105 protein-coding genes and 1 pseudogene (2 of these 106 only partly in view) are annotated in these 112139 nt (G+C 64.1%); 59 read left to right on the top strand and 47 right to left on the bottom strand.

Annotation, left to right across the window (positions count from 1 at the left end; translation table 11 throughout):
• On the bottom strand, positions 1 to 556 hold the 5' portion of the coding sequence (locus J5M73_RS07495; protein ID WP_102864310.1) for a response regulator. It extends 434 nt beyond the left edge of the window; 556 of the gene's 990 nt are visible here — the first part of the coding sequence; its start codon is at positions 554 to 556; its stop codon lies beyond the left edge, outside the window.
• A 708-nt stretch (positions 557 to 1264) separates the two neighbouring features.
• Between J5M73_RS07495 and J5M73_RS07490 the strand changes: the two genes are divergently transcribed.
• Complete coding sequence (locus tag J5M73_RS07490; RefSeq protein WP_115582194.1) at positions 1265 to 1801, top strand: DUF4174 domain-containing protein; 537 nt, start codon at positions 1265 to 1267, stop codon at positions 1799 to 1801.
• A 64-nt stretch (positions 1802 to 1865) separates the two neighbouring features.
• Here J5M73_RS07490 and J5M73_RS07485 read toward each other — a convergent pair whose 3' ends face one another.
• Complete coding sequence (locus tag J5M73_RS07485; RefSeq protein ID WP_207815256.1) at positions 1866 to 3056, bottom strand: aspartate aminotransferase family protein; 1191 nt, start codon at positions 3054 to 3056, stop codon at positions 1866 to 1868.
• A 101-nt stretch (positions 3057 to 3157) separates the two neighbouring features.
• On the opposite strand from J5M73_RS07485, the gene J5M73_RS07480 reads away from it, so the two are divergent.
• Positions 3158 to 4105: a LysR family transcriptional regulator gene (locus J5M73_RS07480; protein ID WP_102864313.1), complete on the top strand. Its 948-nt coding sequence runs from the start codon at positions 3158 to 3160 to the stop codon at positions 4103 to 4105.
• Here J5M73_RS07480 and J5M73_RS07475 read toward each other — a convergent pair.
• The 3 genes from J5M73_RS07475 to J5M73_RS07465 are packed head-to-tail and all read right to left on the bottom strand — an operon-like array spanning position 4057 to position 5826.
• The gene (locus tag J5M73_RS07475; RefSeq protein WP_102864314.1) at positions 4057 to 4563 is read right to left on the bottom strand and encodes an NUDIX hydrolase; all 507 of its coding nucleotides are present in this window, start codon (positions 4561 to 4563) and stop codon (positions 4057 to 4059) included. The genes J5M73_RS07480 and J5M73_RS07475 overlap by 49 nt on opposite strands.
• Before the next feature lie 8 nt (positions 4564 to 4571).
• Positions 4572 to 5279: an NUDIX hydrolase gene (locus J5M73_RS07470; RefSeq protein ID WP_102864315.1), complete on the bottom strand. Its 708-nt coding sequence runs from the start codon at positions 5277 to 5279 to the stop codon at positions 4572 to 4574.
• Between the two features lies 1 nt (position 5280).
• On the bottom strand, positions 5281 to 5826 hold the full coding sequence (locus J5M73_RS07465) for an adenylyltransferase/cytidyltransferase family protein (RefSeq protein ID WP_102864316.1): 546 nt from the start codon (positions 5824 to 5826) through the stop codon (positions 5281 to 5283).
• 183 nt (positions 5827 to 6009) lie between these two features.
• On the opposite strand from J5M73_RS07465, the gene J5M73_RS07460 reads away from it, so the two are divergent.
• The 3 genes from J5M73_RS07460 to nadE are packed head-to-tail and all read left to right on the top strand — an operon-like array spanning position 6010 to position 8776.
• Entirely contained in the window at positions 6010 to 6657 is a 648-nt protein-coding gene (locus J5M73_RS07460) for an isochorismatase family protein (protein WP_207815255.1), read from the top strand.
• Positions 6658 to 6666: 9 nt separating this feature from the next.
• Positions 6667 to 7896, top strand: coding sequence for a nicotinate phosphoribosyltransferase (gene pncB, locus J5M73_RS07455; protein WP_060838784.1), 1230 nt, complete (start codon positions 6667 to 6669; stop codon positions 7894 to 7896).
• 1 nt (position 7897) lies between these two features.
• Complete coding sequence (nadE, locus tag J5M73_RS07450; RefSeq protein WP_207815254.1) at positions 7898 to 8776, top strand: ammonia-dependent NAD(+) synthetase; 879 nt, start codon at positions 7898 to 7900, stop codon at positions 8774 to 8776.
• A 113-nt stretch (positions 8777 to 8889) separates the two neighbouring features.
• Here nadE and J5M73_RS07445 read toward each other — a convergent pair whose 3' ends face one another.
• The 8 genes from J5M73_RS07445 to speD form a co-directional block, all read right to left on the bottom strand.
• Positions 8890 to 9357, bottom strand: coding sequence for a hypothetical protein (locus J5M73_RS07445; RefSeq protein ID WP_102864319.1), 468 nt, complete (start codon positions 9355 to 9357; stop codon positions 8890 to 8892).
• Positions 9350 to 9760 (bottom strand): GFA family protein, encoded by a 411-nt coding sequence (locus J5M73_RS07440; RefSeq protein WP_102864320.1) that lies wholly within the window; start codon positions 9758 to 9760, stop codon positions 9350 to 9352. The genes J5M73_RS07445 and J5M73_RS07440 overlap by 8 nt, the downstream gene beginning before the upstream one ends.
• A complete protein-coding gene (locus tag J5M73_RS07435) occupies positions 9760 to 10281 on the bottom strand; it encodes a hypothetical protein (RefSeq protein WP_102864321.1) in 522 nt (173 codons plus the stop codon). The genes J5M73_RS07440 and J5M73_RS07435 overlap by 1 nt, the downstream gene beginning before the upstream one ends.
• The gene (locus tag J5M73_RS07430; protein ID WP_060838788.1) at positions 10278 to 10799 is read right to left on the bottom strand and encodes a hypothetical protein; all 522 of its coding nucleotides are present in this window, start codon (positions 10797 to 10799) and stop codon (positions 10278 to 10280) included. Before J5M73_RS07430 ends, J5M73_RS07435 begins: the two co-directional genes overlap by 4 nt.
• Positions 10796 to 11461 carry a hypothetical protein gene (locus J5M73_RS07425; protein ID WP_102864322.1) on the bottom strand — a complete coding sequence of 222 codons (666 nt, stop codon included), beginning with the start codon at positions 11459 to 11461 and terminating at the stop codon, positions 10796 to 10798. The genes J5M73_RS07430 and J5M73_RS07425 overlap by 4 nt, the downstream gene beginning before the upstream one ends.
• A 173-nt stretch (positions 11462 to 11634) precedes the next feature.
• Positions 11635 to 12948, bottom strand: coding sequence for an FAD-binding oxidoreductase (locus J5M73_RS07420; RefSeq protein ID WP_102864323.1), 1314 nt, complete (start codon positions 12946 to 12948; stop codon positions 11635 to 11637).
• A 157-nt stretch (positions 12949 to 13105) separates the two neighbouring features.
• Positions 13106 to 14470: a glutamine synthetase family protein gene (locus J5M73_RS07415; protein ID WP_102864324.1), complete on the bottom strand. Its 1365-nt coding sequence runs from the start codon at positions 14468 to 14470 to the stop codon at positions 13106 to 13108.
• Positions 14471 to 15356: 886 nt separating this feature from the next.
• Positions 15357 to 15791: an adenosylmethionine decarboxylase gene (speD, locus tag J5M73_RS07410; protein ID WP_102864325.1), complete on the bottom strand. Its 435-nt coding sequence runs from the start codon at positions 15789 to 15791 to the stop codon at positions 15357 to 15359.
• Positions 15792 to 16383: 592 nt separating this feature from the next.
• On the opposite strand from speD, the gene J5M73_RS07405 reads away from it, so the two are divergent.
• The 24 genes from J5M73_RS07405 to J5M73_RS07290 all read left to right on the top strand — a co-directional run bounded on the left by J5M73_RS07405 (position 16384) and on the right by J5M73_RS07290 (position 42952).
• Positions 16384 to 17883, top strand: coding sequence for an alkaline phosphatase family protein (locus J5M73_RS07405; protein WP_102864326.1), 1500 nt, complete (start codon positions 16384 to 16386; stop codon positions 17881 to 17883).
• Positions 17883 to 19697 (top strand): radical SAM protein, encoded by a 1815-nt coding sequence (locus J5M73_RS07400; protein WP_102864327.1) that lies wholly within the window; start codon positions 17883 to 17885, stop codon positions 19695 to 19697. Before J5M73_RS07405 ends, J5M73_RS07400 begins: the two co-directional genes overlap by 1 nt.
• A gap of 3 nt (positions 19698 to 19700) precedes the next feature.
• Positions 19701 to 20828, top strand: coding sequence for a radical SAM protein (locus J5M73_RS07395; protein WP_207815249.1), 1128 nt, complete (start codon positions 19701 to 19703; stop codon positions 20826 to 20828).
• Positions 20818 to 23049 carry a fatty acid--CoA ligase family protein gene (locus tag J5M73_RS07390; RefSeq protein WP_115582206.1) on the top strand — a complete coding sequence of 744 codons (2232 nt, stop codon included), beginning with the start codon at positions 20818 to 20820 and terminating at the stop codon, positions 23047 to 23049. The genes J5M73_RS07395 and J5M73_RS07390 overlap by 11 nt, the downstream gene beginning before the upstream one ends.
• 3 nt (positions 23050 to 23052) lie before the next feature.
• On the top strand, positions 23053 to 23307 hold the full coding sequence (locus J5M73_RS07385; protein WP_102864330.1) for a phosphopantetheine-binding protein: 255 nt from the start codon (positions 23053 to 23055) through the stop codon (positions 23305 to 23307).
• Positions 23308 to 23454: 147 nt separating this feature from the next.
• Entirely contained in the window at positions 23455 to 24753 is a 1299-nt protein-coding gene (locus J5M73_RS07380) for an aminotransferase class I/II-fold pyridoxal phosphate-dependent enzyme (protein WP_102864331.1), read from the top strand.
• The gene (locus J5M73_RS07375; RefSeq protein ID WP_102864332.1) at positions 24750 to 25820 is read left to right on the top strand and encodes an OsmC family protein; all 1071 of its coding nucleotides are present in this window, start codon (positions 24750 to 24752) and stop codon (positions 25818 to 25820) included. The genes J5M73_RS07380 and J5M73_RS07375 overlap by 4 nt, the downstream gene beginning before the upstream one ends.
• Positions 25814 to 26224 carry a VOC family protein gene (locus J5M73_RS07370; protein ID WP_102864333.1) on the top strand — a complete coding sequence of 137 codons (411 nt, stop codon included), beginning with the start codon at positions 25814 to 25816 and terminating at the stop codon, positions 26222 to 26224. Before J5M73_RS07375 ends, J5M73_RS07370 begins: the two co-directional genes overlap by 7 nt.
• Before the next feature lie 9 nt (positions 26225 to 26233).
• Positions 26234 to 26878: a sulfotransferase gene (locus J5M73_RS07365; protein ID WP_102864334.1), complete on the top strand. Its 645-nt coding sequence runs from the start codon at positions 26234 to 26236 to the stop codon at positions 26876 to 26878.
• Positions 26871 to 27542, top strand: a complete 672-nt coding sequence (locus J5M73_RS07360; RefSeq protein ID WP_102879858.1) for an HAD-IA family hydrolase — start codon at positions 26871 to 26873, stop codon at positions 27540 to 27542. The genes J5M73_RS07365 and J5M73_RS07360 overlap by 8 nt, the downstream gene beginning before the upstream one ends.
• The gene (locus tag J5M73_RS07355; protein ID WP_102864336.1) at positions 27520 to 27954 is read left to right on the top strand and encodes a type II 3-dehydroquinate dehydratase; all 435 of its coding nucleotides are present in this window, start codon (positions 27520 to 27522) and stop codon (positions 27952 to 27954) included. Before J5M73_RS07360 ends, J5M73_RS07355 begins: the two co-directional genes overlap by 23 nt.
• Positions 27947 to 28258, top strand: a complete 312-nt coding sequence (locus J5M73_RS07350; RefSeq protein WP_162884136.1) for a phosphopantetheine-binding protein — start codon at positions 27947 to 27949, stop codon at positions 28256 to 28258. The genes J5M73_RS07355 and J5M73_RS07350 overlap by 8 nt, the downstream gene beginning before the upstream one ends.
• A gap of 8 nt (positions 28259 to 28266) precedes the next feature.
• Positions 28267 to 32286: a non-ribosomal peptide synthetase gene (locus tag J5M73_RS07345; protein WP_180988599.1), complete on the top strand. Its 4020-nt coding sequence runs from the start codon at positions 28267 to 28269 to the stop codon at positions 32284 to 32286.
• Between the two features lie 214 nt (positions 32287 to 32500).
• The gene (locus J5M73_RS07340) at positions 32501 to 32893 is read left to right on the top strand and encodes a VOC family protein (RefSeq protein WP_102864339.1); all 393 of its coding nucleotides are present in this window, start codon (positions 32501 to 32503) and stop codon (positions 32891 to 32893) included.
• 42 nt (positions 32894 to 32935) lie between these two features.
• Positions 32936 to 33289: a DUF1801 domain-containing protein gene (locus tag J5M73_RS07335; RefSeq protein WP_102864585.1), complete on the top strand. Its 354-nt coding sequence runs from the start codon at positions 32936 to 32938 to the stop codon at positions 33287 to 33289.
• Between the two features lie 103 nt (positions 33290 to 33392).
• Entirely contained in the window at positions 33393 to 34133 is a 741-nt protein-coding gene (locus J5M73_RS07330) for a class I SAM-dependent methyltransferase (protein ID WP_102864340.1), read from the top strand.
• Positions 34134 to 34157: 24 nt separating this feature from the next.
• Positions 34158 to 34778: a sugar O-acetyltransferase gene (locus J5M73_RS07325; RefSeq protein WP_102864341.1), complete on the top strand. Its 621-nt coding sequence runs from the start codon at positions 34158 to 34160 to the stop codon at positions 34776 to 34778.
• A 17-nt stretch (positions 34779 to 34795) separates the two neighbouring features.
• The gene (gene cysC, locus J5M73_RS07320; RefSeq protein ID WP_102864342.1) at positions 34796 to 35419 is read left to right on the top strand and encodes an adenylyl-sulfate kinase; all 624 of its coding nucleotides are present in this window, start codon (positions 34796 to 34798) and stop codon (positions 35417 to 35419) included.
• Positions 35419 to 37743, top strand: a complete 2325-nt coding sequence (locus tag J5M73_RS07315) for an MMPL family transporter (protein WP_102864343.1) — start codon at positions 35419 to 35421, stop codon at positions 37741 to 37743. Before cysC ends, J5M73_RS07315 begins: the two co-directional genes overlap by 1 nt.
• 31 nt (positions 37744 to 37774) lie before the next feature.
• Entirely contained in the window at positions 37775 to 38578 is an 804-nt protein-coding gene (locus J5M73_RS07310; protein WP_102864344.1) for an outer membrane lipoprotein-sorting protein, read from the top strand.
• Positions 38575 to 39786, top strand: coding sequence for a hypothetical protein (locus tag J5M73_RS07305; RefSeq protein WP_102864345.1), 1212 nt, complete (start codon positions 38575 to 38577; stop codon positions 39784 to 39786). Before J5M73_RS07310 ends, J5M73_RS07305 begins: the two co-directional genes overlap by 4 nt.
• A 54-nt stretch (positions 39787 to 39840) precedes the next feature.
• The gene (locus J5M73_RS07300; RefSeq protein WP_102864346.1) at positions 39841 to 41010 is read left to right on the top strand and encodes a hypothetical protein; all 1170 of its coding nucleotides are present in this window, start codon (positions 39841 to 39843) and stop codon (positions 41008 to 41010) included.
• An 84-nt stretch (positions 41011 to 41094) separates the two neighbouring features.
• On the top strand, positions 41095 to 42201 hold the full coding sequence (locus J5M73_RS07295) for a bis-aminopropyl spermidine synthase family protein (RefSeq protein WP_162884138.1): 1107 nt from the start codon (positions 41095 to 41097) through the stop codon (positions 42199 to 42201).
• On the top strand, positions 42191 to 42952 hold the full coding sequence (locus J5M73_RS07290; RefSeq protein ID WP_162884139.1) for a PIG-L family deacetylase: 762 nt from the start codon (positions 42191 to 42193) through the stop codon (positions 42950 to 42952). Before J5M73_RS07295 ends, J5M73_RS07290 begins: the two co-directional genes overlap by 11 nt.
• Here the strand turns inward: J5M73_RS07290 and J5M73_RS07285 are convergent.
• Genes J5M73_RS07285 through J5M73_RS07270 form a run of 4 tightly spaced genes read right to left on the bottom strand, consistent with a single transcriptional unit; the run spans position 42892 to position 47453 of the window.
• Positions 42892 to 43764 carry a glycosyltransferase gene (locus J5M73_RS07285; protein ID WP_102864349.1) on the bottom strand — a complete coding sequence of 291 codons (873 nt, stop codon included), beginning with the start codon at positions 43762 to 43764 and terminating at the stop codon, positions 42892 to 42894. The genes J5M73_RS07290 and J5M73_RS07285 overlap by 61 nt on opposite strands.
• Entirely contained in the window at positions 43764 to 45143 is a 1380-nt protein-coding gene (locus J5M73_RS07280; protein WP_102864350.1) for an MATE family efflux transporter, read from the bottom strand. The genes J5M73_RS07285 and J5M73_RS07280 overlap by 1 nt, the downstream gene beginning before the upstream one ends.
• A gap of 28 nt (positions 45144 to 45171) precedes the next feature.
• Complete coding sequence (locus tag J5M73_RS07275; RefSeq protein WP_102864351.1) at positions 45172 to 46248, bottom strand: Gfo/Idh/MocA family oxidoreductase; 1077 nt, start codon at positions 46246 to 46248, stop codon at positions 45172 to 45174.
• Positions 46245 to 47453 (bottom strand): DegT/DnrJ/EryC1/StrS family aminotransferase, encoded by a 1209-nt coding sequence (locus J5M73_RS07270; protein WP_102864352.1) that lies wholly within the window; start codon positions 47451 to 47453, stop codon positions 46245 to 46247. Before J5M73_RS07270 ends, J5M73_RS07275 begins: the two co-directional genes overlap by 4 nt.
• A gap of 615 nt (positions 47454 to 48068) precedes the next feature.
• On the opposite strand from J5M73_RS07270, the gene J5M73_RS07265 reads away from it, so the two are divergent.
• The 5 genes from J5M73_RS07265 to J5M73_RS07245 are packed head-to-tail and all read left to right on the top strand — an operon-like array spanning position 48069 to position 52788.
• Positions 48069 to 49352 (top strand): alkaline phosphatase family protein, encoded by a 1284-nt coding sequence (locus J5M73_RS07265; protein ID WP_102864353.1) that lies wholly within the window; start codon positions 48069 to 48071, stop codon positions 49350 to 49352.
• A complete protein-coding gene (locus tag J5M73_RS07260) occupies positions 49349 to 50308 on the top strand; it encodes a transglutaminase domain-containing protein (protein WP_102864354.1) in 960 nt (319 codons plus the stop codon). The genes J5M73_RS07265 and J5M73_RS07260 overlap by 4 nt, the downstream gene beginning before the upstream one ends.
• A gap of 23 nt (positions 50309 to 50331) precedes the next feature.
• Positions 50332 to 51075 (top strand): SDR family oxidoreductase, encoded by a 744-nt coding sequence (locus J5M73_RS07255; RefSeq protein WP_162884140.1) that lies wholly within the window; start codon positions 50332 to 50334, stop codon positions 51073 to 51075.
• Positions 51075 to 52007, top strand: coding sequence for an ROK family protein (locus J5M73_RS07250; protein ID WP_102864356.1), 933 nt, complete (start codon positions 51075 to 51077; stop codon positions 52005 to 52007). Before J5M73_RS07255 ends, J5M73_RS07250 begins: the two co-directional genes overlap by 1 nt.
• Before the next feature lie 55 nt (positions 52008 to 52062).
• On the top strand, positions 52063 to 52788 hold the full coding sequence (locus J5M73_RS07245; protein WP_102864357.1) for a hypothetical protein: 726 nt from the start codon (positions 52063 to 52065) through the stop codon (positions 52786 to 52788).
• Positions 52789 to 53016: 228 nt separating this feature from the next.
• On the opposite strand, the gene J5M73_RS07240 is transcribed toward J5M73_RS07245, so the two are convergent.
• Entirely contained in the window at positions 53017 to 53346 is a 330-nt protein-coding gene (locus J5M73_RS07240) for a hypothetical protein (protein WP_016968704.1), read from the bottom strand.
• Positions 53347 to 53914: 568 nt separating this feature from the next.
• Here J5M73_RS07240 and J5M73_RS07235 point away from each other — a divergent pair.
• Positions 53915 to 56275: a DNA polymerase II gene (locus J5M73_RS07235; protein WP_102864358.1), complete on the top strand. Its 2361-nt coding sequence runs from the start codon at positions 53915 to 53917 to the stop codon at positions 56273 to 56275.
• Between the two features lie 6 nt (positions 56276 to 56281).
• On the opposite strand, the gene J5M73_RS07230 is transcribed toward J5M73_RS07235, so the two are convergent.
• Positions 56282 to 56578, bottom strand: coding sequence for a hypothetical protein (locus tag J5M73_RS07230; RefSeq protein ID WP_102864359.1), 297 nt, complete (start codon positions 56576 to 56578; stop codon positions 56282 to 56284).
• A gap of 282 nt (positions 56579 to 56860) precedes the next feature.
• Between J5M73_RS07230 and J5M73_RS07225 the strand changes: the two genes are divergently transcribed.
• Positions 56861 to 58312 carry a serralysin family metalloprotease gene (locus J5M73_RS07225; protein ID WP_240321978.1) on the top strand — a complete coding sequence of 484 codons (1452 nt, stop codon included), beginning with the start codon at positions 56861 to 56863 and terminating at the stop codon, positions 58310 to 58312.
• 50 nt (positions 58313 to 58362) lie between these two features.
• Here the strand turns inward: J5M73_RS07225 and J5M73_RS07220 are convergent, their stop codons facing one another.
• Entirely contained in the window at positions 58363 to 59106 is a 744-nt protein-coding gene (locus J5M73_RS07220; protein ID WP_102864360.1) for a hypothetical protein, read from the bottom strand.
• A gap of 85 nt (positions 59107 to 59191) precedes the next feature.
• On the opposite strand from J5M73_RS07220, the pseudogene J5M73_RS32150 reads away from it, so the two are divergent.
• Positions 59192 to 59284 (top strand): annotated as a pseudogene (locus J5M73_RS32150) (hypothetical protein); the annotation flags it as partial.
• 46 nt (positions 59285 to 59330) lie between these two features.
• Here the strand turns inward: J5M73_RS32150 and J5M73_RS07210 are convergent.
• Together J5M73_RS07210 and J5M73_RS07205 are read right to left on the bottom strand one after the other, a co-directional pair.
• On the bottom strand, positions 59331 to 60953 hold the full coding sequence (locus J5M73_RS07210) for an MFS transporter (RefSeq protein ID WP_102864361.1): 1623 nt from the start codon (positions 60951 to 60953) through the stop codon (positions 59331 to 59333).
• A 217-nt stretch (positions 60954 to 61170) separates the two neighbouring features.
• Positions 61171 to 62817, bottom strand: coding sequence for a GMC family oxidoreductase N-terminal domain-containing protein (locus J5M73_RS07205; RefSeq protein WP_102864362.1), 1647 nt, complete (start codon positions 62815 to 62817; stop codon positions 61171 to 61173).
• Between the two features lie 133 nt (positions 62818 to 62950).
• Between J5M73_RS07205 and J5M73_RS07200 the strand changes: the two genes are divergently transcribed.
• A complete protein-coding gene (locus tag J5M73_RS07200) occupies positions 62951 to 63844 on the top strand; it encodes a LysR family transcriptional regulator (protein ID WP_102864363.1) in 894 nt (297 codons plus the stop codon).
• Positions 63845 to 63850: 6 nt separating this feature from the next.
• On the opposite strand, the gene J5M73_RS07195 is transcribed toward J5M73_RS07200, so the two are convergent.
• Positions 63851 to 64786, bottom strand: coding sequence for a phytanoyl-CoA dioxygenase family protein (locus tag J5M73_RS07195; protein ID WP_102864364.1), 936 nt, complete (start codon positions 64784 to 64786; stop codon positions 63851 to 63853).
• A gap of 118 nt (positions 64787 to 64904) precedes the next feature.
• The gene (locus tag J5M73_RS07190) at positions 64905 to 65315 is read right to left on the bottom strand and encodes a hypothetical protein (protein WP_243433703.1); all 411 of its coding nucleotides are present in this window, start codon (positions 65313 to 65315) and stop codon (positions 64905 to 64907) included.
• Between the two features lie 303 nt (positions 65316 to 65618).
• Between J5M73_RS07190 and J5M73_RS07185 the strand changes: the two genes are divergently transcribed.
• Positions 65619 to 65993 carry a hypothetical protein gene (locus J5M73_RS07185; protein ID WP_102864366.1) on the top strand — a complete coding sequence of 125 codons (375 nt, stop codon included), beginning with the start codon at positions 65619 to 65621 and terminating at the stop codon, positions 65991 to 65993.
• A gap of 28 nt (positions 65994 to 66021) precedes the next feature.
• On the opposite strand, the gene J5M73_RS07180 is transcribed toward J5M73_RS07185, so the two are convergent.
• The 7 genes from J5M73_RS07180 to J5M73_RS07150 are packed head-to-tail and all read right to left on the bottom strand — an operon-like array spanning position 66022 to position 72372.
• Positions 66022 to 67434, bottom strand: a complete 1413-nt coding sequence (locus tag J5M73_RS07180) for an ATP-binding protein (RefSeq protein ID WP_102864367.1) — start codon at positions 67432 to 67434, stop codon at positions 66022 to 66024.
• On the bottom strand, positions 67431 to 68093 hold the full coding sequence (locus J5M73_RS07175) for a response regulator (RefSeq protein WP_102864368.1): 663 nt from the start codon (positions 68091 to 68093) through the stop codon (positions 67431 to 67433). Before J5M73_RS07175 ends, J5M73_RS07180 begins: the two co-directional genes overlap by 4 nt.
• Positions 68094 to 68115: 22 nt before the next feature.
• A complete protein-coding gene (locus J5M73_RS07170; protein ID WP_102864369.1) occupies positions 68116 to 68760 on the bottom strand; it encodes a tetratricopeptide repeat protein in 645 nt (214 codons plus the stop codon).
• The gene (locus J5M73_RS07165) at positions 68757 to 69566 is read right to left on the bottom strand and encodes an SDR family oxidoreductase (protein ID WP_102864370.1); all 810 of its coding nucleotides are present in this window, start codon (positions 69564 to 69566) and stop codon (positions 68757 to 68759) included. The genes J5M73_RS07170 and J5M73_RS07165 overlap by 4 nt, the downstream gene beginning before the upstream one ends.
• Positions 69553 to 70227, bottom strand: coding sequence for an iron-containing redox enzyme family protein (locus tag J5M73_RS07160; RefSeq protein WP_102864371.1), 675 nt, complete (start codon positions 70225 to 70227; stop codon positions 69553 to 69555). Before J5M73_RS07160 ends, J5M73_RS07165 begins: the two co-directional genes overlap by 14 nt.
• A complete protein-coding gene (locus tag J5M73_RS07155; RefSeq protein WP_102864372.1) occupies positions 70224 to 71705 on the bottom strand; it encodes an AMP-binding protein in 1482 nt (493 codons plus the stop codon). The genes J5M73_RS07160 and J5M73_RS07155 overlap by 4 nt, the downstream gene beginning before the upstream one ends.
• On the bottom strand, positions 71695 to 72372 hold the full coding sequence (locus J5M73_RS07150; protein ID WP_207815242.1) for a thermostable hemolysin: 678 nt from the start codon (positions 72370 to 72372) through the stop codon (positions 71695 to 71697). Before J5M73_RS07150 ends, J5M73_RS07155 begins: the two co-directional genes overlap by 11 nt.
• 213 nt (positions 72373 to 72585) lie before the next feature.
• Between J5M73_RS07150 and J5M73_RS07145 the strand changes: the two genes are divergently transcribed.
• Positions 72586 to 73137, top strand: a complete 552-nt coding sequence (locus tag J5M73_RS07145) for a cytochrome b (protein WP_102864374.1) — start codon at positions 72586 to 72588, stop codon at positions 73135 to 73137.
• 141 nt (positions 73138 to 73278) lie between these two features.
• Here J5M73_RS07145 and J5M73_RS07140 read toward each other — a convergent pair whose 3' ends face one another.
• From J5M73_RS07140 to J5M73_RS07125, 4 genes are all read right to left on the bottom strand, one after another.
• The gene (locus tag J5M73_RS07140) at positions 73279 to 74319 is read right to left on the bottom strand and encodes a DUF6602 domain-containing protein (RefSeq protein WP_102864375.1); all 1041 of its coding nucleotides are present in this window, start codon (positions 74317 to 74319) and stop codon (positions 73279 to 73281) included.
• Positions 74320 to 74336: 17 nt separating this feature from the next.
• On the bottom strand, positions 74337 to 75443 hold the full coding sequence (locus J5M73_RS07135; RefSeq protein ID WP_102864376.1) for a DNA alkylation repair protein: 1107 nt from the start codon (positions 75441 to 75443) through the stop codon (positions 74337 to 74339).
• 202 nt (positions 75444 to 75645) lie between these two features.
• A complete protein-coding gene (locus J5M73_RS07130) occupies positions 75646 to 77469 on the bottom strand; it encodes a monovalent cation:proton antiporter-2 (CPA2) family protein (protein WP_102864377.1) in 1824 nt (607 codons plus the stop codon).
• A 190-nt stretch (positions 77470 to 77659) separates the two neighbouring features.
• Complete coding sequence (locus J5M73_RS07125; RefSeq protein WP_102864378.1) at positions 77660 to 78550, bottom strand: LysR family transcriptional regulator; 891 nt, start codon at positions 78548 to 78550, stop codon at positions 77660 to 77662.
• 170 nt (positions 78551 to 78720) lie between these two features.
• Between J5M73_RS07125 and J5M73_RS07120 the strand changes: the two genes are divergently transcribed.
• From J5M73_RS07120 to J5M73_RS07105, 4 genes are all read left to right on the top strand, one after another.
• Positions 78721 to 79803: a 4-oxalomesaconate tautomerase gene (locus J5M73_RS07120; RefSeq protein ID WP_102864379.1), complete on the top strand. Its 1083-nt coding sequence runs from the start codon at positions 78721 to 78723 to the stop codon at positions 79801 to 79803.
• A 43-nt stretch (positions 79804 to 79846) separates the two neighbouring features.
• A complete protein-coding gene (gene dctA / locus J5M73_RS07115; RefSeq protein ID WP_102864380.1) occupies positions 79847 to 81169 on the top strand; it encodes a C4-dicarboxylate transporter DctA in 1323 nt (440 codons plus the stop codon).
• Positions 81170 to 81308: 139 nt separating this feature from the next.
• Positions 81309 to 82613, top strand: a complete 1305-nt coding sequence (locus tag J5M73_RS07110) for a citrate:proton symporter (RefSeq protein ID WP_102864381.1) — start codon at positions 81309 to 81311, stop codon at positions 82611 to 82613.
• Positions 82614 to 82704: 91 nt separating this feature from the next.
• Positions 82705 to 83958: an OprD family porin gene (locus J5M73_RS07105; protein WP_207815381.1), complete on the top strand. Its 1254-nt coding sequence runs from the start codon at positions 82705 to 82707 to the stop codon at positions 83956 to 83958.
• A gap of 5 nt (positions 83959 to 83963) precedes the next feature.
• Here J5M73_RS07105 and J5M73_RS07100 read toward each other — a convergent pair whose 3' ends face one another.
• Together J5M73_RS07100 and J5M73_RS07095 are read right to left on the bottom strand one after the other, a co-directional pair.
• Positions 83964 to 84974, bottom strand: a complete 1011-nt coding sequence (locus J5M73_RS07100) for a M48 family metallopeptidase (RefSeq protein WP_207815240.1) — start codon at positions 84972 to 84974, stop codon at positions 83964 to 83966.
• A gap of 27 nt (positions 84975 to 85001) precedes the next feature.
• Positions 85002 to 85601 carry a LemA family protein gene (locus J5M73_RS07095; RefSeq protein ID WP_207815238.1) on the bottom strand — a complete coding sequence of 200 codons (600 nt, stop codon included), beginning with the start codon at positions 85599 to 85601 and terminating at the stop codon, positions 85002 to 85004.
• A gap of 187 nt (positions 85602 to 85788) precedes the next feature.
• On the opposite strand from J5M73_RS07095, the gene J5M73_RS07090 reads away from it, so the two are divergent.
• From J5M73_RS07090 to J5M73_RS07075, 4 genes are all read left to right on the top strand, one after another.
• Positions 85789 to 86220: a DUF4265 domain-containing protein gene (locus J5M73_RS07090; protein WP_060838822.1), complete on the top strand. Its 432-nt coding sequence runs from the start codon at positions 85789 to 85791 to the stop codon at positions 86218 to 86220.
• Positions 86221 to 86242: 22 nt separating this feature from the next.
• Positions 86243 to 86650, top strand: coding sequence for an Imm10 family immunity protein (locus tag J5M73_RS07085; protein WP_102864383.1), 408 nt, complete (start codon positions 86243 to 86245; stop codon positions 86648 to 86650).
• 76 nt (positions 86651 to 86726) lie between these two features.
• Positions 86727 to 87065 (top strand): FKBP-type peptidyl-prolyl cis-trans isomerase, encoded by a 339-nt coding sequence (locus J5M73_RS07080; protein ID WP_060843293.1) that lies wholly within the window; start codon positions 86727 to 86729, stop codon positions 87063 to 87065.
• The gene (locus tag J5M73_RS07075; RefSeq protein ID WP_102864384.1) at positions 87055 to 87513 is read left to right on the top strand and encodes an NUDIX domain-containing protein; all 459 of its coding nucleotides are present in this window, start codon (positions 87055 to 87057) and stop codon (positions 87511 to 87513) included. Before J5M73_RS07080 ends, J5M73_RS07075 begins: the two co-directional genes overlap by 11 nt.
• 16 nt (positions 87514 to 87529) lie before the next feature.
• On the opposite strand, the gene J5M73_RS07070 is transcribed toward J5M73_RS07075, so the two are convergent.
• A complete protein-coding gene (locus J5M73_RS07070; RefSeq protein ID WP_102864385.1) occupies positions 87530 to 88552 on the bottom strand; it encodes a sensor domain-containing diguanylate cyclase in 1023 nt (340 codons plus the stop codon).
• Positions 88553 to 88711: 159 nt separating this feature from the next.
• Positions 88712 to 89350 carry a LysE family translocator gene (locus tag J5M73_RS07065; RefSeq protein ID WP_180988611.1) on the bottom strand — a complete coding sequence of 213 codons (639 nt, stop codon included), beginning with the start codon at positions 89348 to 89350 and terminating at the stop codon, positions 88712 to 88714.
• A 120-nt stretch (positions 89351 to 89470) separates the two neighbouring features.
• Here J5M73_RS07065 and J5M73_RS07060 point away from each other — a divergent pair, with 120 nt between their 5' ends.
• Positions 89471 to 90439 carry a LysR substrate-binding domain-containing protein gene (locus J5M73_RS07060; protein WP_102864387.1) on the top strand — a complete coding sequence of 323 codons (969 nt, stop codon included), beginning with the start codon at positions 89471 to 89473 and terminating at the stop codon, positions 90437 to 90439.
• Here the strand turns inward: J5M73_RS07060 and J5M73_RS07055 are convergent.
• Together J5M73_RS07055 and J5M73_RS07050 are read right to left on the bottom strand one after the other, a co-directional pair.
• Positions 90432 to 90926, bottom strand: a complete 495-nt coding sequence (locus J5M73_RS07055) for a DUF1543 domain-containing protein (protein ID WP_102864388.1) — start codon at positions 90924 to 90926, stop codon at positions 90432 to 90434. The two genes, J5M73_RS07060 and J5M73_RS07055, sit on opposite strands and share 8 nt — an antisense overlap.
• A gap of 82 nt (positions 90927 to 91008) precedes the next feature.
• A complete protein-coding gene (locus tag J5M73_RS07050) occupies positions 91009 to 92142 on the bottom strand; it encodes a cytochrome P450 (RefSeq protein WP_102864389.1) in 1134 nt (377 codons plus the stop codon).
• Positions 92143 to 92223: 81 nt separating this feature from the next.
• On the opposite strand from J5M73_RS07050, the gene J5M73_RS07045 reads away from it, so the two are divergent.
• On the top strand, positions 92224 to 92973 hold the full coding sequence (locus J5M73_RS07045) for a metalloregulator ArsR/SmtB family transcription factor (RefSeq protein WP_102864390.1): 750 nt from the start codon (positions 92224 to 92226) through the stop codon (positions 92971 to 92973).
• A gap of 71 nt (positions 92974 to 93044) precedes the next feature.
• Here the strand turns inward: J5M73_RS07045 and J5M73_RS07040 are convergent, their stop codons facing one another.
• Positions 93045 to 96647 carry a transporter substrate-binding domain-containing protein gene (locus tag J5M73_RS07040; protein WP_102864391.1) on the bottom strand — a complete coding sequence of 1201 codons (3603 nt, stop codon included), beginning with the start codon at positions 96645 to 96647 and terminating at the stop codon, positions 93045 to 93047.
• A gap of 337 nt (positions 96648 to 96984) precedes the next feature.
• On the opposite strand from J5M73_RS07040, the gene J5M73_RS07035 reads away from it, so the two are divergent.
• The 9 genes from J5M73_RS07035 to J5M73_RS06995 all read left to right on the top strand — a co-directional run bounded on the left by J5M73_RS07035 (position 96985) and on the right by J5M73_RS06995 (position 106745).
• On the top strand, positions 96985 to 98193 hold the full coding sequence (locus tag J5M73_RS07035; RefSeq protein WP_102864392.1) for an EAL domain-containing response regulator: 1209 nt from the start codon (positions 96985 to 96987) through the stop codon (positions 98191 to 98193).
• Positions 98194 to 98283: 90 nt separating this feature from the next.
• Positions 98284 to 98784, top strand: coding sequence for an AAA family ATPase (locus J5M73_RS07030; protein ID WP_102864393.1), 501 nt, complete (start codon positions 98284 to 98286; stop codon positions 98782 to 98784).
• 492 nt (positions 98785 to 99276) lie between these two features.
• The gene (locus J5M73_RS07025; protein ID WP_102864394.1) at positions 99277 to 100686 is read left to right on the top strand and encodes a circularly permuted type 2 ATP-grasp protein; all 1410 of its coding nucleotides are present in this window, start codon (positions 99277 to 99279) and stop codon (positions 100684 to 100686) included.
• Between the two features lie 3 nt (positions 100687 to 100689).
• Positions 100690 to 101640: an alpha-E domain-containing protein gene (locus tag J5M73_RS07020; protein ID WP_102864395.1), complete on the top strand. Its 951-nt coding sequence runs from the start codon at positions 100690 to 100692 to the stop codon at positions 101638 to 101640.
• Complete coding sequence (locus J5M73_RS07015) at positions 101637 to 102434, top strand: transglutaminase family protein (protein WP_102864396.1); 798 nt, start codon at positions 101637 to 101639, stop codon at positions 102432 to 102434. Before J5M73_RS07020 ends, J5M73_RS07015 begins: the two co-directional genes overlap by 4 nt.
• Before the next feature lie 181 nt (positions 102435 to 102615).
• Positions 102616 to 103782, top strand: a complete 1167-nt coding sequence (locus tag J5M73_RS07010; RefSeq protein WP_102864397.1) for a heparan-alpha-glucosaminide N-acetyltransferase domain-containing protein — start codon at positions 102616 to 102618, stop codon at positions 103780 to 103782.
• A gap of 141 nt (positions 103783 to 103923) precedes the next feature.
• Positions 103924 to 105144, top strand: a complete 1221-nt coding sequence (locus tag J5M73_RS07005; RefSeq protein ID WP_102864588.1) for a putative DNA modification/repair radical SAM protein — start codon at positions 103924 to 103926, stop codon at positions 105142 to 105144.
• A complete protein-coding gene (locus J5M73_RS07000) occupies positions 105141 to 106034 on the top strand; it encodes a TIGR03915 family putative DNA repair protein (RefSeq protein ID WP_207815236.1) in 894 nt (297 codons plus the stop codon). Before J5M73_RS07005 ends, J5M73_RS07000 begins: the two co-directional genes overlap by 4 nt.
• 12 nt (positions 106035 to 106046) lie before the next feature.
• Positions 106047 to 106745, top strand: coding sequence for a hypothetical protein (locus J5M73_RS06995; protein ID WP_102864399.1), 699 nt, complete (start codon positions 106047 to 106049; stop codon positions 106743 to 106745).
• A 99-nt stretch (positions 106746 to 106844) separates the two neighbouring features.
• Here the strand turns inward: J5M73_RS06995 and J5M73_RS06990 are convergent, their stop codons facing one another.
• The 5 genes from J5M73_RS06990 to J5M73_RS06970 form a co-directional block, all read right to left on the bottom strand.
• A complete protein-coding gene (locus tag J5M73_RS06990; RefSeq protein WP_015635266.1) occupies positions 106845 to 107864 on the bottom strand; it encodes a branched-chain amino acid aminotransferase in 1020 nt (339 codons plus the stop codon).
• Positions 107865 to 108087: 223 nt separating this feature from the next.
• Entirely contained in the window at positions 108088 to 109479 is a 1392-nt protein-coding gene (gene lpdA / locus J5M73_RS06985) for a dihydrolipoyl dehydrogenase (protein WP_102864400.1), read from the bottom strand.
• 17 nt (positions 109480 to 109496) lie between these two features.
• Complete coding sequence (locus J5M73_RS06980) at positions 109497 to 110795, bottom strand: dihydrolipoamide acetyltransferase family protein (RefSeq protein WP_102864401.1); 1299 nt, start codon at positions 110793 to 110795, stop codon at positions 109497 to 109499.
• The gene (locus tag J5M73_RS06975) at positions 110796 to 111854 is read right to left on the bottom strand and encodes an alpha-ketoacid dehydrogenase subunit beta (protein ID WP_047303847.1); all 1059 of its coding nucleotides are present in this window, start codon (positions 111852 to 111854) and stop codon (positions 110796 to 110798) included.
• A 1-nt stretch (position 111855) separates the two neighbouring features.
• Positions 111856 to 112139, bottom strand: the final stretch of a protein-coding gene (locus J5M73_RS06970; RefSeq protein ID WP_102864402.1) for a 3-methyl-2-oxobutanoate dehydrogenase (2-methylpropanoyl-transferring) subunit alpha. 952 nt of this gene lie beyond the right edge of the window; only the last 284 of its 1236 coding nucleotides appear in the window; the start codon falls outside the window, past its right edge — the gene reads right to left on this strand; its stop codon occupies positions 111856 to 111858.

Here is a 112139-nt window from a genome sequence, read left to right as displayed (position 1 = left end):
CCAGGAGCATCTGCAGTTCGCCGGCCTCCAGCACATTGACGTGAGGGATCGGCAGGTGCACGAACACGTCCAGGACCTTGGCGATCAGCGCCGCGGCGTAGCCCATGGAGACGTTGACGGTTTCCCGGAACGCGTCGCGAAAGGTCACCAGGGGTGGCGGCGAGAGGGGGGCGACGGGTGATGCGCCAGGGCTGTCCAGCAGTTGCAGTTCGTTGAGCAGTGCACGCAACTGCTGGGGATCGAAGGGCTTCTTCAGGAAGGCCCGGGCCCCCAGTTCGCGGGTGCGACGGACCGCTTCTTCCTGGACGTCGCCGGAGATGACGATGATCTGTGCGTCGATGCCTTCTTCCTGTACCGCACTCAAGACCTGGTAGCCGTCCATCACCGGCATGGTCAGGTCCAGCAACGCCACCTTGCCCAGCCCCCGGCGCAGGGCTTCCAGGCCTTCGCGGCCGTTGCAGGCCTGGGTCACGGACACCCGCCACTCGCTGGGCAAGGTCCGCAGCACCTGCTTGCGGGCCATGCTCGAGTCATCGCAGACGAGGAGAGGGATCATCGGGGTCGGACGCTCATTCGAAAAAACCGCCGTTGGATAACGTTCAGGAATATAACGAGTTGCCGCGCAATAAGGGTGGTGTAACGGGCTGTCCGTGCCGCGCCGCACTATAGTTCGGTCGGCAATGGAAGAACAAGTCGGCGTTCATTGCGTTATTTGTTCCAGATCATTGTTCTGTGCATTGAACTGCAGAGCGAGTTGCAACTTTCGGCTGATATCAGTCTGTGCCTCGATGCGTTGTTCCCTTTGCATTGCTGGGTGAGTTCAGCGAGATGCTGAAAGATCGAAAACCCCGATATAGAAAGGGTGGTTAAAGGTCAGCGAACCGTTGTGCCTGTTTTCTGGCGTTTGCAAAATGGCACTTTGCAAGCAACTTTAAATGCGGCCGTTCAATATGCTTGATGTACGAGCGGGTCAGGGACGGTGGTATGAAAGACGGCATATTCTGCTGCCGGAGGAGGGCATGAAAGTTTCGGCGCAACCGCTGTTCCGATACTCCGTACAGCCCGCTTATATGCAACAAAACCTTACCGTGGAATGCACTTCGATGATCGCTGCCAACCCTGTAGCCCTTGTTTCCTGCCGCCTATAGACCACGAGGCGCAGGCCCGGCCGGCCGGGCAAAAAAATGTCAGATTTTGAGTCCCGGCCTGGACCTTTTCCTGCAATGCGCAATCATTACTGCGTGGAAAACATAAGGAGAGACGCATGTTCATTCGGTCATTGACCCTCGCTACTCTGCTCGCTGTCGCCGGCCCGGTCCTGGCGGCCGACAACGACGGCCCATTGGCTCAGGACCTGGGCAAGTCACGGCCATTGATCGTGATCGCCCCCAGCACCGTGGACCCGACCCTGGTGAGCCTGAAGAAGTCCCTGGATGAGCCGGCGACCCGTCAAGCCTTCAACGAACGCAACATGGTCCTGTACACGGTGATCAACACCATCGGCCAGCGCGATGGCAAGGACATCGACCCGCAATCCACCATGGCCCTGATCCGCAGCCTCAAGCTGGGGGCGGGGGCCCAGACCAAGGTGATCCTGGTGGGCAAGGACGGCGAGAAAAAGCTCGAGCACTCCGGGAGCATCGAGCTCAAGGAAGTCTTCAGCGCGGTCGACCAGTTGCCGGCGTCGGAGAAACAGGCCGCGGCTCCAGCTCCGGCTCCCGAGCCGGAAACCAAACCGGCCAGTGCCAAGGCCGGCAAGGCGGCCAAGCCGGCGGCGGCGCCCAAGCCGCTGGACGACTGAAATGCATAGCCGGCTAGCCCGGGGCAGGCGCTGCGCGCCCCGGAACTTGCCCAGCGTCATCGCGTCAGCCCTGGCGCGATGACAGCGCCTCGAGGGTCTGGCGCAGCCCGTCGACGATCATCTCCACTTCTGCGGCATCGATCACCAAGGGGGGCAGCAGGCGGATGGTCGTGCCCCGGGTGACATTGATCAGCAGGCCATGATCACGGGCAGCGATCTGCACCAACTGCTGGGCCGGCTGCACCAGCTCGATACCCACCATCAGCCCCAGCCCGCGAATCTCCCGTACCGCCGGATGTCCCGCCAGTTCCTCCCGCAACCGACCTAGCAACTGGGCGCCGCGTTGCTCGGCGTTAGTCAGCAACTGCTGTTCCTCGATGATGTCCAGCACGGTGCAGGCCGCCCGGCAGGCCAGGGGATTGCCGCCGAAGGTACTGCCATGGCTGCCTGGGGTGAACAGTTCGGCGGCCTTGCCCCGGGCCAGGCAGGCACCGATGGGAATGCCATTGCCCAGGCCCTTGGCCAGGGTCATCACGTCCGGTACCACGCCTTCGTGCTGAGAGGCGAACCAGCGCCCGGTGCGGCCGATGCCGCTCTGGATCTCGTCGAGCATCAGCAGCCAGTTGCGCCGGGTGCACAGCTCACGCACGGCCTTGAGGTAGCCGGGCGCAGCCAGCTGGATGCCGCTTTCACCCTGGATCGGCTCCATCAGCACCGCGCTGATGCGCGAACCGTGCTTGGCAACGACCGACTCCAGGGCGGCCAGATCGCCGAACGGCACCTTGAGAAAACCGTCCGGCAACTGGCCGTAGCCCAGGCGCACTGCCGGGCCGTCGCTGGCGGCCAGGGTGGCCAGGGTCCGGCCATGAAAGGCGTTTTCCATGACCACCACCAGGGGCTGCTCGATGCCTTTGTGCCAGGCGTGCAGGCGCGCCAGCTTGAGGGCGGTTTCATTGGCTTCGGCCCCGGAATTGTTGAAGAACACCCGCTCCATGCCACTCAGCTGGGTCAGTTTGGCGGCCAGTTGCTGCTGCCAGTGGATGTCATAGAGGTTGGAACTGTGCAGCAGCAGGCCGGCCTGTTCGCGGATGGCGCTGACCAGGCGTGGATGAGAGTGGCCGACAGCGGTCACCGCGACTCCGGCGATGGCGTCCAGGTACTCACGCCCGGTCTGGTCCCAGAGGCGGCTGCCCAGGCCCTTGCAGAAGCTCAGGGCGAGGGGCTGGTAGGTGCTCATCAGGCAGGCGGCGGTCATGGCGGGCGACTCCATCTCAGAGGGTGTGCTGCCAGTATCGTTAGCCATTCAGGCTAGATAAACTCGCCATTTCTTTAATCATCTTGAAGTCAGGGTTGATAATGGATCTGTTCCAGGCAATGTCGGTGTACGTCAAGGTGGTGGAGGCGGGAAACATGACGGCCGCCGCCCGGGAATGCGCAATGTCCACCACCATGGTGGGCAATCACTTGCGGGCCCTGGAGCAGCGCCTTGGAGTGCGCCTGCTCAACCGCACGACGCGACGCCAGCGCCTTACCGAATTCGGCACCGAGTACTACCAGCGTTGTCTGGCGGTACTGGGCCTGGTAGCGGACTCCGAGCGCCTGGCGGAGCAGGCTCAAGGCGAGCCCTCCGGCACCTTGCGCATCACCGCGCCGCTGACCTTCGGCACCGAGCGCCTGGCTCCGGCCCTGAGCGAGTTCCGGGAGCGCTGTCCGCAGGTCAAGGTGGAACTGACCCTGGCCAATCAGCGTTTCGACTTGAGCGACGGCGCCTTCGATGTGGCCGTGCGTCTGGGCAACCTGGACAACTCAGCGCTGATTGCCCGGCCGCTGCAGGATTACACCCTGACCATCTGCGCCGCGCCGGAGTACCTGGAGCGTTGCGGCACCCCGCAGGTTCCCGAGGATCTGCAGCAGCACAACTGCCTGGCATTTGCCTACCCGGCCGGTGACGAGTGGAGTTCCACCGCCACGCAATGGCCATTGCGCGGGCCCGAGGGGGATGTGCTGATTCCGGTGTCCGGCTCGTTGCTGACCAACACTTCGTCCGGGTTGCACCGGGCGGCGCGGGGTGGGCTGGGGCTGGTGATGATGCCCGATGCGCTGGTGGAGGAGGACCTGCAGCAGGGCCGGCTGGTGCCGGTGCTGCAGGATTATCAGTTGCCGTTTCGGACGATGCACCTGCTGTATGCCCAGGACCGCTATCGCCTGCCCAAGCTGCGCAGCTTTGTCGACTTCGCCCTGGAGAAGTGGGGGCGTCAGGCCGACTCGGCGGCCAGCAACATCATTGCTGCCGACAGGGTGTGAGCGTCGGTGATCTGGCCGGCGGCGATCATCGCCAGCAACTCCTGGCGGCTGACCCACAGTACATGGTCCACCTCGCCATCGGTGGCGGTGGTCTGCTGTTCGGCGATTTCGACCTGACACACCGCCACCGCGCTGGCGATCAGCGAAGTGTTGCTGTGCAGCAAGCCCAGTTGGCGGACCTGCGATGCCTGCCAGCCGGTCTCTTCCAGCAGTTCCCGGGCCGCCGCGTCACAGGCGCTTTCACCGGCATCGATGGCGCCCCGGGGAAACTCGATGGACTGGCCACCAATGGCCCGGCGCTTGAGGTCCACCAGCATCAGCCGGCCATCGGCCAGGGTCGGTATGGCGACCACGCCGTTCACCGCCTGGGCTTCCTTGATGATGAAGTAGCCGTTTTCGCGGACTACCTTGAAGTACGGGGTTTGCAGCAGGCACTGGCTTTCGGTGACGGAACTCATGGGCGGCATTACTCCAGAAAACAACGATCGAACAGGTACAACTCGGTGGGCTTGAGGCTTTCCACTGTGGCCTGAGGGCGGCCGCCATCGCCGCTTTTCTTGCGTCCGGTTTCCTGCAGGTAGCCGGCTTCGCTCATCTTCAGCAAGCGCTGGCGGATGCTGGTCTTGAGCACCGGCCGTTGCAGCACCAGGGAGAAGATGCTCACCGCCTCGGGGGCGCTGAATTCCTGGCCGAGAAACATCAGCGGCAGGCTGCTGTACAGGGATTTGGAAAACAGCCGCTCCCGTGTCTGGGCCACCAGGCTGTTGTGGTCGAACGGCAACTTGAAGGCGCCGCTGGCCACCTCGCCAAGGGCAAAGAAACCCTGCTGCGGGCCGGGCTGCACCGGGTCGCTGACGATCCCCAGGTAGAAGGTCGAGGACGACCAGCAGCGCGGGTCGCGGAAGGCGTCGCCGACGGTGCCCACCTGTTCCAGCCAGGCCAGGGGCATGTCCACTTTGCTTGATCGGCGCAGGCGTTCCACCGCGTCATTCAGGCTGCGGTCCTCGACATCGCCGTTGACCACGATGCCCGGCAGCGCCCAGTGTCCGGCGAATGGCTCGCTGTCCCGTTGGTGAAGGAGAATTTCCAGCTCGCAGCGCTCGCGGTTGTAGCGCAGCAGGCACAGGTCAATGGTGTGCAGGTAGGCGCTGGGGAGGGTGGTGCGATCGTGCATATCAACTTCCGTGGACGGCGTAGAGGCCGTAGTTTAGCGGATTCATGCCCGGTGCCAGCCATTGGCTGGGCGGTGTTTCGCCGCGGGCCAGGCACTGGCGCAATACGCTGCTGCGCACCCCGGGCTGTTCCTCGATGCAGAGGATGGAAAAGCGTTGCAGCAATTCTTCGCCGCGATGGAACCTGGGCAACTGCCGCGCCACGTCTTCACCCACCACCAGGGCGATGCGCTTGCCGTCCAGGGCCAGGTCGTCGGCCAGGCGTTGCAGCAGAGTGAAGCTGTAGACCGGACCCGGATCGACCAGGGCCAGCTGCCGCTCCAGGCGGCTGACCGCCAACTCGGCCTGGCACTCGGGCTGCAAATGCGTGGTGATCGCCTGCAACCAGTTGGCCCGTTGCTCGAAATCGGCCATGCGCTTGCCATCCGGGTGGCGAAAGCTCGGGACTACCAGTACCCGGCGGGCGTGGCGAGCGGCTTCGAGCATCACCTGGGCGTGTCCGGCGTGGGGCGGGTTGAAGGCGCCGCCATAGAGGGCCAGTTCAAACATCTGCTTTTCCTCATTTGGTACATGACGTGTACCTTAGCATTGCTTTTGTCGGCGGAGAATCTCCTTTTGCACCTTGCTAGTGCATATTGATTGAAGATCGACTGATAAAAATAAAATCCATAGGGGCTTGCCATGAAAGTACATGACATGTACTTTGTGCTCCATGCAGAGGAGAGACCCAGCATGAACAGCCAAACGATGAAGACCGCTTCCTTCGATGTCGATGCACAAAAGAGCTTTACCCCGCTGTGCCCGAACGAGTTGCCCGTGGCCGAAGGCGATCGCATCGGCGGCGAGCTGAATTTCATGGCGACCCTGGCCAGCCTGCGCATCGGCAGCAAGGACGCCCACAGCCCCCAGGCTCCCTGGGTGGTGGCCGAGCACGCACAGATGCTCCAGCCCACCGGCCTGGAACACGCCGACCTGACCTGGGTCAGCCACTGCGTACCGGGCACCGCAGGCTTCACCCTGCTGGACGAGTTGCCCACGCCGTACGACTACGACTACTTCGTGTGGAAGGGCGTGGAGCCGGACCTGCACCCCTATGGCGCCTGCTATCACGACCTGCACGGCAAGCTCTCCACCGGGGTCATCGAGTACCTCAACAGCCAGGGCGTGCGACAAGTCATCGTCGGCGGCCTGGCCCTGGATTTCTGCGTCAAGACCACCGCCCTGCAACTGGCCGCCGCCGGCTTCAAGGTGATCATTCACCTGCCGGCCTGTCGCGCCATCAGCGCCGAGGGTGCTACCCAGGCGATCGACGACATGCAACGAGCGGGCATCGCGGTGGCCGCGACCCGCGAAGCAACCGCCAGACTGGCCAAGGCCTGAGGAGTCATCATGGAAAGTGCATTCGACCGTAACAACGGCGTGATTCAGAGCCTGCTGGACACCGACTACTACACCTTCACCATGATGCAGGCGGTGCTGCACCAGCACCCCAATGTCGATGTGGAATATCAGTTCATCGTCCGCTCCAAAGAGTCCCTGGTGCACCTGATCCCCGAGATCCGCCAGGAACTGGAAAAGCTTGCCGGCCTGCAGATGCGCGAAGGCGAACAGCGCTTTTTGTTCAACAAGCGCTTTCGTGAGTACCTGACCCCGGACTTCGAACAGTTCCTCGGCCTGTTCCGCTTCAACCTGCGCTACATCCACGTGGCGGCGGTCGACGGCCAACTGAGCATCCGCGTCCGTGGTCCGATGCTGCACTGCATCATGTTCGAGCAGCCGGTGCTGGCCATGGTCAGCGAGTTGCGCAACCGCGATAAGTACCCCGAGGTGGAGCTTGAGGATGTCACTCGCCGGCTCTACCAGAAGTTTGAATGGCTGGAGAAAAACGCCAGCCGCGACGAGCTGGCCGAGTTCCGCGTTTCGGATTTTTCCACCCGCCGGCGCCTGTCGTTCAAGGCCCAGCGCGAAGTGGTGAAGATCATGCGCAGCGACTTTCCCGGGGTCTTCGTCGGCACCAGCAATGCCCACCTGGCCTACGAGTTCGACCTGCCGCTGATCGGCACCATGGCCCACCAGTGGCTGATGGTGCACCAGCAACTGGGACGGCTGCGGGAGAGCCAGAATGCAGCCCTGGAGAATTGGGTGCACGAGTACCGCGGGCGCCTGGGCATCGCCTTGACCGACTGCATCAGCACCGACTTTTTCCTCAAGGATTTCGACCTGTACTTCGCCAAGCTCTACGACGGCCTGCGCCAGGATTCCGGGGACCCGCTGCTCTGGGCCGACAAGGTCCTGGCCCGCTACCGCGAACTGGGCATCGACCCACGGACCAAGGACCTGATGTTCTCCGATGGCCTGAACTTCGAGAAATGCCTGCCGATCCTGCGCCACGTGCGTGGCCAGGCCAGGTTCGGGTTTGGCATGGGCACCAGCCTGGCCTGCGACGTCGAAGGCGTGGAGCCACTGAGCATCGTGATGAAACTGGTGCGGGTGCATGGTGAACCGGTGGTGAAGTTCTCCGACGACCCGATCAAGAACGTTTGTGAAGACCCGTCGTTCCTGCGCTACGCCGCCCAGGTGTTCAACGTCGATCTTGCCCACTCGCCCCTGGAGGCCTGACATGAGCAACCCAACCCAAGAACGTATCGCCCGGGAACTGGGCATCGACCGGCAACTGGTGCGCGGTGGCGAGGCCGCCGAGATCGCCCGGCGCGTGGACTTTATCCAGCAGGTGCTGCGCGAGTCCGGGTGCGGCAGCCTGGTGCTGGGCATCAGCGGCGGGGTGGACTCCCTGACGGCCGGCCGCCTGTGCCAGCTGGCGGTGGAGCAACTGCGCGGGGCAGGGCATGAGGTCCGCTTCATCGCCATGCGCCTGCCCTACAAGAACCAGGCGGACGAAAGCGATGCCCAGGCGTCCCTGGACTTCATCGGTGCCGATGCCGTCAGTACCTGCAACATTGCCGACAGCGTCGACGGCCTGATGAGCCAGGTGCGGATCGACGGCTTGCAGCCTTCAGCGGCCCTCACGGACTTTGCCAAGGGCAACGTCAAGGCCCGGGCGCGGATGATCGCGCAGTACGCCGTGGCCAACTTCAGCAATGGCCTGGTGGTGGGCACCGACCACGCTGCCGAGGCCCTGATGGGCTTCTTCACCAAGTACGGCGACGGCGCCTGCGACCTGGCCCCGTTGTCGGGCCTGACCAAGACCCAGGTGCGGCTGCTGGCCGACGCCCTTGGCGCTCCCGGCCAACTGGTGCACAAGGCGCCCACCGCGGACCTGGAGGAACTGGCTCCGGGTAAGCTGGACGAAACGGCTTACGGTTGCAGCTACGAAGAAATCGATGCCTACCTGATGGGAGAGCCGGTCACCGACGCAGTGCGCCACCTGATCGAACGTGCCTACCTGCGAACGGCCCACAAACGCGCCTTGCCCCGCACCCCGCCTTATCGGCATGCGTCGAATGACCTCTCCCAGCCGGTCCTGCCCAGCGTCCTGTAGCCGCTGCCGCAGGCTGCGATCGGCTCCGCAGGAGACGCGGCGAGCTGAACGCCGCCAGAGGTCCGTCGGGAAATCGCCAGGCAAGGTCCTGTGGCCTTTGTCGACAGGGCCGGTCAATCCGGCCATTTCTTCAAGGCCACACGGCATTCTTCGGTCAGCTCCGGCATATGCTCCCGTACCTGCGGCCAACCCAATATCTCCAGTGCCTCGCGGGCGCCTTCTCGCAGCGGTCGCCATTGCGGGTGTTCGAAGCCATTGTCTTCCAGGGTCATTCCATAGGCCTCACGGCACAGTGCTTCACAGCCGCTTAACAGTGCTTGCAAGCGCGACAGCAAATGCGGCGCCAGATACAGCGGAAAATGCTTCACAAAACCAGCGAGATAATCCAGATAGCCAGACCACAGATTGCACTCGGCACAGCAACCGACCTCCATCCGTTGTCGCTTGGCGTCCAGGGCGAGAAATTCCAGGGCCATGCCCAGTTCGCCCAACAGGATGATCTTTCGGTACTCGTCCTGGCCGTACCAGGTCCAGACATTCGAGGCGAGGGGCGCGCAGCAGTGCGACGGTGATTCACTCATGCTGTCCACCTTTATCCTGCGTTGTCGGCGCGGGCTGCCAGCCCTCGGGCCAGCGGTCGCTGAACGAATGGCTGTGCGGCATCAGCGCCGGGTCGCGGTTGTCGTCGAAGCAGCCCAGGAGCAAGGCAATGGTCGGTTGATCATCGATGGCCCCCAGGGAGCTGCCGCAGGCCCGGCAGAAGGCCCGGCTCGAATAGTCCGAAGACCTGAAGGTCGCCGGAGCGCCGGCGGGGCCGGTCCAGGTCACCTGGGTGCTGGGGAACTCGACCCAGGCCAGGGTCAGGGCGCCGCTGTGGCGCTGGCACAGTTTGCACGAGCAGGTATGGGGATTGGCGGCAGGCCCTCGGGCCTCGAAGCGAATCTGCCCGCACAGGCAGCCGCCCCGGTACAGGCTGGCAGTCATCAGCGTGGGTTCTCCTGAGGAATCAAACGGTCCTTTTCCAAGTCATGCAGCAGTTCATCGAGCATCTGTCTGCGGCTTTCGACCTGCACCGGCGGAACATACCAGGCCGCTACGCTATAGCCTTCACGACGGTAGTCGTAGGTCTTGAGCAGTTGGCCGTCCTTGAGCAGGCTGCCGCGCAAGTTGCTCTGGTAGGAGTAGGGCATGGGGAAGGTCAGCAGGGTGATGGCATTCAACGCGCCAAGCAACCCCGCGCTCTTGCCGCCTGGCTCGTTGATCAGCAGGCGGTAACCGCTGCGGCTGTAGCCACCGTCGAGAAAGGAGAAGGCTCCGGTTTGACGCAGGGCGGCGATGGTTTCCCGTTGCTCCTGTTCGTCGAAGCGACTTTTCACCGGGCCCAGGTCCAGGGTCAGCGGTACATAGGGATGTTGACTGCGGTAGTCCAGCGGTGCCATTCGGGTGCCACAACCGGTGATGATCAGTGCGCTGCACAGCAGGGTGGTCAAACCTATGGGGTTCATTGGGCCTGACTCGCGGTTGGCAACAGTTGATCCTGACGCAGATCGCCAGCAAAGGCGCGGGCGATGCGCTGGATATTCTGTTCTTGCATTTCACCGCCTTGATCCAGCAACCAGGTGTATTTATGCGTCAGGTTGCGATAGCTGTAGCGCTTGAGGAGCTTGCCCTCGTGCAGCAGGCTGATGTCGGTGTGGGTGTCGATGCCATTGGAGAGCGGCATCAGGAACAGAGTGGCGGCACTGAGGAAGATCAACGGCATTGGCGGCATGTCCCGCTCGGACTTGAACTGAATGCGGGCGCTGTAGTCGCCAGCTTGTCCGGCGCCGGTCTGGACATCTGCGAACACCCCGGTGGCACGCAAGGCGTTACGTAACTCAGCGGCGCGCAATGGGTCATCGACCATCACATGCAGGGGCATCAAATAGGCTTGGCCATCCGTCAGCGGACGGTCCGGCAAGGTGTCGGTTGCCGTGCAGCCCGCGAGCAGCAGGAGGGCGCAAAGGGTCAGGCAGGATTTCATGGATGAATCTCCGCAGTGGCATTGGCTGGGCTGGTTTGCTTGTCGACGGGAAGGATGAAGGGCTTGGCCTTGTCCAGATCCAGCGGCATCCATTGCAGCTCCGGCAGCCCCGGCACCTGGCGCTGGGCAATCACGGCGTCACGGGGCATCTGATTGCTCCAGGCAAAGAAGCACTGGGTCACTTGGCTGCAGACCGAGCGAAACTCGCCGATGTAATACGCCTTGCCCGCCTCCAGGCGCAGCGGCAGTACGAACTCTTCGCGCGCTTCCTGGGATTGCAGGCGTGAGCCGAGCCCCGGGGTGTAGACCATGGACCAGAACTGGAAGTTGTAGAACTCGTAATCACCCGGTTTGAGCGGCATGACAAATACACTGCCGGCTGCGCGGGGTTCATGGATGTCCTCAGGCGTTGGCCGTGGGTCGCCCTCCCAGAGTGCCGCGGCGCCATAGATTGAGCCGCGCTTGCGAATCAGCAGGCGCAGGTTGGTGGCGGCACCGCCGCCGCCCAGGTACTGCGGGCCAATAGCGCCCACCAGATAGGTCGTGGGTTCGTTGGCTGCGGGTTGCAGAGGGGCGCTGACGATGGCGGCGGGTTGGCTGATGCAGCCAGAAATTATGCTGGTGGCCAGCAGCAAGGACGAAGCCTTGAGTACGCGGAACATGGGGAACCCTGAAAGTGACTTTGGACAAGGCGCAGACAGGGAGGGAGGCATGAGTGTCTGTACATGGCCTTCCCTGGCGCCGCTCGTGAGCGGCGCGATGGTACGGAATCGGTTGGGCTTTGGGTAGTTGCGGCCAGTGACAATGACCAGAGGGGGGCCTATTGACCGAACCCTCAGCGCAGTTTCTCCAGCATCTGGTAGTACCACATGCCCGCCGCCAGCATCGGGTTGCCCAACTGGTCGCCAAAGGGCACGCGGATGTGTCGGCAGGCGGCGAAGGTGTCGTAGTGGCCGAGGTGGCCGGTCAGGGCTTCGGCCATGATCTCGCCCATGATGTGGCTGGTGGCCACGCCGTGCCCGGAGTAGCCCTGGCAGTACCAGACGTTGTCCGAGAGCTTGCCCAGTTGCGGGATGCGGTTGATCACGATGCCCATGGCGCAACTCCACTGGAAGTCGATGCCCACGCCCTTGAGCGCCGGGAAGGTGCGTTCGATGCACGGGCGCAGTTCGCCGGCGATGTCCCGCGAGTCCTTGCCGCTGTAGTTGGCGCCGCCGCCGAACAGCAGGCGGCCGTCAGCGGTCATGCGGTAGTAGTCGAGGACGAAGCGGCAGTCGTAGACCGCCAGGTCTTCGGGGTTCAGGCGCTTGGCCAGGTCGCCCAACGGCTCGGTGGTGACGATGCCGCCCATGGCCGGGAAGATCTTGCCCTTGAGCTTCTTCGGCTCCAGCTTGTGGTAGACGTCGCCGGCCAGCAGCACTTGCTTGGCGTTGATCCGGCCTTGGGCGGTGATCACTGCCGGGTGTTCGCCGTGGACGATCTGCAGCACTTCGCTGTGCTCGAAAATCAGCGCCCCCAGGCTTTCGGCGGCCCGGGCTTCGCCGATGCACAGGTTCAGCGGGTGCAGGTGCAGGTTGCGGGTGTTCTTGATCGCGCCGTGATAGAGGTCGCTTTCCAGCAGGCTGCGCACCTGGGCCCGGTCCAGCAGGCTGACTTCGTCGCCCATGCCGCGGCGCAGCGCTTCGTCGTAGTCGGCGCGCAGGCCGGGCAGGTGGCTGGGCTTGTAGGCCGCGTGCAGGTGGCCGTGCTTGAGGTCGCAGGCGATGGCGTATTTCTCGACCCGTTGCTGGATGATCCGGTGTCCGCGCCAGCGCAGGTTCCAGATGAAATCGTCGACCTCGTCGCCCAGTTCGCGGCGCATCTGCTTGCGCATGGCCGCATCGCCGGAAAGGCTGCCGGTGACCTGGCCACCGTTGCGCCCGGTGGCGCCCCAGCCGATCTTGTGGCTTTCGACGATGGCGACTTTCAGGCCGCGTTCGGCCAATTCCACCGCGCTGGCGACGCCGGTGAAGCCGCCGCCGATGATCACCACATCCACCTGATGGCTGCCTTGCAGGGTCGGGTAATGGGTTTCCTGATTCAGGGTGGCGCTGTAGTAGCTGGGGCAGCGCTCGGCTGCCGGGGTCCGCGGATCGAAGGCGGCTGTCATTGAAAAATCCTCGTGGAAAAAACAACCGGCGGCTGCGTGGGGGCAGCGGCCAGCGCTTCAGCAACTGTCGATGATCTGCCGGGCGCAGCTCAGGTCCGGCAAAGCGGTTTCAGGCCGCCTTGCCCATGAGTCCAGCACCGCAGATCGTTACTGGGGCTCAGGCCTGGGTCAGGTACCAGCGCCAGTCCTGCTCGCCGACTTCGGCCATGAACTGGCGGTATTCGGCACGCTTGACCGCCAGGTACACGCCGAGGAACTCATGGCCCAGGGCATCCCGGGCCCAGGCCGATTGCTCCAGGGCGATCAGCGAGGTCAGCCAGTCGGTGGGCAGCAGCTCGGTGGCCTGGGCGTAGCCATTGCCCTGCACTGGATCGCCCGGATCGAGCTGTTCGCGCAGGCCACGATAGACGCCGGCGAGGATCGCCGCCGCCGCGAGATAAGGGTTGGCGTCGGCGCCGCAGATGCGGTGTTCGATGTGCCGACTGTTGGCCGGACCGCCGGGCACCCGCAGGCTCACGGTGCGATTGTCGACGCCCCAGGTCGGCGCCAGGGGCGCGTAGCTGTTGGCCTGGAAGCGGCGGTAGGAGTTGGCGTTGGGGCAGAACAGCAGCAGCGATTCCAGCAGGGAAGCGAGCATACCGCCCACCGCCTGGCGCAGCAGCGGGGTGCCGGCCGGGTCCTCGGAGGCGAACAGGTTACGGCCCGCAGCGTCGGCAATGCTCACGTGCATGTGCATGCCGGTGCCGGCCAGGTGATCGAAAGGCTTGGCCATGAAGGTGGCCTGCATCCCGTGCTTGTGGGCCACGGCCTTGACCAGGCGCTTGTAGCGCACCGCCTGGTCCATGGCCTGCAGGGCATCGCCGTGTTCCAGGGTGATTTCCACCTGGCCCGGGGCGTATTCGGAGATCGCCGTGCGTGCTGGAATACCTTGCAGTTTGCAGGCGGCGTAGAGATCGGCGAGGAACGGCTCGATCTGCTCCAGCTCGCGCAGGCCATAGACCTGGGTGCTGCGCGGACGACCGCCGTCGGCGTCCAGGGCCGGTTGCGGTCGGCCGTTGCCGTCACGCTTGGCGTCCAGCAGGTAGAACTCCAGCTCGCAGGCCATCACCGGGTGGTAACCCTCGGCCTTGAGCCCGTCGATGACCTTGATCAGCAGGTGGCGCGGGTCGGCGATGCTGGCGGGCATGCCCTCCTGCGGGTGCATGCTGACCTGCACCGCCGCGGTGGGAATCTGCCGCCACGGCAGGCGCACCAGGCTGCCGGCCAGGGGGTAGGCACGGCAGTCGATATCACCGACGTCCCACACCAGGCCGGAGTTCTCCACGTCGTCGCCGTTGAGAGTCAGGCCGAGGATGGTGCTGGGCAGGGGCCGGCCGCTTTCATACACCGCCAGCAGTTCTTCGCGGTGCAGCAGCTTGCCTCGGGGCACGCCGTTGGCGTCGAGGATGAACAGCTCGATCATGTCGATGTCAGGGTTGGCGGCCAGGAAGTCACGGGCTTCGTCGAGGGCGGCAAATTTCATCAGGATTCTCGCTTGCGCCATTGGGGCGCGCAGGTTTTCAGGTCCTGCAACGACGCCGCGCACGGCTCGGTTGCAAGGGCAGAAATCAGTTCTGGGGCGTTACGCGCAGAGGCGCGCGATCAGGCCGCAGGCGAGCGATCCGGAGGACGTGAGGAGTGGCGCAGACGGGAGCGGCACAGGGCCATGGGCAGGTTGACCATTAGCTTCATGGGCAGGACCTGCCCAGCAAGTACAAGCCGATAACGGCGGCGCGGTCCTCATGAACCTCACGAGGCGTGGCGGGGCGTGAGCGGGGCAGCGAGAACCGAGCGTCGACATCACCACCGCGGCCACTGTGCAGGGGCGCGGGAGCTGATCTGTCGAATCCGTGAAACGGGCTCAGGGGGTACATCGCCGGGTGATCTCGCTGTCGAGTTCGTTGTAGTTATTGGTTATGGGAACCGGGCGCTGCTGGGGCAGAGCAATGGAGCCGTTGTCCCAGGGCGGATCAATACTGCAAGAATCCGTCCGCCAATGTAAGGGGGGTAAACGGCTCCAGTGCCCTGGCGGGTGCCCTGCACCCACGGGGAGAGGTGCGAGCTAGAGCGGTGCTTTCTGGTTGCCAGAAGTGTCTGATTTTTTTTACAGAACCCCAGTAGACACCGGGCACAGGTGCCGGCAGCCCCTGTCGGCGGTGCATGAGGCCCGGGGCTTCAGCTCGGGCCGGCGTTCGCTAGGCTCTGTACGAAAAGTTTCAAGACGAAGGTCAGGCAAGGCGAAAACGGTCGAGGAACGGCCGGGGGGCGCGTTCGACTTTACGGGGTGTAGATGAGCCTTCCGATCGGACTCGCGCACGAGGCCGTTTTCCACGCAGCATCACCGAGTATCAAGGCTCTTCGTACAAAGCCTAGGGATCGACCGACTCTGCCTGGTGCCGTACCACCGGCGCTGCATGGCTGGCTGGCAGGTGAGGGGATGCTTGCGTCGCTCCCCGCTCAACGATCTTCATCGCCCGTACATCGCAGCCCAGGTTCGAACAGATGTAGTCGAATGCCTTGACCGGGTCGCAGGTTGTGCCGCAGGTAAAAATGTCGAGAAACAGCGCGCCATGCTCGGGGTAGGTGTGGAAGGAGGCATGGGACTCCTCCAGCATCACCAGGACCGTTGCGCCTTGTGGCTCGAAGCGTTTTGTCAGCGTGCCACAGACCGTCGCGCCGGCTTCGGCGGAAGCGGCACACAGCAGTTGGGTCAAGGCATCCAGGTCATTGAGCTTTTCGGGGGCGATCTGATAGAGCTCGCCCAGCGTGTGCCTGCCAAAAAAAGCATTGGCGTTCGGGTTCATAGGACTTCCCTGTTTCGACACCAGTACGGATGGCGCGGGTCGGTGAGTGACAGGCTGCGCAGGCCTGATTGCAGGCGCCGATGATGGGATAGCCGGTACTCGATTTCCAGGCAAATTGCCGGCGGGTTATTTGAGTATGTAAGAGGTTGATACCAATTGTTTCGCAGGCCCTGGCGGAGCGATCAGCACCTGGCGCGCAGGCCCCGAGGCAAGGCGGCGCACGGCACCGGCAATGATTCATGGGCCTTGATCAACTCACTCATCGGTTCAGCTATCGCCATCGGCAGGCGTCGCCGTGCTGTCCGGGGGCGAATCTGTTCCTTTATTAGTTTCTGGAAATATCGATTCATACTCGGATTGATTTTGTTACAAGTCTGAAATTATTTTCGGAGTTCTTTGTTTGATGTCGGTGTTAGCTTGTTTTCGCTGCTGTTCCGGCTGTGCCTGGTAGTTGTGGGTCTCAAACTTTGTCGGTTGGTTTTCGAATGGCGTCGCAATAGCGCTTCTTATACGTCGCTGCTGTTTGAAATGTTGTTCTGCAATGTTGATGAAAGTTTATCTGGTTGAACTTTAGTGTCGGAGGTGGGTGATCATGGAAGATCAGAAGTTGAAGTTGTTGGTCTTCGGTATCGACGGGGCGTCCCATGCTGTCCTCCAGCAACTGATGGCTCGGGGATTGCTGCCGAACTTCAGCGCACTGCGCCGGCGCGCCTCCCATGGGGTACTGCAATCGACCTTCCCACCGCACACGGCACCGGGCTGGGCCTCCATGTTTACCGGGGTTTCTCCGGGTGAACACGGGATCTACCAGTTCTGGTCGACCCAGTCTGTGGACTATCGTTTCCGGGCAATGAACGCTGCCGACTATGGGCGTGAACCCTGCTGGCTGACCCTGGAACGCCAGGGGCTGAAAGTCGGTGCCTACAATATCCCCATGACTCATCCGCCGGCAGATCTTCAGGGCGGCTATATGATCAGCTGGCCATTGGCCAAAACCCTGAGATATACCTCGCCCGCCAACTTGATGCATGAGTTGATGCAGGCGGGACTGCACTATCACTCAGACATTGTCACTATGTATCGCGGTCAGGAAGACTACTGTGAGCAGGCGCGAAAGTTTATCAAGGGGCGTGCCGATACTTGCTGTTTTCTGCAGCGGACCCGACCAGTGGATGCACTGTTTGTAGTCTTCACCGAAGTTGATCGTGTCAGTCACTATTATTGGGGCGATCACTCGGCGCCAAGTTCAGTAGTGGAACAGTGTTATATCGATATTGATCAGGCGCTGGGCACGGTATTGACCCTGGCCGATGACGACACCCTGGTGGTGGTGGCTTCCGACCATGGCTTTGGCCTGTGTGAAGCGGACTTCAGCGTGCACGAGTTCCTCGAACAACAGGGCCTGCTGGCGACCCGCTATGAACTCCAGGACTCGGGCGCCGAGGCCTCCCACGACGACCCGGGGGCGCGTTCCTGGTTCGACGCCCCCGGAAGCTACCGACGTGTGGTGGATTGGTCGCGCACCGAGTTCTACATGCCCACCCCTGGCTGCTTCGGTGTCAATGCCAATCTGATGGGGCGCGAGGCCCAGGGGGTGCTGCGCGCCGAGCAGTTGCCGGAGGCCGAAGCGCGTTTGCAGCAAGCCCTGGCGCAGGTGCTCGACGAACAGGGGCGCCCCTGGTTCACGCTGGTCAAGGCCGATCAGGTGTATGCCGGCGCACGCCTGCAGGACGCTCCCGACTACCTGCTGATCCCCAGGGATTTCAGCGTCATGCCGACGCCGGCACTCACCGGCCGGGTCTGGAGTACACCGGCCCAGCGTGGCGTGCATCGGCCCGACGGCATCGTGTTTATCCGTGGCTCGACCTTTCCCGAGGACGCCGCGCTGCAAGCGCGGATCGAAGACATCTACCCGACGATCCTGGCCCATCTGGGGCTGCCGGTCCCTGAAGGGCTGGAAGGCCACTGGTTGCTGGAACCGGCCCACGAGCCGCAGCGCGAGCCCGGCCGCAAAGGCTGTGGCGGGCAACGAATGAGTGAAGAAGAACAGCGCTTCATGGACAGCCAATTACAACAAATTGGGTATTTTTAATGGAAACCGTGCAGTTCACCAACGCCGCCGACGGGTTGATTCCGCTCGCCAACCTGGCTGAGCCGATCGACGCGCCACCGACCAATCCGCTGCATTCCACTGTCGACTTCCGCAAGCCGCAGCCGATGCGCGTGTGCTTTCCGGTGTTGCTCGATGGCGACCTGGTGATGAGTTCCGAACACCTGGGCGTCAGTTACCTGGTGTCGATCCTGCGGGACCTGGGAGCCGAGTGCCAGGTGGTCGAGGTCAAGTCGATCCAGCACGGCGACGAGATTGCCATTGCTGAAGTGGTGGCCTTCAAGCCCGACCTCATTGGTTTCTCCCTGACCACGGTCACCGTCAGTCATGCCACCGCTTTCGGTTCGGCATTGCGTGCGGCCCTGCCCGAGCAGGTGGCGTTTCTGGCCGGTGGCCCGCTGGCCACCTTCCTGGGCTCCAAGTTGCTGAGCAACCCCAACTGGAGCTTCCTTGACGCCCTGGTGCGCGGTGAGGGCGACGTGCCGCTGGTGCGCTACGTCGAGGCCTTCTGGGATCACGGCGACTACGCCCGGGTGCCGAGCCTGAGCTGGCGCGAGGAGGGCGGGTTCGTCATCGACAACCCCATTGGCAAGCCGGTGCCGGAGCTGGACATGCTGCCTGAGCCGGCGCGGGATCAGTTCGAGCTCAACAGTGGCAAGCTGCCCTACCTGCGCCTGGCCACCACCCGTGGCTGCACTGCGCGCTGCACCTTCTGCAACGCGCCTCACGCCGGCAACAAGATCAACCCCGGCAAGCTCTGGCGGGCCAGGACCCCGGACAATATCGTCGATGAAATCGAGCGGCTTTATCACAAGTACAACTTCAACACCTTCGACTTCGTCGACTCGACCTTCGAAGACCCGGGCGGTGCGCCGTTCGCCAAGCAGCGGATTGCCGACATCGCCCAGGGCGTGCTCGATCGTGGGCTGAAGATCTATTACAACTGCTGCATGCAGGCCAAGAACTGGCACCCCGAAGACCAGCCGCTGCTGGACCTGCTGTACCGCTCCGGCCTGGAGAAGGTGCTGATCGGCATCGAGTCGGGTTCACAGATCGGCCTGGACCGCTGGAAGAAGAAGTCCACGGTCGAGGACAACAAGCGGGCCATCGAGCTGGTGCGTGGTGCCGGCATCTACGTGGCCTTCGGATTCATTGCCTATCACCCCTGGTCGACCTTCCAGGAGATCCGTGACAACAACCTCTTCCTGCGCGAATACATGGGCTACAACCTGCGCCGCTACACCGTGCGCCTGGAGCTCTATCCCGGGGCGGAGGCGGTCGAGACCCTGCGCGCCGAGGGCAAGCTGCATGACGACTTCGATGTGTCGCTCAATGCCCTGAGCTACGACTTCGAAGACCCGCGAGTGCGTCAGTTGTCGACCATCAGTGCCTTGCTCTACGGCGAGAAGTACGCCTCGGAAATGGTCATCGAAAAGGAACCGGCGGTGTTCGAGTTCGAGACCTACGACATTGTCATGCACACCTTCATGTCGCGCTTGCGGCGTGCGGTGCTCGGCGACGCCCGGGGCATGGCGATTCTCGAAGCCGGCGAAGCCAAGGCCGCCGAATTGCGCCGGCTCATGAGCGATTTCAACTATGCGCTGATTTCCGAGATGACCGACCTGGCCGAGCAGGGGACCCTCGACGAGGCCTATGCCCATGAACGGCGACCCCAGGTCGAGCAGTTCTACCGGGTCAAGCTCGGCGAGCTGCGCCAGGTCCAGTTGGGTATCAGCATGCAACTCCACCGCGCCGGGCTGAGCCTGCGCGACATCCAGTTCAGCAAAGGGGCTTGAGCCATGACGAATGCCGAACCGGTGAACTTTCTCGGTCACAGCCAGTTGCTGGGCAATGACCTGGTCATCAACGAGGACTCCTGCAACCTGGGGTGCACCTACTGCCTGACCGGGCAGAGCAACATGAAGTCGTCCCACGAAGGCAAGCTGATCTTCCAGCCGCCGGTGCACGACGTCTACAGCCAAGACAGTGACCTGGGCCGGCGTCTGCAGACCATCGTCGAGCGGGTCAACCGCACCTTCAAGCCACCGCTGCTGAAACTCACCGGCGGCGAGATTTTCATCATCAAGGGCATCATGAGCTTCATCGAGAGCATGTCGCCCCTGCATGAAGTGCTGATTGTACAGACCAACGGCCTGCCGTTGACCCGGGACAAAGTGCGGCGCCTGGCCCAACTGGGCAATGTCGTGGTGCAGATCTCACTCGACAGCAGCAACTATCAGGGCAACAGCTATCGGGTCCTGTCGCCACGCATCCACGAGATGATCATGGAGCGTATCGCGATGGTCCTGGAGGCCGGCCTGCCGCTGGAAGTCTACGGCGTGCTCAATGACCGCAGTGCGCCGTATATGCGCGAGTTCGTGGAGTGGTGCTCCGGGTTTGCAGACAACCCGCCGCAGCTGTTTCCGTTCCCCGTCCGCGGCCCGGACAGCGAGAAGTTCAAGGTGCGCCCCGAGCAGTATCCCTTCATCGACGCGTTGTTCGAGCTGCGCGAGCGTTACCCGCAGATCCTGCCACCCAAGGCCTACCTGGACCGCCTCAGTTCGTTCTATCACCAGGGGCGGCGCACCTGGCGCTGTCACCTGCCGCGCCTGGTGCTGTCGACCTTCAGCGACGGCGTGGCCACGCCCTGTCCGAACATCTGGTTCCACAACATGGGCAACGTGCTGGAGCAGGACTGGAACAAGGCTCTGGCGCCGGTGAACCGCTCACCGTTCTATCAGTTGCTGCTGGCTGAACGACCACGGCTGGATGCCTGCAAGGGGTGCTTCACGCCCTGGGACACCCTGAGCCTGTATTTCGAAGACGCTATCAGCCTGGACGAGTTGTGCCGTGCGCCTTCCTACGCGCCCCAGGCCGTCAGGAACCTGCTCGAACAAGCCAAGGAAGCGTATCAACATGGCGCCTGAGTCACGGACCGATGACCGCTGGTTTGCCCAACTGAGCGCGGGGCCGGTACTGGCTTCGCTGCCGGCAACCCGGCGCAGTGAGTGGGCCCGGCAGCTTGGTGAACTGGCCAGCAGCGGCCAGCAGCGCCTGCTGCTGGTGTTCGACAGTACGCTTGAGCATGCCGCGCTGTTGCTGGTGCTGCTGGAGCAGGGCTTGTCGCCGTTGCTGGTGGCCAGCGATGCCAAGCCCCAGGAACTGCAGCGCTATGCCGCCCAGGGGGCGATCAGCCACAGCGTCCATCTGGAGCAGGGCGAACTGCGGGTGACATCGCTTGAGCCTGGCGCTGCACTGCCTGGCGATCCGGCAGTGCAGCCACACCGGCGTGGCATCTATCTGCTGACGTCGGGCACCACGGGGGAACCGTCGCTGGTTTTTCGCGACCTGCACAGCTGGCGCGACGAAGGCTTGCGCTATTGCCGGCTGTTGCAACTGAGCCACGAGGACCGGGTACTGTTCATTGCCCCGGTGTATCACGCCTATGCACTGGGCTGGTTGTGGGGCGCGTTGCTGGCCGGGTCCCAGGTGGAAATCTGCAAGCCCACGGAACTGGGGGCGGCGCTGCAGGCGCTGCGTCTGCGCGCCAGCCATTGCGTGGTCACGCCGATGCTGGCGACCCTGATGGCCCAGCGGGTTGGCCAGGGTGAGCGTCCGCCCCAGCTCAAGGTGGTGATGTCCGGCGCCGGCCCGGTGGACGGACAGCTCGACCAGCAATTCCAGCAGGCCTTCGGCATCGGACTGTCGCGCAACTATGGCAGTACCGAAAGCGGTGCCGTGTTTGCCGGCGTCGCGCCATTGCCGCCGTTGTCCATCGGCTTTCCAATGCCGGGGATCGAAGTCGTGGAGCCGGCGGCGGGTCAGCCGTTTGCCCTCAAGGTGCGATTGGAGGATGGCCGCCTTTACGACACCGGCGACATCGCCGAACAGAGTCCGGCCGGCTACAGCATTGTCGGTCGTGAAAGCAGTGCGATCCGTCGGGGCGAACGCTGGATTTCGCCGTTCGAGATTGAATCGGTACTGACCAGCCACCCCGACGTACTGGATTGCTCGGTGCGGGCAGTGAAGTCGGCCCGGGCAGGCAACGACCATATTTTCGCCTTCGTGGTCTGGAGTGCCGAGCGGCCCTGGAACCCGGGACTGCTGCGCGAATACTGTCAGGCGAACCTGGCTTCGGCCAAGGTCCCCGACCGCTTCGAGCGCACGGCATTGATTGCTCGTAGCAGTAATGGCAAGCCGCTGCTCAGTCGCCGCTACCGCCCGGCTGCCAGCCGGGTATTGCTCGACGCGGCCCACGCTTACAAGCGTTCGCAATTGCTGTTGGCATTGTGGGATTGCGGCGCCTTGCAACTCAGTGCCCAGGGCTTGAGCGTCGATCAGATTGCCCAGCGTACCGGGCTGCATGCGCAGACTCTGGCGGTGGCCTTCGACACCGCCCAGGCCAACGGATTGGTGCAGGAAGCCGCAGGCGTCGAGGCGCATGCGCAGGACCTTGAGGCCCTGGCTCCGGTGCTCGATCTGGAAGCTTTCAACAACCGCCACTGGAACCGTCTGGACGAGCTGCTGGCGGTGCTGCATGACGGCCTCGACCGGCGCGCTTTCGAGCAGAGTCCCAAGCATCCGCAATTGCTTCGGCGCTACCAGCGCGCAGTGTCCGGGGCGGACAAGCAACTGGCTGCGCAACTGACCTGGCGCAAGGCCTTGCTCCACACGACGGGCGCCATTCGCCTGCTCGATGTCTGTGCCACCGGCGCGGTGTACACCCAGGCGTTGCTTGGTCGCCGACGCCTTGACTGCAACGCCAGCCGGATCGTGCCACTGGGGGGGCTCAACCCTGTGGCGGCGGATATTCCGGTGCACAGCCGGGAGACATTGGCCGAGCTCGATGAGTGCCGGTTCGACGTCATCGTGCTCGACAACACCTTGCACCAGCCCAGCGTAGCCCAGGCCCTGCCTGCCTTGCTGGAGCGCCTGGGGGCAGGTGGCCGGCTGATCATTGACGAGATTTTCTTTTGCGACACGGCCTCGGCAGCTGTCGGCGTGGATTGGCTGACCCATGGCGGCTGCCAGTACCCGAGGCAGGACGAGGTGGTTGCGGCGCTGGCGCGCCTGGGGTTCGTCGGCGAGCAAATCTGGCGCCGCGAATCGATGATTTATCAATGCACGATGTTATTCAGCAGGAGCTAGAAAATGACCGATACCGACCGCTTGATCAAAGTGTTCTCCAGCACCGTGGGCCGTGAGCTGAGCCGCGAAGACCTTTCGGGGGGCGACCTGATCGGCACCCTGGGCCTGAACTCGATCGACGCCTTGCAGTTGCTGATCCAGGTGGAAACCGAGTTCGGCTTTTCCATCGAGGACAACGAGCTGTCCATTGAACTGGTCAACTCGCTGGAGCGCCTGGAAGCCTTCGTCACCGACAAGACCCAGGCCCGGGTCGTCTGAGGACGATGACGGCATGTGTCTCTTTGCCAACGTCGGCCGCGCGCTTTGCAGTGCGCGCCGACCTGGGCGGCCCGGCGCCCGCCGGGCCGCCCGGAAGAACCGAACGACGAGGGAATTCGTGTGAACGATGCAAAAAAGACTGAGGCAATGTTTGCCAATCGTCCCGGCACCGATGCCCAGTTGCCCTGGCTCAACCAGCTCAACCGCCAGCGTCTGGCCGGGCCGGCGATGGAGAACAATCGCTGGCTGACCGAAGGCGAGGCCCCGGCGACACTCTGCGTGCACGCCGGCACCTACGAGGACCCGGTGACCGGGGCCGTGGGCACGCCGATATTTCCCAGCACCACCTTTCGCTTCAGCCAGTCCACCTACGAGTCGTTCCTGGAAGGCTACGTGCGTGACATTCCCACCTACAGCCGCTACGGCAACCCGGGGCAGTGGTCGGTGCAGTTGAAGGTGGCGGCCATGGAGGGGGCGCAAAGTGCCTTGGTTCTGTCATCGGGCATGGCGGCGATCGCCTCGACCCTGTTCGCCCTGACCAACCGCAATGGCCATATCATCTCTTCCTACGATCTCTACGGTGGCAGCTACAGCCTGCTGCACGCCGACATCAGCCAGGCCGGGCGCTCGGTGAGCTATGTCGACCCGCTGGATCTGCAGGCGATTCGCCGGGCGATCCGCCCGCAGACCCAGATCATGTTTTTCGAGCTGCTGTCCAACCCGCTGATGAAGGCCATCGATCTGCTGGCCATCGCTGCCTTGTGCAAGCAGGAGAACATTCTTCTGGTGGTGGACAACACCTTCCTTTCACCCATCAGTTGCCGTCCCCTGGAGTGGGGGGCCGATATCGTCATCCACTCGGCGACCAAGTACCTCAACGGGCACAGTGACGCCACCTGTGGCGCGGTTGCGGGCAGTCGCAAGCTGGTGGACCGGGTCTGGGCACAGCTGTTGCGCTTTGGCGGTAACCTGGACCCCTTCGTGTGCTTCCTTCTGGAACGGGGCATGAAGACCCTGGCCGTGCGCATGCAGGCTCATGCCGCAGGGGCCCGGCAGGTGACGCGTTTTCTCGAACGCCATCCACAGGTGACCGCGGTGCATTCGGTCTATGCCGAGGAGTATGCCCACCCCCATCTGTACCAGTACGCCGCCCAGGCCACCTGCGGCATGCTCGGTTTTGAGCTGCGGGGCGGCGATCCGGCGGCCCTGCAACTGCTGGAACACCTCAAGCTGATCACCTGTGCCACCAGCCTGGGCGGTGTCGAGTCGCTGGTGAGCCTGCCGTTCAACACCTCCCACAGCGGCCTGACTCGCGAGCAGCAGAAAAAGATCGGGCTCAACCCCGGGCTGGTCCGGCTGTCGGTGGGAATCGAGAACCCTGATGACCTGTGTGCCGATCTCGAGCAGGCGTTGCGTCAGGTCTACCAAGGAAGGAGTCAGCCATGAGAAACGGAATGAACATCTCGGGCTTCAGTGAGATTGTCCACGAGATCCAGCAAGAGCCGGCCCAGGCGATCTTCCGTTACGCCGCCTATGCGCACTGTTCGCCGGCCGGCGGCATGCTGGCCGGCGTGGCTCCGGCCTTGATCGGCCTGTTGCGCGCGCCGCGGCATTTCGAAGTACCGATCCGCCCCAGCCCGGCGTTGCAAAGCCAAGGGCTGCTGGACCCGGCCTGGCCCCAGGAATTGGCCCTGGCGGCGCTCTCCGGCTGTTTCCTGGTGTCCGCGGTGTCGGGGTTTTCCGCGCGACGGACCACGGTCGATCATCTGTCCATGACCACCAGCGCGATCCTGCAGGAAGCGGCCGCTGCTGCTCCCCAAGTGCGCTACGAGATCCGTTCGGGCACCGACAAGAAGATCAGCGAAGCCCTGGAGGTGATCGAGGCGGTGAAGAGCCACAGTCCCAATCACCAGACTTTCGTCCAGCCCCTGGGGCTTTCGGCACGTCTGGTGGATGCCGAGGGCGCTGGCCCCTGGCACAGGTTTTGCCCCTTCGAGCAGGCGCCTGCGGATACTGCGGCGGTCCAGACCAAGACCCAGGCCCTGTCCCTGGATTGCCAGTGGCTCTATGGCACTCAACTGCGGGCGGACTTCGTCCACCAGGACCCTCAGGACCTGCGCAGCTTTCCTATCGACCAGCCCAAGCAGCTGGCCGGTATCGACTGGGGCCCCAACCCCCAGGAATACCTGCTGATGGCGATTGCCGCCGATGTCCTGGCGCAGCTCAACCGTCGCCAGCAGTTGCCGGGTGCGGTGCACCTGGACGTGCGGGCCATGGTGGACATCCGCGGCATGTGTGAAGTGGCGCCGACCCCGGTTCACCTACAGGACATCGAGCTTGAACTGCAAGTCGAAGGCTGGCCGGCCGCCCAGTTGGCGACGCTGATGCAACAGCTGGCGGCGAGCATCGAGGCCTCGGTGGTGTGTGCCCTGATTCGCCATCGGGTGGGTTTCGAGTTCCAGGTCGGTGCCCGGCCGCTGCCCGAGGATGCCCGCGAGTGCCAGCCATGCTGAATCAGTCGACCCTGTGTTTCGCCACCCTGGCGGTTCCCGACCTGGCGGCTGCCGAAGCCTTCTATGTGCAGGTCCTGGGTCTGCAGGTCAGCCGGCGCTTTGCCCCGACCCGCTGGATCAGCCTGGATGTGGATGAGCAGGGCGGTGCCGGACTCGGCCTGATCGAAGACCCGCTGATGGCCCGACCGTCGCCGGCCAGCATGCTTGACCTGATGGTGCCTGAGCTGGATGCGCTGGTTGCCCGGATGCCGCCGCAGGTGACCCTTGTCGAGGCGCCAGGGCCGACCCTGTGGGGCAGTTACAAGGCGGTGATCGAGGACCCGTTCGGCAACCGCCTGGGCCTGGTCCAGTGCAGCCCGCAGGCCGCTGTCCGGGATACCGGGCAGCCGGGAAAGAACGAGTAAGGAGCTGGGATGCTTAAGCAATATGAATGCATGAATGTACCGGACTGCGTTGCTGGCGATGGCGGCTTCGTGTCCGTGGTCTCCGGGCTGCCGCGCAGCGGCACCTCTATGATGATGCGTGCCCTGGCCAGTGCCGGCCTGGCGCCGCTGACTGACAACCTGCGCCAGGGCGATGAACGCAATCCCCATGGCTATTTCGAATGGGAAGCGGTCAAGTCCCGCGACGGCTACCTGGGGTGGATGGACCAGGCCCGCGGCCGTGCGGTCAAGCTGGTGTCGCGCTTTCTCCAGCACCTGCCAGCGACCCACGGGTATCGGGTGTTGTTCATGCACCGTGATATCGATGCGGTGATCCGTTCCCAGCGAGACATGGCCGAGCACCACAGCGGTCAGGTCTGGGGAGGGCAGGAGGTCGAGGAACTGGCGCGGCTGTATCGCGAGCATGTGGCCCAGGTGCTGGCATGGGTCCGTTCGCGGCCGAACATGCAACTGCTGGAACTGGATTATCAACGGGTGCTGCAAGACCCTGACGGCGAATTCACCCGGGTTGCGGCATTCCTCTCACCCTTGCCCCTGGCGGTGCAGTCGATGGCGGCCACCGTGGATCGAGGTCTGAATCATCAAGCGGCGATGGAGGCTGCGAGCCATGTCTGAATTGCCCATCCGTGCAGTCATCTTCGACCTCGACGGAACCTTGATCGACAGCAAGCAAGTGATTCGCGAGGCCTACCACGCGGCCCATGCCCAGGTGGTAGGGGCGGACGTCGAGCCACCACCGTTCAGCGAGTACTGCAAGCACCTGGGACGCAGCTTTGTGCAGATCATGAAGATCATGGGGCTGCCGGCGCAGATGCACCCGGTGTTCATGCGTGAAAGCAACGCGCGAATGCAGCGCATCCGCGTGTTCGAAGGCGTCGGGGGACTCTTGGCGAGCTTGCATGCCAGGGGCATTCCCATGGCGATCGCCACGGGCAAGGACCATGGGCGCACGGTGGCGATTCTCGAGTACCTGGGCCTGCTGAAGTATTTCTCCTGCATCGTCGGCAGCGACGACGTGGCCAATCCCAAGCCGGCGCCGGACATGGCCCGGATGATTGTCGAACAGTTGCATCTGGACCCGGCGAGCTGCCTGTTCGTGGGCGATGCCCTGGCTGACCTGCAGTGCGGCCAGGCGTCGGGCATGCAGACCGCGCTGGCGCTCTGGGATCATCCCGGCGAGGAGATCCGGCGCTATCCCAGCACCTATCAACTGACTGCGCCAGGCCAGATCCTGGCCTTGCTGGAGGTGGCTCGCCATGCCGACATTACTCCTGCTTAACGGCCCCAACCTGGGGCGCCTGGGGCTGCGCGAACCGCAGGTCTATGGCACCAAGACCCTGGACCAGATCACCGCTGAGGTCACCGCGGTCGCCGCCTCCCGTGGCTGGACGGTGCTGGCCCGACAAAGCAACCATGAGGGCGAGTTGATCGACTTCATCGAGAGCCAGCATCAGGCCGAGGCGATGATCATCAATCCGGGGGCGCTGATGATGTCCGGCTGGGCCTTGCGCGATGCCTTGCAGGACTACCCGGGGCGCTGGATGGAGGTGCACATTTCCAACCTGTTTGCCCGCGAGAGCTTCCGTCACAGTTCGTTGCTGGCGCCCCTGTGCCACGGCTTCATTGCCGGTCTGGGCACTGATGGCTATGCCCTGGCCGCCGCGGCACTGGTGGGAGCCCGCCATGTGTAGTGCAACGGCGGTACCGCTGCAGACTCAGGTGATGGACGACGTGCTGGGCCTCTGCGCCCGTTTGCTGAAGGTGGCGCAGGAGCAGTTGCATGCCGGGCAGAACTTCTTCGCCATCGGGGGCAGCTCGTTGCAGGCCCTGCAACTGTGTGCACTGCTCGAACAACTGCATCCGCAACTGTGCGGCGAGGACGGGATTGACCTGACCCTGATCGTCGGCACCGCGACCCTCGGCGAGTTTGTTGCCGCCGTGCTGCAGGGGGCGGCCGGCCGGCGTGCCGGGGCAATCTGCGAGGGCGAACTATGAGCCAGGCGATGGCGACATTGATCGAGCATTGGGAGCAGCGCGGTGTGCACCTCTATGAAGATGGCGGGCGCCTGCGCTACTACTGCGGCGCAGACGGACTGCCTGAAGATATCCGCTATTTAGTGGGTCATGAGAGGAGTCGCTTGCTGGCGTACCTGGCCCCAACGGACCCACTGGCGTCTCACCTTGGCGGGCTGCGCCAGGCCTACTGGCTGGGTGAGCATTCGGCTTTCAGCCAGGGCAGTGCTGCCTATCTGCACCTGGTCTATGCCGGCGCGGTGCCCACGGCCGCGCAATTGCAAGCGGCATTGCCCCGCCTGCTGGCCTTGCACCCGATCCTGGCGTACACCCTGGACGCCCAGGCCCCGCGCTTCAAGCCGCTGGTCGCGCCGCAGCTGATGGTCGAGCAGCAGGTCGCTGCAGAGGGGACGGACCCACGGCGTTGCACGGCCCTGGCGAACAGCGCCATGCCGATTGCGCCGTTGACCGCGGAGCAGCCGCTGTTTCGCCTGGTGCTGGTGGCAGGTCCCCATGAGCGCTGTTTGCATGTGGTCTATCGGCTGGCGCTGTTCGATGCCCCGGCGGTGCAGATTTTTATCGGTGACTTGCTGGCACTGGTCGCCGGAGACAGTCCTCTGCAAGCGCAGGGCTATGCCCCGGCGCAAGTCGCGGCGTGGAGCCGGGCCCAACGCCTGGCGCGTTTCAAGGCCCGGCACTACTGGCTGCAAAAGATTCCCCAACTGGCTGCGGGTCCGGACCTGCCGCTGGCTCGGCGTCGGCAGGCGAGTGCAACACCGGCGCGCTTCATCGAGCATCGGGTGGTCCTGACGCCGGCGCTGCAGCAGGCGCTGAGTGCGGCGGCACGGCATCATCGGGTGTCGCTCAATGCGGTCCTGCTGACGGTGTATCTGCAGACCCTGGCACGCTGGTCGGGCAGGACCACGGTGACCTGCAGCGTCATGTACAGCACTCGGACGCTGCTGGGGCCGGAGTTCGCCCGCACCATCGGCAATTTCGCCGATACCCTGCTGCTCGATCTGCCATCCCAACCCCTGGCCTTTGCCGCCTGCGCCCAGCGAGTCCAGCAGGACCTGTACGGTGCGCTGCAGCATGCCGCCTACGATGGCGTGTCAGTGGTCCGCGAATGGATTCGCGAACACGACCAGCGTCTCGACAGCAGCGAGCCGCCGATGCCTTATGTGTTTTCCTCGTTGCTGGAAATGGACCTGCCGGCGCCACCGCTGCAACAGACCGATCACGCGATGATGACGCCGCAGATCTGGATCGACGCCCAGGCCTTCGCAAGCGAGGCGGGCCTGTGCCTGTCCTGGGACGAGCGCGAGGGCTTGTTCGAGCCCGGGCTTGTCGCCCAGGCCTTCGAGCATTTTCATGGCGCCCTGGAGCGCCTGGCCAACCAGCCGTCGACCTGGGAGCTGACCGAGCTGGCCTTGCCTGAGTCACTGCTGGCCCGGGTCGATGCCTTCAATCACTGCACGCGGCCGCTGCCTCGGCAGGCTCTGCATCAGGGCCTGTCCAGGCAAGCGGCGCTGCGCCCGGATGCGCCGGCGCTGTTGAGCGCTGGCAGCAGTCTGAGTTTTGCCGAGCTGTTGCGCCTGGCCAGTCGTCTGGCCAGCCACCTGAATGAAAACGGCGTGGGGCCCAGTGACCATGTGGTGGTGCGCGGCAGTCGGGACAGCGCCAATGTGGTGGCGATCTACGCGGTACTGATGGCCGGGGCGACCTATGTTCCGGTGAGCAAGAGTTCTCCGGTGCGCCGGGTGCATTCGATCATCACCCAGGCAGCGGCCACCACGGTGCTGGGAGACGATGCTGCGGACATCGCGGCGGTGCTCGCATCGCCGGTGAACTGGTCGCTCGACTACCGGCACTGGCTGGCGTCGCCGGAGGCGCAGGGCGCCGCTATCGCACCGGCTTATCCGGCGGTGGACAGTTCCCTGGCCTACCTGATGTTCACCTCCGGCACCACGGGCACGCCCAAGGGGGTAGCGGTCAGCCATCGCGCCGCGTTCAATACCCTGCTGGACTGTCGCGAGCGCTTTGCCATCGACGCCCAGGACCGGCTGCTGGGGGTCAGTGAGTTCAGCTTCGACCTGTCGGTGTTCGACCTGTTCATGCCGGCATTGTGCGGCTGTGCGCTGATCCTGCCGGCCAATGGCGAGCGGGCCGAGCCCCAGGCCTGGCTCGACGCGGCACGGACCCATGGGGCGACTGTCTGGAACTCGGTCCCGGCGATCATGGAAATGGCCCTGGGCTACGCCAGGGCGGTGGGCCTGCCGACGCCGGCGGCGAGTGTGCGCCTGTGGATGGCCAGCGGCGACTGGATCGCCCTGGGGTTGCCCGAGCGCCTGCGGGAGCTTACACCGGGTTCGCGCTTCGTGGCCCTGGGGGGCGCCACCGAGGCGGCCATCTGGTCCAACTGCTTCGAGGTCCAGCAAGTGCACCCCGAGTGGCCGAGCATTCCCTATGGCCGGCCGCTGAGCAACCAGCGGTTCTACATTCTCGACGCGCTGGGCCGGCGTTGCCCGCCAGGGGTCAAGGGCATGCTGTACATCGCCGGCGACGGCCTGGCAGCGGGTTACATCCATGATCGGCAACGGACCGAGCAGGCCTTCTTCATCGAGCCCGGGTTGCAGCAGCGGGTCTACCGCACCGGTGACATGGGACGGCTGCGAATGGACGGGGAGATCGAGTTTCTCGGCCGCGAGGACTTGCAGGTCAAGCTCAATGGCATGCGTGTGGAACTGGCGGAGATCGATGCGGTGCTGGGACGCGCCCCCGGGGTTGAACAGGTGGCGGTGTGTGTAGACGCTGCCGGGGCCTTGTACGGGTTTTTCGTCGCCGGTCAGCCGGCACCCAGTGGCCCGCAGTTGCTGGCCTTCGCGGCGCAGTACCTCAATCCCTACATGCTGCCGGTGCAGTTGTTCGCGCTGGCGCAGATGCCGCTGAGCGCCAACGGCAAGGTGGATCGGGGGGCGCTGGTGGCCTTGCTGCCAGGGCTTTGCGAGCCCGGCGAGCCGGTGCAGGAGGTGGGCTTCTCGGCTCGGCAGGAACTGCTGCTGAGCTGCGTCCAGCGGGTGTTGCCGGCGGTACGTGGCGCGGCTGATTCATGGTTCGACATGGGCGCCTCGTCACTGCACGCGGTGCACATTCTGTTGGGGTTGAACACTGAGCTGGGGCTGGACCTGAGCCTGGCGGACATCTACGCCTATCCCTCGGTCAGTGCCTTGCTCGGGCATGTGCAGGGCACGGGCCGGCGGCACCGCAACCGGGTGGATTTCTGCGCCGGCAGCGGTGAGCCGCAACCCTTGCTGGTGCTGGTGCACCCGGTGGGCGGGGCGTTGTCGTGCTATTGGCCGATGATTCGTGCCACCCGCGAGGACTTCCAGGTGATTGGCCTGTGTGCCGACGCCGGCCAGCGTTTCGATACGCTTGAGGATCAGGCTCTGGAGTACCTGGAGCAATTGCAGGACAGCCTGCAGGCAGCACGTCCGGTGGTGCTGGCCGGTTGGTCGTTCGGTGGCGTGCTGGCGGTGGAAATGGCCCGCTTGCTCAGTGACCGCGGCCGTCAGCAACTGGCGCTGGTGACCCTCGATGCGGGCGCGCCGCTGGACAGCGTGGTGCAATTGCCGCCGAGCCTGTTGCAGCAACTGTTTCAGGACGACCTGGAGCATTGCGCCCAGATCCAGGCCACGGGCCAGGCGGTAGCCGAAGTCTGCGAGAGCGCCACCCAGGAACGCTTTGCCTTGTTCTGTCGGCACTACGCCGCCTTGCTCGATTATCGCTACCGAGCGCCGGCTTGCCCGACCTGGCACCTGCAGGCCAGCGTCGAGCAGCCGTCCAGCGGGCTGCGTCCCTTGGCCGGACAGGACCGGGACGCCCATTGCCTGACCCTGGCTGGTGACCACTACAGCATTCTTTCCGGGGCGGCCCTGGAGCAGATTTTGCTGAGCCTGGCGGCGGCGGTGCGCGAAGTCAGCGCGGCGGATGACCGCCAGGCAGGGACATGAACGCTGGTGAACACAGGCGTGCGCGCCCAGTGGCCACCCCGGCAGGCGGCTCACTAGTGGCTGCGGGCCATGATGTGGAGTGTCTGAAAGTGCTGTTCCAGGCTGATTCTGCACTGGCGGATCGCCCCGCTAACCGGGAAAATTCGCCTCGGCTCCAAGGCTGCCACCCAGGCGCCAGGAGCCTCATAAACAGGGTAATTAAAGGAGTGACACTGTGAAGTTTGGATACACGATTGTTTATGTTCCCGATGTTGAAGCCTCGATCCGTTTCTTCGAGGACGCCTTCGGTTTCTCCCGTCGTTTCCTCGACGAGTCCGGTGATTACGGTGAACTCGACAGTGGCGCCACGACCCTGGCCTTCGCCAGCCGCGGCCTGGCGGACTCCAATTGTGAAGGCGGCTACCAGTTCTGCAGCCCTCAGCACAAACCTCTGGGCATCGAGATCGCCCTGGTCACCGATGATGTGCCCAAGGCCCATGCCAAGGCCCTGGCCGCCGGCGCCACCGAGCACGCGGCTATTCAGCACAAGCCTTGGGGGCAGGTGGTTTCCTATGTGCGTTGCCCGGCCGGAACCCTGGTCGAGTTGTGCACTCCGGTGGGCCAGTGAGCACCGGGCTTGAGGTTGCGGGCTGCCAGGGAGTACGCGGTCATGGTTAAAACCGAGGATGCGGTCCTGGCGTTGCTCGAGGACATCGGCAGCACCCACGGAGCCTTGCTGGACATCGTCCAGCGTGTGCGCCAGGTGGTGGAGGAAACCTGCGGCGGCGTCGAGGAAATGGTCAAGTACGGGGGCATCATGTTTTCCCGTGCAGCGCCGTTCTGCGGGGTCTATGCCTATACCGACCATGTATCGGTGGAGTTTGGTCAGGGCTATCTGTTCGAAGACCCGCACGGGGTGCTCGAAGGCTCTGGAAAGTTTCGCAGGCATATCAAGTTGTTTGCTGTATCGGATGTTCAAAAGAAGCATCTTGCTGATTATGTAAGGCAAGCAATCACTCAATAGTCTTTTGAACTGAACACCTAACTAACGGTTGTTTCCTGCGGGGGATCATATCCCCCGCACGGGACCTTATTGCCCTGAAAAAACCACAGAGTGGAATGAGCACATGAACGATGCCAGCACTTACGGCGAAACCCTGGCCGATATCTATGACGACCTGTACGGCGAGGCTCCGGCCAATGCCATCGAGGTCCTGGTGGCAATGGCCGGCACCCGCGAGCCGGTGCTGGAGCTGGGGATCGGCACCGGGCGTTTCGCCTTGCCGATGCATGCACGCGGTGTGCAGGTGCATGGCGTCGATGCATCACCGTCGATGCTGGAGAAGCTGCGGGCCAAGCCCGGTGCGGCCGGCATTCCCCTGACCGAGGCGGATTTCGCCACCCTGGAAGGGGTCGGGGGCGGTCCGTTCAGCCTGGCCTTCTGCACCTTCAGTTCATTGTTCCTGCTGCTGTCCCAGGCCGCCCAGGTCAGTTGCTTCAAGGCCACCAGCGCCTTGCTCAAGGACCATGGACGCCTGGTGATCGAGACCTTTTATCCGGACCTGTCGCGCTACGGCAAGGACCAGCCGGTCTATGTCGGCGGCCTGGAGCGCAACGAAGTGCTGCTGGAAGCTTCGCGCCTGGATGCCGTCGCGCAGCGGGTCAGCTGCCGCTTTATCCGCATGCAGGAGCAAGGGGTGAAAGTGATTCCGGTGGAGCTGCGCTATGCCTGGCCGGCGGAACTGGACCTGATGGCCGAGCTGGCGGGCATGCGCCTGGTGCAGCGCTGGTCAAGTTGGGACAAGACGCCTTTCGTCGAGGGCTCGTTCAAACATATATCGACCTATGAAAAGTTGCCCCAGGCCTGACTTTCCAGAACTTCGGAGTTGGACATGGACGTTTCTCAATCACCACGCATTGTGATCGACGAAAGTCGTTCGGCCCGCGAGTTGATGCTCGCGGGAGAGTGGTTCTGTACGCCTGATCTGGAACTTGCGCGCATGCGTTTTCGCTCCCAGGCATTGCAACGACGCTTTAACGATTGCTCTGTTCTGGCGTTCAAGGAGCAGCAGGCCCTGCTGGCGAAGTTACTCAAGCGAGTGGGCCTGAACAGTTGGATAGAACCCAACTTTTATTGTGATTACGGGGTGCATATCGAGATTGGCGATGAGGTGTTTATCAACATGAACTGCACCTTTCTGGACGCAAACCGGATCCTCATCGGCGATCGCACCTACCTCTCGCCCGGCGTACAGCTGATGACCACCGCCCACCCCCTGGACCCCCGGGCACGTACGGTGCGCATCGACGCTCGCCTCAAGTGCGTGCAGCGGGCGGCACCGATTGTGCTGGGCAACGATGTGTGGATCGGCGCGGGGGCGGTGCTGTTGGGCGGGGTGGAGGTCGGCGATGGCAGCGTCATCGGCGCCGGCAGCGTGGTGACACGCTCGATCCCGGCCGGGGTACTGGCGGCAGGTAATCCCTGCCGAATCATCCGCTCGGTGTACGAGTGAACCTACTGGATCTGTTTATGAGAGACGTGACAGTGAATATCGATGACACAGGCAAGGGCCACACCGGCGCTATCGCCTCCCTCGGCGAGGCGGCCGGCCGGTTCGTCCATGGACCGTTGTGTGTGTGGTTCACCGGCCTTTCGGGGGCCGGCAAGTCGACCCTGGCCAGGGCCCTGGAAGCGCGGCTCGGGCAGTTGGGCGCACGAGTGCGGGTCCTGGATGGCGACGACCTGCGTGGCGGGTTGAACAGCGATCTGAAATTCAGCGCCGCCGACCGCAAGGAGAATATCCGCCGCCTGGGGGAGGTTGCCCGGCTGTTCTACGACAGTGGCTACATCGTCCTGGTCAGTGCGATTTCGCCATTCATTGAAGACCGCGAGCGGGCGCGGGCGTTGTTTGCCGCGCCGTCGTTCATCGAGGTGCACGTCGCCACTGCTCTGGCCTTGTGCGAAGCGCGCGACCCCAAGGGCCTGTATGCCAGGGCCCGCAGTGGCCTGCTGCCGGAGTTCACCGGGATTGACAGTGCCTACCAGCCGCCGACGGCCTGCGAGTGCCTGATCGAGACGGCAGGGCGCAGTGTCGACGACGGCGTCGGGCAGTTGCTGGAAGTCATTGGGCGCATCGGTGGAGGACATCATTGATGGCCACTTCGACCTTCGAGCGCGTGCTCAAGCGTTACCGTTTCTGGCTGTTTGCCCTGGTGCTGGTGCTGGTCGCGGGGTTGTCCTGGGGGATGACCTCGATCCGCTTCGCCGCCGACTACCGGGCGTTTTTTCCCGAGGGCGAAAAAACCGTCGAGCAACTGGACGCCTTGCACCGGCAGTTTGGCAAGTCCGACACCCTGCTGTTCGTGATCAAGAACCCCAAGGGCACGGTGTTTACCCGGGAGTACCTGGAGCAGTTGCATGAGCTGACGCAACAGGCCTGGCACATTCCCCACGCTTATCGGGTGGACTCGGTAACCAACTTCCAGCATGTGTTCGCCGAAGGCGACACGGTGCATGTCGAGGCCCTGGTACGCGAGCCCACGGACCTGACGCCGTCCCACATCGAGTTGATGGAGCGCCTGGGACGCAATGACATCGAACTGGTCAAGCGCCTGGTGTCCAGCGATGGCCAGACGCTGGGGGTGCTGGTCACCCTGCAGTTTCCGCCACAGACCCTGGATGCGGCGCTGGCCGCCACCGCCGAAGGCCAGCGCCTGCTGGATGACTTTGCCCGCAAGAACCCGCAACTGCAGGTGCACCTGACCGGGCTGGCGGCCGTGGAGGCGGCCTATCCGGCAGCGGCGCAGCAAGACATGGCGGTGCTCACGCCGTTGATGTACCTGATCATTCTGCTGGTGAGCGTGCTGATGCTGCGCAGTCTTGGCGCCCTGCTGGTGGTGCTGATCGCCATCAGCATGGCCACCGCCGCGACCCTGGGCGCCAGCGGCTGGCTGGGCTTTGAGGCGACGGCCTTGACCGGCCTGCTACCGACCATTGTTCTGGCGACCTCGGTGGCGGAGATCATGCACGTGCTGTCCGCCGCGCGGCAGATGAGCGCTGAGTATGGCCAGCGCCGGGTGGACCTGGCCTGCGCGGCGATCAAGGACACCATCAAGCCGATTGCCATTGGCACGGCGACCAATGCCGTGGGTTTCTATAGCCTGGTGTTCGCCGCGTCGCCGCCCTACAAGGAGTTCGGGGTGCTGGCGGCCATCGGTGCGGTCATGGCGTTGCTGGTGACCATTTCGGTGGCCGCGGTGCTGATCCCGCTGCTGCGGCTCAAGCCGCTTGAGGGGGCCGCCAGCCGGCGCTATTCGCTGTACATGGAGCCGTTGTTGCGCTACCCGAAGCTTTGGCTGCTGGGGTTTGTGGTGCTGTTCGTGCTGGCGATCGAGCCGGCGCGCAACAACCTGATCAATGACCGGATCGTGGAGAACTTCGACACCAGCATCCCGGTGCGCAACGCCACCGAGTTCGCCATGGACAACCTGTCCGGGATCTATCGCCTGGAATATGTCGCCACCTCGGCCAGGGGCGATATTTCCGATCCGGGCTTTCTCGTCGAACTGGACCGTTTCGCCCAGTGGCTCAGGACTCAGCCGGAAGTCGATTCGGTCACCACCCTCGGTGATGCCCTGAAGAAGCTCAACCAGACCATGAACGGCGGGCAGGCCGGGGAATACCGCTTGCCCAGCGACCCGGCGTTGGCCGCACAGATGCTGCTGGTGTACGAAATGTCACTGCCGTTCGGCCTCGACCTGGGCAGCCAGATCAACATCGACAAGTCGGCCACGCGCCTGGTGGTGACCCTGAGCCGGCTCGACACCCAGCAGATCCGCGACATCAAGCAGCGGGCCGATGACTGGTGGCAGACCCATGCCGATCGTGCGGCGCTGGTGCCGAGCCTGGGCACCGGCGAGGCGGTGGTGTTTGCCAACCTCACGCACATCAGCATCGAGTACATGGTCAATGGCCTGCTGTTCGAACTGGTGACCATCACCCTGATGGTCGCGCTGTTCCTGCGCAACGCCGGCCTGGGGTTGATCAGCATCCTGCCCAACGTCTTTCCGTTCTTCATCATGTTCGGCCTCTGGGGCCTGTGGCGCGGTGAGATCAATACCGCGGCGATCAATGTCTGCGTGGTGGTCTACGGCCTGATCGTCGAGGCCACGATCCACATCATGAGCCACTACAAGGAACTGCGCCTGGTGCAGGGCCACCCGCCACGAGAGGCACTGCGCCTGACCTACCAGCATGTGCTGCCGTCGGTGTTCGCCAATGCGGTGATTCTCGCCTCGGGCTTCATGGTGATGACCTTGTCGCCGTTTTCGATGAACGCCGATTTCGGCCTGCTGGCAGTCATCGCGATTTTCCTCGGACTGATCTTCGACGCTCTGTGCCTGCCCCTGGTGCTGCTGACCTTTGACCGCTTCCTGTGGGGCCGCGCCGCCACGCGACTGGCCACGCGCGAAGCCTGAACCCGACCCGTATTCAGAGAAGGAATCGACAATGAACTGCAATGCCGTATCGAGCGTCTGCCTGTCACTCTGCGCACTGCTGTACCAGGGGACATCGCTGGCCAGCCCGGAGCAGGAACTGGGGCAGCAATACGCCCATCACTGGCGCGACAGTGACCTGGGCTACCAGGACACCAGTGCCAGAATCCGCCTGACCCTGGTGGAGAAGGAGGGCGCCAGCACCGACCGCTTCATGCGCATGAACAGCTTCGAAACCGCCAGCACGGCGGTGGGCGACAAGGTGCTGCTGACCTTCGAGGCCCCGGAGAACATCAAGAATTCCCGGGTGCTGATCCACTCCAAGATCAAGGAAGGCGATCAGGTCTGGCTGTACCTGCCGGCCCTCAAGCGGGTCAAACGGGTGGCGGCGGCCGACCGTTCCGGGTCGTTCTCGGGCAGCGAGTTTTCCTACGAGGACATTGGCTCAATGGAAGTCGGCAACTACGACTACCAATGGTTGCGCGACGAACCCTGCGGCGACTTCCAGTGCGCGGTGGTCAAGCAGGTGCCGCTGTATCCGTATTCGGGCTATTCGTCGATCTGGGTCTGGTACAACAAGACCGACTACCGGCAGATGAAGACCGAGTACTACGACCGCAAGGGCAGCAAGTTCAAGACCCTGACCCTGGGTGACTACCAGTTGTTCCTGGGGCGCTACTGGCGTGCCCTGAACATGACCATGGTCAATCACATCACCGGTCGGCAAACCGTGCTGGTCAGTTCCGACGTGCAGTTTCGCACCGGCATCCGGGAGGACGCTTTTGAACCTGCAAGGCTTGGAAACCTGACGCAATGAATCCAGGCAAGGTCCACCGCAGGCTCCAGGCGTTGATGCTGGGGCTGTGCTGGAGCGTCACCCAGGTGCAGGCCGAGGCGGAGCAGGGGTTGTCGGCGAAGATCGCGCTCAAGCGCTACTTCTTCAGCTCATCGCCGGCCGAAGGCGTCGACGATGGGCAGCTGTCCGGCACCGCGCAACTGGGCCTGGACTACCAGTACCTGCAGAGCTGGGACAGCCTGCGCCTGCGCCTGGTGGTCAACCCGCGCTACCTGGAGAGCGGGTCCAGGGACCCGCGGCCGAGTTTCTATTGGGATGAGCTGTTCGTGCTCCTCGAGCAGGACAACCGTGAGCTGAAAGTGGGGCGGATCAAGGAGCATTGGGGTGTCATGGAGACCCGCCAACTGGTGGATGTGATCAACACCTACGACAACCTCGACGGTCTGCAACCGGAAGAAAAGCTCTCGCAGAAAGCCATCAAGCTGGGCAGCACCCTGGGGCCCGGGCATCTGAGCCTGTACCTGCTCGACGGCTTCGAACCGGTGCAGTTCTACAGCGAGCCGGCGCGGTTTGCCGCTTACCGGGTCCAGCCAGCGGCCGAGTACATCCACGGTGCCGATCCGGATTCCCTGGATCTGGCGGCGCGTTATTTCGTCTCGGTGGCCGACCTGGACATCGGCCTGAGCTACTTCAAGGGCACCAATCGGTCGCCGGCATTGCGCGCCGAAGGTGACAGCCTGGTGGCCCAGTACACCGAGGTCACGCAATGGGGGCTGGATGCGATCTGGGTCAGGGAACAATGGTTGTACAAGCTCGAGGCCCTGGATCAGCGGGTTAGCGACAATGCCTACAGCTCGCGCAAGCTGTCGGTGGGGCTCGAATACGCGATTAACCGGGCCTGGCGCGATGCCGACCTGAGCCTGATCGGTGAATACCACCACGACCGTGACCAGCCCCTGGCCCCGGTGAGCATCTTTGATCGCAAGTTCCTGTTGGGGGCGCGTCTGGAACTCAACGATGCCCATTTGTCCTCGGTGTTCCTGGGCTACACCGCGCAGGCGTCCGATCTGCGCAACAACATGCTCAGCGCCTCCCTCGACCTGGGGCTCAGCGATGCAGTGCGGGCCGGTGTCAGCGCGGCGCTGATCAACAGTTCCGCGAGCGACGTGGTCTGGGATGCGCTGGCCAGCGATTCCCACGTGGCGTTGGAGCTTTCCTATTCATTCTGATCGTACCGGCGCGCGCCGGGCCGATCCCATGCAATTGCTTAAAGGGATAACGCCATGGATACCTTGCTACAGATCATCGGATTCGGGCCTGCGGCCCTGGGTCTGTTCATTACTGCAGATCGCAATGGCCGTTTGCAGCAATTGCTCGACTGCGGGTTGCAGGTGCATGAGCGCAGTGCCTCCCTGGAGCAGTGGGATGGCCTGGGCTACGAAATCGAAGCCAATTCGCCGATTGCCGATTTTCTTGGCGGCATTCGCCGCGACGGGGTGTTTGCCCAGTGCCTGGATCAACCCCAGGTCCAACGCTGGCTGCAGGTTCCGGAGCAGGTAGTGCCCCTGGTGCAGGTCTCGGCGTTTCTGCGTCAACTGGCGCAGGTGATCATCGAGCGCTGTCAGGCTCACCCCAGAGCGGCGATCCATTTTGCCCACGGGGTCGAGGACGTCCGATGCGAGGCGGATGGCTTCACGGTCAGTGGTGGCTGGGGTAACAGTTCCAGCCGTTACCTGGTGCTGGCCTGTGGCGCCCGGGTGCGTGACCTGCAACCGCAGGAGGCGATGCCGGCCACTTCGGTGCTGTGCTCCGACCGGGTGCTGCGGGGGCGGGTTGACCCGATCCTGCGCCAGACCCTGGAGCAAGGGCGGCCAGTGGTGGTGCTGGGGGGCAGTCATAGCGCCTTTTCCGTGGTCGGCTACCTGCTTGAGCGTTTCACCGGACTGCTCGGCCTGGGGTCGATCCAGGTCCTGTGCCGTCGCCGCCCGGCATTGTGGGCGGCCTCGACCCGGGTTGCCGCGCCATTGGGGGCCCAGGACCGGGTGGATGAGGACAGTGGCGAGGTCAACCGCTTCTGCGGCTTGCGCGGTGCCGCCCAGGACACCCTGCTGCAGATCGAGGCTGGCGCGCGCGCCAGTGTCGTCTTGCACATCGGCTCCACCGATCCGCAACCCTGGCTCGCCCGCGGTGCGCTGTTGATCAATGCCACCGGTTACCGACCCCGATTGCCCGGGCTGCTGGATGCCCAGGGCCGTCAACTGCGCCTGGACCAGCGCGACGGCAACCTGTGCAAGCACCCGCAGAGCCACGAACTGACGGTGGGCGGCCAAGCGGTGCGCGGGTTGTTCGGCACCGGGCTGGGGTTTTCCGACCGGCGCGGCGCGACCCTGGAAGTCGGGGTCAACTTCTTTCACGGCCGTTGTGCCGGGAACATTCTGCACGCCGTGCTCTGACGGCATCTCACTTCAACCAGGCATACAGGAGGCTGCATGCACACACTCGCGGCAACTCGATCGGATCTACAGACAGGACTGGCGATGCTGCCCAGCGCTTTACCCGCGGACCCCGCCGCACTGGACGACCTGCTGTCCAAACTCGCCACCCCCCAACGGGTCTATCAATTGCTGTCGTCGCGCCTGACGGTGCGGCAGGTGCTCTGGTGCCTGGCGCAACTGCTGGCCGAGGGACAGCTGCGCGTGGTGCCGGGAGGCTCGCCGCAGCGCTTTGTCCGGGAGGGGCCGGATGAGACTCCGCTGCCGGGCTGCGGCCTGCATCTGGTGGGCGACGACAGCCTGCGCCTGAACCCGCATTTTCGCGAGATCCTCACCGATCTCATCAGTGACAAGCAGAGCCAGTACAGCCAGTCCGTCGAGACCTACGAAACCTTGATCCGTCGTTACAAGATCATGCAGAGCCTGGGCGACTTGAATCACGAGGCGCTGTTGCTGTTGGGGGATGACGCGTTGTTCTCGCTGTTCCTCGCGGTACATGGTTATCGCCGACGGATCGTCGTGGCGGACATCGACCCGCAGTTGCTGGCGACCATTGCCCGGGTCGCGGCGCAGCAGGGTTTCAATAACATCGAGGTGGTTCAGTACGATGTCTTCCAGCCCTTGCCCCAGAGCCTGGTCGGGCAGTTCGACTGCTTTGCGGTCAATGGTTTCAAAGACCTGGGAGGCTTGCTGATGTTCGTCTGTCGCGCCTTGCAGGCACTCAAGGCGCCACCGGCCATGCGCAGCGGCTACCTCAACTTCGGCAGTCACGATGTGCTGTCAGTGGAGCAGGTCAGGCAGGAGGTCGAGATGCATCAGGCGCTGCTGCGCTTTGGTCTGTACCTGGACTACTGCGTGCCCTGTCCCGAAACCCATGTGTGCAGTGCCTTCGAGGAAGCCTTCAGCGCCAGCGCGCAACGCCTGGCCGAGGTGCCGCCGGTGTTGCGAGTGCAGGCGTGCGAGCGTGAACTGCAGGCGCTGTACCAGGCCTTTTCCCACCTGTCCTGGGTGCAGATGCGCAACTTCCCGGACATCCAGCTCTCGCCCCTGAAGATGGGCCGCTGCCGGGTGGTGGAGCGCAATGACCGGGAGATCTCCCGGTTCCTGCGCTTGGGCCAGTTGTACGCAGGCAGCACCGCCAATGCCCAGTGAGGCCGGCAATGGCCGGGTGGTGGTGCTGTCGCCGCACCCGGACGATGGGGTCTGGTCCCTGGGCAGCGGCCTGGCACGCTGGGCGCCGCGGCAGGAGATTGAGCTGTTGAGCCTGTTTGCCGGCGACGCCCCGGCGGGGCTGACCCGGGCCCGTGCGCCGGAGCAGCGCTGGCGCTGTTTTTCCACGCCCGGGCAACGTCGCGCCGAGGATCGGCGTGCCGCCGCAGTCCTCGGCTACGGCTGTTCGAACCTGGAGGCAACGGATGGTGCATTGCGTCTGGATCAGGGCGGAGGTTTTGCGCATGCCAGCCTGCAGTCGCTGTTCCTGGACAGCACCCCGGCCTCCTGGCCAGCCCCGGAGGCTGCCCTGGTGGCTGCGCTGCAAGGTTTTCTACGGCCGCAGGATGTGGTCTGCGCGCCGCTGGCCATCGGGGGGCATGTCGACCATTGCCTGACCCATCGCCTGGCCCGCGAGCTGCCTAACCGGGTGTATTTCTACAGTGAGTTTCCCTATGCCGAGCAGTTGTCGCAGCAGGCGCTGCAGGGGCATGTGCGGGCCTTGGGCCTGCAGCTGCAAGCCCGGGATATTGCCTGTTCCTGGCCGGCGTGGCGCGAGGCGGCGCTGTGCTACCGCTCCCAGGTGCTGATGCTGTTCGCCGGTCAGGGCCGTTTTCTCCAGGCCCTGCAGCGTCACTGCCGCGTACAGGGGGACACGGCGTTCTGCCGGATCTGGTCGACCCGGGCGATGTAGCGCTGCACCGAGCCGGTGGGCGAGAGCAGTTCGTCCAGGGCCAGGGCCTCGGCGATTGGTGCCTGGGCCTGGAACAGTTGCAGGTTATGCCGATGGTCCTCCCAGCGCTGGGGATTGTGATGGGACATGTGGTAACCGCAGGCGCGGGGTTCCAGGCTCAGCCTGACCCCGGCCCGCCACAAGCGGTAGCCCAGGTCCAGGTCTTCCATGCCCCAGCGTCGGCCATAGGACGCATCGAACCCGCCTACTTGGCGCCAGGCGCTGCGCGACAGGGAGATGTTCGCCCCGGCACTGGCCAGCCATGGCCACTGGCTGGCCCGTGGATGTTCTGCGGCCTGCTCCAGGGGATTGGCCAGGGTCCGCGCGCTCTGTGGTGTCCAGCGCCCGGTCAGCAAGTCTTCCACCAGGATCGGTGGGCAGCCGACGGTGCCCAGGGCCGGATCGCTCACCGGACCCAGGGCAATCAGTTCCCGCAGCCGGCCGTGTACCAGGCCGCCGTGTGCCTGCTGGGCCTGCAGGTGGGCCTCGAAGAAACCGTCCTGGACCAGGATGTCATCGTCGAGAAACAGCAGGATCTCACCCCTGGCGACACTGGCCCCAAGATTCCTCGCCGCTGCGCGCCCCAGGCCCGGCGAGCTGAGCAGCCGTACGTCCGGCAAGGATTCGACCAGGGCCAGTACGGCGGGCTGGGCGCCGTCGGCGACGATCACGGTCTCGAATTCACAGCGTGCCTGTTGGCGCTGCAGGCTGGCCAGGGTCAGGCGCAGGCGCTCGGCCTTGGCATGCACCGGAATGATCACGGAGAGCTGCATCAGGCACCTTCGTCGCGCAAGTCGCTGGCAGGGCCAGCCTGGCCGGGCTGGTGGTTCAGTTGGTGGTGGCGCTGGGTCATGAGCACCGCAGCGATCAGGTTGCCGATCAGCATGGCTTCCACCAGACCATTGAGGCCGCGCTGCCAGTGCAGGGTCAGCAGCCAGCCCAGGGGCACCATCAGCAGCAGGTAGGCAATGGCATGGATCAGGGTGGGGGCCATGGCGTCTTCGCGTCCGCGCAGGGCATTGGACATGATTCCCTGCCAGGCATCGAAGGGCAGCGCCAGGGCCAGTAGCAGCATGCTCGGCAGGGCCACGGCCAGCAGTTGCGAGTCATGGCTGTATTGCGCCAGCAACGGTTCCGGCAGGGCCGCCAGGACCAGGGCGCAGAAGGTGCTCAGGGACACCCCCAGCAGCAGCCCGGCGCGGGTCGACAGCTTGATGTCCGGCAGGTCGCGGTTGCCGTGGGCCATGCCCACCTGGATCGAGGTGGCAAAGCCGACCCCCATGGGAATCATGAACAGGATCGAGCGGATATTGACCAGCACCGCGCAGGCGGCGGCAATTAACGGCGAGGCCACTGCGGCCATGACCGCGATGAGCATGAAGGCCAGGGCTTCGATGCCGAAGCTCAAGCCGCCGCCGTAACCGATGCGGCGCTGCATCTGCCATTGCGACCAGGCCCAGCGAAAACGCTGGTTGATCGCGAAATCGTCACGGTCAGCCATGATCCGGTGCACATACAGCACGATCGCCAGTGCCATCAACAGCCGGACAATGGTGGTGCACCAGGCTGAGCCCAGGGCGCCCATTTCCGGCAGGCCGAACTCGCCGTAGACCATGGCGTAGCACAGCGCTGCGTTGACCAGGTTGCCGCCCAGGATGACCAGGGTGGCGGGCATGGGGCGAGAGATGCCTTCGAGGAAAAACGAGTAGGCGATGTAGATCAGGATCGCCGGCAACCCCAGCGCCACGATGACCATCAGTTCGGCAATGGCCGCGGCCAGCTCCGCCTGCACCCCGAACCGCGCGAGCAAGGGCAGGCTGGCGACACTGGCCAGGGCGCAGGCCAGCCCGAGACCGAGGGCCTGGACCACTCCGCGCTGGGCGGCCAGGCCGGCGGCGCGCGGGTCCTGCTGGCCGATGGCGATCGAGCCCATGACCAGGATGCCGAACAGCAACCCGGCGGCAATCAGCATGTAGGTGTCGGCAATCGCGTGGGTGATGGAGATCGCCGCCAGCGACTCGGTGGCATAGCGCCCGACCATGATGGTGTCCACCAGGGACAGCAACAGGAAGCCGATGCGCGACACGACGATCGGCCCCGAGAGTTTGGAGAGTTGCAGCAACTTGTCTTTGAGCGGTGTGGAACTGGCCATGGGAGTGGCTCCTGGCTGCGGTGCCCGGTCAGTGATCTGGCCGGGCGGTGCAAGATGGCGTGAGATGGGGGTAGAGGGCGGACATCGCCGAGGCCAGCGAGCGCAGCTTGCGGTACTCGTGTTCGCGGGTCTGCGCACAAGTGCCCAGGCTGGCGATGCGGCTGCCGAGGAAGTCCCGGTAGGGCGCGAGGTTGTCCTCGGCGGCGAAGGCCAGAGAGGTCTGGGTGCCGTCCACGGTCAGGGTCAGGCTCGGCTGTTGGATGCGGTTCTGGCTGAAGCCGAAGGTGGTGCGCAAACACAGCTCACCGGCGCTGCCGTACAGGGTGATACGGGTTTCATCGTGCTCCTGGTGGCTGGCCCAGGCAGTACTCATGCGCACCAGCGTGCCGCCCCGGGCCTGCAGGCAACTGAATGACTGCGACTCGACTTCGATCGCGCCTCCCGGGCCCTGGTCGCCACGCCAGGTGGCCTGCTGTTGAGCTTCATCGGCGGTCGCCGGCACATGGTTGCACAAGGCCGCGTCGATCAACGGATAGTCCAGTGCATGCAGAGCCACCTCCAGCAGGTGCCAGCCCAGGTCCGCGCCCGAGCCGGCCAGGGCCTGGCTGGCCTGGGTGAACCAGGAGCCCGGGCGCGGCACCCCACGGCGCCGACGCCAGCTGACATCGATGCAGTGCAGTGTGCCCAGCGCGCCCCGGGCCGCGGCCATGGCGCGAACGTCGCTGCGGTGGGCCGCCGCGGCGCTGACCAGGAGTTCGGCACCGGTTTCACGGCTGCAGCGGATCAACTGTTCGGCATCCGCGGAGGACAGGCAGGCGGGTTTTTCCAGGATCACGTGCAATCCCTGGCCCATGGCCCTCAAGGCCTGCTGCACGTGATGCACGTTGGGCGAGCAGATCAGGGCCAGATTGCAATTGTGCAACGCCTGGTCACTCATGCAGCGATGCCAGCGCGGGCCAGGCGACATGGCAGGGAAGGCCGTACTCGCATCGGTCTGTGGATCGATCACCGAGACAATGTGCGCATTGTGTTGCACCAGCAGTGGTGCCCAGACATTGCGCACCACCCAGCCGGCTCCGACGAGGGCTATACGGGGCTCGATCATCGTTCGCCGGCCAGATGCTGGTGGACCTTGGCGATGGCCGTGGCGATGTCCAGGGTGTCCTGTTCATTGCCGAGCAGGGCGCGGTGATGGATCCAGATACCTCGTTGTGCCATGTGCTCGGTCACCGGACAGGAGGCGATGCATTGGGCCAGGTCCTGCCGGGTCGGTGCCGGTGCCTGCCAGAAGCTGGGAATGCGGTACAGCGCCTGGTAGGAGCGGAACGCCGGGATGCCTTCGGCCACCAGGCAGTCCACCACCCGGTTGCGATCCAGCGCGCGCTGGCCCGGGAGGTCGTTGAGGGTGAACAGGAACATGTAATAGGGATGGGTGTGGGCATCTTGGGTGCGCACCTGTGCGGTGACCAGTCCCTGGCGGGCCAGGGTGTCACTCAGGAGCCGGGCGTTGTGCTGGCGCACACGGGTCTGTTGCTCCAGGCGTGAAAGCTGGACACCAAGCACCGCGGCGCTGAACTCGCTCAACCGGGCATTGGTGCCGACCACGGTGTGCTGATAGCTGCGATCACCCAGCGGACGCCCGCAATTGCCATACAGGAAGACCTTCTCGCGCAGCTCTTCGTTGGGGCACAGGACCAGGCCGCCTTCACCGGCGGTCATCAGCTTGAAGTTCTGGAAACTGAAGCAGGCCAGGGAGCCATACTCGCCGATCCCGGTATCTGCGTAGCCCCGCGCGCCGTGGGCATGGGCGGCGTCCTGGATGATCACCAGCCGATGCTGGTCGGCGATTCTCGACAGGCTGAGCATGTCGCACATGTGCCCAGCCATGTGTACTGGAATGATGGCTCGGGTGCGGGGGCCGATGTTCGCCAGCACGGCGGCCGGGTCGATGCACAGCGTGTCGGGCAGTACATCCACGGCAATCGCGGTGGCACCGATACGCTGGCAGGCCATCGAGGTGGAGATGAAGGTGAACGCCGGCACTATGACCTCGTCACCGGCACCGATGCCTGCGGCTTGCAGGGCGATTTCGATCGCCACTGTGCCGTTGCTCACCGCAAAGGCCGAATGGGCGCCGTGCATCTGCGCGAAGGCCTGTTCGAAGTCCAGGTTTTCGCAGCCTTGCATGCGCCACCACTGGCCCTGATGCAGGCTGCGCAGCAGAGCGCTTTCCTCTTCGGCGCCAAACTGTGGCCAGCCGGGATAAGGGGTTTGTCGAACAGGGGTACCGCCATCAATAGCCAGGGTCATACATCCATTCCCTTGGAAAGGTTGATAAATAAACAGGCAAGCAGATGTTTACCGGGATGTTTTGGAAGAAGTCCCGGTGTTTAAAGTGTCTTTCCTGAAGTTGTAGTTGGGCTGCCAAATGTGTCGCGCTATAGGTTTTGTAGTTCGTGGGTGGTGCTTCCCTAGTTGTTATTTTCAGAGTCGCCGTGAAGATAACATGGGATTAAAAGCTGGGTGCAAGGTTATTTTTAGTAATCCTTTGTAATATTGTGAAATACTCTCGGAGTTGCAGTTGTCGTGTCCGAATTAATCCCTGTGTTAAAAAATCGGAAATAGCTGATTTGTCCTGAAGCCCCCGTTCTGAATGGCTTTGAGGTGGGTTGGTGGCGGGCGTAGGCGCGCTTTATAAGAATAGCTGACGTCAAGGAAGTGTCGTTTCATATCTGGGAATTTATATGCAGCTCTCCTTTTTAAATAAAGGAGTGGTTTGTGTCTTTCTGCTTTTTATTCGCTTTCTTGACAGGGTGGTATTCGCGATATTGCAAAGGGATTGTCACTTTGCGGTCATGTCTAAGTGTTGGTTCGGTATTCACTAAGTTTGCCGGATTCAGGGATGATAAGAGGCTAATTGATATTATGAAGACATTGATTGTCATTGCCGAAGGGATGGACCCACTGGTACTGGAGTCCGAAGTTGCCAAAGGCCGGCTTCCATGGTTCTCGCAGCGCTTGGGCGCGCACTCTTATCGGCATTTGAATTGTGGGCCGGTGCCCTATGAGCCAAGCAACCTGGCGACCGCTTTCTCGGGGGTCAACCCGGGTCGGCATGGCTGCTTTTCCTACTGGAGCGCCCACAGTTCGGGGGAGATTCCGCGGATTCTCGAAACCACCGATGTCATGGCGCCCCGGCTTTGGGAGTGGCCGGAAATGGCCGGTCAGCGTTTTGCGGTGGTCAATGTGCAGCTCACCCATCCGCCGCGGCCGCTCAATGGCACGCTGATTACCTACCCGATGCACAACTCAATGAATACCAGCCACCCGCGCAGCCTGCTGCGCGACCTGAATGCCCAGGGGGTGCGCTACGCCCATGACGTTTCGCTGTTCTACACCGGGCAGCCCTTCGACGAGTTCGCAGCCCAGGCCTTCCGGATTGCCGAGCATCAGCTCGACAGCGCCATGGCGCTTGCGCAAGAGGCGGATGTGATGATCGTCAACCTGACCCTGGCCGATCGTCTGTCACATTTCATGTGGTACGAAATGCTTGAGTCCGAGCCCGCGCAGCGCCCGCAGATTCTGCGCGCTTATGACTTCATCGACCGTGCCTGCGAGCGTCTGCAGTCCCTGGCTCCAGAGTCGATGCTGGTGTTTTCCGAAATGGGCTTCGGCGAACTGGCGGGGTTCTTCTCCATCGATCAGCACTTGCGGGCCGCGGGCCTGCAAGTGCTCGACGAGCAGGGGCAGGTTGACCTCAAGCGCAGCGTCGCCCTGGAGACGGTGCAGGGTTCCCATGGGGTGATGTTGTGCGCCGACCTGTGCAATGAAGGGCACGCCAGCGCTGCTCAACGCCAGGCGGTGATGCAATGCCTGAGTGACATCCGCTTTGCCGATGGGCAGCCGGCGCTGGCCAGCGTCCGTGCCCGGGAGGAGGTGTACCAGGGCCCCCATACTCACCTGGCCCCGAGCCTGATCGTGACTCCGGCGGACCCCAAGCGCCCACCTTTGGGCGATCCGCGCTGGGCCAACCACGTGCGCCGCACCGCGCAGTCGGGATGGCATCGCGACTGCGGCTTCGTGCTGCTGGATGGGGCCAGGATCAAGGCCGCGCCGGGGCCCCTTCAACTGCAACAGATCGCCCCGACAATCGCCGGGCTGAGTGGTTGTCAGGCGGCTGCCCAATGTGAAATGACGAGCTTCGCATGACCAGCCTGGCGCTTGTTCGGCAGCCGTTGGCGCAAGCTGTTCTCGATAACCTGGGCAAGGTCGAGGATCACCATCGCCGGTTCAGCGTGGCGGCAGGGGAGGCGGGGCTCTATGGCTTTGTCGACAGTGACTTGCAGGCACTGAAGTCCATCGGCCTGGTGTCGCGTATTCAGGAGCACGACGAGTTCTTCGATCCTGACGATCTGTACAGCCTGTCCCTGCACCTGCGCTTGCCGTCGTTGCACAAACTGGCCATGCGCAGTTGGGCCACGGCGTTTCGCCAGTCCGATCGTCAGCGACAGGTTGAACTGGTGTATACGCTCAACGAGAAACAGCCGCCCCAGGGGCCGATCCAGGTGCTGACCGCCGCGGAGCGCCTGTGTGTGCTGGAGGCACCGCAGGGCGGTGACTTCTATCGCCAATGCCTAGTCATACCGGGCCAAATGCGGCTCCTGCCGAGTCCGTTTCGGGAGCTGATCGAAGAGGTCAGTGCCGGCATGCAGTTCTACATGCTGCATGACGGAGTTCGTTGGGATCTTGAATTCATGAGCCGGCACAAGCTGGCCGAATGCGGTGGCTTCTCGAAACTGCTGGTTGAGCGGGCCAAGGCACTCGGCTTGCCTGCCAGGCAGGTATTCGGCCTGCTGCTCAGTTCCCCCTATGCCACCGGCCATTACTGGGCCGAACTGCAGATCTGTGGTGAGTGGATTGCCGTGGACCCCTTGATGATCCGCCTGCTGTCACAGCAGGCGGGGCTTGTCTGTGATCAATGGCCGCTGCACAGGTCACCGCTGGGCGCGCTGTTGAGGCTGTGCGTTGTCGAATCCTACGACCACAACGGAGCTCCCTGCCTGAGCTGCTTCGAAGACAAGTACTTTCGCCAGCTTCCTGTGGCGACGGCAGGAACCACGCAGTACCGGGTGTCATACAGGGTAGCGGTTCAGCTGCCTGTTTAAATCGATTGCAGATAGGGAAAATCATGCTGGAACTGAATGGACGGGTGTGCCTTGTCACAGGGGCTTCAGGTGTGCTGGGCGCTGCGATATGTGAAGAGCTGGTCCGCGAAGGCGCTTGGGTCTTCGGGGTCTATCAACACAACATCGAGCGTATGCAAGCCCTGGTCGCCGAGACCGCGGAGCTGCCTGGCACACTGATTCCGGTCGCTTGCGACCTGACATGCGCAGAAGATACCTCAAGGATGCTGGTCACCCTGGCCGCTGACTCAAGGCCGATTCATGCCTTGGTCTGTTGTGCCGGGAAGATGTTGCGCAAGTCTGCCCTGCTCAGCAATCAACTCGATGGCGACCCGCTGTTCGAACTCAATGTCGAGGCCACGATCCGCCTGGTGCGTCAGGTTGTGCGGCCGATGCTGGGGCAGCGAGCCGGGCGCGTGGTGCTCCTGGGGTCACTGGCCGGCGAGAGCGGGATGCCCGGGCAAAGCCTTTATGCCGCGTCCAAGGCGGCGCTGCATGGTTACGCCCGATCACTGGCCTTTGAGGTCGGTGGGTTCGGCATCACCGTCAATGTGGTAGCTCCGGGGGCCGTGGCCGGACCACCGACCCATTACAGCGCCGCCGAGGAACAGCAGGTGTGCCAGCGTATTGGCCTGCGACGCTTGGGACGCCCCGAGGAAGTGGCGGCAGTGGTCGGCTTTCTCGCCTCGGCCCGGGCCTCCTATATCAACGGTGCGGTGATCGCGGTCGATGGCGGAGGGCGTTTCTGATGCATTGCGCAAGTATCGACCTGGGCGGCAGCAAGATGGCCCTTCACTTCAGCATCGCCGGACGCGTTGTGCAGCGTGAGCGCATCGAGATTCCGGCCGGTTGTGTTCCGCAAAGCATTCTTGAACAGGCGGTGGTCCTGTTGTGCCAGCAAATAGCGCTGTACGGCCCGATCAATTGCCTGGTGATTGCCAGCGCGCCGACGATCAATGCCGACGGCACAATCATTCGCTGGCCCAATCGACCCGACTGGGAAGGCCTGGCCATCGGCCCGGCTTTTCGCATCGAGGGGGTCGAACGGGTGATCTGGTGCGATGACGGAACGGCGGCGACTTTCGGCGATGCCACGGTCATGCGTGCCTCCAACCTGGTGCATTTTTCCCTGGGCACCGGGGTTGGTGGCGGCGTGGTCTATCAGGGCCGCATGTTGCCCGATCGCGAATTGGGACACCTGCTGGTCTGGCCCGGAGGAGCGCCCTGCAGTTGTGGACGGGCGGGTTGTCTGCAGGCCTATGCGTCGTTCCGTTCACTGGACAAGTTTGTCGCCTCGATGGGCTTTTCCGATGAGGCCACGCTTAACCACTGGCGCTTGCGGGCGGTACAGGCCCTGGCGCTGGCCACGGCCAACCTGGTGGAGCTGTTCCGGGTGGAGGTGATCTGCCTTGGCGGGGGCATGCTCGGACGCTTCCCGGAAATTCCCCATCAGGTGGGCATGCTGCTGCGCGAGCCGGGCTACCTGAAACCCTCCTTGAATCCGCCCCTGGTGATGCATTCCCCCCAGGGCACCGAAGCCTCGGTGCTGGGCGGGTTGTATCTGGCCCAGGCCAGCCACGAAGTGCAGAACGAGATTTGCGAAGGTGGCATTGACAACTCCAGGGTCAGCATTCGCCATGTCAGCAACGGCATGAGTTTTATCTCCATGAGCTCGAGGTGAATGGGCGCATGGCAGGACACAACGGATGTATCCATTCTGAGAAAAGGCAAACGATATGATCAACGAACCAATCCACGAGCCCAAGCGCCTCAAGAAAGTCCTGGCCGCCTCTGTGCGTGCCTGGCTGACGCCGAGTCGGCTGGCGATGTACTTGATAGGCGTGATGATCTTTTCGCTGGGGGCACTGTTCTTTATTGTCAGCCGATTGGGCACCGATCCACTGGATGTGTTTGTCATCGCCTTGAACAATCATCTGCAGGTGGGACTGGGGGCTTGTTCTGCATTGTTCTCCGTGGGCTTGTTGCTCTGGTGGGCACTGTGGAACAGGCAGTGGCCGCCGATCAGTCCCTTTGTGACCACGACCCTGACCGGACTGTTCATCGATCTCTGGCTGTTTCTGGAGTTTGACGAGGTGTTGGCGGCGGCCCTGGGGCCTTATGTGCTGCTCGCCATTGGCTTGGGGCTGTGCGCTTATTCCTCGGCGCTGATCATCATGAGCGGGATCGGCATCCGGGTCATCGATTTGCTGGTGATCAGCATGATGAACAAACTCGGTTGGTCCTTCACCCTGGCGAAGATGGTTCTGGAGATTTCGGTCTTTGTCCTCGGCTGGTTCATGGGTGGGCCATTCGGCATCGGGACCATCGCGTTTCTATTGATCATCGCGCCGATGATCAAGCCCTTCATGAACATGAACGAGCGTTACCTGCGCATGGGCAACTATGGGCTAAAGCGCCGCGATGTGTATTTCGTCCCTCCGGCGTCGCTCACTGGCAAGTAAGGCCGCTGTGCTCGAAGAGCATGCCCAGGTGCCGGATCGAATGGTCGAGAAACAGGCGCGTCAGGGAAGTTCCGAGCCACTTGTTGCAACGCTGTGGCAAGTCATGAGGGGAGTGAAAGTTGCTAGAGGTGGGCTGCAACACGCAGAAGTTGGTTATGTGCCGTGTTGCAGTTGTTCCAGGAAGAGGGTGGATCAACGGGTGTTCAACCCGTTGATCACACAAGGTACTCAACAAAACCGATCAATAACCCGAACTTCCGACTTGTCCCGCAGCGATTGCCATTCGGCTTTCAGGGTCTCCAGGACCCGACCGATGAAGTCTTTGTCGGCGGCGGCTTTCTTGCCGACGTAGCCCTGGCCGCGGCGGTACATCTTCAGGCGGGCCGCCAGTTCCTGGTTGTTCTGGTCGAACTCTGCTTCATGGCTATGGGGCGACAGGCAGTCGATATGCACTTGGCCCGACTTGGCAATCCACAGGATGTGGCTGTCGTGGCTGTCTTTCTGTGCGGCGAACATACGTGCCAATTCATCAATAGTGGGTTGATTATTAAGATTCATTTGTAGCCCCCTTGACCATTTATCGATCTATCTAAGTTGATTCGCTAATTCATCTTGCTACGTCGGTAAGTTGAACCCTGATACCGGAAACAGGGCGACAGAGGGTGTCTGTCGGATACAGATAAGGCCCAGAGCCTGATGCGTGTAGTTGCCTTGATTAACTGCTACGCAATAGCGTCACAACGAAGAGAAGCAGCGTAAACCTGGATGAAGCTGCCGACATTCCCACCATCGGCCACAAGCATCTTGAAGAGTTTTCGCTAGCTTGCTGTCCTTGTTCTGGACGATCAATGCCAGGTCAGTTTCATCAATCTGCCTTGTGGGCAGTACACATCCGGGTCACAGCTCGGCGGTCAGACGAGCTTGCTCATAACACCTTTGCCTCGTCCCCCGATCGGGGGGACGCCTGCATCATGCAAGGGCGAAATCCTCTCGTCAACGGTTTTGTAGTGAAAATTTTAAGGCACTACATATTGTCTGACAAAAGCCGAAAAGCCATCACTCAGGCCCCCCAATGCCGGTCAGGGCAGGTAGAATCGGCGCCTTGAAATGTTCTGAGGTTGCAGCGGTGGATGTACAACAAGGCTTCGTCCTGACCCGGCACTGGCGCGACACGCCGGCGGGCACGGAAGTCGAATTCTGGCTGGCCACCGATCAGGGGCCGCGCCGTATCCGCTTGCCGTTGCAAACGTCCGTGGCCTTTGTTCCGGCGGCCCAGCGGGCCCAGGCCGAGCGTTTGCTGGCCGACGACCCGGATGTCCAGCTGCGCCCCTTGCAGTTGCGGGACTTCCACCAGCGCCCGGTGCTGGGCATGTACTGCCCGCAGCACAATCAGCTGATGCGCCTGGACAAGACCCTGCGCCGTGCCGGTGTCGAGGTGTTCGAGGGCGACGTTCGTCCGCCCGAGCGCTACCTGATGGAGCGTTTCATTACCGCGCCGGTGTCCTTTGGCGGCCAGCCAGGGCCCGACGGCCTGTTGCTTGAGGCGCAGATGAAGCCAGCGCCGGACTACCGCCCGACCCTCAAGCTGGTGTCCCTGGACATCGAAACCAGCGAGCGCGGTGAGTTGTACTCCATTGCGCTGGAGGGGTGTGGCCAGCGCCAGGTGTACATGCTCGGCAAGGCCCGGGAGGACGACAGCCCGGTGGACTTCGACCTGGAGTTCTGCACCAGCCGCGAGCAGTTGCTGGAGAAACTCAACCAGTGGCTGGCCGAGCACGACCCCGACGCGATCATTGGCTGGAACCTGGTGCAGTTCGACCTGCGGGTGCTTCACGAACATGCCCGGCGCCTGGCCGTGCCCCTGCGCCTGGGGCGTGGTGGCGAGGAAATGCAATGGCGCGAGCACGGCAGCCGCACCCATTACTTCGCCTCGGCCGCCGGGCGCTTGATCATCGACGGCATCGAGGCATTGCGTTCGGCGACCTGGAGTTTCCCGTCCTTCAGCCTGGAGAACGTGGCCCAGACGCTGCTGGGGGAGGGCAAGTCCATCGACAACCCCTACCAGCGCATGGACGAAATCAACCGCATGTTCGCCGAGGACAAGCCGGCCCTGGCCCGCTACAACCTCAAGGACTGCGAGCTGGTGACGCGGATCTTCGCCAAGACCGAGCTGCTGACCTTCCTGCTGGAGCGGGCCACGGTCACCGGCCTGCCCGCCGACCGCAGCGGTGGCTCGGTGGCGGCCTTCACTCACCTGTACATGCCGCTGATGCATCGCCAGGGCTTTGTCGCGCCCAATCTCGGTGAGCTGCCGCCCCAGGCCAGCCCCGGTGGTTTTGTCATGGATTCGCGGCCCGGGTTCTACGAGTCGGTGCTGGTGCTGGACTACAAGAGTCTGTACCCCTCGATCATCCGCAGTTTCCTGATCGACCCGGTGGGGCTGGTGGAGGGCCTGCGTCAACCGGATGACCCGCACTCGGTGCCAGGCTTTCGCGGCGCGCGCTTCTCCCGTACCCGACATTGCCTGCCCTCGATCGTGACCCGGGTCGCCGAGGGCCGCGAAGTGGCCAAGCGCGAGCACAACGCGCCATTGTCCCAGGCCCTGAAGATCATCATGAACGCCTTCTACGGCGTGCTCGGCTCCAGCGGCTGCCGCTTCTTCGATCCACGCCTGGCGTCATCCATCACCTTGCGTGGCCACGAGATCATGGCCCGTACCCGGCAGTTGATCGAAGCCCAGGGTCATCAAGTGATCTATGGCGATACCGACTCCACCTTCGTCTGGCTCGGCAGCCTGCATGACGAGGAGCAGGCGGCGCTGATCGGCCGCGGCCTGGTGGCCCACGTCAATCAGTGGTGGCGCGAGCATCTGCAGCAGCAATACGGCCTGGACAGCGCCTTGGAGCTGCAGTTCGAAACCCACTACAAACGCTTTCTGATGCCCACCATCCGCGGCGCCGAGGAGGGCAGCAAGAAGCGTTACGCCGGCCTGGTGCAGCGCGCCGATGGCAGTCAGGAGATGGTCTACAAGGGCCTGGAGACCGTGCGCACCGACTGGTCGCCCCTGGCCCGGGAATTCCAGCAGGAGCTGTACCAGCGCATCTTCCACCGCCAGCCCTATCAGGACTATGTGCGCGACTACGTGCAACGCACCCTGGCCGGGCAGCTGGACGATTTGCTGATCTACCGCAAGCGCCTGCGCCGTCCCCTGGACGACTACGAGCGCAACGTGCCGCCCCATGTGCGCGCGGCGCGCCTGGCGGACGAGTACAACCGCGAGCAGGGCCGGCCCCTGCAGTACCAGAACGGTGGCTGGATCAGCTACGTGATCACCCTGGCCGGCCCCGAGCCCCTGGAAAACCGCCGCGCGGCCATCGACTACGAGCACTACCTGACCCGGCAACTGCAACCGGTGGCAGACGCCATCCTGCCGTTCGTGCAGGACGACTTCAGCACCCTGGTGGGCGGGCAGATGGGCCTGTTCTGAGGCGCCTCAGTCGTCCACGGCTTCGCACAGGCCACTGGCACCGTGTTTGTCGCTGTACTTCACGCTCACTGAATCGTCGTCCTCGACGCTGATGGTCAGGCTCGTTTCCGGCGTCTTGACCTGGAAATGCCGGTCATCCACGGCGCGGCTCTTGACCACTTTGCCGTTGATGTAAATCGGACCGCCCTGGTCGGCGCTGACGGCCAGATTGCCGGGGCAGGAGACGTTGAACAGCGGTACAGCTTCGGCGTGGGCGGCGCCGGTGAACATCATCAAAGTGCCCAGCAGCAGGATTTTGCGCATTGCGGACTCCTCGTGGAACAGCCTGGAGGCAGAGGCCTGAGCGGCCCTTTGCAACCCCGGATGGGGGCTTAGCCTATCGGCTGCCAGAGCCGTGCGCGAGTGGAATATTTACCCCGGGGCAGAGTGGTTTTCGGGCTTTTGTCGGACAAAAAAAACCGTGGACTCGCCGTTGACGACTGTGTCAGGTTTCCTGGGCCTCAATGGGCGAGTGATAGGACGATCTCGCAGGCGGGGTCGTGGCTGTTCTATCGGAAATTTTTTGTCTGGAACAAGGACGTAACAATGTCAAACGCACTATCCAAAGCACTTCCTGAAACCATCGGTTACGGGATCGACCCGCTCGCAGCGGGCAGTAATGCCTACCAGCAGGTCCACGCCTTCAGCCATCTGTATGACCGGGGCGGCAGCGAACTGGTGAACGGCAAGCCATCGTTCACCGCCGACCAGGCCGCCGACTCGATCCTGCGCAAGGGCCTGTCCTGGCACGACCAGAATGGCGACGGCAAGATCGACCTGAGCTACAGCTTCCTCACGGAAAAACCGGCCAACTACAACCCGGCCCTGGGCAGTTTCAGCGAGTTCAGCGCGCTGCAGAAGGCTCAGGCCTTCCTGGCCCTGCAGTCCTGGTCGGACGTGGCCAACGTCACGTTCAGCGAGTCCGCCAAGGGCGGTGACGGCCACCTGAGCTTCGGCAACTACAACGTCAGCACCGGCGGCGCGGCCTTCGCCTACCTGCCGTCCGGCAGCAGCTATGACGGCCAGTCCTGGTACCTGATCAACGACCAGTACCGGGTCAACGAAACTCCGGGCAATGGCAACTATGGTCGCCAGACCCTGACCCACGAGATCGGCCACAGCCTCGGCCTGTCCCATCCGGGTGTGTACAACGCCGGCAGCGGTAGCCCCACCTACAACGACGTCACCTACGCCCAGGACACCCGCGGCTACAGCCTGATGAGCTACTGGAGCGAGAGCCACACCGGGCAGAACTTCAGCAAGGACGGCGGCGGTGCCTACGCCTCGGCGCCGTTGCTGGACGATATCGTCGCGGTGCAGAAGCTCTATGGCGCCAACCACGAGACCCGTGCCGACAACACGGTCTATGGCTTCAACTCCAACACCGAGCGTGATTTCTACAGCGCCCACAGCGCCTCCGACAAACTGGTGTTCGCGGTCTGGGACGGTGGCGGCAACGATACCCTGGACTTCTCCGGCTTCACCCAGAACCAGAAAATCAACCTCAACGAGGGTGGTTTCTCCGATGTCGGCGGCCTGGTGGGCAACGTCTCCATCGCCCATGGCGTGACCGTGGAAAACGCCATCGGCGGTTCCGGTAATGACCTGCTGATCGGCAACGCTGCGGCAAACATCCTCGAAGGCGGTGCCGGCAACGACATCCTCTACGGCGGTGGCGGCGGCGATAGCCTGTGGGGTGGGGCGGGGGCCGACACCTTCGTCTACGGCGCGGCTGCGGATTCGACCTTCGACGCCCCGGACTGGATCATGGATTTCGCCAGTGGCGAGGACAAGATCGACCTCAGCGGCCTGTTTGCCTCCACCGGCGCCACCCTGAACTTCGTCAGCGGCTTCACTGGCCACGCCGGCGACGCGATCCTCACCTACTTCGCCGAGACCAACCAGACCAGCCTGATGATCGACCTGACCGGTCATGGCGCGGTGGACTTTGCCGTGGGCACCGTGGGCCAGGCGGCCGTCACCGACATCATCGCCTGATCAACGCTGTGTGACGGGAGCGGCGCCAAGGCGCCGCTCTTCACTGAATGTCAGTCACCCCCGCCGCCGCCACAACCGCCACCCCCGCAACCGCCGCTGTCACCGCCGCCATCGCTGCCACTGTCTGCGTCGCCGCCCAAACGCGAGTTGTCGCTGTCAGAGCTGCTATTGGAGGAATCGCTGTCGAAGGAACTGCTGTGCAGGTCGCTGCCGCAGTGGATCACTGTAGTCGTGCTGCCGTTATCCGTCAGACGCCGCAGGGCTTGGCAGTCAGCGACGTAGTGAAAGCCCCGGGCGATCTTCAGCTTGGCATCCAGGGCGAACAGCAGCGGCAGGCGGCTGGGTTTGGCCGGATTGATGTTTTCTTCCAGGCAGGCCTGGCGCCAGACCTGACGCAGGCCGTTGTCGCTTTTTCGCTCAGCGTTCTTGCCGAGCACCGCAGCGGGGGTGTGATGGAGGAACTGGCCGAAGGCCTTGTTGCAGAAGGCCTGGTAGTCCCGGGTATGCAAGATGAATTCATGCCACAGGTCGTCCACCACCTGGGACGGCATCGACACGTAGTGCTGGCCGCCCTTGAGGTAGGCGAGGAAGAACTGGCGCAGGCCCTGGGCCACCAGTTGGCAGTCCTTGAGGCTCAGGTGCGGATGCTGGGTGCGCAGGGGCTCGAACAGCCGTGGTGGCAAGGTGAAGTTGCGGATATGAGCTTCCCGACGCAACGCGGTGAGGGTGTTCTGACGGCGCCAGAACACCAGGATCAAGGCCAGGACCACCACTGCAGGAAGGATCAACAGCATGCTCGGTCTCCGCCGGAAAAAGTGCCGAGACAGTGGCGCAAAGCAGCGCGATATTCAAGCCGTCCCATCGATGCCGCCCTTGACGATCGCCGGCAACCCGCCCGAGTGGAACCTGGAACTGTCGCAGTCCAGCACCTCTAACCAAGACACCATCGCCAGCGGCTGCAACAACACCTGACAGCCGCCGGCTCCTACGCAATCCTGCTCGCCCGTGAAAGGCCCCGTCAGACGTGGTCGATATCGATATCCCGGGTCTCACGCAAACACAGCAAGCCCACCACCAGGCTGACCCCGGTAATCAGCACCGGGTACCACAGGCCGTAGAAGATATCGCCGGTGTACACCACCAGGGCAAAGGACACGGTGGGCAGGAAGCCGCCAAACCAGCCGTTGCCAATGTGGTAGGGCAGGGACATCGAGGTGTAGCGGATACGGGTCGGGAACAGCTCCACCATCAGCGCTGCCAGCGGGCCGTAGCACATGGCGGCAATCAGGATCAGCGCCACGATCAACAGCACCACCATGGGCTTGTTGACGTTCTGCGTGTCCGCCTGCTGCGGATAGCCGGCCAGGGTCACCGCGCCACGCAGCGCCGCTTCGTCGAAGCCGTTGATCTTCACGTCACCGACGCTGACCTGCACCGGGCTGCCGGCCGGGGCGGCGATGCTGCTGTAGGGCAGGCCCTGTTTCACCAGGAAGGTCTTGACCTTGTCGCAGGGGCTGTCGAAGCGCGCCTTGCCCACCGGGTCGAACTGGAAGGTGCAGGTGGCCGGGTCGGCGCTGACGCTGATGGGCGCCTGGCGGCTGGCCTGGTCGATGGCCGGGTTGGCGTAATGGGCCAGGGCCTTGAAGATCGGGAAATACAGCACGGTGGCCAGCAACAGGCCGAGCATCAGCACCGGCTTGCGGCCGACCTTGTCCGAGAGCCAGCCAAAGAAGATGAACATCGGCGCGCCGATCACCACGCTGATGATCAGCAGGCTGTTGGCCAGGGCCGGGTCCATCTTGAGGAACTGGGTGAGGAAGAACAACACGTAGAACTGCGCGGCATAGAAGGTCACCGCCTGCCCGGCGTTGATGCTGAACAGGGCGATCAGCACCACCTTGAGGTTTTCCCATTTGCCGAAGGACTCGCGGATCGGCGCCTTGCTGGCACGGCCTTCTTCCTTCATTTTCAGGAACGCCGGCGACTCGTGCAGGCTCATGCGGATCCAGGTGGAGATGCCCAGCAGGACGATGGACAGCAGGAACGGCAGGCGCCAGCCCCAGACCTCGAATTGATCGCCGGTGAAGTAGCGGCAAGCCAGTACCACCAGCAGCGACAGCAGCAGGCCGAGGGTCGCGGTGGACTGGATCCAACTGGTGTGCAGACCGCGCTTGCCCTGGGGCGCGTGCTCGGCCACATAGGTGGCGGCACCGCCGTACTCCCCGCCCAGGGCCAGGCCCTGGAGCATGCGCAGGGCCACCAGGATGATCGGTGCGGCGATGCCGATGCTGGCGTAGTTGGGCAGCAGGCCCACGGCGAAAGTCGCCACTCCCATGAGGACGATGGTGGCGAGGAAGGTGTACTTGCGGCCGATCATGTCCCCCAGGCGACCGAACACCAGGGCGCCGAAGGGGCGCACCACGAAGCCGGCGGCGAAGGCCATGAGGGCGAAGATGAACGCCGTGGTGTCGTTGACCCCGGCGAAGAACTGCTTGCTGATCACCGCCGCCAGGGCGCCATAGAGAAAGAAGTCATACCACTCGAACACCGTGCCGAGTGACGAGGCGAAGATCACCTTCTGACTGCCCTTGGCGGCGCAGTCGTCCAGGGACGCATTGAGAGGCTGAGCGTGTTCTGACATAGGGGGCTTCCTTACAGTGATTATTGTTGTTGTTCCACTGCCGGCGCCGTGACCGGCGCCGTTGTTGCGATTCACCGCGACCGTGCGATGAACCCTCGTTTACCTCCCGAGCGCAGGCGCTGGCTTGCCAGCGAAGAGGCCCTTGAGCCGGGTTCCGGCCTTGTGGACGCCTTCGCCGGCAGGCCGGCTCCTACATCAGGTGCATCTGTTCCTACGGTCATGCCGGGGTGGCGGGTTGCTTGTGCTGGACGGTACTCCTGGGGGCGGTGGCGAGAATCAGTTCGGCGGCTTTCTCGGCGATCATCAGGGTCGGCGAGCAGGTGTTGCCGGAGGTGATGCGCGGCATGATCGAGGCATCGGCAATCCGCAGTCCGGGAATGCCATGCACCCGCAGTTGCGAGTCGACGACGGCGTGGGCGTCGCTGCCCATGCGACAGGTGCCCACCGGATGAAAGATGGTGGTGCCGATGCGCGCCGCCGCTTCATGCAGTTGTTCCTCACTCTGCAGTTGCGGCCCGGGCAGGTATTCGCTGGGTTTGAACGGCTGCAGGGCCGGGGCGCCGACGATGCGCCGGGTCAGGCGGATGGCATCGGCGGCGACGCGCAGATCCTCCGGATGGCTCAGGTAATTGGGCTGGATCAGCGGTGCATCCCAGGGTTCCACGGAGCGTATCTCTACCCGGCCGCGGCTTTGCGGACGCAGGTCGCAGACCGAGGCGGTGAAGGCCGGGAAGCTGTGCAGGGGCTCGCCGAAGCGCTCCAGGGACAGCGGCTGCACGTGGTATTCGAGGTTGGCGCTGGTCTGCTCCGGTCCCGAGCGGGCAAAGGCGCCCAATTGGCTCGGGGCCATGGACAGCGGGCCGCTGCGGTCATACAGGTAGCGCAGGCCCATGCCCATCTTGCCCCACAGGCTGCTGGCGATCTGGTTCAGGGTGCGAGCGTTTTCCAGCTTGTAGATCAGGCGCAACTGCAGGTGATCCTGGAGGTTGCCGCCGACCCCTGGCAGGGCATGGCTGACCCCGATCCCCAGCCGCTGCAGCAGCGCGCTCGGACCAATCCCGGAGCGCTGCAGAATACTTGGCGAGCCGACGGAACCGGCGCACAGAATGATCTCCCGGCGGGCCTTGAACGTCTGCTGGCGGCCCTGGCTGATGGCCCGTACTGCGCTGGCGCGGCCGTCCTCGAGTATCAGCCGCTGCACCTCGACATCGGTCAGCACCACCAGGTTGGGGCGGTTGGCGATGGGCTTGAGAAAAGCCTTGGCGGCGTTCCAGCGCACCCCGGCCTTCTGGTTGACCTGGAAGTAGCCGCAGCCTTCGTTGTCGCCGCCATTGAAGTCGTCGATGTTGCGGATGCCGCTTTGCTGCGCAGCCGTGCGGAAGGCGTCGAGGATCGGCCATGACAGGCGCTGGCGCTCGACCCGCCATTCACCGGCGGCGCCGTGCAACTCGCTGCCCCCGGCAAAGTGGTTTTCGCTTTTCTTGAACAGCGGCAGGACCTCGTTCCAGCTCCAGCCCGGATTGCCTTCAGCGGCCCAGCCGTCGTAGTCGGCGGCCTGGCCGCGCATGTAGATCATGCCGTTGATCGAGGAACAGCCGCCCAGCACCTTGCCCCGCGGGTAGCTCAGGCTGCGACCTTGCAGGCCCGGTTCGGCTTCGGTCTTGAAGCACCAGTCAGTGCGCGGGTTGCCGATGCAGAACAGGTAGCCCACGGGAATGTGAATCCAGGGGTAGTTGTCGCGGCCGCCGGCTTCCAGCAGCAGCACCCGGTGCTGGGGATTGGCCGACAAGCGATTGGCCAGCAGACAGCCGGCAGGACCGGCGCCGACCACGATGTAGTCGTAGGCGTCAAAGGCAGGGAGCATCCGTGACCTCTTTTCTTCGTTCTTGTTTTGCCCTCATCCTAGTTGTTAGCTTTCGTTAAAAGAATGTTAGTTTTTACCCACCTGCTGTGCGTTTTCTAACAGCGTCCCTCTTCGACATCGACCAGGATTTTCCATGTTCGACTGGAACGATCTGCGCTACTTCCTCGAGCTGCAACGCAGCGGGCGCCTGCTCACCGCGGCCCGGCGGCTGAACACCACCCACGCCACGGTGGCCCGGCATATCGAGGCGGTGGAGCAGGCCCTGGGCACCGCGCTGTTCGTCCAGCATGCCCAGGGCTACGAGCTGACCCCGGCCGGCGAGGCGCTGCTCAAGCACGCCGAGGCCATGGAAAACGTCGCGCTGCTGGTGCAGGAGGAAATCACCCAGTCCAGTGCGCCCCTGGGCAAGATCCGCGTCGGCGTCACCGAAGGCCTGGGGGTGAAGTTCCTGGCCAGCCGCATGTTTGGCCTGTTCGAACGTTATCCGGGGTTGGAAGTGGAACTGGTGGCGGTGCCGCGCTTTGTCAGCATTCTCAATCGCGAGGCGGAGATCAGCATTCACCTGGAGCGCCCCAATGCCGACATGCTGGTGACCCGCAAACTCACCGACTACCGCCTGGCCCTGTACGCCAGCCAGGCCTACCTGGACCGCGCGCCGCCCCTGCGCAGCCGCGAGGACCTGGGGCGCCACGCCTGGATCGGTTATGTCGACGACCTCTTGTTCAGCCAGGAACTGATGTTCCTCAACAGCTTCTGCCGCAACCCCCAGGTGGTGTTCCACAGCACCAGCGTCATCGCCCAGCAGGAAGCGGCCCGCTCCGGCCTGGGGATCGCCGTGCTGCCGTGCTACATGGCTGCCGCCGACCCGCAACTGGTGCCGCTGTTACCGGCCGAGAGCATCCAGCGCGCCTACTGGATCAGCACCCGCCGCGAGCTGCACAAATCGGTGCGGTTGCGGGTGGTCTGGGACTATCTGGTGCAGCTGTGCGCGGCGCAGCAGCAGGTGTTGCTGGGGCCCGAGATCTAGCCTGGTTCAGAGGATCGGCCCGCAATGGGCCGAACTGCGGATCGCTGCACCGGGCTTGATGTCGACGAAGCGCGAACCGTAGGACACCGGGTTCAGCGGGCCGCCGTCCAGGCCCATGCCCAGGCCACCGGCGCTGCGGGTTTCACCTTCCTGCATCAGTGGATCAAGGCATGCCCGCCAGTCCAGCAAGCGCAGGGTCACGGCCTGGCGCCGTTCCAGGTCGCCGGCCAGCAAGGGGCTGGAGCGGTGCCACAGGTATTTGCTGAACAGCAGGGCGTCGCCGGGATCGAAGGCCTCTTCGATGCGTTGTTCCTCGAAGGCGTCGGTAAGCACCCCGGGCGTGCAGTAGGTCTGGCGCAGGTGCGCGGAAAATTCGGCCACCGACTCGCCCCGTGCCAGTTTGCCTGCCAGCAGGCGCGAGAACTGGAAGTTCTCCTGGGCCGAGAACAGCGACAGGGGCACCCAGGCCATGCCGCCACCTTGCAGTTGGGGGCGGATCGGCTGCAACGGCATCCACAGACTGAAGGCCGGGTCCTGGGGGCGGATGTAGCGAAAGTTCAGCGAATCGTAGTGCCAGGCAAAGCCCGAGCGTCCCACCCCCAGCTCGAAGCTCTGGGCCTCGCTCATGATCAAGCGGCAGCCGGTGAGGCAGGTCAGCACCTGGGCGAAGGCCGGTTGCCAGTAGAGGCGTTCGAGGATGCCCACCTGGGTCACTCGGTGGGTCAGGCGGCTGAAACCGTCGCCATGGGCCGAGGTGCCCGAGGGGGCAGGGCGCAGTTGGCTGTTGGCCAGCTCGCGCAGTTGCAGGATGGCCGCGGGCGTCAACAGACTGCGCAGTTTGATGAAGCCACGCTCTTTGAAGTGCCGCAGATCGTCCTGGTCCAGGCGCAGCGGGTTGACCAGGGCAGGGGCGGTGTCAGGCAGGACCGGTGGCAGGTTCACAGGGGTATTCCATTACCAGGGGACAAGGCCCTTGAGTATGGACAGCACGCGTTGGGTCGGCAGGCTGGATTCGACCTCGAACAGCGCCTTTGCGACATCGGGCAGAGAAGGCGGCGCCTTAGCCGCCAGGCCGGACGTAGCGGTCCTGGGTCTGGATGAACTCATCGAAGGCCCGGGAGTTGTAGACCTCAAGGCAAGCATGCAGCACCACCTTGTCGCGGCTGTATTTGCTGCTCCCCGAGGCCTGCACATAGGCTTGTGCCACGTAGTCGGTGGTGGCGGTGTAGGGGTTGTGCAGGGTTTCCAGGGTGTCTTCGTTCTGCAGCACGTTGTACAGGCCTATCCCCAGCACGCCGTACATGCCGACGGCGTGGCCGACGTCCTGACGCATGGCCGAGGGTTCCTCGAAGCGCGCGGCCAGGCAGTTGGCCAGGCCGTAGTTCTTCAGGGATTGGCGGGCAGCGTCGACCTCACTGGTGGCCTGGGCCGCGCTGCAGGCAGCGGCCAGTGATAACAGCAATACGCTCATCCTTTTCACCCTTGCCACTCCTCGATCCAGGCATCCGCCAGTGCTGACGGCGGCAGATGGTCGGCGTTGCCACGGCGCTTGTCAACGAGCCGGCCTGCCGTCGATCCCATGCGCCAGGCAGTCCTTGCAGCGCAGGAATCCCAGCTCTCTTTTGCGCCGCTATTGCTCTAGAATGCCGGCGCTTTGAGCGCCGCCGTCGAGGACCATGCCCGACCCTGCTCAAGGCGATTGTCCAGGCCTGCCTGCGCCTGCTGGACCGGCCCCCTCTTGAAGACCCCACGGGTAAAAGGAACGACCCTCCCGATGCAAAAAATCAAACTCATTCTGGGCTCCGCACTGGCGGTGTTCCTGGCGTACCAGGCCTACGGTTCGTTCTACTACGGCACGCCGTATCAGGGCCGCGACTACAGTCCCGACCAGGCCTTCTACTACCAGAAATACCGCTTGTTCAGCTGGCGCACCTGGATTCCCACCATGACCATGCCCGGTGATGGCGACAGCTCGCGGTACAGCGTTGGCGGCTACCTGCGAGTGTTCAAGGCCGACGGCACGCTGGTGGGGCAGTCCTATGACGGCTGCATTGCGGTGGTGGAAGTGTCCTGGTACGACGATGCGGTGGGCGGCTTCGGCTGCAGCGAGCACTTGATCGCGCTGTCCGCGAAGGCCACGCCGGACTGAGCGTTCAGTCCCGGCGCCCGCCCATGGGCTATGGCTCGCGGCGCGCCGTCCAGGCGCTGCCCAGCCGCAGCGGTTGCTGGCAGGGAATCGACAAGGTCGCGCGCAGGCCGCCCAGGGGCAGGTTGTCGAGGCTGATCCGGCCACCCAGGTGGCGGGCGATGACGCTGACGATGGTCAGCCCAAGGCCGGCGCCGTGGGCGTTGCCGCGACTGTAGAAGCGCTCGAACAGCCGCTCGCGTTCCCCTTCATCGATGCCCGGGCCCTGGTCTTCCACGCTCAGTTCAAAGTGTTCGTCGACCTGGGTCAGGCGCACGCTGATCACGCCATTGGCCGGTGAAAAGTTCACCGCGTTGCTGATCAGGTTATTCAGGGCAATGTCGATGGAGGCCGCTTCAGCGCGAACCGGATAGGGACGCTCGTCCACCTCGAAGGACAGCTCCAGGCCCTTGTTCAGCAGCCACGGGGTCAGTTGCACCAGGCTGTCGCGCACGGTATGGGCCAGGTCCACGGTCTGCTCGCTGGGCATCTGCGCCTTGGGTTCCAGGCGGGCCATGGTCAGCAACTGGTTGACCAGGCGCCCGGCGCGGTCGACGCCCAGGATCAGCGATTCCAGGGAGGCCCGGCGTTCCTGTTCGGTGCCGGCTTGCAACAGGTTCTGCGCGTGCACGCGCAACACCGCCAGGGGCGTGCGCAGCTCATGGGCGGCGTCGGCAATGAAGCGCCGCTCGCGGCCCAGCAGTTCCTGAATCTGCGTCAGCATGCGGTTGAGGGCAGCCTGCATGGGTTCCAGTTCCCTGGGCAGCGGTTCCAGGTGCAGGGGTTCCAGGGAACCGCTGGGCCGGGCCCGGAGCAGGGCGGCCATATTGGCCAGGGGGCGCAGGCCCCAGCCGATGGCCAGCCAGATCATCAGCACCAGCAGCAGGCTGCCGACCACATTGGGCCACAGGGTGTGGCGCATGATGCGGTTGACCAGGTCACTGCGCACATCGACTCGCTCGCCGACCCAGACCCGCAGCCCGGAATCCTGATCATCCAGGATAAAGGTGCGCCACTGATGGTCGTTGCCGTCCTGTTCATTGCCGAACCCTGGCGTCAGCGGCTGCACCGCCAGGGCGGGGGCGCTGGTGGTGCGCACCAGCAGGCTGCCTTTGCGGTCCCACACCTGGAAGGCGATCTTGCTTTCGTAGGGGTGACCGTCGACCTGGGGCATGGCCTGGCTCAGTGCCAGGTTGAAGGCGTGATACAGCTGGGCCTGCTCGGCGCTGCTGTTGGGCATGCGCATGATGCCCAGCAGCAGCCTTGCATGTTGCGCCAGTTGGGCGTCGTAGACCTCGTCGATCTCGTGGTTGCTGTCGTGCAGGTTGAAGGTCGTCAGAATCAGCAGGCCGGCGAACAGCAGACCGATGATCAGGGTCAGGGTGCGTCGGCGGATCGAATTCATCGACGCTCCTCCACCAGATAACCGACCCCGCGAATGGTGCGGATCAGGTCGGCGGAAAACTTCTTGCGCAAATGATGGATGTGCACTTCCAGGGTGTTGCTCTCGGCCTCTTCATTCCAGCCGTAGAGCAACTGCACCAGGCGGTCGCGGGTCATCACCCGGCCCGGCGGCGAGAGCAGTTCGTAGAGCAGCTGGTACTCCTTGGGTGTCAGGGCCACCGGCTCGCCGTGGTAGTGCACCTGCTGGGTGCCAGGGTCGAGGCTGATGCCGGCGTGCTCGATCAGCACCCGGGCGCGCCCGGCACTGCGCCGCAGCAGGGCCCGCAGCCGGGCCTTGAGTTCGTCCAGGTCGAAGGGCTTGATCAGGTAGTCATCGGCGCCGGCGTCCAGGCCGGCGATACGGTCCTCGGTGGCGTCCCGGGCGGTGAGAATCAGCACCGGCAGGGTCGAGCCGCTGTCACGCAGGCGCTTGAGCACTTGCAGTCCATCCAGGCGCGGCAGGCCGAGGTCGAGCAGGGCCAGGTCGAAGGTTTCGCTGAGCAGCGCATGCAACGCGCTGCTGCCGTCCTTGAGCCAGTCCACGGTGTAGCCTTCGCGAGTCAAGGCTTGGTGGATACCTTCGCCCAGGGGCTGGTCGTCCTCGATCAGTAGTAAGCGCACAACGACTCCTGTCCTGTCCGGATCATTTGATTTTCTTGCCCACCTCGGCCAGCAGCGCCTGGATCTCCTCGCGCCGGCCCTTGTCGGCCACTTCCCGCCCGGGGCGCGGAGCAGCTTGCAATGCCTTGAGCAAAGCGACCCGGGCCTCGCCGTAGCGGCCCTGGCGATACAGGTGGTCACCCCAGAAGTACAGACTATCCAGGCCCTCTGGGTTTTGCTGCAAGGCTTGCTTGAGCAGCTCCTCGGCCTTGTCGGCGTCGCCGAAACCGATGGGCCAGCCAGGAACGCGATCATACAGTGCACCCAGGCTGGTGTAGGCAGAACCCTGCAGGGCCTTGGGGTCCAGGTTCAGCGCCCGTTCCAGGTCGGCCTTGGCCGCCTTGACCTTGCTCAAGGCCCCCAGCCCGCCCTGGGCTCCGGCCCAACTGCTGGTGACGATGCCCGACCAGATCCAGGCTTCGGCGACCGCCGGGCGCTCCTGGGTAAAGGCCCGGGTTTGCGTGGCCAGCTGTTCAAAGGCGGCGGCCCGTTGCTCGGCCGGCACCTGGTACTGAATGTGCGCCCAGCCTTGCTGGATGACGCCGAGACGTTGCTGGTCCGCCGTATCCAGGGCCCAGGCGGGCAGGCTCAAACAGCCCAGCAACAGTGCGCTGATCAGGTTCTTCATGGTTTTTCGTGCTCCCGTTCGGATCGGATACTCAGCCGCCGGATCAGCGGCAGGTGTTTACGCAGGCCGCGGTCCACCAGGTTGGGCAGCAGACTGTTGAGGCGGACAAAAAAACGTTCCGGCCAGCCCAGGTACAACTCGCGGTGGTCGCCGGCGATGGCGTGGACCACCGCGCTGGCCACGGTCTGCGGATCGTCGACGTTGCTTTTCAAGGCATCGTTCAAGGCCTGGGCGGCGGGGCTGTTCATGCTGGTGCGGGTGGCTCGCGGCGCCACATAGAGCACGTTGACCCGGGTGTCCGCCAGTTCCCGGCGCAGGGCCTCGGAGAAGCCGCGCAAGGCGAACTTGCTGGCGCAGTAGGCGGCATAACCGGGGTAGCCGATGGAGCCATAGGTGGAGCCGACGTTCACCACCATGGCGCTGGGAGCCTGTTGCAACAGCGGTAGCAGCAGGCGAGTCAGGCACATCGGTGCGCCGATGTTGACCGCCAGCATGGCGTTGATCTCGGCGTCTTCGAGCTGTTCGAGCATGGCGAAGTGATTGATTCCGGCGGCGTTGATCAGCAGGTTGACGCTACCGATGGCCTCGGCGGCCAGCAGCACCTTGCGCCGGTCGCTGAGGAAGGTCAGGTCTGCCGAGACCCAGCACAGTTGATTCGGGTAACGCGCCAGCAGCGGCTCCAGGGGTTCCTTGTGCCGGGCCACGGCCAGCACCTGGGCGCCACTGGCGCACAGGGCCTCGGCGATGGCCAGGCCGATGCCGCCACTGGCCCCGGTGAGCACGGCGCGGGTTTCAGGCAGGCGCATGGGCGCGCTCCCCGACACGTGGCAGACCGCGGAACATCTCGCTGTACAGGTGGTAGACCACCTTCGAGGCATGGATCACTGCGGCCTGGTCGGCAGGGTCGTCGAGACGGTCCATCAGGCGCTTGTAAGTCTGCATATGCTCGATGTCCAGGGAGCCGTGGGAGGCCAGGTAACTGAAGGCGCTCGGGGGCAGTTGCAGACTGTCCTGGATGCTGCCGGCGGCCAGGGTGGCCAGGGCGATGCTGGTGCCTTCGAGCACGTTGACCATGCCGAACAGTCCCACCGGATTGTCCCGGGCGATCAGGTCATAGAGAAAGCTCACCATCAACTCGATGGCCAGGGACGGGCGGCCATCGCGAACCGCCAGACGGTCGCCGCCGCAGGCGACGATGTCGTTGAGCACCCACTGTTCATGGCCGTACTCCTCCTCGATGTACTCGCACACCGCGCCGCGCAGCCATTCCAGACGTTCCGGCAGGCGTGCGCCGCACGCCATCATCAGCGGCACGGTGTGGCGCACGTGGTAGTAGGCCTGGGTCAGGAATGCCCGGTAGCCCTCAAGGCTGACCTGGCCGGCCAGGGCTTCACGAATGATCGGCAGGCTGAACAGCTGTTCCCGTTCCCGGGAGGTGGCGGCTTGCAGTTGGTCGAAAAAACTCATGACGATGATTCCTCGGAATGAACAGTAGGGCAGAGCAGGTCGCGGTAGCGTTCAACGATGGCCTCGCGGCGAGGCCGGCCGTTGGCGGTGAGCAGGCCGTTGGCTGGGGTGAAGGGTTGCTGCAGGCGGGTCCAGTGGTGGACCTGGGCGTAGTCCGGCAAGGCCTCGTTGGCCTGGGCCACGGCAGCGGCCAGTTGGCTGTCGCTGCAGTCCGGCCGATGGGGCCAGAGCAGGGCGTGGTTGCGGGGCAGGGCCTCGCCGTAGACGAAGGCCTGGGCAATATGGCTGCGCTGGGTCAGTTCGGCTTCGACCCATTCAGGGTTGACGTTGCGCCCGTAGCTGGTGACGAACTGATGCTTCTTGCGGCCCTTGAGATAGAGGTAGCCATCGCTGTCGAACTCACCGATATCGCCGCTGTGCCACCAGCGCTCGACCCGCTCGGGTTCACCCAGGTAGCCCAGTAGCAGCGAGCCCTCGATCAGCACCTCGCCGTCGGCTGCCAGGTGCACTCGGACATGGGGCAAGGGCTGGCCGACGCTGCCCGGGCGGTGTGCGCCGGGACGGTTGAGGCACACCACCGAGGCGCATTCCGACAGCCCATAGCCCTCGTACACCGGCAGGCCCAGGCGCTGGGCGCGTTGCAGCAGCTCCAGCGAGACCTTGGCCCCGCCCACGGCGGCAAAGCGCAGGTTGGCGGGATTGAACAGGCGCTGTTCGGCGGCCCCCACCAACAACAGCAACAACTGTGGCACCAGGATCAGGCTTTCGGGCTGGCGCTGGGCCAGGCAGCCGAGCAAGGTGGGCGCGTCGACCCCGCTGGCGCCCTGGATGCCCAGGGTTTTCTGGCTTGGCAGGCTGAGGGTGGCACCGGCATAGAGCGCGGCGTAGCAGCCCAGGTTTTCCAGGAGAATCCCCAGGGGCAGCAGCGCCAGGTGATGGCGCGGGTTGCTGGAGTGACTGGCCTGTTCCAGTTCCCGGGCCACCTGCAGCAGGCTGTCGGCGCCCAGGCACACGCCTTTGGGGGTGCCGGTGGTGCCGGAGGTGAAGGTCAGTTTCGCGGTGCCTGGCGGCAGGATCGAGGGTCCATCGAAGCGTCGGCGCCAGAATTCGCCCTGGCGCTCATAGCCGGCGGCTTGCAGTGGCGCCTCCTGGCCGTCTTCGGCCAGCAGCAGCTCGGCGCGGCTCTGTTCCAGGCAGTGCTGGCGCTGGGCAGCGCTGAAGAAGGGCGGCAGGGTCAGGCAGGTCAGGCCCTCGAACAGGGCCGCCAGGTCCCAGAGCAGCAGTTCCGGGCTGTTGTCCAGGGCCAGGGCCAGCACGTTGACCTGTGCCTCGCGCAGCCGTTGCTGGCGGTCGATCACCTCGGCATACAGGGTGGCGTAGTCCAGGCGCAGGCGATCGCCCCAGAGTGCAATGTGGGTGGTCTTTTCTTCGGCGTGCTTGCGTAGTGCTTCCTTGAAGCGCTGCACTTCAGGCGACATGGGTGCTCTCCTCGAATGACTCCGGCAAGCCCAGGCGGTTGAACATCCCCATGTTGCGCAAATGGATGAAGCCTGCGCGGATGCTGCCCACGTGTACCGATGGTTGGCTTTGGTAGTAACTGCCCCAGTGATGCCGCTCTTCACCCAGGCGCTCGGGGTCGGCCGCGCACAGGGTCAAGGGGCGCAGGCCCAGGCGATGAAAGCTGTTGACCAGGCCGATGTTGCCGGTGAACGCCACCCACTCCAGGCCACCCATGGCCAGCAGCCAGGTGATGGCGATGATGGACAGGCGTGCGCTGCCGGTGTCGCTGGCCGCCAGGTTGCCCACTTCCACCACGCCCTGACGCGCCGTCGGGCGCTGGGCGGCGAAGTCGATCAACTCCTCGATCGGTGCATCCAGATAACGTTCCAGAAACAGCGGGCCGCTGCTGGCCAGGCGCACCCCGGCGACGGCGCACAGCGCGCCCTGGGGATCACTCAAACCGAACAGCTCGGGCATGAACTGACGGATGGTGGCGCCGTGGACCTGCTGGAATCGCTGGCTGACGTAGGTTTCGAAGACGGGGCGCTGAACCTCCCCAGGCAGGCTGCGGGCCAGGGTCAGGGCCGTGGCGCAGTCCCGGCCGAAGTTGAGGGGCAGATGGATGTTCCAGTCAAAACCAGGCATGGATGCAGAGCCTCCCGAGGCATGTTGGGGAGGAGTATCGGCAGGCTTTCTTAACGAAGTCTGAAGATGGCCAAAAGACATTTATTGCGCTCTTCAGGTTGCCTTAAGGCTGGCAACACAAGGTGGCGCACCCGAGCGACCGAAGAAGGCGTTGCGCGGGTCCTGCGACGACCTGAATGACTCGGGCGTCCCGAACCACCGTGAGGACTGTGTATGACTGCTCAATCCGTACCATCGCGTTACGCGCGACTGTCGATCCTGATGCACTGGCTGATGCTGGCGCTGTTCGTCGGTGTCTACGCCTGCATTGAACTCAAGGGCCTGATGCCACGGGGCAGTGCGGCCCGGGGGCTGTTTCTCGGGCTGCACAGCCTGTTCGGGATCAGCATCTTCGCCCTGGTGTGGATTCGCCTGGTGGCCCGCCTGCAACCGCGACCGCCGATCTTGCCGGCGCCCTCAGCCTGGCAGACCGGGCTGTCGCACCTGATGCACCTGGTCCTTTATGCGCTGATGATTGCCACGCCGCTGCTGGCCTGGCTGATGCTCTCGGCGGCGGGCAAGCCCGTGCCTTACTTCGAGTTCTTCCTGCCGGCCGCGCCAGTGACGGTGGACCCTGATCAGGCGCGATTCTTCAAGCACTGGCACGAGCAACTGGGTAGCGCCGGTTACTGGCTGATCGGCCTGCATGCCGTGGCTGGGCTGTTCCACCACTACTGGGTCGGCGACAACACCCTCAAGCGCATGCTGCCGGGTGCCCGGCGCTGACAGACGGCGTGGCCGGCAGACGCCGGCTGGCCAGCGAACCGCCGCGCCGCGGTCTGCCGATTCTCCACGGCGTCCTCAGGATCGCTTTCGCCGGCAAGCCGGCTCCTACGGGGGGACAGTCCGTGGGGGCTGTCGATGGCTTCAGGTCCTGGCCTTCCACAGGCCGAACTTGCCCGCCAGATCCAGCTTGGGATCACGTACCCGGGTCAGGTTGATCGCGGCGCCGGACCAGCCGCCCTCCATCTCTTCACTCAGGTGGTATTTCAACAGGTTGTACTGGATCGCCGTCCCCCCCAGTTGCTGGTAGCCGATGCGTGAGGTCACCGCCTCCAGCAAGCTGGAAATCAGGTACTGCAGCGGCGTTTCGTAGGCCTTGATGGCGATGCCGTAGTCGAAGCTCTCAGCGTTGCTTTCGCGGAAGCAGGCAAAGAATTCCTGCTTGCTCATGCTGCTGGACATGGCCGTGTTGTAGCTCTGGCGACAGGCTTCGAGGTCGGCAGCGCCGGGCCGGGGCAGGGCCAGGTGGTTGTTGAGGTTCTTCAGGGTCACACAGCCCTGGGTGGCGATGACCTCGGGCATCAGGGTCACGTCCAGTTCACCGGCACGGTCGGGGAGGTTGTGCCAGGTGTTCAGGCTGTTGCGCAGTTGCTCCAGGCTGGCGCCGGGATAGCCTCGATAGCCGTACACATACGCCGGCGGCAGCACCAGGCCCATGACCGAATTCATCTGCGAGACCGTCAGGTTCTGATAGTCGCGGTCATAGATGCGCGCGCTGTACTCGTCGAGGGAATGGCGCAGCACCGAGGGCTTGAGGTTGCGCACCGACTTGCCGTTCTCCAGGGCCTCGAACAGGCTCTTTTCGTTGAGCTGGGACTTGACCTCCACGGTGGCGATCACCCCTTCGATCAGGTACACGTCGGCCGAGCCGAAGGTGCGCAGCGTGGGGAAATCGTTGCGGTAGATGATCAGGTCGATCTGCTTGGAGATGCCGCCTTGGGCGTCGATGATCTGTCCGGCACCGATGCTGATGTTGCTCGGTAGAAAACGCTTGAGGACGTCACGGATGAAGCTCTCCCGGGCGTCGCCAAGGACCCCGGAGTGGCTGGCAATGGTGCTGCTGACGCTGAAACTGCTTTCCAGGACCCGGGCGATGGATTTCGCCCATTTGCTGATGATTGCCACGCGGTCTTCCTTGAATGTCAGGGGATGAGCAAGTCGAAATGGCTGGTGGCCAGGGGTTCGCCGTTGACCAGCAACTGCACGCCATGGCGTCCGGGATAGTGACGGCGGGTGGTCAGTTCGCGGATCTGCTGGCTGCGGCCCAGGTCCACCCGGGCCAGGCCTTGCAGGGTGAAGGTCTTGAGCTTGAACACCTTGCGCGCCGTGGCGCCTGAAGCCTTGACGTAGTCGATGGCGTAATCCACCACCAGGCGCTGGTGGCGGGGGCTGGTGGAGACCAGGGTCAGGGACAGGTTGAGGCTGTCCCCCAGGCGCAATTGCCCGGGAGCCACCTGGAAGCGGCTGACCTCGACCTCGGGCCGGGCCCCGGCCCCGATGATCGCCAGGGCCCGGCGGTCGCCCTGCTTGATCAGGCTGCGCAAGGCATGACGGGCGATCCAGGCACTGTGGGGTTGCTCCAGGGGCCAGCCTTCAAGGCGTTCCAGGACCCACTGCGGGTGCTCCTTGGTGATGTCGTTGAGGTGATTGGCCACGGATTTGCGCACGTACAGGCTGGGGTCGTTGCGCAGGCGTTCGAGGATCGGCGCCGCCAGCTGCGGGTCGGCTTGCAGCTGTTCCAGGCGAAACGACCAGGGCAGGCGCGGGCGGCTGCCCTCGCTGGCCAGGCGACGCACGTGTTCATCGCTGTCGGTGGCCCACTCCTGCAGGACGGCCAGCGTGCGCTGGCAGTCCTGGCGCAGAAAGTGGCGCACGGCGAACTCGGATGAACCAAACCCGGTGAAGTACTTCAGGGCTTGCATGGAGCGCTCGAAATCGTCCAGGCCGAAACTGGCCACGTAATGGGGCAGGAAGATGCACACGAAGCGGCTGTTCAGGCGCGGCGCCAGTTGGCGCAACAGCTCGAGGCTGGTGGCGTAGTCCAGGTCCAGCACCTGATGCAGGCTGTCGCTGACCCGGGCCAGGCGCTGCATCAGCGACAACTGGGGCAGATCCTGGCTGGCCAGCTGCAAGAAGGCCTGGCGCTGGAAGTCTGGATACACCGCGTGCATCTGTTCGGCGATGTGTTCCAGGCGTTCCTGGTTGAAGATCTCCTTGAGGGCGGGAGCGTTCTGCTGGCTTGAGCTCATGGGGTGTATCCGTTCAGTGGCGAGGCGGCGTCCACTTTACACAACCGCTCCTGACAGAATCTGTCGGTAGTCGCTGGCCACCACCACAGCCTGCCGCCCCCAGTCGCTGGTTGGCCAGCCAAGCAGTCCCTGGGGGCGAGGCAAGGTTCAGTGGCCTGTTCGCCAGCAAGCCGGCTCCCACGCGCTGTGCTCTGAAGCGCCGTCAGCGCATCGGCGGCAGCGGGCTCTCGATCTGCTCGTCCTGCTCGTCGGCGGCGAACAGTCGGGCCAGTTCGGCCCGGGCTTCCTGGGCGCTCTGCAGCACTTTGGCAGCGTCGTCGTAGACCGCGTGCTGGGCCGCCAGCAGTTGTTCGTCGTGCTGGGTGAAGCGCTGGATTCGCGAGTCGGCCTGGGCCTGGCTGAGCCCCAGGCCCACCAGGGTGCGGCGGCTCATTTCCAGGCTGGAGTAGTAGGTTTCCCGCACGGCCTGGGCCTCCAGGTCCATCAGCCTGTGCACGTGCTGGCGGTTGCGCGCCCGGGCGATGATCTTCAGGTGCGGGTAGAGCTTGCGCACTTGTTCGGCGGTCTTGATGTTGGTTTCCGGATCGTCGGTGGCGATGACGAAGTACTCCGCTGTACCGACCTTGGCCGCGCTGAGGATTTCCGGGCGCATGGGGTCGCCGTAGAACACCGGCATGCCGCCAAAACTGCGGATCAGTTCGATGGTGTCCACCGAGGTGTCCAGGGCGACGAAGGGGATTTTCTGCGCCCGCAGGATACGCGCCACGATCTGCCCCATGCGGCCCATGCCGGCGATCACCACCCGCGGGCTGTCGGCATCGATCTGACGGTACTCGGCGGGCATTTCCAGGGGTTTGGCCTTGGGTTTGAGCCAGCGCGAGCAGGCCAGCAACAGCAACGGGGTCAGGGCCATGGACAGGGTAATGGTGAGCACCAGCAGGTCATGCAGGCGGGCCTCGAACAGGCCCTGGTCGCGACCGATCTTGAACACCACGAAGGCGAATTCACCGCCGGCCGCCAGCACCACGCCAAGGCGCACCGCGCTCTCGCGATTGAGCTCGCCGGCCAGCCGCCCGACCACAAACAGCAGCGGCAGCTTGAGGCCGATCAGCAGCAGGGTCAGGCCCAGCACCGCGATGGGCGCGCTGAGCAGCAGGCTGATATTGGCGCCCATGCCGACGCTGATGAAGAACAGCCCCAGCAGCAGGCCCTTGAAGGGTTCGATCTGCGCTTCCAGCTCATGGCGGTATTCCGAGTCCGCCAGCAGCAGGCCGGCAAGGAAGGCGCCCAGGGCCATGGACACGCCCACCAGATCCATCAGCCAGGCGGTGCCGATCACCACCAGCAGGGCGGTGGCGGTGGACACTTCCGGCAAGCGGGTGCGGGCCACGATGCGAAACACCGGGCGCAGCAGGTAACGCCCGCCCACCACCACCACGGCGATGCTGCCCAGCACTTGCAGGCCGTGACGCAGATCCTCGGCGCTGCTGGTGTGGTGATCGTTGCCGGCCAGCACCGGGACCATGGCGATCAGCGGAATGGCGGCGATGTCCTGGAACAGCAGGATGGCGAAGGCCATGCGCCCGTGGGGGCTGTTCAACTCCTTGCGTTCGGCCAGGCTTTGCAGGCCCAGGGCGGTGGATGACAGGGCCAGGCCCAGGCCCAGCACGATGGCGCTGTTCAGCGATTGGCCGAACAGAAACAGGGCCACCACGCCGATCACTGTGCCGGTCAACAACACCTGGGCCAGGCCAGCGCCGAACACCGCCTTGCGCATCACCCACAAGCGCTTGGGCGACAGCTCCAGGCCGATGATGAACAGCAACAGCACCACCCCCAGCTCGGAGATGTGACTGACGCTTTGCGGATTGCCCACCAGCCCCAGCACCGAGGGGCCGATCAGCACCCCGGCCAGCAGGTAGCCGAGCACGGCCCCCAGTTGCAGGCGCTTGGCCAGGGGCACGATGAGCACGGCGGCGCAGAGGAACACGACGGCGGCTTGTAGCAGGTTGCCTTCATGGGGCATCGGGGGGACTCCAGGGAGAACGGGGCGCAGTGGATGATAAAGGCTCGCCGGTGACAAACAGCGGATGGCTGTTGCCAGTCTGCGCCCGGATAAAAACGGCGTGGATGTTCTGAGACTGGCGGTGCGCCCTGCAAGGCACGTCGGAGTAGGGGGCAAGCTGGAGGGGGGAGAAGCTGGAGGGGCGCGCCGGTCAGTGCGGCCACTGCTCCAGCAGGATCGCCACGAATTTTTCCGCCGCCGGCGACAGCGATGCGCCGCGTCGATACACCAGGCCCAGGGTGCGATTGACCACGGGGTCGGTCAGCGGAACGCTGACCAGGGTCGGGTGATCGGCGGCCGGCATGGCCAGGCTCGGCATCGCCGACACCCCGAGGCCGGCCTCCACCATGCCCAGCGACGTGGACAGGTGCTGCACCTCGTAGAACCACTGGGGCCGCCAGCTCAAGCCGGACAGGGCGTGGTCCAGCAGCATGCGGTTGCCGCTCAGGCGACCGACGCCGATCAAGCGGTAGTCGCTCAGTTCCGACCAGGTCACCGAGCTGCGCTCGGCCAGTTCGTGGTCGCGCCGGCAGGCCAGGACAAAGGGCTCGTTGACCAGTGGCACGAACTCGATGTCCGGGTGCTGGCCGCTCATCATGTTGATGCCGAAGTCCGCTTCGCCGCGCAGCACCGCTTCAAGGCCCTCGTTGGCACTGAGGTCGAGCAGACGGATGCGGATTTTCGGGTAGCGCTGGTTGTACAGGCGGATCACCGACGGCAGGAAGTAGAAGGCCGCCGTGGGGATGCAGGCCAGGGTCACCTGACCGATCTGCCGTTCCGCCAGCTCACGGATGTTGAGGATCGAGTCGTCGAAGTCGTCCAGCAGGCGTCGGGCCTTGGGCAAAAAATCGCGACCGACGCTGGTCAGGCTGACCTTGCGCGTGGTGCGATCGAGGAGGGCGGTGCCCAGCCCCTCTTCGAGCTTTTTCATGCGTCGGCTCAGGGCCGGTTGGGACAGGTGCAAGGCGTCGGCCGCTTCGTGAAAACTCCCCAGTTCGGCGATTTTCACGAAAGATCTGATGTCCTGAAGCTCATATTCCATGCGGGCTACTCAAGGCGGGAGTCGGGTGGGGCGCTGGCGGACACGATATTTAACTCATGCGCGAAACGCAATAATCTCTCTGATCTTTGCATTGGAAACACATTTTAATCCCTGACACTCTTGTGCCCAGAACATCAATTACCTCGATTGATCAACAAGAGTCAGTGTTCATGCAACGAATTCCTTGTGTGTTGATGCGCGGCGGCACCTCCAAAGGGCCGTTTTTTCTGGCCTGGGATCTGCCGGTGGCCGTGTCCGAGCGTGATGAGCTGTTGCTCAACCTGATGGGCTCCGGCCATGAGCTGGAAATCGACGGCATCGGCGGTGGCAGTCCGCAAACCAGCAAGGTGGCGATCGTCAGTCCGTCGCTGCACCCGGAGGCGGATGTCGATTACCTGTTCGTCCAGGTCATGGTGTCCCAGCGGCGGGTCGATACCGCACCCAACTGCGGCAACATGCTCTGCGCTGTCGGGCCTTTCGCCATCGAGCAGGGGCTGGTCAAGGCCACGGGGGCACAGACCCAGGTGCGGATTCGCAACCTCAACACCGGCACCCTGGTCCATGCCCAGGTCCAGACCCCCGATGGCAAGGTCAGCTACGAAGGCGACACCACCATTGACGGCGTGCCGGGCAGCGCGGCGCCGGTGGCCCTGACCTTTCTCGATGCCGCCGGGAGCAAGACCGGCCAGTTGTTCCCCACCGGCCAGCCCCAGGATTTGATCGACGGCATTGCCGTGACCTGCATCGACATGGCCATGCCCATGGTGCTGGTGCAGGCGGCCTGCCTGGGCAAGCGCGGCGATGAAAGCCCCGCCGAACTGGACGCCGATGCGGACTTTCTCCAGCGTCTGGAAAGCCTGCGGGTGAAGGCCGGCCTGGCCATGGGCCTGGGGGATGTCAGCGACAAGGTGATTCCCAAGCCGGTGCTGGTGTCCCCGGCCCGGGCGGGGGGCACCCTGGCGGTGCGCTATTTCATGCCTCACAACTGCCATCGGGCCCTGGCCATCACCGGCTCCATCGGCCTGGCTACCGCCTGTGTCACCGTCGGCAGCGTGGTGGCCGAGATGCTCGGCGGGATCAGTGAACCGCGTCTGCATCAGGTTCGAATCGAACACCCCAGCGGGGCGATAGATGTCGTATTGTCCTACAGCGGAACCAGCCCCGAGACCATCCGCGCCTCGGTGGTCCGCACCGCTCGCCGATTGTTTTCCGGGTATGTCTACGCGCCTGCTGCACAACGTCTAGCCGGTTAGTCGACGCGCTGTCGATCCTGGTTGCATCAGAACAATTCTAAAAATGGGTGATGCCATGAAAGTTGTTAAATCGCTCTACTTCCAGATCCTCTGCGCGGTGTGCCTCGGGGTACTGGTGGGGCACTTCTGGGCCCAGCAAGCCATTGCCTTGAAGCCGCTGGGCGACGCCTTCATCAAGCTGATCAAAATGATGATCGCTCCCGTGGTGTTCTGCACCATCGTCACCGGCATCGCCGGCATGAGCGACAAGCGTTCCCTGGGGCGGCTGCTGAGCAAGACCATGCTGCTGTTCCTGGGCCTGACGCTGATCAGCCTGTGCATCGGCCTGGCGGCGGTCTACCTGTTCCAGCCCGGCGCGGGGATGAACATCGACCCCACCCGGCTGAACACCCAGGGCCTGTCCCAGTACACCGAGTCGGCGGCCAAGCTGGGGGTGGTGGAATTCTTCATGCACATCATCCCCGAGACCTTCATCGGCGCCTTCAACAAGGGCGAGGTCCTGCCGGTGCTGTTTATCGCGGTGCTGTGCGGGTTTGCCCTGTCGTCCCTGGGCGAGCGCGGCAAGCCGGTGCTGGAGGTGCTGGAGTCGGCCTCGCAGATGGTGTTCAAGATTTTTTCCTACCTGATGCGTTTTGCCCCCGTCGGCGCCTTCGGGGCCCTGGCCTTTACCGTGGGCCAGTACGGCATCACCTCCCTGGGCGCCCTGGCCAAACTGATCATGACCCTGTATGTCGCCTGCGGCTTCTTTGTCTGCGTGGTCCTGGGGGGCATTTGCCGGGCCAACGGCTTCAGCCTGTGGAAGCTGCTGCGCTACCTGCGCGAAGAGTTCCTGGTGGTGCTTGGCACCTCGTCCACGGAGCCGGTGATGCCGCGCATGCTGGAAAAACTCCAGGCCCTGGGCTGCCGCAAGAGCGTGGTGGGGCTGGTGCTGCCTACCGGCTATTCGTTCAATCTCGACGGTACGGCGATCTACCTGTCCCTGGCGGCGATCTTCATTGCCCAGGCGTGCAACATCGAGCTGAGCGCCGGCCAGATCGTCACCATGCTGGCGATCATGCTGCTGTCGTCCAAGGGCGCCGCTGGGGTGACCGGCAGCGGTTTCGTGGCCCTGGCCTCGACCCTGACGGTGATTCATGACATCCCCCTGGCCGGCCTGGCGTTGCTGATCGGCATCGATCGCTTCATGTCCGAGGCCCGGGCCTTGACCAGCCTGGCCAGCAACGCCGTGGCAACCGTGGTGATCGCCATTTCGGAGCAGGCCTGCGACCGCCAGGTGCTGTTGCGCACGCTCGATGGCCAGCCCCTTGCGGCCCAGGCCGCTGCCGACGACACCCCGGCGAGCGCGCTGGCGAACAAGCTCGGCTAGACCTCCCAGGCCGCACCGCTTCACCCCAAGTACCGACTCAACACCTGTGCCGGGCGCCCTTGATCGGGGCGTCCGGTGCTCGGGTGGCCGTGCGCCCGCGCGTCGGCCACGCTCATCATAAAAACAAGAGAATCGACTTATGCTCGCTTTACTCGGCCTCGCCATGGTGGTGGTCTTCACCTTCCTGATCATGACCAAGCGCCTGTCGCCCATCGTGGCGTTGACGCTGGTGCCCATCGTCTTCGCGGTGCTCGGCGGGTTTGCCGGCACCACCGGCAAGATGATGCTCGACGGCCTGAAAATGGTCGCGCCGTCGGCGGCGCTGTTGCTGTTCGCCATTCTGTTCTTCGGCTTGATGATCGATTCGGGGCTGTTCGACCCGCTGATCCGCAAGATTCTCAAGCGGGTCAATGGCGATCCGACCAAGATCGCCATCGGCACCGCGCTGCTGTCGCTGGTGGTGGCCCTGGACGGTGACGGCACCACCACCTACATGATCACCTGCGCGGCCATGCTGCCGCTGTACAAGCGCATTGGCATGAACCCGATGATCCTCGCCACCATCTCCATGCTGTCGTTGAGCATCATGAGCGGCATGACCCCCTGGGGCGGGCCGGCAACGCGCGCCATCGCCGCCCTGGGCCTGGATGCCGGCGAGTACTTCGTGCCGCTGTTGCCGACCATGATCGGTGGCGCCGCCTGGGTGGTGTTCACCGCCTACCTGCTGGGCCGGGCCGAGCGCAAGCGCATCGGCAACACCCAGCTGCAAAGCGGCGGTGGCGACTGCTACATCCAGGCGATTCTCGAAGACACGCCGCACAAGCGGCCCAAGCTGGCCTACGTCAACCTGCTGCTGGTGGTGGCGGTGATGACCGCGCTGGTGCTGGGCCTGATGCACTCGGCGGTGCTGTTCCTGATCGGTTTTGTCCTGGCCTTGATGATCAACTACCCGCAGTTGGATATTCAGAAGGAGCGCATTCTTGCCCATTCAGGCAACGCCATGACTGTGGTGCTGCTGGTATTCGCCGCTGGGATCTTCGCCGGCATTTTCTCCGGCACCAAGATGGTCGATGCCCTGGCTCAGACCCTGGTGGACTGGATTCCGCCCTCCTGGGGTCACCTGTTCCCGCTGGTGGTGGCGCTGACCAGCATGCCGTTGACCTTCGTGCTGTCCAACGACGCCTACTACTTCGGCGTGGTGCCGATCCTGGCCAACGCGGCGGCGGCCTATGGCATTTCTCCCCTGGAAATCGCCCGGGCCTCGATCCTCGGCCAGCCGGTGCACCTGATGAGCCCGCTGGTGGCCTCGACCTTGCTGCTGGTGGGCATGGTGGATCGCGACATCGGCGACTTCCAGAAAGCCACGGTGAAGTGGGCCGTGCTGACCTCCCTGGTCATTACCGCCCTGGCCTTGCTGACCGGGGCCCTGACCCTGTTCGTCTGATTGCCTCGAAACCCTCTTTTGTAGCCGGGCGCGCCTGCTGGCGGGGCGCTTGGCGAGCTGCGCCTTGAATAACAACAACGAGAAGTACGACATGAGCCATTTGCTGATTCGCGCAACGGTATTTTCCTGCTTGAGCCTGCCACCCGTGGCCGGGCTCCAGGCCGCTGACTTCATCGACGACAGCAGCCTCAAGCTGCAACTGCGCAACGTCTATTTCAACGAGAACTTCCGCGACGAACACGGCCTCAGCGCCAAGGCTGCGCGCACGGCCAAGAGCGAGCGCACCGAATGGGCTCAAGGCTTCCTGCTGGACTATCAGTCCGGATTCACCCCGGGCGCCCTGGGGTTCGGGGTCGATGCCCTGGGGCTGCTGGGGGTCCGGCTCGATTCCGGCAAGGGCCGCAGTGGCACGGGGCTGCTGCCGGTGCACGACGACGGTCGCGCCGCAAGCGAATTTGCCAGTGCCGGCGCCACGGCCAAGGTGCGGCTGGCCAAGACCACCCTCAAGTACGGCACCTTGCTGCCCAAGACCCCGGTGCTGGTCTACAACGATGCCCGTCTGTTGCCGCAGACCTATCAGGGCACCCAGCTCACCAGCACCGATATTGACGGCCTGAGCTTGACCGGCGGTTATCTGCAGCGCTTCAAACTGCGGGATTCCACCGACAGCGTGGGGCTGGTGCCCGACGGCTACAGCGGCGGCCAGTCCGGGGACTTCCGCTACGGCGGGGGCGAATACAAATGGAGCAAGACCCTGCGCCTGAGCTATTTCCATGGCGAGCTCGAGAACTTCTATCGGCAGGACTTTGTCGGCCTGCAACATGACCTGGCGCTGTGGCAGGGGACCTTGACCAGCGATCTGCGCTACTTCCGCAGCGCCGATTCAGGCGCGGCCTTTGACGGCAAGATCGCCAACCGCATGTTCAGCGGCCAGTTGACCTACGCGATTGCCGGGCATTCCCTGGGCGGCGGCTATCAGCGCCTGAGTGGCGATGCCGGCTTGCCGTATATCAGTGGCGCCACGGTCTACTCCTTCAGTAACGCCGGCATCGGCAAGTTCATCGAAGAGGGCGAGAAGACCTGGATGCTCAGCTATGGCTACAACTTCGCCAGCCTGGGTGTCCCCGGCCTGACCTTCAGCTCGCGCTACCTGAGCGGCAACGACGGCAAGTCCGGGACCCGGGTCGACGAGTGGGAGCGAGACGCCGAACTGGCGTATGTACTCCAGCAAGGCTCGCTCAAGGGGCTGGGGGTGAAGCTGCGCAATTACGTGTATCGCTCCGACTACTCCCGGGGACGCGACAGCAACCGCCTCTACATCACTTACGACATCGCCCTCTGGTAGCGCGTCTACAGCGGCGTGAAGCGCCCATCCCACTGCGGGTCCAGGCGCTGGATGCGTGCGGCCAGCGGCGGGTGGGTGGCGAACAGGCGTTCCAGGCGCAGTTTCACCCCCTGGTGGAAATACAGGTGGCTGTACTGGGCGGCGGCGAAGGCTCGCAGGCGTGAGCCGGCGCTGCTGCCGCCGATCTTTTTCAGGGCCCCGGCAATGCCCTGGGGGTTGCGGGTGAACTGCACCGCCGAGGCATCGGCGAGAAACTCGCGCTGACGGCAGATGGCGGCCTTGATCAGGTTGCCCAGCAGGCTGCCCAGGGAGCCGAAGATGAGCAGGGCCAGGCCCAGCACGGCAAACACGATCTGCCAGAAGAAACGGTTGCGGTCGCTGCCCAGGTGCTGCTTTTCAGCCTGGCGCAGCACCGCGATGCCCGCCAGGCTGAACACCAGCAGACCGTGGATCACCGCCAGCAGCCGGGTGTTGAGGCGCATGTCACCGTTGTAAATGTGGCTGAACTCATGGGCGACCAAGCCCTGCAATTCGTCGCGGTCCAGATGGACGAGGGCACCGCGAGTGATTCCGAGCACCGCCTGCTCCGGGGTCAGCCCGGCGGCGAAGGCATTGATCGCGTCTTCCGGCAGTACATACACCGCCGGCAGGGTGGCGCCGGAGGCCAGGGCCATTTCCTCGACGATATTGAGCAGGCGCTGTTCTTCGCTGCCCCGCGGCGAGTCGTTGATCAGGCGTCCGCCCAGGTGCTCGGCGATCACCTTGCCGCCGGCCCGCAGGCGCCAGGTCTTGTACCAACTGCCCAGCACCACCACCAGCAGCATGAGCAGTGCTATGACCGCGACCACGGCCCAGTTCAGCACCTTGGGCTGGCCGTACTCCTGGCTCAGCTCGCGCCATAACAGGCCCAGCCCCAGGCTGCTGAGGCTGACCAGGGTGGTCACCGCCAGGGTCATCAACAGCAGCAGTTTGAGGGTGTGGCGCCGGGCACGGGCCTGGTGTTGAAAGAACTTCATGCAAGTTTCCGGGGGCAGGCGGCGGGGTTATTGGAACGACACTTTGCTGGCGTCCTGGATCTGCGCGCTGTCGGCGAATTGCAGCAGCGCGGCATCGGCGCGATGGCCGAACAGCCCGGCGAAAAACAGCGCCGGCACTTGCTGCTTGCACAGGTTGTAGTCGGTCACGGCGTCGTTGAAGGCCTGGCGCGCGTAGGCGACCTTGTTCTCGGTGCTGGTCAGTTCTTCGCTGAGCTGCGCCATGTTCTGCGAGGCCTTGAGTTCCGGGTAGGCCTCCAGGCTCAGGTGCAGGCGGTCGAGGACCTGGTCCAGGGCACCCTGGTCCTGGCCCAGGCGGGCAATGCGCGCGCTGTCGCCGGGTTGCGCGGCGGCCGCTTGCAGGCTGTCCCGGGCGCTGTTGCGGGCCTCGGCCAGGGTGGTCAGGGTCTGGCGCTCGTGCTGCAGGTAGCCCTTGACGGTTTCCAGCAGGTTGGGGATCAGGTCGTAGCGGCGCTTGAGCTGCACTTCGATCTGGGCGAAGGCATTGCGCAGGCGATTGCGCCGGGTCGTCAGACGGTTGTAGAGACTGACCAGGTACAGCGCCAGAACGGCGAGCAGCACCAGGGCGACGATATCGGCGGTGGCCATGGGATGTCCTTATCGGGGTGAGGCGTGGGGGCGGCCATGGTAACGGAAACGTCCCGGGCCGTGACAGCGCTTTGCTCAAGTAGCCAATCAGGGATTGCCCCGGGCCGGCAATTCTGCGAAAAAGCGCGCGGCGCTCCGGCCTCAAGGTCGAGCGAGCGCCTTTCATTCGATGAACCAGGGACAGGCGATGGACAAGATCATGCTCAGGTTGACGGTGGTCGACGATTACCCACCGGTTGCCAGCGAAGGGGTCTGGGCTGAGCAGCAGCCGGACGGCCTGTACCGGATCGCCAATCTTCCCTTCTATTCCCAGGACGTCTGTTATGACGACGAGGTGGCCGTCCAGGTCGAGGCCGATGGCCTGAAATGGTTCAGGCAGGTGGGGCGCAGCAGTGGCAACAGCACCCTGCGCGTGGTGTTCTTCAAGGCCGGCCGGGAGCGGATCCCGGAGGTGCTGGAGCGGATCAACGCCCTGGGTTGTCGCTGGGAGGGCATGAGCCAGGCCTTCTTCGCGGTCAACGTACCGGCCTCGGTGCCGTTGGACAGCGTGCTGGAGTACCTGCAGGCGTGCGTTGACCAGGATTGGTTGGATTATGAAAGCGGGCTGTTGCGCCAGTGACCGCGCCAGGGAGCAAGGACCGATGAACTTGAAATTTCATGCCAACACCTACAGTGCCTATACCGAGGACGACGTGCAGATCCTGGGTTTTGCCGACGATGGGCAGCAGCCCGAGCACTACCTGCTGTTGCAGCGTGCCGAATGCTTCGACGAGCAGGATCGGCAACTGGGCATGGACACCTATTACGTCGAGCTGGGCGGGCAGGGCGTGGCCGGCTATGGCGGCATCGAGCAGCTGCAATTGGCCCCGGGGCGCTTGACCCTGCAGTTCTCCAGCACCCTGGACTGGTGCCGGGGCCTGCCCGGCCTGGACATCAGCTGGGACGCCGGGCTGGCCAGCGTCGAGGAAGTCCGGGCGGCGCTCGGCGAAATGCTGCTCGGCACCGACACGCGCATTCAGCTTCAGTCCGGGCCGGGGGCGCCGCAGTGATTGCCAAGGCGCGGCAATTCTGCGAAAAAGCGCGCCGCGGTCCCGTGTCGGGGCAATGTTTGAACGGGAGTGAAGCATGAGTGACCAATTACAGGTGATCGATATCCAGCTGGGCGACGGCAAGGCGGTGGTCAAGGGCGCTTTGATCACCACCCAGTACCGGGGCTTTCTGGAGGACGGCAGCAGCTTCGATTCCTCCTACGATCGCGGCAAGCCGTTCCAGTGCGTGATCGGCACTGGGCGGGTGATCAAGGGCTGGGACCAGGGCCTGATGGGCATGCAGGTGGGCGGCAAGCGCAAACTGCTGGTGCCGGCGCACCTGGGCTACGGCGAGCGCAGCATGGGCGCGATCCCGCCCAACTCGAACCTGATCTTCGAGATCGAGTTGCTGGAAGTGCTGACCCGTGACGACTGAGGGGCCGGCGCACACCTCAGCCGCACCCTCGACACCCGCCAACAAGGCGTGCCCGGTGCTGCTGCGCTACACCACCGAGCTTGAGGTCTTGGCCTTTCGCCATCCGCTGGCCGGCCTGCAACTGGTCAAGGGCACGGTGGAGACGGGAGAGTCGACGGCCGCTGCGGCGGTCCGCGAGCTGGCGGAAGAAGCGGGCGTCAAGGCCGAGGAAAGCCGTTTTCTCGGCCTCTGGCACTCGGGGTTTGCCGGCCAGGTGTGGGCTTTCCATGAGTGCCGGGTGCCGGCGCCGCTGCCCGAGAGCTGGACTCACTTCACCGCGGATGACGGCGGCCATCACTTCGAGTTCTTCTGGCATGCCCTGGCCAGCCCGCCGTCGGCCCAATGGCACCCGCTGTTCCAGGCGGCCCTGGTGTTTTTGCGCGAGCGCCTGCTCGACGCCGACGCCTAGGTCGGGTTGGCGGGTATCACTGCCCCAGGCGGTACTGGTTGTTGCCGCTGCGCTTGGCTTCGTACATTGCCAGGTCGGCGATGTGCAGCAACTGGTCCATGCGCCCGGCATGGTCGGGAAACACCGCCACCCCCAGGCTGCTGCCGATGCTGTGGCGCTGGCTGTCCACCTCCACCGGGGGCGATAGCTGGCTGAAGATCTTTTCGCCGATGCGCCGGGCTTCTTCCGTCAGGTCGAGCCCCGGGGACAGTCCCTCCAGAATCACCACGAATTCGTCGCCGCCGATCCGCGCCACGGTGTCGCTGCTGCGCAGGATGCCTTGCAGGCGCTGGGCCGTGGCGCTCAGGACCCGGTCGCCGGCAGCGTGGCCGTACTGGTCGTTGATCGCCTTGAAACCGTTGAGGTCGACGAACACCAGGGCCACCCGGGTCTGATTGTGACGCGCCTGCTCCAGGGCCCGGGACAGGCGCTGTTCCAGCATCAGGCGATTGGGCAGGCCGGTCAGCGGATCGAAATGCGCCAGTTGCTGCAACTGGCTGGTGGAGACTTTTTCATCGGTAATGTCCCGCACCACCCCCATCATCTTGATGGTGGTGTCGTGCACGTTCTTCACCACGTTGCCGGTTTCCCGCAGCCAGTGGATGCTGCCGTCGGGCCACACCACGCGGTACTCCTCATCGTGGTTCTCGCCGGTTTCCAGGCAGCGCAACTCGCCGGCGCGGACCCGTTCGCGATCGTCCGGATGCACGCAGGAGCAGAACAGTTCGTAGGAGGGCACCACTTCGCCGACCTTGAAGCCGAACATGCCGTAGATGGCTTCCGACCAGTACAGGCGCTGGGTGTCCACTTCCCAGTCCCAGGTGCCGATGCGTGCGAAGTACTGGCTGCGCTTGAAGCGCTCGGCATCGTCGGGCACGCCTTCGGCGAGTGTGCGATAGACGCGCAACTGGGCCTGGGCGCGGCGTTCGCGGCGCAACAGCCACAACGCCAGCAGGGCCAGCAACAGGGACAGACACAGCAGGGGCCAGACAGCAATCATCGGATTCTGGACAGCATGGAAGAGGGTGGTCCTGAGGGGTGGATAGCACTTGGCTATGTTAATTCATGGCGTGCTTCCCACAGGAGATTTTTATCGGCTGGCGAGCGGTTTTTCCACAATGTCGCCACGGGCTACGAATGCCCGGGGCACAGTCACGCGTCACCGGTGGGCGCCGGTATTGCTCAGTTCCAGCACGGCGTAGCCCAGGCCCAGCAGAGCCACCAGTAGCAGCGCCAGGCTGGAAATGCCGGTCACCAGGCGTTTGTACTTCAGCGAGAAACCCTGACGCGCCACCAGGATGTAAGCCCCCAGCACGGCAAAATCCACCAGCACCCAGACCAGCGTCAGCAGCAGCGCACTGTGCTGCAAGGAGCGGGTGACCTGAATGAACTGGGGGAAGAAGGAGGCAAAGAACACGATGTCCTTGGGGTTGCCGATTCCCACCAGGAAACCGCTGGCCAGGCCCTGGCGGCCCTGGTCGGTGCGTGGCGCCGCTTCCGCGGGTGCCGGGCCAAACACCTCGCGCAGTCCTTGCACGCCCAGCCAGCCGATGAAGCAACAGCCCAGCAGACTGACCCAGCCGATCAGGCGCGGGTCCAGCGCCAGGCCGGTGGTCAGCATCAGCACCGCCAGCAGTGCCAGCAGCAGTGAGGCGGCGTTGGTGCCCAGGGCGGTCAACACGGCCTGGCGCGGCCCGGCGTTCATGCTGGTGTTGACGATCAGGGCCACCACGGGCCCCGGGGTGGCCACCAGCATCAGTACGCTGAGTGCGTAGGCCAATAATAACGACAGGTTCAGGTCCACGAATAACGCCTTTCAAGTCATGTGCAAGGCCTCAGCTTGGCGGCTTTGAGCTGCATTGAAAAACGCAAAAAGCTATGACCTACTATGAGTTTTAATCATTGTTGGTGCCTGTCGATGGTCGAATCCCTGCCGCCGCTCTACGCGTTGCGGGCCTTTGAAGTGGCCGCCCGTTCCAGCTCCTTTACCCGGGCCGCCGAGGAGCTGTCCCTGACCCAAAGCGCCATCAGCCGGCATATCCGTACCCTGGAAAGTCAGTTCGGCTGTCGCCTGTTCGAGCGCCACGGCCCCAGGCTGGTGCTTACCGAAGCCGGACAGCGCCTGGCCCGGGAGCTCAAGGTGGGCTTTCGGATCATCGAGGATGCCTGCCTGCCGCTGCGGGCCAACACCGGCCAGTTGCGTCTCAAGGCGCCTTCGACCCTGACCATGCGCTGGCTGCTGCGGGTTCTGGAGGCTCTCAAGGGGCAACAGCCGGCACTGGCGGTGCAACTGGCCAGTGTCTGGATGGACTTCGACCATGTGGATTTTTACGCCGAGCCCTACGACTGCGCGATTCTCCTGGGCAACGGACACTTTGGCGCCGGGATCGAGGCCTGCAAGCTGTTCGATGAGTGGCTGATTCCCATCGGCCCACCCGAGCCCGCGGACGGACCGCCCTGGACCCTGGAACGGCTCAAGGACGCCGAGCTGATCCATCCTTCGGCGGACCGTCGCGACTGGCGCCGCTGGCTGCAGGCACAAGCACCGCAGGACCGGGCGTTGCTGGATCAGGTGCGGCTGGAGCGGGGCAATGTCTTCGACACCCTGGACCAGGCGATCTGCGCTGCCATGGCCGGGCACGGCCTGTCGATCGGCGACCTGCATCTGGTGGCGCAGGACATTCGCCTGGGGCGGATCAGCCTGCCGTTCCCCAGCGCGGTGGCCTCAGGGGACGGCTATTACCTGGTGTGGCTGCGCGACAGTCCACGCCAGGAGCACATCGCCCGGTTGCGGGCGTTTCTATTGAGCCAGGTGCTGGATATCAGCGACCTCGAACTGGACTACCGGGTGCCGGGGGCGGTTACCGGCCGTCCTGAACTCAGTTGAGGAGGATGTAGTCGTTGCGCTGCACGATGCCCCGGTGCGGGCCGGGCACCAGGTGCACATAACGGCCCTCCAGCAGATCGATCGGCAGGCAGTCGTCCACGTCCAGCAAGGCATCGGTGTGGGATTTGTGCCAGTGGGCCAGCATCTGCCGTTTGCCTTTGGCCTTGGCTTCGGCCTTGTCCCGGGCCACCACCAGCAGGTAGCTGTGGGCCTCGCCAAAGGCCGCCGCTTCGTAACCGCCCAGGTTCAGGAAGTACAGGCGTGGTGCACCCGGCTGCGGTGCCAGGGGGCTGAGTTCGACCTTGTAGTCCTCGACCCCGTCGACCTGCATCCAGGCATCGATGTGCAAGCCCGCCTGGCTGCCGAACCAGCCTTCGCGCAGTTGCGGGTAGGCGGCTTCGAGACGCTCGGCGACCACGAACTGGACATCGTGGACTTCAATTTTCGCTCTGGGGTGTTTTCCCCCCAGCATCACCACAAACAGCATTGTTGTTCCTTTTCCAGGATCGGTTTTGGCCGTGGGGCACCTTTTACCTCAAGCACGCGGAGACTGCCAAGGCGCTTGCCGGTTATCCGGCGGCATCGGTGAACAGCGGCAGGCGGCCGTTGACCGAAGGCAGGTAATTCCAGTCTAGCGTCAGGGTGCTCAGCCCCGGCGAGCGCAGCAGCTGCTGCAGCAAACTCTGGACGATGTTCAGCGCCAGGCCCTGGCCGGGACAGCGGTGCGTGCCGCTGCCAAAGCTGAACCCCTGGTATGCCGGATCGCAGCCGGTGACCGCGGCCAGGGCCGGGTCGTGATTGGCCGCCGCCAACAGCACCAGCACCGTCTCGCCGGCTTGCAGGTCCACGCCCAGCAGGGTGCAAGCCGTGGCGACGAACCGTCGGGTGTTCTGCACCGGCGGGTCCAGGCGCTGGCGTTGGAGCAGCCAGGCACTGAGCCGGTCCGGGTCATGGGACAGGCGCTGGCACAGTGACGGCTCCGCCAGCAGGGCGATCAGGCTGTTGCCGATCAGCCCGGCGCAGGCGTCATGGGTTTGTGCCAGCAGGCCCAGCAGGTTGGCCTGCAGATCCTCTGGGGCAAGGCCCTGGCTGCGCTCGAGGATCGCCCTCAGGAACGGGCTGTGTTGCGGCGCATCGAGTAATGCCTGCATCTGTTGGATCAAGTGCTGCGCCGCTGAGTCGGCGGCCTGCAACTGTTCTGCGTTGCTCAAGGGGGAGAGGCAGGCTACGAATTCGCCGGTGCGTCGGGCAAGGTCTTCGCGCCGCTCGGCGGCTATTCCCAGCAGTCCTGCCAGCAGTGCCACCGGCAGGCGCCATTGCCAGCGTTGCAGATCGTTGGCGCCTTGGGGGGCGCTCAGGGCAGGGCGCCACTGTTCCAGCCAGGGCTGCAGGTCGATGGTGCCCAGCTGCTGCAGCGGCGCCGCCATGGCTGCACGGGGACAGCCGTGGCGCAGGCCATCGTTCATCCGCATCAGGCGTGCAAACACGTCCCCGGCAGGCCGCCCGGCGATGGCCCGGGGCACCGGCTCCTGGGGCGGTCGGACACGGCAGGCGGGGTGGTTCAGCACCGCCGCTACTGCGGCGGCGCTGCTGGCGACCCATAGGCCCAGCGCTGAATCGTAGGTCAGGCCTCCCCGGGCACGCAGGCGGGCGTAATAGAAATCGTAGGGGGCAAAGTGGGTGGCAGCGCTGATCGGGTCCATGATTTGTCTCTTTGTTGGGCAGATATCCAGGTTGCTACTATCCTCATCTTTTCGAAGACACGATTCGTCATGGAGCGAAATATGAATGTAGTGCAGAACGACCTGGGGGTATCCAACGTGGCGGCGGCCATCGCCGAGCCGGCCCGTACCCGGATGCTTTGTGCGCTGATGGATGGCCACGCCCGTACCAGCACCGAGCTGGCGGCGATTGCCGAGGTCAGCACTTCCACCGCCAGCGCCCACCTGGCCAAGCTCAGGGACGCTGGCCTGCTGCGGGTGCAGGTCCAGGGGCGGCACCGTTACTACGGCCTCGGCGATCCGCTGGTGGCCCAGGCCCTGGAGGCCCTGATGGTGATCGGCCAGGGCAGCACCTTCACCCCGCGTACCCCGGACCGCCTGCAATTTGCCCGCACTTGCTACGACCACCTGGCGGGCACCCTGGGGGTGCAGTTGCACGACCGGATGCTGGAAGCCGGCTGGTTGCTGATGGGGGAGGAGGGCGAGGACTACCGGGTCAGTGACAGTGGTGTCGAGTTCTTCCGCGGCCTGGGCATCGACGTGGCCGAGCTGAGCAGGCTGCGCCGAAACCTGGCCTGTCCGTGCCTGGACTGGAGCATGCGCAGCCCGCACCTGGCGGGCGCCTTGGGGGCGGCGCTGCTGCGGGTGCTGTTGCAGCGCAAATGGCTGAGGCAGGATGTGGACAGCCGAGCCCTGACCCTGACCGGCACCGGCGGGCGCTACATCAGCAAGTACTTCGGTATCGCCTTGATTCAGCCATCCAAGCCGCTGTCGGCGTCGGCCAGTCTGGAGCTGCAAAGCCTGGGGGCCTGAACCCCGGCGGCTGGGCGGTAAGGGGCTCTGGTGCGGTGCCCGAGTGTGCGATCAGCTGATGCCAGGGCTGCTCAATCGGGCACCACGGACTCCAGCAAGTCACGATCCAGCCCCACCATGGCCTGCTCCAATCGCGTCAATGCCGTCTTGATCTGGCCGGCATTCGCGCCTTCGCGGCAGGCCTTCTCCAGGTATTCGCATTCATCGATCAGGGCCTGGGCATTGATGATCCGCGCCGCGCCGCGGATACGGTGAGCCAGGTCGGTCACGCCTTTGTTGTCGGGGTTGGCCAGCAACCCGCGGATCTGCTTCAAGTCCTGCTGGTTGCTCTGGTGCAAGCCCTTGAGCACCCGTTGAATGGATGCTGGGTTGCCGCCGGTGAGGTGGTCCAGTTGCTGGATGTCGAAGCGCTCACTGTTGGCCTTGAGTTGCAAGCGGGGCAGGGCGGGCAGTTCTCGCAGACGGCGGTCCAGTTCCGGCAGGGCAATAGGCTTGAAGATGCATCCATTCATGCCGGCGTCCCGGCAACGCTGTTCCTCTTCGGGTTGGACGTTGGCGGTAAAGCCGAAGATCTGCACCGGCGGCCGGCCCTGGATCTGTTCGGCAACACGGATTTGTCGGGTCAGTTCATAGCCGTTCAGCACCGGCATGTTGCAGTCGGTGATCACCACGTCGAAAGTTTCCCGCTGCCAGACTTTGTAGGCTTCGGCGCCGTTCTGCGCCTGGCTCAATGAATAGTTCAGGAAGCGCAGTTGTTCGCACAGCAGTTGGCGATTGGCCTGGCTGTCGTCCACCACCAGGATATGCAGCGGTGCCCTGGCGGCGACCGACGGGGTGGCTTGCGCTACAGCAGGCGGGGCATCGGGCAGTGGGTCGAGGCGATTCAACTGCACCTGCACCCGGGCCAGGGTGCCGACGCCCGGCTGGCTCTCCAGACGCAGTTGGCCGCCCATCATTTCGCAGAGCGTGCGGCAGATCACCAGCCCCAGTCCGGTGCCCGAGCGGGCGTTCTGATGTTGCCCTGGCACCTGGCTGAAGGGCTGGAACAGCCGTTGCTGGTCGTCGGGATCGATGCCGATCCCGGTGTCCTTGACGGTCAGCAGCAGGGGCAAAAGTTGCGCATCGTCACCCTCGGCCTGCAAACGGATCTGCACCCCGCCGTGTTCGGTGAACTTGATCGCATTGCTCAGCAGATTCGACAGCACCTGCTTGAAGCGCAGTGGGTCCACCAGCACGTCGCCATTGACGCTGCTGTCCAGATCCAGCTCCAGGCGCAGGCCCTTTTGCCGGGCCAGGCCATCGAAGACCCGGAACACCGACTCCACCAGATCCCGCAGGTTGGCCCGTTCGGGGCTCAGGCTCAGGCGTCCGCTTTCGATCCGGGCGATGTCCAGGATGTCGCCGATCAACTCCAGCAGGCCCTGGGCCGAACTGTAGGCCACCTCGATCGAGCTGCGGTCGAGCTGGCCCTGGTCGGCACGCTTGAGGGCCAGTTCCAGCATGCCGATGACCGCGCTCATGGGGGTACGGATCTCATGGCTCATGGTGGCCAGGAAGGTGGTCTTGGCGCGGTTGGCCTTGTCGGCGTCGTTCTTGGCCTGGGTCAGTTCGTCCAGCAGTTGCTGGCGCTCACTGATGTCCAGCCAGCCGCCGATGATGCCGAGGATTTCGCCCTGGGCATTTCGATAGGGCAGCATCCAGTGGTAGATCTGCGTCTGCTGCCCGCGGATATGGACGGTGCGGTCGATCAGCAGCGGCGGGCCACCGTCGAGGATGCTTTGGAAATCTTTGGCGAACAGACCGGCTTCGGGCACCGCCAACTGTTCGAGGTTGCTGCCCAGCACGCTCTCGCGATCGGTGCCCATGGTCTTGAGATAGCTGTCATTGCAGATCACCAGGCGCCGCTCGAGGTCGCGCACGTAGATCGGATTCGGCGTGCCGTTGATCAGCGCGTCCATGAAGCGCATTTGATCGTTGAGCGCATGCTCGGCCCGTTCGCGCTGGCTGACCTGGCGGCGCATGGCATAGCCCCAGGCCAGGGCGATCAGCAGCAACAGCACGCAGACGGCACCCGCCAGGTAGAGGGTGGTGCGGTAGTCGCGCCAGGAAGGAGGGACGACAGCGGCCTTGGAGCGCCAACGATTATTGAGCTCGGTAATGGCGTCGGGAGAAATGCTGCGCAAGGACTTGTCGATGATGCTGAACAGCTCCAGTTGGTCCCTGCGCACGCCGAAGGATTCGTTCAGTAGCGGCAGGTTCAGGGCCGATCGGACCTTGAGCTGGTCTTGCTTGATGCGCGGCAAGTTGAAACTGACGGCGATTTCCGCTTGCACCGCAGCATCGCCCTTGTGGTCGCGCAGCAGGGCCAGGGCTTCGAAGTTGGTTTGTACTTCTTTGACCCGGATCTGTGGATAGCGCTGGCGCAGCAGCGGCACCAGGGCATGGCCGCTGCCGATCAGCAGGGTCTTGCCGGCCATTTCTTCCAGGGTTTTCGGCGCATCGGGAGCGTCGCGAGTGATCAACATGTAGGGCCCGACCAGGTAGGGGCGGGTGAATTGCAAGTAGCCTTCGCGCTCGGGGTTGCGGGCTCGATCGGCCACCATCTGCACCCGGCCCTCGCGTACGGCGTTGTTGAGGTCCGTGAAGCTGGGCATGGCATCGATCTCGAAACTCAGCCCGGTCTTGGTCTCCAGCATGGCCAGCAGGTCGGAGGTAATCCCCAGGTAATTGCCTTCGGCGTCGAAGTAGGACATCGGTGGCAGATAGCGGTGGATGCCGATGCGCACCACGGGGTTGTTTTCGATCCAGCGTTGTTCGTCGGCCGTGAGATCGGTTTTTTCCATGCTCAGCAGCAGGCGGTCGCCCCAGCGATTGCGGATGCTGATGTCCTGTTCCTTGTGGATCGCTTGCAGCGCACTGTCGATCAGGCGTTGCAACTGCTGGTTGTCCGGGTTCACGGCGAAGGCGAAACCCGGGATGCTCGCGGGGCCGCTATAGATGATCCGCAGGTAGTCGCTGTAGTTGCGCGAGATCAGGAACTGCGCCGAGACCGCATCGCTGAGCAGCACATCGGCATCACCGAAGGCCACGGCGGCCATGGCGGCATCCGTGCTGTCGTAGCCTTCGATCTGTGCCTTGGGGTACATGGCCCGGGCAACGGGCAGGCTGATGGTGTCCGGGGAAATGGCCAGGCGACGCCCCTGCAAGCCGTTTTTCAGCGATGGAGAGTCCCCGAGGCGGGCCACCAGCGTCGGGCGATTGACCAGGTAGCGTTGGCTGCGCAGGAGCTGATGTTGCTGGGCATCGACCGGTGTCACGCTGCCCATGAAGTCGATCTCACCCTTGGCCAGGGCCTTGAAGACCTGTTCGCGGTTGTCATAGGCGCGGACGCTGATCTTCACCCTCAGAGCGTCCGCCAGCAGGCCGATGTAGTCTGCGGTGATGCCTTCGTATTCCCTGGACTCGTTGACCATCTCCAGCGGTGGCAGGTTCTGCTGCGAGGTGCCCAGCACCAGTTCGCGCTTGTTGCGCAGCCATTGCCAATCATCGTTGGTCAAGGGCAATTCATGGTGGTGGGGTGATTCATAGTTGAGCAGTTGCAAGGGAGTTGCTGTGTCTCCCAAGGCGGGAAAGCATGCCAGCCATATCAGCGTTGGCAGGAGGAAGCGGGGCATCGGGGCTCCTGATCGAAGAACGGCACAAGGATGAGTCGAGGAGGAACTGGGCTGGCTGAGTTGACCGCCGCACAAGGGCTGATCGTCAATGCTGGATATCAATATAGATCAAGGAAGAGCGCGAAACGGGCCTATTTTCCTGAGTTGCTCGGGCTTGGGCAAGCCCGTCAAGGCTGGCGGACCGAAGGTAGGGCCTTTGTCTTGACCCGCGTTCGGTTGGCGATACGCTTGTGTCTATCTGCACCCTTGCGATACTTCTGTCGGTTAGCACCACAGAAGGTGCCTAGCGATCCGTTATCGGGCCCCTGGGCAGTCGCCGCTCACCCTGGAGCCGCGCGTGAATACCCTGAAAATATTGGTGCTTGAAGACCATCCGGCGCAGCAACTACTGGCCCTGGAGCAATTGCGACGCCTGGATGTAGCTCAGCCATTGGCGGCGTCCGATGGGGACAGTGCCCTGAACCTGCTGCGTGAGCGCGGTGCGGCGGACATCGTTCTGTGCGACTTGCAGATGTCGGGCATGGACGGCCTGGAGTTCTTGCGGCGAGCCAGTGAGGAGCACTTGGTGCGGGCGGTGATTCTCTACAGCCTGATTGAGTCCGATCTGCGTCGCGCAGTGTTGCAGATGATCAGCCTGCATGGGTTGATCGTCCTGGGGGACGTGGGCAAGCCGGCGGACCTGGAAGCCTTGCAGGCGATGCTCGAACTGTATCAGCAGCGCCATCAGCAACAGGTTCCGGCACCGTCCCGGCACTTTGCCCCGGTGAGCCTTGAAGACCTGCAGCGGGGCGTCGAGCAGGGCCAGTTCGTCGCCTACTACCAACCCAAGTTCGACCTGCGCCACGCCAGTTGCTGTGGCGCCGAAGTGCTGATGCGTTGGTGCCATCCCGAGCGCGGGGTCCTGGCGCCGGCGGCCTTTCTCGATGAGCTGGAGGCCGCAGGCCTGCTGGACGAGGTTCTCCACCAGCAGCTTGACCAGAGCATGGCCCTGCAGCGCCGGCTGCTGGACCAGGGTGAAGAACTGGAGCTGGCGTTCAACCTGATGCCCCGACAACTGGCCAGCGGTGACATCGTCAGGCACATCCGTCAGGCCATCGACCGGCATCAGGTTCCGCCGCGGTTGCTGACGTTCGAAATCACCGAGGTGGGCCTGGTGCAGGCGCCGGCCATCAGCCTGGAAAACCTGGTGCGTCTGCGGATGATGGAGTGCAACCTGGCCATCGACGACTTCGGCGCCGGCTATTCCTCCTTGCAGCGCCTGTGCGAACTGCCGTTCAACCAGATCAAGCTCGATGCGCATTTTGTCCGTGAACTGGTGCGTCAGCCCCGCTGTCGCGCGGTGGTCGGTGCCTCCCTGGCCTTAGCCAGCAACCTGGAAATGTGCCTGGTGGTGGAGGGGGTGGAAACCCAGCTCGAGCGGCGCCTGCTGCTGGAAATAGGCTGCGTCATGGCCCAGGGGTACTGGTACGCCCGGCCGATGTCGGAAAGCGCACTGTTGTCCTGGCCGCGAAGCATCCCGGCCGAGCAACCTTTAGTGTTTCCCTGACACTGCTCTGCGGTGTTGGAGGGTCCCGCGCTGGACGTCGACGGCGATTGCGTTGAAGCTTGCCCTCCAACGTTCCAGCCAGGGCCTTGCATGCTCATCGTATTCAGCGGATTGCCGGGCTCCGGCAAGACCACCATCGCTCGCACCCTGGCTCCCCACTTGGGAGCCACCTACCTGCGTATCGACAGCATCGAGCAGGGCCTGCGCGATGCCGGCCTGGCAGAGGTCGGCAAGGCCGGTTACCAGATCGCCCTGCAACTGGCCGAGGCCAATCTGGCCCTGGGCAACTCGGTGCTGGCCGATTGCGTCAATCCCGTGGCCGAAAGTCGTCAGGCCTGGAGCGATCTGGCGCAGCGACTGGGAGTGCTCCTGCTGGATGTCGAGGTGATCTGTTCCGACCCCCGGGAACATCGACGGCGGGTCGAGACCCGGCAGGTGGATGTGCCGGGGCTGCAAGCGCCCAGTTGGCAGTCGGTACTCGATCACGACTACCAGGCCTGGGCGCAGTCGCCCTTGCGCCTGGACAGTGCGAGCCTGTCGCCGCAGCAGGCGGTGGCGCTGATCCTGGCTCGGTTGCCGGTGCGCAGCTGAAGGCCGACCGGCCAATCCTCGCTGTGGCCAGTCAATGCCTTGAACCTCGATGGTGCGCTGGCGGTCAGTGTTCAGGGGCCGCTGCTGGCCAGTGCACGCCCTATTGCCGGCAAAGCTCCCGATAACGGGGCAAAAAAATCCTCCCTGGGGCTTTGTGCACCGATTCAGCCCGCAACCGTTTGCCATGACTCGGGCAGGGTCCCCATGGGCGTCCCCAAGACCGCTTCCTGGCGGGGATAGATGTCTCTTTTATGAATGTATTTGTCGCTATTTGTGGGGTTTTTCAGACCATATGCCGCAGTGGCCGTGGTTTGGGCATTTGCGGCATAGCCTTTGCTACCGCTCTGTGAAGCGGGCGGCAGGGGCCGTCCGACCGTGGGCCCAGGAGGTGCTCGCACACAGGGGAACTATCATCCCTTCAAGGTTAAAGCCGGGTCACGCACACACAGGGTTCAAATAAAAAGCCGTTCATATCGCGGCAAGGAGTTGGCTATGTCCCGCGCTTTTTTCGATGAAATGTACGCTGCCAGCGGCACCTGTCGACCACACTACGAAGCGTTCGCCCGTTGGCTGGCGGACACGCCCCTGGAGCTGCTGGACCAGCGTCGGCGTGAAGCCGACCTGTTGTTCCACCGCGCCGGTATCACCTTCACCCTGTACGGCGACGAACAGGGCACTGAACGCCTGATTCCCTTCGACATCATTCCCCGCAGCATCAAGGCCAGCGAGTGGCGCACGGTGGAGCGCGGCTGCGTGCAGCGGGTCCAGGCGCTGAACCTGTTCCTGGCGGATATCTATCACGGCCAGCGGATCATCAAGGAAGGCATCATTCCCGCCGAGCAGGTGCTGGCCAACGAAGGCTATCAGGTGGCCATGCAGGGCCTGGACCTGCACCGGGGCACCTACGCCCATATCGCCGGGGTCGATCTGGTGCGCGACGGCGATGGCAGCTACTACGTGCTGGAGGACAACCTGCGCACCCCCAGCGGCGTGAGCTACATGCTTGAAGACCGCAAGATGATGATGCGTCTGTTTCCCGAGTTGTTTGCCGCCCAGCGCATTGCCCCCATCGATCATTATCCCAACCTGTTGCTGGACACCCTGAAGAGCTCCAGCCCCCTGGACAACCCGACGGTGGTGGTGCTGACCCCGGGACGTTTCAACAGTGCCTATTTCGAGCACGCGTTCCTTGCCCGGGAAATGGGCGTGGAACTGGTAGAAGGCGCCGACCTGTTCGTGCGTGACGACCGGGTGTTCATGCGCACCACTTCCGGCGCCCAGGCGGTGGACGTGATCTACCGTCGGCTGGACGATGCCTACCTCGATCCGCTGTCGTTCAACCCCGATTCCATGCTCGGCGTGCCCGGGCTGATCGCCGCCTATCGCTGCGGCAATGTGGTGCTGGCCAACGCCGTGGGCACCGGGGTCGCCGACGACAAGTCGATCTATCCCTATGTGGACGAGATGATCCGCTTCTACCTGAGCGAAGAACCGATCCTCAAGAACGTGCCCACCTGGCAGTGCCGCAAGCCCGCCGAGCTGTCCCATGTGCTGGCCAACCTGCCGGACCTGGTGGTCAAGGAAACCCAGGGCTCCGGCGGCTACGGCATGCTGGTAGGGCCGGCGGCCACCGCAGCGGAGATCGAAGAATTCCGCACCCGCCTCAAGGCTCGCCCCGAGGCTTACATCGCCCAGCCGACCCTGTCCCTGTCCACCTGCCCGACTTTTGTCGAAAGCGGCATCGCCCCGCGGCACATCGACCTGCGGCCGTTCGTACTCTCCGGCCGGGAAACCCGTCTGGTGCCCGGCGGCCTGACCCGCGTGGCGCTGCGCGAAGGCTCGCTGGTGGTGAACTCGTCCCAGGGCGGCGGCACCAAAGACACCTGGGTAGTGGAGGACTGAACCATGCTCTCAAGAACCGCTGCGGACCTGTACTGGATGTCCCGCTACCTGGAGCGCGCCGAGAACCTGGCGCGCATGCTCGAGGTCAGTTATTCGCTGTCGCTGATGCCCCAGGCCGGGCGCGGTGACGGCCATGCCGAACTGGCCATGTCGTTGCTGGCGGCCGGCACCCTGGATGACTACAACCAGCGCTACGGTGAACTGAACACCGAGCGCATGCTGCACTTTTTCGCCCTCGACGAGACCAACCCGGGGAGCATCTACTGCTGCCTGCGGGCGGCCCGCAGCAATGCTCATGCGGTGCGCGGGCGGATCACCGCGGACATGTGGGAGAACATCAACGCCACCTGGCTGGAGATGCGCAACATCGCCCGCAATGGCCTGGGGCGCTACGGCATCAGCCAGTTCTGCGAGTGGGTCAAGGAGCGTTCGCACCTGTTCCGCGGCGCCACCGCCGGCACCATCATGCGCAACGACGCCTATCGCTTCATTCGCCTGGGGACCTTTATCGAGCGCGCCGACAACACCCTGCGCCTGCTGGACGCACGCTATGAAATGTTCGGCGAGGAGTCCGAGGAAGTCAGCGATAACTCGGCCCGGGGCTATTACCAGTGGAGCGCCTTGCTCCGTGCCTTGTCGTCCTTCGAAGCGTTCAACGAGATCTACCGCAATGCCCCGGGGGCCGAGCAGGTGTCCGAGATGCTGCTGTTGCGCGCCGATGTGCCGCGCTCGCTGCATGCCTGTGTCGAGGAACTGGACCAGCTCCTGGCCACCTTGCCGGGGGACAACGGGCGTCCGGCCCAGCGCCTGGCCGCCGAGCTGAATGCGCGCCTGCGCTACACCGGGATCAACGAGATTCTCGATTCCGGCCTGCACCAGTGGCTGACCGATTGCATCGGGCAGATCCGCCACTTGGGGCAGACCGTGCATGAGTCCTATCTGGAGGTGGTATGAAACTGTCCATTCGTCACGACACGACCTACAGCTACGCCGATGAAGTCTGCACCAGCATCCAGTTCCTGCGGTTGACGCCCCAGGACAGCCAGCGTCAGCAGATCCTCCAATGGCACCTGGAGCTGCCACGGCAGGTGCGCGCCCAGCGCGACCCCTACGGCAATATCCTGCATGTCATGACCCTCGACGAGCCCCACGGCGCCATTGTCCTCACGGCCTTTGGCGAAGTGCAGATCGATGGCACGCGGGAAGTGGAGGGCGACAGCCAGTCGCCGCTGCCGTTCCTGCGTTGCAGCCACCTGAGCAAGGCGGACTCGGCCCTTTGCGACTTTGCCCGGCGCCATTGCGGCGAGCGCCGTGATCGCGCCGCGCTGATCGAGCTGATGCAGGCCCTGGCCGAGCACATGCCCTACAGCCCGGGCGCCACCGGGGTTGGCAGTACTGCGGCCGAAGCTTTTGCCGGCGCTGCCGGGGTCTGCCAGGACCATACCCACGCGTTCCTGGCCTGCGCCCGCAGCCTGGGGATTCCCGCGCGTTACGTCTCCGGCTACCTGTGCACCGAGGACGCCAGCCACCTGGCCAGCCATGCCTGGGCCGAAGCCTGGCTCGACGACGGCTGGTACAGCTTCGACGTGACCAACCGCCTGGCGCGACCCGAGCGTCACCTGAAACTGGCGGTGGGCCTGGACTACCTGGATGCCTGCCCGGTGCGCGGCATGCGTCGCGGGGGAGGGGCTGAACAGATGCAGGCTCGGGTCCAGGTCAGTTCCATGGTGCAGTTCCAGCATCAGTAACGCCGCGCAGCGTCGCCGCCCGTGCCCTGGCGGGCGCGGCGCTACGGGTCGATTGTTGCCTGGGGCCGTGGCCACAGCTAAGGAGTTTTGGATAGACAGCCAGATGTTATAAAGTAACGGCCGATTTGCCGGGCGCGAGACCGGCACCGTCCCTTTGAACCTGACGCTGCGATCCCTCCTTATGAGTTCTTTACCCAACCCTCCCGCGAGCCTCGGCACCCGGCTGCTGAGTATCGATGCCCTGCGCGGCCTGGTGATGCTGTTCATGCTACTGGACCATGTGCGGGAAACCTTCTTCCTGCACCGGCAGGTGAGCGATCCCATGGACGTGGCCACCACCGAGCCCGGGCTATTTGTCAGCCGCACCCTGGCACACCTGTGCGCGCCGGTGTTTGTCCTGCTGACCGGGCTTTCGGCTTACCTGTTTGCCCAGAAGCACGGCCATCGGGCCGAGGCCAGCGCTTTCCTGTTCAAGCGTGGGTTGTTCCTGGTGGTGCTGGAACTGACCCTGGTGAACTTCGCCTGGACCGGGCAGATCCCGCCGACGCTGATCTATCTGCAGGTGATCTGGGTCATCGGCCTGAGCATGCTGGCGCTGTCGGCCCTGTTGTGGCTGCCTCGGGCGCTGTTGTTGGGCCTGAGCCTGCTGCTGATCGGCGGGCACAATCTGCTGGATGGGCTGCATTTCGCCCCGGGCGAGGCGCTGCACGTGCCCTGGGCGATCCTGCATGATCGCGGCTGGATCGAATGGGGCGAAGGGCTGCGTCTGCGGACCTCCTATCCGTTGCTGCCATGGATCGGCGTGATCGGCCTGGGTTACGCCCTGGGGCCCTGGTTCGCCCGCGAAGCCGGAGCCGCTCAGCGACAGCAGCGTCTGTTGCGATGGGGGCTGGCGGCGCTGGCGGGGTTCATCGTGCTCCGGCTGCTTAACGGCTATGGCGAGCGGCCCTGGGTCAGTGGCGAGACCTGGGGGCAAACCCTGATGAGCTTTTTCAACATCACCAAATACCCGCCGTCGCTGCTGTTTATCGCCCTGACCCTGGGCGCCGGGCTGCTTCTGCTGCGGGCCCTGGAGCGACGGCAGGACAGCGGTTTGATCCGGGTGCTCGGCGTATTTGGCGCGGCGCCGATGTTCTTCTACCTGTTGCACTTGTATGTGCTCAAGGGCCTGTATCTGCTGGCCGTGGCGCTGCTGGGACGCAATCAAGGGGCCTATTTTGGCTTCGATTCGCTGGGCTGGCTGTGGCTGATCACGTTGCTTCTGGCCTTGGTCCTGTACCCGCCGGTGCGGGGCTTCGCCCGACTCAAGGCCCGGCGCCGCGACCTGGACTGGCTGAAGTACTTCTAAGGGGCCAGTCCCTTGCTGCCTGCACCGGATTGCTGGCGCAGGCAGGGCAATCAGCGTTTTTTTGCCGGCGCCGATAAACACCGCTTGAACGGCATGGGGCACTCTCTGTACTGTATATAAAAACAGTATTTGGGCCTCGCCATGCAACTGATCGACAAGCTGAGCATCCTCGCCGACGCCGCCAAGTACGACGCTTCCTGCGCCAGCAGCGGCGCGCCCAAGCGCAGTTCCGAAGGCAAGAGCGGGTTGGGCTCGAGCAATGGCATGGGCATCTGCCACAGCTATACCCCGGACGGGCGCTGCGTCTCGCTGCTCAAGGTGCTGCTGACCAATTTCTGCCTCTACGACTGCCAGTACTGCGTCAACCGCCGTTCCAGCGATGTGCCCCGGGCCCGTTTCAGCCCCGAGGAAGTGGTGCGCCTGACCCTGGATTTCTACCGGCGCAATTGCGTCAGCGGGCTGTTCCTCAGCTCCGGGATCATCCGCTCGGCGGACTACACCATGGAGCAGTTGGTGCAGGTGGCGAGGCTGTTGCGTGAAGAGCACGAGTTCCGCGGCTACATCCACCTCAAGACCATTCCCGACGCCGACCCGCTGCTGATCGAGCAAGCCGGGCGCTATGCCGACCGCCTCAGCGTCAATGTCGAGCTGCCCACTGACCAGGGCCTCAAGACCCTGGCCCCGGAAAAACACCTGGGCTCGATCAAGCAGGCCATGGGCACCATCTATACCGGCGAGCAGACCGTGCGCAACGAGCCCCGGGCGCCACGTTTCGCCCCAGCGGGGCAGAGCACCCAGATGATCGTCGGTGCCGACGACACCGATGACAGCACCATTCTCCACAGCGCCGAGGCGCTGTACGGCAATTTCCGCCTGCGCCGGGTCTATTACTCGGCGTTCAGCCCGATCCCCAACAGCCCGAAAAGCGTGCCCCTGGCCGCGCCGCCGCTGATGCGCGAGCACCGCCTGTATCAGGCCGACTTCCTGCTGCGCGGCTATGGCTTCAGTGCCAACGAACTCTTCAAGGGGCCGGGGCACCTGGCCCTGGACATCGACCCCAAGCTGGCCTGGGCGCTGGAGAACCGCAATCTGTTTCCCCTGGACCTGAACCGCGCCGAGCCAACCTTGATCGCGCGCATTCCGGGGATCGGCCTGCGCACCACCCAGCGCCTGGTGGAGCTGCGTCGCGAGCGGCGCATCCGCTTCGAGGACCTGGCGCGCATGCGCTGTGTGCTGAGCAAGGCCAAGCCGTTCTTCATCACCAGCGACTATCACCCGCAGCAGGCGGAAACCAGCAGTGCGCTGCTCTACCAGCAACTGCGGGACCGGCCGCAACCGCAGCAGATGGGGCTCTGGGGATGATCAGCCTGGACTGCGACGACCTGTTCGACACCTGGCGCCAGCAGGCGCGCTGGCTGCTCAGTCATTCCATCGATCCGAGCCGGGTCAGTTGGGCCGGGACCCGGGAGGCCGACCTCTTTGCCAGCGACGAGAGCTGCCCCGAACAGCCGGGGCCCTTTCGCGCGCGCATTCCCCAGGCCCTGCTGGAGCTGTTGCAGCGGGCCGCCTGCTACCGCGGCGAGCAGCGCTGGAGCCTGCTCTACGAGGTGCTGTGGCGGGTCAGCCATGGCGACCGCACGGCCATGCTCAGCGGCGATCAACTGGGCAGCGAGTTGCAGCGGCGGATCAAGCAGGTGGACCGCGAGGCCCATCACCTGCATGCCTTCGTGCGCTTCGTCAGGCTGCCCGAGGGCCGTTCATCCCTGGCCGAGCAACCCGAATACGTGGCCTGGCACGAACCGGCCCACGACATCCTGGCCCAGGCCAGCCGGCACTTCATCGGACGCATGGGGCGCCACCGCTGGATGATCGCCACGCCCCGGGACGGGGTGTATTTCGACGGCGAGCAACTGCACCACCAGCGCCAGTGCCCCGCTGGTTGGCGGCAACTGGCCCAGGCCGGCGACGACCCCGGGAGCGAGCTGTGGCTGGCCTATTACAGCCACATCTTCAACCCGGCGCGGCTCAACCCCAAGGTCATGCAGGGGCATTTGCCGACCCGGTTCTGGAAGCACCTGCCGGAGGGACCGCTGATTCCGGCGTTGATCAGCGAAGCGCGCCACGGCAAGCAGCGCGACGGCCAGGCCAGCCAGGTGGCAGCGCGGCCAGGCAAGCGGATCGGTCAGGTGCGCAGCGATAGCGCTGGGCAGACGCCAGGGCCTTCCCTGACAATGCGCGGCTTTGAACAATGAGGCAGGCAGTCAATGGATGACGGTGTGGATGACGGCAAGGGCATTACCGAGGAGTTCTGGTCGAAGGCAGTGACTGACGACGCCAAGATGATGTGGCGGGTGGGCAGCCGCGGCGTGACCTTCCTGGCGGCGCTGCTGCTGCCCAAGACCGGGTTCAAGGTCGTGGACATCGCGGTTGGAGTGCTGACCATGCTGATCCCCTTGCTGGTGATCGAGACCCAGAGGGCCTATTCGAAGTTTTCCCCCGGGTTCCTGGCCTGGGTGGTTCGCATCAGTGTCTTTGCCAGTGGTGTGGCCATGGCCAGCCTGGGGTTGGTGATTTACGCCTGGGTAGTTGGGCCTGTGGTATCGGTGGTCGGCCTCGCCTTTTTTCAACAGACAGTCAGTCTTGGCGGGTACGGGAACAAAGGGGTTGAGTTCGTTGTGTTCTGGTGTATCGCGATAGTCACTGCGATGGGGGTGATACACGCGGTGATCAAGCAGTTTCGCGAGCTGAAGATTTTCGAACTTGTTTATCACCTGCCACGCAATCGAATGGAGTGGCTCATGCAGGGCCGACCGCTGCGAGCCAGCGACTGGCCGATGTTCGTCTGCTTCGAACTCTGTGTGCTGATCACGAGTTTTCTCTACACCTTGGTGGCGTCCCGGGCTGCATTGCTGGTGGTGGATGGAACGCAACAGGTGCTGATGTCGTTCGGTATCAGCCTCTGAGGGGGGAGCCCCGCCTTCGGCAGGCATCCTGCAGTCTCCAGGCATGAAAAAGCCCGCCCCTGGCAAGCAGGGGCGGGCTGGGGTGCAGCAGGGGGCGAATCAGACCTTGACGATCCAGCCCGCTGGCGCTTCCACGTCGCCGGTCTGCACGCCGGTCAGCTCTTTGTAGAGCTTCTGGGTGATCGGGCCGACGTCTTTTTCGCTGTAGAACACGTGCAGCTTGTCCTGGTACTGGATGCCGCCGATCGGCGTGATCACCGCGGCAGTACCGCAGGCACCGGCTTCCTTGAAGTCCGAGAGCTTGTCGATGAACACGTCGCCTTCGACCACTTCCAGGCCCAGGCGGGTCTTGGCCAGCTCGATCAGCGACAGGCGGGTGATACCCGGTAGTACCGATGGCGAGTTGGGGGTGACGAATTTGTCGTCGTGGGTGATGCCGAAGAAGTTCGCCGAACCGACTTCCTCGATCTTGCTGTGGGTCAGCGGGTCGAGGTAGATGCAGTCGGCGAAGCTGGCCTTCTTGGCCTGGGAGCCCGGCATCAGGCTGGCGGCGTAGTTGCCACCGACCTTGGCCGCGCCGGTGCCTTGTGGGGCGGCGCGGTCGTAGCTGGAGATCAGGAAGTTGTGCGGGGTCAGTCCGCCCTTGAAGTAGGCGCCGACCGGGATGGCGAAGATCGAGAAGATGAACTCCGGCGCGGTACGCACGCCGATGTTGTCACCCACGCCGATCACGAACGGCCGCAGGTACAGCGCGCCGCCGGTGCCGTACGGCGGAATGAAGCGCTCGTTGGCCTTGACCACGGCCTTGCAGGCTTCGATGAACTGTTCGGTGGACACCTGCGGCATCAGCAGGCGGGCGCAGCTGCGCTGCATGCGTGCGGCGTTCTGGTCCGGACGGAACAGGTTGATCGAGCCGTCCTTGCAGCGGTAGGCCTTGAGGCCTTCGAAGCATTGCTGACCGTAGTGCAGGGCGGTGGAGCCCTCGCTGATGTGCAGCACGTTGTCTTCGGTCAGGGTGCCTGCGTCCCACTCGCCGTTACGCCAGTGCGACAGATAGCGCTTGTCTGTCTTGATGTAGTCAAAACCCAGCTTGTCCCAATTGATGCTTTCGTTACCCATGACACCCTCTATCACTTAACAACCGCCGGAACGGCTTAAGGCTTCTGACGTTTTTTTGGATGGGCACAACAATACTGCATTCCGGGGGCTTACCGCATCCCCGTATTGAACCCTGTAACTGCTGCCGCAGGCTGCGATCGGCCTCGAAGAGAACGTGCTCTTGAGGCCCTCGGAAGGTCCTGCGGACCTTGTCGCAGCCTGCGGCAGCGGCTACAGGTTGTGTTTACAGGTGCAGGGCGTGGCCCAAGGCCCGCAGCGCCGCTTCCTGGACCGCTTCACCCAGGGTCGGGTGGGCGTGGATGGTGCCGCCGATGTCTTCCAGGCGCGCGCCCATTTCCAGGGATTGGCCAAACGCCGTGGACAATTCGGAGACACCGACCCCCACCGCCTGCCAGCCGACAATCAGGTGATTGTCACTTCGGGCCACCACCCGCACGAAACCGCTTTTCGATTCCAGGGTCATGGCCCGGCCATTGGCCGCGAACGGGAAGCTGCTGACGATGCAATCCAGCCCGGCAGCGCGGGCCTCGTCCGGAGTCTTGCCCACCACCACCAGTTCCGGGTCGGTGAAACACACCGCCGGGATCGCCGCCGGGTTGAACTCGCGGTGCTTGCCGGCGATCAGCTCGGCGACCATCTCGCCCTGGGCCATGGCCCGGTGCGCGAGCATGGGTTCGCCGCTGAGGTCACCGATGGCCCAGACGTTGCGCATGCTGGTCTGGCAGCGGTGGTCGATCTTGATCGCCGCGCCGTTCATGTCCAGATTCAGGCTTTCCAGGTTCCAGCCCTGGGTGTTGGGTTTGCGACCCACCGCCACCAGTACCTGATCGGTGGCCAGGTTCAGGGTGTCGCCGTTGGGCTCGCGCACCTGCAGGCTGCTGCTGGCGGCATCGAAGCCCAGCACGCTGTGCTTGAGGTAGAGCTTGATGCCCAACTGCTTCACCGACTCCAGCACCGGCTGGGTCAACTCGGCGTCGTAGGCCGGCAGGATGCGCTCCTGGGCCTCGACCACGCTGACCTCGACCCCGAGCTTGCGGTAGGCAATGCCCAGTTCCAGGCCGATGTAGCCGCCGCCGACCACGGTCAGGCGCTTGGGCAGGGTCTTGGGCGCCAGGGCCTCGGTGGAGGAGATGATCGGCCCGCCGATGGGCAGCATCGGCAGGTTGACGCTTTTCGAGCCGGTGGCCAGCAGCAGGTGTTCGCACTGGATGCGGGTATCAGTGCCTTCGATCTCCACGGTCTTGCCGTCGATGACCTTGGCCCAGCCGTGAATCACCTGGACCTTGTTTTTCTTCAACAGCGCGGCGACCCCGGTGGTCAGGCGGTCGACGATGCCGTCCTTCCATTCCACGCTCTTGCCGATGTTCAGGGTTGGCGCCGCCACTTCGATGCCCAGGGCCGAGCTCTGGCTGTGGTGACGGGTCTGGTGAAACTGCTCGGCCACATGAATCAGCGCCTTGGACGGGATGCAGCCGATGTTCAGGCAGGTGCCGCCCAGGGCCTGGCCTTCCACCAGGATGGTGGAAATGCCCAGCTGGCCGGCACGGATCGCCGCCACGTAACCGCCAGGCCCGCCGCCGATGATCAGCAGTTGGGTGTTGAGAGTCTGTTGCATGCCTGCTCCTCTGAAAGTCAGTCCACAAACAGCGTGGCGGGTTGTTCGAGCAGGCCGCGAATGGCCTGGATGAATTGCGCAGCGTCCATGCCGTCGACCACCCGGTGATCGAAGGAGCTGGAGAGGTTCATCATCTTGCGGATCACGATCTGGCCCTTGATCACCATCGGCCGCTCGACGATGCGGTTGACCCCGACAATTGCCACTTCCGGCAGGTTCAGCACCGGGGTGCTGACAATCCCGCCCAGGGCGCCGAGGCTGGTGAGGGTGATGGTGGAGCCGGACAGTTCATCCCGGGCCGCCTTGCCGCTGCGGGCCGCCTTGGCCAGGCGCGAGATTTCCTCGGCGTTGCCCCACAGGCTGCGGGCCTCGGCGTGACGTACCACCGGCACCATCAGGCCGACGTCGCTCTGGGTGGCGACCCCGACATGCACCGCGCCGTGGCGGGTGATGACCTGGGCTTCGTCGTCGTAGCGCGCGTTGATCTGCGGGAAGTCGCGCAGGGCGACGACCATGGCCCGCACCAGGAACGGCAGCAGGGTCAGCTTGCCGCGGCTGGCGCCGTGTTTTTCATTGAGGTGGATGCGCAGCTCTTCCAGGGCGGTGACGTCCACTTCCTCGACATAGCTGAAGTGCGCGGCGCGGTGCTTGGATTCCTGCATGCGCTGGGCGATCTTGCGGCGCATGCCGATCACCTGGATCTGCTCTTCGTCGTGGCGTTCGGCATAGCCTGTGCCGGGCGCCGAGTAGCCCTTGAGCGGCTGGCTGTCCTGGGCCAGGTAGGCCTCCAGGTCTTGGTGCAGGATGCGCCCGGCCGGGCCGCTGCCTTGCACCAGGCGCAGCTGGATGCCCAGGTCCAGGGCGTGCTTGCGCACGGCGGGCGAAGCCAGGGGGCGTTCGTCGGCCTGGCGCGCCACCGGCGCCTGGGGAGCAGGGCGGCAGGCGGCTTGGCTGACGACTGCTTGTTCCACCTTGGGTGCTTCGACCACTGGCGCGGCAGCCGGCTTATTAATAGCGGCCGGTGCTTGTTGCGCCGGCGCGGCGGCCTGGGCGGATTCCTTGAGGTTGCCCGCGCCTTCGACTTCGATGCTGATGAGGATGCTGCCCACCGCCATCACTTCACCGGGTTCGCCACCCAGGGAAATGACCGTGCCGTGCACTGGCGAGGGAATGTCGACCATGGCCTTGTCGGTCATCACGTCCGCCAGGACCTGGTCTTCGACAACCTGGTCGCCGACTTTTACGTGCCACTGCGCCAGTTCAACTTCCGCGATGCCTTCGCCGATGTCCGGCATCTTGATAACGTGCGTGCCCATTCAGACCTCCATGACCCGTTGCAGCGCCGCGCCCACTCGGGACGGCCCTGGAAAATATGCCCACTCCTGCGCGTGGGGATACGGCGTATCCCAACCGGTGACGCGCTCGATCGGGGCTTCCAGGTGGTGGAAGCAGTGTTCCTGCACCAGCGACACCAGCTCGGCGCCGAAGCCGCAGGTACGGGTGGCTTCGTGCACCACCACGCAACGGCCGGTCTTCTTCACCGACTTGACGATGGTGTCCAGGTCCAGGGGCCACAGGCTGCGCAGGTCGATGACCTCGGCGTCGATGCCGGTTTCCTCGGCCGCCACTTGCGACACATAGACGGTGGTGCCGTAGGTGAGGACGGTGACGTCCTTGCCCGGACGGGCGATGGCCGCCACATCCAGCGGCACCTTGTAGTAGCCGTCCGGCACCTGGGCCGCCGGGTGTTTCGACCAGGGGGTTACCGGGCGGTCGTGGTGGCCATCGAACGGGCCGTTGTACAGGCGCTTGGGTTCGAGAAAGATCACCGGGTCATCGTTTTCGATGGAGGCGATCAGCAGGCCCTTGGCGTCGTAGGGGTTGGAGGGCATCACGGTGCGCAGGCCGCAGACCTGGGTGAACATCGCCTCGATGCTCTGGCTGTGGGTCTGGCCGCCGTAGATGCCGCCGCCGCAGGGCATGCGCAGGGTCATCGGCGCGGTGAACTGGCCGGCGGAGCGATAGCGCAGGCGCGCGGCTTCGGAAATGATCTGGTCCGAGGCAGGGTAGACGTAATCGGCGAACTGGATTTCCGCCACCGGACGCAGGCCGTAGGCGCCCATGCCGATGGCCGCGCCGACGATGCCGCTTTCCGAGATCGGTGCGTCGAACACCCGCGAGGTGCCGTACTTGGCCTGCAGGCCCTCGGTGCAGCGGAACACGCCGCCGAAGTAGCCGACGTCCTGGCCGAACACCACCACGTTGTCGTCACGCTCGAGCATCACATCCATGGCCGAGCGCAGGGCCTGGATCATGGTCATGGTGGTGGTGGTCATGGCGGTTTCCAGCTGGATATTGTTGTTGTGATCGTTCATGTCAGACCCCCAGTTCCTGGCGTTGACGTTTCAGGTGCTCGGGCATGTCCTTGTAGACGTCCTCGAACATGGTCGCGGCGCTGGGGATCTGGCCGCCGGCGAGGGTGCCGTACTGCTCGGCTTCTTTCTGCGCGGCAATCACCTGGGCTTCGAGCTCGGCGCTGACCGCGGCGTGTTCCTCTTCGGACCACTGGCCGATCTTGATCAGGTGCTGCTTGAGGCGGGCAATCGGATCGCCCAGGGGGAAGTGGCTCCAGTCGTCGGCCGGACGGTACTTCGACGGGT

The sequence above is a fragment of the Pseudomonas sp. 50_B genome (assembly GCF_017491625.1).
Classification (GTDB): domain Bacteria; phylum Pseudomonadota; class Gammaproteobacteria; order Pseudomonadales; family Pseudomonadaceae; genus Aquipseudomonas; species Aquipseudomonas danubii.
The sequence above is the reverse complement of the archived record's forward strand: the minus strand, read 5'-3'. Positions and strand labels throughout refer to the sequence as shown.

Excerpts from the sequence above, each read along its gene's own strand:
- J5M73_RS07490 (WP_115582194.1), top strand. The coding sequence starts at position 1,265 with ATGTTCATTCGGTCATTGACCCTCGCTACTCTGCTCGCTGTCGCCGGC.
- J5M73_RS07485 (WP_207815256.1), bottom strand. The coding sequence starts at position 3,056 with ATGACCGCCGCCTGCCTGATGAGCACCTACCAGCCCCTCGCCCTGAGC.
- J5M73_RS07480 (WP_102864313.1), top strand. The coding sequence starts at position 3,158 with ATGGATCTGTTCCAGGCAATGTCGGTGTACGTCAAGGTGGTGGAGGCG.
- J5M73_RS07475 (WP_102864314.1), bottom strand. The coding sequence starts at position 4,563 with ATGAGTTCCGTCACCGAAAGCCAGTGCCTGCTGCAAACCCCGTACTTC.
- J5M73_RS07470 (WP_102864315.1), bottom strand. The coding sequence starts at position 5,279 with ATGCACGATCGCACCACCCTCCCCAGCGCCTACCTGCACACCATTGAC.
- J5M73_RS07465 (WP_102864316.1), bottom strand. The coding sequence starts at position 5,826 with ATGTTTGAACTGGCCCTCTATGGCGGCGCCTTCAACCCGCCCCACGCC.
- J5M73_RS07460 (WP_207815255.1), top strand. The coding sequence starts at position 6,010 with ATGAACAGCCAAACGATGAAGACCGCTTCCTTCGATGTCGATGCACAA.
- pncB (WP_060838784.1), top strand. The coding sequence starts at position 6,667 with ATGGAAAGTGCATTCGACCGTAACAACGGCGTGATTCAGAGCCTGCTG.
- nadE (WP_207815254.1), top strand. The coding sequence starts at position 7,898 with ATGAGCAACCCAACCCAAGAACGTATCGCCCGGGAACTGGGCATCGAC.
- J5M73_RS07445 (WP_102864319.1), bottom strand. The coding sequence starts at position 9,357 with ATGAGTGAATCACCGTCGCACTGCTGCGCGCCCCTCGCCTCGAATGTC.
- J5M73_RS07440 (WP_102864320.1), bottom strand. The coding sequence starts at position 9,760 with ATGACTGCCAGCCTGTACCGGGGCGGCTGCCTGTGCGGGCAGATTCGC.
- J5M73_RS07435 (WP_102864321.1), bottom strand. The coding sequence starts at position 10,281 with ATGAACCCCATAGGTTTGACCACCCTGCTGTGCAGCGCACTGATCATC.
- J5M73_RS07430 (WP_060838788.1), bottom strand. The coding sequence starts at position 10,799 with ATGAAATCCTGCCTGACCCTTTGCGCCCTCCTGCTGCTCGCGGGCTGC.
- J5M73_RS07425 (WP_102864322.1), bottom strand. The coding sequence starts at position 11,461 with ATGTTCCGCGTACTCAAGGCTTCGTCCTTGCTGCTGGCCACCAGCATA.
- J5M73_RS07420 (WP_102864323.1), bottom strand. The coding sequence starts at position 12,948 with ATGACAGCCGCCTTCGATCCGCGGACCCCGGCAGCCGAGCGCTGCCCC.
- J5M73_RS07415 (WP_102864324.1), bottom strand. The coding sequence starts at position 14,470 with ATGAAATTTGCCGCCCTCGACGAAGCCCGTGACTTCCTGGCCGCCAAC.
- speD (WP_102864325.1), bottom strand. The coding sequence starts at position 15,791 with ATGAACCCGAACGCCAATGCTTTTTTTGGCAGGCACACGCTGGGCGAG.
- J5M73_RS07405 (WP_102864326.1), top strand. The coding sequence starts at position 16,384 with ATGGAAGATCAGAAGTTGAAGTTGTTGGTCTTCGGTATCGACGGGGCG.
- J5M73_RS07400 (WP_102864327.1), top strand. The coding sequence starts at position 17,883 with ATGGAAACCGTGCAGTTCACCAACGCCGCCGACGGGTTGATTCCGCTC.
- J5M73_RS07395 (WP_207815249.1), top strand. The coding sequence starts at position 19,701 with ATGACGAATGCCGAACCGGTGAACTTTCTCGGTCACAGCCAGTTGCTG.
- J5M73_RS07390 (WP_115582206.1), top strand. The coding sequence starts at position 20,818 with ATGGCGCCTGAGTCACGGACCGATGACCGCTGGTTTGCCCAACTGAGC.
- J5M73_RS07385 (WP_102864330.1), top strand. The coding sequence starts at position 23,053 with ATGACCGATACCGACCGCTTGATCAAAGTGTTCTCCAGCACCGTGGGC.
- J5M73_RS07380 (WP_102864331.1), top strand. The coding sequence starts at position 23,455 with ATGTTTGCCAATCGTCCCGGCACCGATGCCCAGTTGCCCTGGCTCAAC.
- J5M73_RS07375 (WP_102864332.1), top strand. The coding sequence starts at position 24,750 with ATGAGAAACGGAATGAACATCTCGGGCTTCAGTGAGATTGTCCACGAG.
- J5M73_RS07370 (WP_102864333.1), top strand. The coding sequence starts at position 25,814 with ATGCTGAATCAGTCGACCCTGTGTTTCGCCACCCTGGCGGTTCCCGAC.
- J5M73_RS07365 (WP_102864334.1), top strand. The coding sequence starts at position 26,234 with ATGCTTAAGCAATATGAATGCATGAATGTACCGGACTGCGTTGCTGGC.
- J5M73_RS07360 (WP_102879858.1), top strand. The coding sequence starts at position 26,871 with ATGTCTGAATTGCCCATCCGTGCAGTCATCTTCGACCTCGACGGAACC.
- J5M73_RS07355 (WP_102864336.1), top strand. The coding sequence starts at position 27,520 with ATGCCGACATTACTCCTGCTTAACGGCCCCAACCTGGGGCGCCTGGGG.
- J5M73_RS07350 (WP_162884136.1), top strand. The coding sequence starts at position 27,947 with ATGTGTAGTGCAACGGCGGTACCGCTGCAGACTCAGGTGATGGACGAC.
- J5M73_RS07345 (WP_180988599.1), top strand. The coding sequence starts at position 28,267 with ATGGCGACATTGATCGAGCATTGGGAGCAGCGCGGTGTGCACCTCTAT.
- J5M73_RS07335 (WP_102864585.1), top strand. The coding sequence starts at position 32,936 with ATGGTTAAAACCGAGGATGCGGTCCTGGCGTTGCTCGAGGACATCGGC.
- J5M73_RS07330 (WP_102864340.1), top strand. The coding sequence starts at position 33,393 with ATGAACGATGCCAGCACTTACGGCGAAACCCTGGCCGATATCTATGAC.
- J5M73_RS07325 (WP_102864341.1), top strand. The coding sequence starts at position 34,158 with ATGGACGTTTCTCAATCACCACGCATTGTGATCGACGAAAGTCGTTCG.
- cysC (WP_102864342.1), top strand. The coding sequence starts at position 34,796 with ATGAGAGACGTGACAGTGAATATCGATGACACAGGCAAGGGCCACACC.
- J5M73_RS07315 (WP_102864343.1), top strand. The coding sequence starts at position 35,419 with ATGGCCACTTCGACCTTCGAGCGCGTGCTCAAGCGTTACCGTTTCTGG.
- J5M73_RS07310 (WP_102864344.1), top strand. The coding sequence starts at position 37,775 with ATGAACTGCAATGCCGTATCGAGCGTCTGCCTGTCACTCTGCGCACTG.
- J5M73_RS07305 (WP_102864345.1), top strand. The coding sequence starts at position 38,575 with ATGAATCCAGGCAAGGTCCACCGCAGGCTCCAGGCGTTGATGCTGGGG.
- J5M73_RS07300 (WP_102864346.1), top strand. The coding sequence starts at position 39,841 with ATGGATACCTTGCTACAGATCATCGGATTCGGGCCTGCGGCCCTGGGT.
- J5M73_RS07295 (WP_162884138.1), top strand. The coding sequence starts at position 41,095 with ATGCTGCCCAGCGCTTTACCCGCGGACCCCGCCGCACTGGACGACCTG.
- J5M73_RS07290 (WP_162884139.1), top strand. The coding sequence starts at position 42,191 with ATGCCCAGTGAGGCCGGCAATGGCCGGGTGGTGGTGCTGTCGCCGCAC.
- J5M73_RS07285 (WP_102864349.1), bottom strand. The coding sequence starts at position 43,764 with ATGCAGCTCTCCGTGATCATTCCGGTGCATGCCAAGGCCGAGCGCCTG.
- J5M73_RS07280 (WP_102864350.1), bottom strand. The coding sequence starts at position 45,143 with ATGGCCAGTTCCACACCGCTCAAAGACAAGTTGCTGCAACTCTCCAAA.
- J5M73_RS07275 (WP_102864351.1), bottom strand. The coding sequence starts at position 46,248 with ATGATCGAGCCCCGTATAGCCCTCGTCGGAGCCGGCTGGGTGGTGCGC.
- J5M73_RS07270 (WP_102864352.1), bottom strand. The coding sequence starts at position 47,453 with ATGACCCTGGCTATTGATGGCGGTACCCCTGTTCGACAAACCCCTTAT.
- J5M73_RS07265 (WP_102864353.1), top strand. The coding sequence starts at position 48,069 with ATGAAGACATTGATTGTCATTGCCGAAGGGATGGACCCACTGGTACTG.
- J5M73_RS07260 (WP_102864354.1), top strand. The coding sequence starts at position 49,349 with ATGACCAGCCTGGCGCTTGTTCGGCAGCCGTTGGCGCAAGCTGTTCTC.
- J5M73_RS07255 (WP_162884140.1), top strand. The coding sequence starts at position 50,332 with ATGCTGGAACTGAATGGACGGGTGTGCCTTGTCACAGGGGCTTCAGGT.
- J5M73_RS07250 (WP_102864356.1), top strand. The coding sequence starts at position 51,075 with ATGCATTGCGCAAGTATCGACCTGGGCGGCAGCAAGATGGCCCTTCAC.
- J5M73_RS07245 (WP_102864357.1), top strand. The coding sequence starts at position 52,063 with ATGATCAACGAACCAATCCACGAGCCCAAGCGCCTCAAGAAAGTCCTG.
- J5M73_RS07240 (WP_016968704.1), bottom strand. The coding sequence starts at position 53,346 with ATGAATCTTAATAATCAACCCACTATTGATGAATTGGCACGTATGTTC.
- J5M73_RS07230 (WP_102864359.1), bottom strand. The coding sequence starts at position 56,578 with ATGCGCAAAATCCTGCTGCTGGGCACTTTGATGATGTTCACCGGCGCC.
- J5M73_RS07225 (WP_240321978.1), top strand. The coding sequence starts at position 56,861 with ATGTCAAACGCACTATCCAAAGCACTTCCTGAAACCATCGGTTACGGG.
- J5M73_RS07220 (WP_102864360.1), bottom strand. The coding sequence starts at position 59,106 with ATGCTGTTGATCCTTCCTGCAGTGGTGGTCCTGGCCTTGATCCTGGTG.
- J5M73_RS07210 (WP_102864361.1), bottom strand. The coding sequence starts at position 60,953 with ATGTCAGAACACGCTCAGCCTCTCAATGCGTCCCTGGACGACTGCGCC.
- J5M73_RS07205 (WP_102864362.1), bottom strand. The coding sequence starts at position 62,817 with ATGCTCCCTGCCTTTGACGCCTACGACTACATCGTGGTCGGCGCCGGT.
- J5M73_RS07200 (WP_102864363.1), top strand. The coding sequence starts at position 62,951 with ATGTTCGACTGGAACGATCTGCGCTACTTCCTCGAGCTGCAACGCAGC.
- J5M73_RS07190 (WP_243433703.1), bottom strand. The coding sequence starts at position 65,315 with ATGAGCGTATTGCTGTTATCACTGGCCGCTGCCTGCAGCGCGGCCCAG.
- J5M73_RS07185 (WP_102864366.1), top strand. The coding sequence starts at position 65,619 with ATGCAAAAAATCAAACTCATTCTGGGCTCCGCACTGGCGGTGTTCCTG.
- J5M73_RS07180 (WP_102864367.1), bottom strand. The coding sequence starts at position 67,434 with ATGAATTCGATCCGCCGACGCACCCTGACCCTGATCATCGGTCTGCTG.
- J5M73_RS07170 (WP_102864369.1), bottom strand. The coding sequence starts at position 68,760 with ATGAAGAACCTGATCAGCGCACTGTTGCTGGGCTGTTTGAGCCTGCCC.
- J5M73_RS07165 (WP_102864370.1), bottom strand. The coding sequence starts at position 69,566 with ATGCGCCTGCCTGAAACCCGCGCCGTGCTCACCGGGGCCAGTGGCGGC.
- J5M73_RS07160 (WP_102864371.1), bottom strand. The coding sequence starts at position 70,227 with ATGAGTTTTTTCGACCAACTGCAAGCCGCCACCTCCCGGGAACGGGAA.
- J5M73_RS07155 (WP_102864372.1), bottom strand. The coding sequence starts at position 71,705 with ATGTCGCCTGAAGTGCAGCGCTTCAAGGAAGCACTACGCAAGCACGCC.
- J5M73_RS07150 (WP_207815242.1), bottom strand. The coding sequence starts at position 72,372 with ATGCCTGGTTTTGACTGGAACATCCATCTGCCCCTCAACTTCGGCCGG.
- J5M73_RS07145 (WP_102864374.1), top strand. The coding sequence starts at position 72,586 with ATGACTGCTCAATCCGTACCATCGCGTTACGCGCGACTGTCGATCCTG.
- J5M73_RS07135 (WP_102864376.1), bottom strand. The coding sequence starts at position 75,443 with ATGAGCTCAAGCCAGCAGAACGCTCCCGCCCTCAAGGAGATCTTCAAC.
- J5M73_RS07130 (WP_102864377.1), bottom strand. The coding sequence starts at position 77,469 with ATGCCCCATGAAGGCAACCTGCTACAAGCCGCCGTCGTGTTCCTCTGC.
- J5M73_RS07125 (WP_102864378.1), bottom strand. The coding sequence starts at position 78,550 with ATGGAATATGAGCTTCAGGACATCAGATCTTTCGTGAAAATCGCCGAA.
- J5M73_RS07120 (WP_102864379.1), top strand. The coding sequence starts at position 78,721 with ATGCAACGAATTCCTTGTGTGTTGATGCGCGGCGGCACCTCCAAAGGG.
- dctA (WP_102864380.1), top strand. The coding sequence starts at position 79,847 with ATGGGTGATGCCATGAAAGTTGTTAAATCGCTCTACTTCCAGATCCTC.
- J5M73_RS07110 (WP_102864381.1), top strand. The coding sequence starts at position 81,309 with ATGCTCGCTTTACTCGGCCTCGCCATGGTGGTGGTCTTCACCTTCCTG.
- J5M73_RS07105 (WP_207815381.1), top strand. The coding sequence starts at position 82,705 with ATGAGCCATTTGCTGATTCGCGCAACGGTATTTTCCTGCTTGAGCCTG.
- J5M73_RS07100 (WP_207815240.1), bottom strand. The coding sequence starts at position 84,974 with ATGAAGTTCTTTCAACACCAGGCCCGTGCCCGGCGCCACACCCTCAAA.
- J5M73_RS07095 (WP_207815238.1), bottom strand. The coding sequence starts at position 85,601 with ATGGCCACCGCCGATATCGTCGCCCTGGTGCTGCTCGCCGTTCTGGCG.
- J5M73_RS07090 (WP_060838822.1), top strand. The coding sequence starts at position 85,789 with ATGGACAAGATCATGCTCAGGTTGACGGTGGTCGACGATTACCCACCG.
- J5M73_RS07085 (WP_102864383.1), top strand. The coding sequence starts at position 86,243 with ATGAACTTGAAATTTCATGCCAACACCTACAGTGCCTATACCGAGGAC.
- J5M73_RS07080 (WP_060843293.1), top strand. The coding sequence starts at position 86,727 with ATGAGTGACCAATTACAGGTGATCGATATCCAGCTGGGCGACGGCAAG.
- J5M73_RS07070 (WP_102864385.1), bottom strand. The coding sequence starts at position 88,552 with ATGATTGCTGTCTGGCCCCTGCTGTGTCTGTCCCTGTTGCTGGCCCTG.
- J5M73_RS07060 (WP_102864387.1), top strand. The coding sequence starts at position 89,471 with ATGGTCGAATCCCTGCCGCCGCTCTACGCGTTGCGGGCCTTTGAAGTG.
- J5M73_RS07055 (WP_102864388.1), bottom strand. The coding sequence starts at position 90,926 with ATGCTGTTTGTGGTGATGCTGGGGGGAAAACACCCCAGAGCGAAAATT.
- J5M73_RS07050 (WP_102864389.1), bottom strand. The coding sequence starts at position 92,142 with ATGGACCCGATCAGCGCTGCCACCCACTTTGCCCCCTACGATTTCTAT.
- J5M73_RS07045 (WP_102864390.1), top strand. The coding sequence starts at position 92,224 with ATGAATGTAGTGCAGAACGACCTGGGGGTATCCAACGTGGCGGCGGCC.
- J5M73_RS07040 (WP_102864391.1), bottom strand. The coding sequence starts at position 96,647 with ATGCCCCGCTTCCTCCTGCCAACGCTGATATGGCTGGCATGCTTTCCC.
- J5M73_RS07030 (WP_102864393.1), top strand. The coding sequence starts at position 98,284 with ATGCTCATCGTATTCAGCGGATTGCCGGGCTCCGGCAAGACCACCATC.
- J5M73_RS07025 (WP_102864394.1), top strand. The coding sequence starts at position 99,277 with ATGTCCCGCGCTTTTTTCGATGAAATGTACGCTGCCAGCGGCACCTGT.
- J5M73_RS07020 (WP_102864395.1), top strand. The coding sequence starts at position 100,690 with ATGCTCTCAAGAACCGCTGCGGACCTGTACTGGATGTCCCGCTACCTG.
- J5M73_RS07015 (WP_102864396.1), top strand. The coding sequence starts at position 101,637 with ATGAAACTGTCCATTCGTCACGACACGACCTACAGCTACGCCGATGAA.
- J5M73_RS07010 (WP_102864397.1), top strand. The coding sequence starts at position 102,616 with ATGAGTTCTTTACCCAACCCTCCCGCGAGCCTCGGCACCCGGCTGCTG.
- J5M73_RS07005 (WP_102864588.1), top strand. The coding sequence starts at position 103,924 with ATGCAACTGATCGACAAGCTGAGCATCCTCGCCGACGCCGCCAAGTAC.
- J5M73_RS07000 (WP_207815236.1), top strand. The coding sequence starts at position 105,141 with ATGATCAGCCTGGACTGCGACGACCTGTTCGACACCTGGCGCCAGCAG.
- J5M73_RS06995 (WP_102864399.1), top strand. The coding sequence starts at position 106,047 with ATGGATGACGGTGTGGATGACGGCAAGGGCATTACCGAGGAGTTCTGG.
- J5M73_RS06990 (WP_015635266.1), bottom strand. The coding sequence starts at position 107,864 with ATGGGTAACGAAAGCATCAATTGGGACAAGCTGGGTTTTGACTACATC.
- lpdA (WP_102864400.1), bottom strand. The coding sequence starts at position 109,479 with ATGCAACAGACTCTCAACACCCAACTGCTGATCATCGGCGGCGGGCCT.
- J5M73_RS06980 (WP_102864401.1), bottom strand. The coding sequence starts at position 110,795 with ATGGGCACGCACGTTATCAAGATGCCGGACATCGGCGAAGGCATCGCG.
- J5M73_RS06975 (WP_047303847.1), bottom strand. The coding sequence starts at position 111,854 with ATGAACGATCACAACAACAATATCCAGCTGGAAACCGCCATGACCACC.